The organism is Amycolatopsis regifaucium, assembly GCF_001613935.1.
Taxonomy (GTDB): Bacteria; Actinomycetota; Actinomycetes; order Mycobacteriales; family Pseudonocardiaceae; genus Amycolatopsis; species Amycolatopsis regifaucium.
The window spans coordinates 55,899-171,241 of record NZ_LQCI01000004.1 but is presented as its reverse complement, the minus strand read 5'-3'; the positions used below and the strand labels follow the sequence as shown (position 1 = coordinate 171,241).

At 68.4% G+C, this 115,343-nt stretch carries 99 protein-coding genes and 1 pseudogene (2 of these 100 cut by a window edge); 39 read left to right on the top strand and 61 right to left on the bottom strand.

The window, feature by feature from the left end; genetic code table 11:
- The 13 genes from AVL48_RS08110 to AVL48_RS08050 form a co-directional block, all read right to left on the bottom strand.
- A protein-coding gene (locus AVL48_RS08110; protein WP_061981298.1) for an alkaline phosphatase family protein crosses the window boundary here: on the bottom strand, positions 1 to 123 show its beginning. It extends 1,251 nt beyond the left edge of the window; the window shows 123 of its 1,374 coding nt (coding positions 1–123); its start codon is at positions 121 to 123; its stop codon lies off the left edge, out of view.
- Positions 120 to 1,190 carry a metabolite traffic protein EboE gene (gene eboE, locus AVL48_RS08105; RefSeq protein ID WP_061981297.1) on the bottom strand — a complete coding sequence of 357 codons (1,071 nt, stop codon included), beginning with the start codon at positions 1,188 to 1,190 and terminating at the stop codon, positions 120 to 122. The genes AVL48_RS08110 and eboE overlap by 4 nt, the downstream gene beginning before the upstream one ends.
- A complete protein-coding gene (locus tag AVL48_RS08100) occupies positions 1,187 to 2,050 on the bottom strand; it encodes a TatD family hydrolase (RefSeq protein WP_061981296.1) in 864 nt (287 codons plus the stop codon). The genes eboE and AVL48_RS08100 overlap by 4 nt, the downstream gene beginning before the upstream one ends.
- A 2-nt stretch (positions 2,051 to 2,052) precedes the next feature.
- Positions 2,053 to 3,471, bottom strand: coding sequence for an EboA domain-containing protein (locus AVL48_RS08095; protein ID WP_061981295.1), 1,419 nt, complete (start codon positions 3,469 to 3,471; stop codon positions 2,053 to 2,055).
- Entirely contained in the window at positions 3,468 to 4,316 is an 849-nt protein-coding gene (locus AVL48_RS08090) for an SCO3242 family prenyltransferase (protein WP_061981294.1), read from the bottom strand. The genes AVL48_RS08095 and AVL48_RS08090 overlap by 4 nt, the downstream gene beginning before the upstream one ends.
- A gap of 11 nt (positions 4,317 to 4,327) precedes the next feature.
- The gene (locus AVL48_RS08085) at positions 4,328 to 5,485 is read right to left on the bottom strand and encodes an inositol-3-phosphate synthase (RefSeq protein ID WP_061981293.1); all 1,158 of its coding nucleotides are present in this window, start codon (positions 5,483 to 5,485) and stop codon (positions 4,328 to 4,330) included.
- 124 nt (positions 5,486 to 5,609) lie between these two features.
- Positions 5,610 to 6,776 carry a Gfo/Idh/MocA family protein gene (locus AVL48_RS08080; RefSeq protein WP_061981292.1) on the bottom strand — a complete coding sequence of 389 codons (1,167 nt, stop codon included), beginning with the start codon at positions 6,774 to 6,776 and terminating at the stop codon, positions 5,610 to 5,612.
- 42 nt (positions 6,777 to 6,818) lie between these two features.
- Positions 6,819 to 7,871, bottom strand: a complete 1,053-nt coding sequence (locus AVL48_RS08075; protein WP_061981291.1) for a substrate-binding domain-containing protein — start codon at positions 7,869 to 7,871, stop codon at positions 6,819 to 6,821.
- A gap of 22 nt (positions 7,872 to 7,893) precedes the next feature.
- Entirely contained in the window at positions 7,894 to 8,907 is a 1,014-nt protein-coding gene (locus AVL48_RS08070; protein ID WP_082857576.1) for an ABC transporter permease, read from the bottom strand.
- Entirely contained in the window at positions 8,904 to 10,406 is a 1,503-nt protein-coding gene (locus AVL48_RS08065; protein WP_061981290.1) for a sugar ABC transporter ATP-binding protein, read from the bottom strand. Before AVL48_RS08065 ends, AVL48_RS08070 begins: the two co-directional genes overlap by 4 nt.
- Complete coding sequence (locus AVL48_RS08060; protein ID WP_061981289.1) at positions 10,403 to 11,626, bottom strand: ROK family transcriptional regulator; 1,224 nt, start codon at positions 11,624 to 11,626, stop codon at positions 10,403 to 10,405. The genes AVL48_RS08065 and AVL48_RS08060 overlap by 4 nt, the downstream gene beginning before the upstream one ends.
- A gap of 350 nt (positions 11,627 to 11,976) precedes the next feature.
- Complete coding sequence (locus tag AVL48_RS08055) at positions 11,977 to 13,179, bottom strand: ROK family transcriptional regulator (RefSeq protein ID WP_061981288.1); 1,203 nt, start codon at positions 13,177 to 13,179, stop codon at positions 11,977 to 11,979.
- 10 nt (positions 13,180 to 13,189) lie between these two features.
- Positions 13,190 to 14,200 (bottom strand): GlxA family transcriptional regulator, encoded by a 1,011-nt coding sequence (locus AVL48_RS08050; protein ID WP_061981287.1) that lies wholly within the window; start codon positions 14,198 to 14,200, stop codon positions 13,190 to 13,192.
- 1 nt (position 14,201) lies between these two features.
- On the opposite strand from AVL48_RS08050, the gene AVL48_RS08045 reads away from it, so the two are divergent.
- A complete protein-coding gene (locus AVL48_RS08045; RefSeq protein ID WP_244162357.1) occupies positions 14,202 to 15,065 on the top strand; it encodes a dienelactone hydrolase family protein in 864 nt (287 codons plus the stop codon).
- Here AVL48_RS08045 and AVL48_RS08040 read toward each other — a convergent pair.
- Complete coding sequence (locus tag AVL48_RS08040) at positions 15,058 to 15,903, bottom strand: MFS transporter (protein WP_244162356.1); 846 nt, start codon at positions 15,901 to 15,903, stop codon at positions 15,058 to 15,060. The two genes, AVL48_RS08045 and AVL48_RS08040, sit on opposite strands and share 8 nt — an antisense overlap.
- A gap of 92 nt (positions 15,904 to 15,995) precedes the next feature.
- On the opposite strand from AVL48_RS08040, the gene AVL48_RS08035 reads away from it, so the two are divergent.
- Positions 15,996 to 16,541 (top strand): TetR/AcrR family transcriptional regulator C-terminal domain-containing protein, encoded by a 546-nt coding sequence (locus tag AVL48_RS08035; protein WP_061981286.1) that lies wholly within the window; start codon positions 15,996 to 15,998, stop codon positions 16,539 to 16,541.
- A 36-nt stretch (positions 16,542 to 16,577) separates the two neighbouring features.
- Here the strand turns inward: AVL48_RS08035 and AVL48_RS08030 are convergent, their stop codons facing one another.
- Together AVL48_RS08030 and AVL48_RS08025 are read right to left on the bottom strand one after the other, a co-directional pair.
- Positions 16,578 to 17,240, bottom strand: coding sequence for a response regulator (locus tag AVL48_RS08030; RefSeq protein WP_061981285.1), 663 nt, complete (start codon positions 17,238 to 17,240; stop codon positions 16,578 to 16,580).
- Positions 17,237 to 18,769 (bottom strand): sensor histidine kinase, encoded by a 1,533-nt coding sequence (locus AVL48_RS08025; RefSeq protein ID WP_061981284.1) that lies wholly within the window; start codon positions 18,767 to 18,769, stop codon positions 17,237 to 17,239. Before AVL48_RS08025 ends, AVL48_RS08030 begins: the two co-directional genes overlap by 4 nt.
- A gap of 132 nt (positions 18,770 to 18,901) precedes the next feature.
- On the opposite strand from AVL48_RS08025, the gene AVL48_RS08020 reads away from it, so the two are divergent.
- From AVL48_RS08020 to AVL48_RS08005, 4 genes are all read left to right on the top strand, one after another.
- Entirely contained in the window at positions 18,902 to 19,870 is a 969-nt protein-coding gene (locus tag AVL48_RS08020) for a Bug family tripartite tricarboxylate transporter substrate binding protein (protein ID WP_082857574.1), read from the top strand.
- Positions 19,867 to 20,361 carry a tripartite tricarboxylate transporter TctB family protein gene (locus AVL48_RS08015; RefSeq protein ID WP_061981282.1) on the top strand — a complete coding sequence of 165 codons (495 nt, stop codon included), beginning with the start codon at positions 19,867 to 19,869 and terminating at the stop codon, positions 20,359 to 20,361. Before AVL48_RS08020 ends, AVL48_RS08015 begins: the two co-directional genes overlap by 4 nt.
- On the top strand, positions 20,361 to 21,878 hold the full coding sequence (locus AVL48_RS08010) for a tripartite tricarboxylate transporter permease (protein ID WP_061981281.1): 1,518 nt from the start codon (positions 20,361 to 20,363) through the stop codon (positions 21,876 to 21,878). The genes AVL48_RS08015 and AVL48_RS08010 overlap by 1 nt, the downstream gene beginning before the upstream one ends.
- Before the next feature lie 243 nt (positions 21,879 to 22,121).
- Positions 22,122 to 23,558 (top strand): DUF1996 domain-containing protein, encoded by a 1,437-nt coding sequence (locus AVL48_RS08005; protein WP_143104788.1) that lies wholly within the window; start codon positions 22,122 to 22,124, stop codon positions 23,556 to 23,558.
- Positions 23,559 to 23,659: 101 nt separating this feature from the next.
- On the opposite strand, the gene AVL48_RS08000 is transcribed toward AVL48_RS08005, so the two are convergent.
- The 6 genes from AVL48_RS08000 to AVL48_RS07975 all read right to left on the bottom strand — a co-directional run bounded on the left by AVL48_RS08000 (position 23,660) and on the right by AVL48_RS07975 (position 30,687).
- Positions 23,660 to 24,349: a hypothetical protein gene (locus AVL48_RS08000; RefSeq protein ID WP_061981280.1), complete on the bottom strand. Its 690-nt coding sequence runs from the start codon at positions 24,347 to 24,349 to the stop codon at positions 23,660 to 23,662.
- A 121-nt stretch (positions 24,350 to 24,470) separates the two neighbouring features.
- Positions 24,471 to 25,172, bottom strand: coding sequence for a Crp/Fnr family transcriptional regulator (locus AVL48_RS07995; RefSeq protein WP_061981279.1), 702 nt, complete (start codon positions 25,170 to 25,172; stop codon positions 24,471 to 24,473).
- A 29-nt stretch (positions 25,173 to 25,201) separates the two neighbouring features.
- Positions 25,202 to 25,567 carry a hypothetical protein gene (locus AVL48_RS07990; RefSeq protein WP_007034234.1) on the bottom strand — a complete coding sequence of 122 codons (366 nt, stop codon included), beginning with the start codon at positions 25,565 to 25,567 and terminating at the stop codon, positions 25,202 to 25,204.
- Between the two features lie 179 nt (positions 25,568 to 25,746).
- The gene (locus tag AVL48_RS07985; RefSeq protein WP_061981278.1) at positions 25,747 to 26,259 is read right to left on the bottom strand and encodes a hypothetical protein; all 513 of its coding nucleotides are present in this window, start codon (positions 26,257 to 26,259) and stop codon (positions 25,747 to 25,749) included.
- A 1-nt stretch (position 26,260) separates the two neighbouring features.
- Positions 26,261 to 28,021 carry a substrate-binding and VWA domain-containing protein gene (locus tag AVL48_RS07980; protein WP_061981277.1) on the bottom strand — a complete coding sequence of 587 codons (1,761 nt, stop codon included), beginning with the start codon at positions 28,019 to 28,021 and terminating at the stop codon, positions 26,261 to 26,263.
- A gap of 35 nt (positions 28,022 to 28,056) precedes the next feature.
- A complete protein-coding gene (locus AVL48_RS07975) occupies positions 28,057 to 30,687 on the bottom strand; it encodes a P-loop NTPase fold protein (protein ID WP_061981276.1) in 2,631 nt (876 codons plus the stop codon).
- Positions 30,688 to 30,878: 191 nt separating this feature from the next.
- On the opposite strand from AVL48_RS07975, the gene AVL48_RS07970 reads away from it, so the two are divergent.
- Positions 30,879 to 31,430, top strand: a complete 552-nt coding sequence (locus AVL48_RS07970) for a snapalysin family zinc-dependent metalloprotease (RefSeq protein ID WP_061981275.1) — start codon at positions 30,879 to 30,881, stop codon at positions 31,428 to 31,430.
- Positions 31,431 to 31,553: 123 nt separating this feature from the next.
- Here the strand turns inward: AVL48_RS07970 and AVL48_RS07965 are convergent, their stop codons facing one another.
- Positions 31,554 to 32,756: a cytochrome P450 gene (locus AVL48_RS07965; protein WP_061981274.1), complete on the bottom strand. Its 1,203-nt coding sequence runs from the start codon at positions 32,754 to 32,756 to the stop codon at positions 31,554 to 31,556.
- Positions 32,757 to 32,940: 184 nt separating this feature from the next.
- Here AVL48_RS07965 and AVL48_RS07960 point away from each other — a divergent pair, with 184 nt between their 5' ends.
- Entirely contained in the window at positions 32,941 to 33,861 is a 921-nt protein-coding gene (locus AVL48_RS07960) for a helix-turn-helix domain-containing protein (protein ID WP_061981273.1), read from the top strand.
- Positions 33,862 to 34,295: 434 nt separating this feature from the next.
- On the opposite strand, the pseudogene AVL48_RS07955 reads toward AVL48_RS07960, so the two are convergent.
- The 4 genes and pseudogenes from AVL48_RS07955 to AVL48_RS07940 all read right to left on the bottom strand — a co-directional run bounded on the left by AVL48_RS07955 (position 34,296) and on the right by AVL48_RS07940 (position 43,130).
- A pseudogene (locus tag AVL48_RS07955) lies at positions 34,296 to 35,449 on the bottom strand (HNH endonuclease signature motif containing protein).
- 165 nt (positions 35,450 to 35,614) lie between these two features.
- Positions 35,615 to 40,495, bottom strand: a complete 4,881-nt coding sequence (locus AVL48_RS07950) for a DNA repair ATPase (RefSeq protein ID WP_061981272.1) — start codon at positions 40,493 to 40,495, stop codon at positions 35,615 to 35,617.
- Entirely contained in the window at positions 40,492 to 42,438 is a 1,947-nt protein-coding gene (locus AVL48_RS07945; RefSeq protein WP_244162354.1) for an SPFH domain-containing protein, read from the bottom strand. Before AVL48_RS07945 ends, AVL48_RS07950 begins: the two co-directional genes overlap by 4 nt.
- An 80-nt stretch (positions 42,439 to 42,518) precedes the next feature.
- Positions 42,519 to 43,130, bottom strand: a complete 612-nt coding sequence (locus AVL48_RS07940) for a hypothetical protein (RefSeq protein ID WP_244162353.1) — start codon at positions 43,128 to 43,130, stop codon at positions 42,519 to 42,521.
- A gap of 365 nt (positions 43,131 to 43,495) precedes the next feature.
- Here AVL48_RS07940 and AVL48_RS07935 point away from each other — a divergent pair, with 365 nt between their 5' ends.
- The 8 genes from AVL48_RS07935 to AVL48_RS07900 all read left to right on the top strand — a co-directional run bounded on the left by AVL48_RS07935 (position 43,496) and on the right by AVL48_RS07900 (position 52,560).
- Positions 43,496 to 43,948 carry a hypothetical protein gene (locus tag AVL48_RS07935; RefSeq protein ID WP_061981269.1) on the top strand — a complete coding sequence of 151 codons (453 nt, stop codon included), beginning with the start codon at positions 43,496 to 43,498 and terminating at the stop codon, positions 43,946 to 43,948.
- Between the two features lie 23 nt (positions 43,949 to 43,971).
- Complete coding sequence (locus AVL48_RS07930) at positions 43,972 to 46,071, top strand: (Fe-S)-binding protein (RefSeq protein WP_061981268.1); 2,100 nt, start codon at positions 43,972 to 43,974, stop codon at positions 46,069 to 46,071.
- A 48-nt stretch (positions 46,072 to 46,119) separates the two neighbouring features.
- Positions 46,120 to 47,034 carry a metal ABC transporter substrate-binding protein gene (locus AVL48_RS07925; RefSeq protein WP_061981267.1) on the top strand — a complete coding sequence of 305 codons (915 nt, stop codon included), beginning with the start codon at positions 46,120 to 46,122 and terminating at the stop codon, positions 47,032 to 47,034.
- Complete coding sequence (locus tag AVL48_RS07920) at positions 47,031 to 47,774, top strand: metal ABC transporter ATP-binding protein (protein WP_061981266.1); 744 nt, start codon at positions 47,031 to 47,033, stop codon at positions 47,772 to 47,774. The genes AVL48_RS07925 and AVL48_RS07920 overlap by 4 nt, the downstream gene beginning before the upstream one ends.
- Positions 47,771 to 48,640, top strand: a complete 870-nt coding sequence (locus AVL48_RS07915) for a metal ABC transporter permease (protein WP_061981265.1) — start codon at positions 47,771 to 47,773, stop codon at positions 48,638 to 48,640. The genes AVL48_RS07920 and AVL48_RS07915 overlap by 4 nt, the downstream gene beginning before the upstream one ends.
- Positions 48,641 to 48,712: 72 nt before the next feature.
- Entirely contained in the window at positions 48,713 to 49,528 is an 816-nt protein-coding gene (locus tag AVL48_RS07910; RefSeq protein WP_061981264.1) for an ABC transporter ATP-binding protein, read from the top strand.
- Positions 49,529 to 49,546: 18 nt separating this feature from the next.
- Complete coding sequence (locus AVL48_RS07905; protein WP_061981263.1) at positions 49,547 to 50,521, top strand: ABC transporter substrate-binding protein; 975 nt, start codon at positions 49,547 to 49,549, stop codon at positions 50,519 to 50,521.
- The gene (locus AVL48_RS07900; RefSeq protein ID WP_061981262.1) at positions 50,521 to 52,560 is read left to right on the top strand and encodes an iron ABC transporter permease; all 2,040 of its coding nucleotides are present in this window, start codon (positions 50,521 to 50,523) and stop codon (positions 52,558 to 52,560) included. Before AVL48_RS07905 ends, AVL48_RS07900 begins: the two co-directional genes overlap by 1 nt.
- A gap of 67 nt (positions 52,561 to 52,627) precedes the next feature.
- Here AVL48_RS07900 and htpG read toward each other — a convergent pair whose 3' ends face one another.
- The 4 genes from htpG to AVL48_RS07880 are packed head-to-tail and all read right to left on the bottom strand — an operon-like array spanning position 52,628 to position 58,040.
- On the bottom strand, positions 52,628 to 54,502 hold the full coding sequence (gene htpG, locus AVL48_RS07895; protein ID WP_061981261.1) for a molecular chaperone HtpG: 1,875 nt from the start codon (positions 54,500 to 54,502) through the stop codon (positions 52,628 to 52,630).
- 29 nt (positions 54,503 to 54,531) lie between these two features.
- Positions 54,532 to 56,118 (bottom strand): alkaline phosphatase D family protein, encoded by a 1,587-nt coding sequence (locus AVL48_RS07890; RefSeq protein WP_061981260.1) that lies wholly within the window; start codon positions 56,116 to 56,118, stop codon positions 54,532 to 54,534.
- A 50-nt stretch (positions 56,119 to 56,168) separates the two neighbouring features.
- Positions 56,169 to 56,789: a hypothetical protein gene (locus AVL48_RS07885; RefSeq protein WP_061981259.1), complete on the bottom strand. Its 621-nt coding sequence runs from the start codon at positions 56,787 to 56,789 to the stop codon at positions 56,169 to 56,171.
- A 9-nt stretch (positions 56,790 to 56,798) separates the two neighbouring features.
- A complete protein-coding gene (locus tag AVL48_RS07880; RefSeq protein ID WP_061981258.1) occupies positions 56,799 to 58,040 on the bottom strand; it encodes a YncE family protein in 1,242 nt (413 codons plus the stop codon).
- A 145-nt stretch (positions 58,041 to 58,185) separates the two neighbouring features.
- Between AVL48_RS07880 and AVL48_RS07875 the strand changes: the two genes are divergently transcribed.
- Complete coding sequence (locus AVL48_RS07875) at positions 58,186 to 59,331, top strand: PucR family transcriptional regulator (RefSeq protein ID WP_061981257.1); 1,146 nt, start codon at positions 58,186 to 58,188, stop codon at positions 59,329 to 59,331.
- A 62-nt stretch (positions 59,332 to 59,393) separates the two neighbouring features.
- Positions 59,394 to 61,055 (top strand): alkaline phosphatase family protein, encoded by a 1,662-nt coding sequence (locus tag AVL48_RS07870; RefSeq protein WP_061981256.1) that lies wholly within the window; start codon positions 59,394 to 59,396, stop codon positions 61,053 to 61,055.
- A gap of 17 nt (positions 61,056 to 61,072) precedes the next feature.
- Here AVL48_RS07870 and AVL48_RS07865 read toward each other — a convergent pair whose 3' ends face one another.
- A complete protein-coding gene (locus AVL48_RS07865; RefSeq protein WP_061981255.1) occupies positions 61,073 to 62,032 on the bottom strand; it encodes a helix-turn-helix transcriptional regulator in 960 nt (319 codons plus the stop codon).
- A gap of 61 nt (positions 62,033 to 62,093) precedes the next feature.
- Between AVL48_RS07865 and AVL48_RS07860 the strand changes: the two genes are divergently transcribed.
- Positions 62,094 to 63,254: an epoxide hydrolase family protein gene (locus AVL48_RS07860; protein WP_061981577.1), complete on the top strand. Its 1,161-nt coding sequence runs from the start codon at positions 62,094 to 62,096 to the stop codon at positions 63,252 to 63,254.
- A 140-nt stretch (positions 63,255 to 63,394) separates the two neighbouring features.
- Here the strand turns inward: AVL48_RS07860 and AVL48_RS07855 are convergent, their stop codons facing one another.
- Positions 63,395 to 63,754 carry an arsenate reductase family protein gene (locus AVL48_RS07855; RefSeq protein ID WP_061981254.1) on the bottom strand — a complete coding sequence of 120 codons (360 nt, stop codon included), beginning with the start codon at positions 63,752 to 63,754 and terminating at the stop codon, positions 63,395 to 63,397.
- A gap of 88 nt (positions 63,755 to 63,842) precedes the next feature.
- On the opposite strand from AVL48_RS07855, the gene AVL48_RS07850 reads away from it, so the two are divergent.
- Entirely contained in the window at positions 63,843 to 64,412 is a 570-nt protein-coding gene (locus AVL48_RS07850) for a YdeI/OmpD-associated family protein (RefSeq protein ID WP_061981253.1), read from the top strand.
- Here AVL48_RS07850 and AVL48_RS07845 read toward each other — a convergent pair whose 3' ends face one another.
- A complete protein-coding gene (locus AVL48_RS07845) occupies positions 64,413 to 65,618 on the bottom strand; it encodes a PP2C family protein-serine/threonine phosphatase (RefSeq protein ID WP_061981252.1) in 1,206 nt (401 codons plus the stop codon).
- A 150-nt stretch (positions 65,619 to 65,768) separates the two neighbouring features.
- Between AVL48_RS07845 and AVL48_RS07840 the strand changes: the two genes are divergently transcribed.
- From AVL48_RS07840 to AVL48_RS07810, 7 genes are all read left to right on the top strand, one after another.
- The gene (locus AVL48_RS07840; protein WP_061981251.1) at positions 65,769 to 67,820 is read left to right on the top strand and encodes a hypothetical protein; all 2,052 of its coding nucleotides are present in this window, start codon (positions 65,769 to 65,771) and stop codon (positions 67,818 to 67,820) included.
- Between the two features lie 10 nt (positions 67,821 to 67,830).
- Positions 67,831 to 68,253 carry a DoxX family protein gene (locus AVL48_RS07835; protein ID WP_061981250.1) on the top strand — a complete coding sequence of 141 codons (423 nt, stop codon included), beginning with the start codon at positions 67,831 to 67,833 and terminating at the stop codon, positions 68,251 to 68,253.
- Positions 68,254 to 68,551: 298 nt separating this feature from the next.
- On the top strand, positions 68,552 to 69,844 hold the full coding sequence (locus tag AVL48_RS07830) for an extracellular solute-binding protein (protein WP_061981249.1): 1,293 nt from the start codon (positions 68,552 to 68,554) through the stop codon (positions 69,842 to 69,844).
- Positions 69,841 to 70,827, top strand: coding sequence for a carbohydrate ABC transporter permease (locus AVL48_RS07825; protein WP_061981248.1), 987 nt, complete (start codon positions 69,841 to 69,843; stop codon positions 70,825 to 70,827). Before AVL48_RS07830 ends, AVL48_RS07825 begins: the two co-directional genes overlap by 4 nt.
- Entirely contained in the window at positions 70,824 to 71,654 is an 831-nt protein-coding gene (locus AVL48_RS07820; protein WP_061981247.1) for a carbohydrate ABC transporter permease, read from the top strand. The genes AVL48_RS07825 and AVL48_RS07820 overlap by 4 nt, the downstream gene beginning before the upstream one ends.
- A 3-nt stretch (positions 71,655 to 71,657) precedes the next feature.
- Positions 71,658 to 73,103: a glycoside hydrolase family 3 protein gene (locus tag AVL48_RS07815; protein WP_061981246.1), complete on the top strand. Its 1,446-nt coding sequence runs from the start codon at positions 71,658 to 71,660 to the stop codon at positions 73,101 to 73,103.
- A gap of 214 nt (positions 73,104 to 73,317) precedes the next feature.
- Positions 73,318 to 75,240, top strand: coding sequence for an elongation factor G (locus AVL48_RS07810; RefSeq protein ID WP_061981245.1), 1,923 nt, complete (start codon positions 73,318 to 73,320; stop codon positions 75,238 to 75,240).
- A gap of 107 nt (positions 75,241 to 75,347) precedes the next feature.
- Here AVL48_RS07810 and AVL48_RS07805 read toward each other — a convergent pair whose 3' ends face one another.
- The 4 genes from AVL48_RS07805 to AVL48_RS07790 form a co-directional block, all read right to left on the bottom strand.
- On the bottom strand, positions 75,348 to 76,229 hold the full coding sequence (locus AVL48_RS07805) for an NAD(P)-dependent oxidoreductase (protein WP_061981244.1): 882 nt from the start codon (positions 76,227 to 76,229) through the stop codon (positions 75,348 to 75,350).
- Positions 76,230 to 76,324: 95 nt separating this feature from the next.
- The gene (locus AVL48_RS07800; protein ID WP_061981243.1) at positions 76,325 to 77,062 is read right to left on the bottom strand and encodes a GNAT family N-acetyltransferase; all 738 of its coding nucleotides are present in this window, start codon (positions 77,060 to 77,062) and stop codon (positions 76,325 to 76,327) included.
- 54 nt (positions 77,063 to 77,116) lie between these two features.
- Positions 77,117 to 78,211, bottom strand: a complete 1,095-nt coding sequence (locus AVL48_RS07795) for a glycosyltransferase family 4 protein (protein WP_143104787.1) — start codon at positions 78,209 to 78,211, stop codon at positions 77,117 to 77,119.
- 98 nt (positions 78,212 to 78,309) lie between these two features.
- Complete coding sequence (locus AVL48_RS07790) at positions 78,310 to 79,098, bottom strand: inositol monophosphatase family protein (RefSeq protein ID WP_061981242.1); 789 nt, start codon at positions 79,096 to 79,098, stop codon at positions 78,310 to 78,312.
- Between the two features lie 18 nt (positions 79,099 to 79,116).
- Between AVL48_RS07790 and AVL48_RS07785 the strand changes: the two genes are divergently transcribed.
- The gene (locus AVL48_RS07785; protein WP_061981241.1) at positions 79,117 to 79,830 is read left to right on the top strand and encodes a creatininase family protein; all 714 of its coding nucleotides are present in this window, start codon (positions 79,117 to 79,119) and stop codon (positions 79,828 to 79,830) included.
- Positions 79,831 to 79,901: 71 nt separating this feature from the next.
- On the opposite strand, the gene ribA is transcribed toward AVL48_RS07785, so the two are convergent.
- From ribA to AVL48_RS07755, 6 genes are read right to left on the bottom strand one after another with little or no spacing between them, the layout of a single operon-like run.
- Positions 79,902 to 80,525, bottom strand: a complete 624-nt coding sequence (gene ribA / locus AVL48_RS07780; protein ID WP_061981240.1) for a GTP cyclohydrolase II — start codon at positions 80,523 to 80,525, stop codon at positions 79,902 to 79,904.
- On the bottom strand, positions 80,522 to 81,526 hold the full coding sequence (locus tag AVL48_RS07775) for a lysylphosphatidylglycerol synthase transmembrane domain-containing protein (RefSeq protein WP_061981239.1): 1,005 nt from the start codon (positions 81,524 to 81,526) through the stop codon (positions 80,522 to 80,524). The genes ribA and AVL48_RS07775 overlap by 4 nt, the downstream gene beginning before the upstream one ends.
- Positions 81,523 to 82,341, bottom strand: a complete 819-nt coding sequence (locus tag AVL48_RS07770) for a class I SAM-dependent methyltransferase (protein ID WP_061981238.1) — start codon at positions 82,339 to 82,341, stop codon at positions 81,523 to 81,525. Before AVL48_RS07770 ends, AVL48_RS07775 begins: the two co-directional genes overlap by 4 nt.
- Positions 82,338 to 83,405, bottom strand: a complete 1,068-nt coding sequence (locus AVL48_RS07765; protein ID WP_061981237.1) for a glycosyltransferase family 4 protein — start codon at positions 83,403 to 83,405, stop codon at positions 82,338 to 82,340. The genes AVL48_RS07770 and AVL48_RS07765 overlap by 4 nt, the downstream gene beginning before the upstream one ends.
- Positions 83,402 to 83,800, bottom strand: coding sequence for a 6-pyruvoyl trahydropterin synthase family protein (locus AVL48_RS07760; RefSeq protein ID WP_061981236.1), 399 nt, complete (start codon positions 83,798 to 83,800; stop codon positions 83,402 to 83,404). The genes AVL48_RS07765 and AVL48_RS07760 overlap by 4 nt, the downstream gene beginning before the upstream one ends.
- Before the next feature lie 21 nt (positions 83,801 to 83,821).
- The gene (locus AVL48_RS07755; protein WP_061981235.1) at positions 83,822 to 84,802 is read right to left on the bottom strand and encodes a zinc-dependent alcohol dehydrogenase; all 981 of its coding nucleotides are present in this window, start codon (positions 84,800 to 84,802) and stop codon (positions 83,822 to 83,824) included.
- Between the two features lie 61 nt (positions 84,803 to 84,863).
- On the opposite strand from AVL48_RS07755, the gene AVL48_RS07750 reads away from it, so the two are divergent.
- Positions 84,864 to 85,592 (top strand): CDP-alcohol phosphatidyltransferase family protein, encoded by a 729-nt coding sequence (locus tag AVL48_RS07750; RefSeq protein ID WP_061981234.1) that lies wholly within the window; start codon positions 84,864 to 84,866, stop codon positions 85,590 to 85,592.
- On the opposite strand, the gene AVL48_RS07745 is transcribed toward AVL48_RS07750, so the two are convergent.
- The 3 genes from AVL48_RS07745 to AVL48_RS07735 form a co-directional block, all read right to left on the bottom strand.
- Positions 85,593 to 85,955, bottom strand: a complete 363-nt coding sequence (locus AVL48_RS07745) for a tautomerase family protein (RefSeq protein ID WP_061981233.1) — start codon at positions 85,953 to 85,955, stop codon at positions 85,593 to 85,595.
- A gap of 1 nt (position 85,956) precedes the next feature.
- A complete protein-coding gene (locus AVL48_RS07740) occupies positions 85,957 to 86,520 on the bottom strand; it encodes a TetR/AcrR family transcriptional regulator (protein WP_208616217.1) in 564 nt (187 codons plus the stop codon).
- Between the two features lie 428 nt (positions 86,521 to 86,948).
- A complete protein-coding gene (locus tag AVL48_RS07735) occupies positions 86,949 to 89,318 on the bottom strand; it encodes a sensor domain-containing protein (protein ID WP_244162352.1) in 2,370 nt (789 codons plus the stop codon).
- Positions 89,319 to 89,680: 362 nt separating this feature from the next.
- On the opposite strand from AVL48_RS07735, the gene AVL48_RS07730 reads away from it, so the two are divergent.
- The 3 genes from AVL48_RS07730 to AVL48_RS07720 all read left to right on the top strand — a co-directional run bounded on the left by AVL48_RS07730 (position 89,681) and on the right by AVL48_RS07720 (position 92,343).
- Positions 89,681 to 90,832: a beta-ketoacyl synthase N-terminal-like domain-containing protein gene (locus AVL48_RS07730; protein ID WP_061981230.1), complete on the top strand. Its 1,152-nt coding sequence runs from the start codon at positions 89,681 to 89,683 to the stop codon at positions 90,830 to 90,832.
- 127 nt (positions 90,833 to 90,959) lie between these two features.
- Positions 90,960 to 91,646, top strand: coding sequence for a hypothetical protein (locus tag AVL48_RS07725; RefSeq protein ID WP_061981229.1), 687 nt, complete (start codon positions 90,960 to 90,962; stop codon positions 91,644 to 91,646).
- A 67-nt stretch (positions 91,647 to 91,713) separates the two neighbouring features.
- A complete protein-coding gene (locus AVL48_RS07720) occupies positions 91,714 to 92,343 on the top strand; it encodes an AAA family ATPase (RefSeq protein ID WP_061981228.1) in 630 nt (209 codons plus the stop codon).
- 198 nt (positions 92,344 to 92,541) lie between these two features.
- Here the strand turns inward: AVL48_RS07720 and AVL48_RS07715 are convergent, their stop codons facing one another.
- The 5 genes from AVL48_RS07715 to AVL48_RS38920 all read right to left on the bottom strand — a co-directional run bounded on the left by AVL48_RS07715 (position 92,542) and on the right by AVL48_RS38920 (position 98,401).
- Positions 92,542 to 93,696: a 4-hydroxybenzoate 3-monooxygenase gene (locus AVL48_RS07715; protein ID WP_061981575.1), complete on the bottom strand. Its 1,155-nt coding sequence runs from the start codon at positions 93,694 to 93,696 to the stop codon at positions 92,542 to 92,544.
- 69 nt (positions 93,697 to 93,765) lie between these two features.
- On the bottom strand, positions 93,766 to 94,713 hold the full coding sequence (locus AVL48_RS07710; protein ID WP_061981227.1) for a DNA polymerase domain-containing protein: 948 nt from the start codon (positions 94,711 to 94,713) through the stop codon (positions 93,766 to 93,768).
- A 70-nt stretch (positions 94,714 to 94,783) separates the two neighbouring features.
- Positions 94,784 to 95,299, bottom strand: a complete 516-nt coding sequence (locus AVL48_RS07705; RefSeq protein WP_061981226.1) for a lytic polysaccharide monooxygenase auxiliary activity family 9 protein — start codon at positions 95,297 to 95,299, stop codon at positions 94,784 to 94,786.
- Between the two features lie 229 nt (positions 95,300 to 95,528).
- Entirely contained in the window at positions 95,529 to 98,138 is a 2,610-nt protein-coding gene (locus AVL48_RS07700; protein WP_061981225.1) for a CHAT domain-containing protein, read from the bottom strand.
- Between the two features lie 89 nt (positions 98,139 to 98,227).
- Positions 98,228 to 98,401, bottom strand: a complete 174-nt coding sequence (locus tag AVL48_RS38920; protein ID WP_156515759.1) for a hypothetical protein — start codon at positions 98,399 to 98,401, stop codon at positions 98,228 to 98,230.
- Positions 98,402 to 98,769: 368 nt separating this feature from the next.
- On the opposite strand from AVL48_RS38920, the gene AVL48_RS07695 reads away from it, so the two are divergent.
- Positions 98,770 to 99,396: a hypothetical protein gene (locus AVL48_RS07695; RefSeq protein ID WP_061981224.1), complete on the top strand. Its 627-nt coding sequence runs from the start codon at positions 98,770 to 98,772 to the stop codon at positions 99,394 to 99,396.
- Complete coding sequence (locus AVL48_RS07690; RefSeq protein ID WP_061981223.1) at positions 99,320 to 99,793, top strand: hypothetical protein; 474 nt, start codon at positions 99,320 to 99,322, stop codon at positions 99,791 to 99,793. Before AVL48_RS07695 ends, AVL48_RS07690 begins: the two co-directional genes overlap by 77 nt.
- Before the next feature lie 66 nt (positions 99,794 to 99,859).
- Here the strand turns inward: AVL48_RS07690 and AVL48_RS07685 are convergent, their stop codons facing one another.
- A complete protein-coding gene (locus AVL48_RS07685; RefSeq protein WP_061981222.1) occupies positions 99,860 to 100,318 on the bottom strand; it encodes a hypothetical protein in 459 nt (152 codons plus the stop codon).
- 154 nt (positions 100,319 to 100,472) lie between these two features.
- On the opposite strand from AVL48_RS07685, the gene AVL48_RS07680 reads away from it, so the two are divergent.
- Together AVL48_RS07680 and AVL48_RS07675 are read left to right on the top strand one after the other, a co-directional pair.
- Positions 100,473 to 101,369, top strand: a complete 897-nt coding sequence (locus AVL48_RS07680) for an ABC transporter ATP-binding protein (protein WP_061981221.1) — start codon at positions 100,473 to 100,475, stop codon at positions 101,367 to 101,369.
- Positions 101,359 to 102,183 carry an ABC transporter permease gene (locus AVL48_RS07675; protein ID WP_061981220.1) on the top strand — a complete coding sequence of 275 codons (825 nt, stop codon included), beginning with the start codon at positions 101,359 to 101,361 and terminating at the stop codon, positions 102,181 to 102,183. The genes AVL48_RS07680 and AVL48_RS07675 overlap by 11 nt, the downstream gene beginning before the upstream one ends.
- 58 nt (positions 102,184 to 102,241) lie before the next feature.
- Here the strand turns inward: AVL48_RS07675 and AVL48_RS07670 are convergent, their stop codons facing one another.
- The 5 genes from AVL48_RS07670 to AVL48_RS07650 all read right to left on the bottom strand — a co-directional run bounded on the left by AVL48_RS07670 (position 102,242) and on the right by AVL48_RS07650 (position 106,085).
- A complete protein-coding gene (locus AVL48_RS07670; protein WP_061981219.1) occupies positions 102,242 to 103,099 on the bottom strand; it encodes an oxidoreductase in 858 nt (285 codons plus the stop codon).
- Positions 103,096 to 103,869, bottom strand: coding sequence for a TetR/AcrR family transcriptional regulator (locus tag AVL48_RS07665; RefSeq protein WP_061981218.1), 774 nt, complete (start codon positions 103,867 to 103,869; stop codon positions 103,096 to 103,098). The genes AVL48_RS07670 and AVL48_RS07665 overlap by 4 nt, the downstream gene beginning before the upstream one ends.
- Before the next feature lie 29 nt (positions 103,870 to 103,898).
- Entirely contained in the window at positions 103,899 to 104,312 is a 414-nt protein-coding gene (locus AVL48_RS07660) for a PGPGW domain-containing protein (protein WP_061981217.1), read from the bottom strand.
- Between the two features lie 106 nt (positions 104,313 to 104,418).
- Positions 104,419 to 105,003, bottom strand: a complete 585-nt coding sequence (locus AVL48_RS07655) for an FMN reductase (protein ID WP_061981216.1) — start codon at positions 105,001 to 105,003, stop codon at positions 104,419 to 104,421.
- On the bottom strand, positions 105,000 to 106,085 hold the full coding sequence (locus tag AVL48_RS07650) for an LLM class flavin-dependent oxidoreductase (protein ID WP_061981215.1): 1,086 nt from the start codon (positions 106,083 to 106,085) through the stop codon (positions 105,000 to 105,002). Before AVL48_RS07650 ends, AVL48_RS07655 begins: the two co-directional genes overlap by 4 nt.
- A 159-nt stretch (positions 106,086 to 106,244) precedes the next feature.
- On the opposite strand from AVL48_RS07650, the gene AVL48_RS07645 reads away from it, so the two are divergent.
- A complete protein-coding gene (locus AVL48_RS07645; protein WP_061981573.1) occupies positions 106,245 to 107,672 on the top strand; it encodes a glycoside hydrolase family 76 protein in 1,428 nt (475 codons plus the stop codon).
- On the opposite strand, the gene AVL48_RS07640 is transcribed toward AVL48_RS07645, so the two are convergent.
- Positions 107,656 to 108,597: a hypothetical protein gene (locus AVL48_RS07640; protein WP_244162351.1), complete on the bottom strand. Its 942-nt coding sequence runs from the start codon at positions 108,595 to 108,597 to the stop codon at positions 107,656 to 107,658. The two genes, AVL48_RS07645 and AVL48_RS07640, sit on opposite strands and share 17 nt — an antisense overlap.
- Positions 108,598 to 108,881: 284 nt before the next feature.
- Between AVL48_RS07640 and AVL48_RS07635 the strand changes: the two genes are divergently transcribed.
- Both AVL48_RS07635 and AVL48_RS07630 read left to right on the top strand, forming a co-directional pair.
- Complete coding sequence (locus AVL48_RS07635; protein ID WP_061981213.1) at positions 108,882 to 110,933, top strand: DNA gyrase/topoisomerase IV subunit B; 2,052 nt, start codon at positions 108,882 to 108,884, stop codon at positions 110,931 to 110,933.
- A gap of 29 nt (positions 110,934 to 110,962) precedes the next feature.
- Complete coding sequence (locus AVL48_RS07630; RefSeq protein ID WP_061981212.1) at positions 110,963 to 113,449, top strand: DNA gyrase/topoisomerase IV subunit A; 2,487 nt, start codon at positions 110,963 to 110,965, stop codon at positions 113,447 to 113,449.
- Positions 113,450 to 113,612: 163 nt separating this feature from the next.
- Here the strand turns inward: AVL48_RS07630 and AVL48_RS07625 are convergent, their stop codons facing one another.
- Positions 113,613 to 114,830 (bottom strand): acyl-CoA dehydrogenase family protein, encoded by a 1,218-nt coding sequence (locus AVL48_RS07625; RefSeq protein WP_061981211.1) that lies wholly within the window; start codon positions 114,828 to 114,830, stop codon positions 113,613 to 113,615.
- On the bottom strand, positions 114,827 to 115,343 hold the 3' portion of the coding sequence (locus AVL48_RS07620; protein WP_061981210.1) for an SDR family oxidoreductase. The gene runs 353 nt beyond the window's last position; the window shows 517 of its 870 coding nt (coding positions 354–870); the start codon falls outside the window, past its right edge — the gene reads right to left on this strand; its stop codon occupies positions 114,827 to 114,829. Before AVL48_RS07620 ends, AVL48_RS07625 begins: the two co-directional genes overlap by 4 nt.

Below are 115,343 nucleotides of genomic sequence, written 5' to 3'. Positions count from 1 at the left end.
GGCGGGCAGCACCGTGCCCAGTTCGGCCTGCCAGCCGTCGCGGGCGACGGCGGACAGTTTCGGCATGTCCCGCAGCGCCTTCGGGGTCAGCCCGACGACGTCGACGACGACCAGCGGCTTCACGCGGAAACCCCTTCCGTGACGAGGTTCGCCTGTGCCCACTCGAGTTCCGCGGCGATTCCGCCGACGAGGTCACCCGCGTCCGGGAGCACGCTCCAGGTGTAGGTCTCGACCTCGATATGCGGTTCGCCGGGCAGCCCGGCGGCGACAGTGCGCAGGACGTCCGTGGTGGTGGCCAGGGGCGCGGCCGGGGCCTGGTGCAGCGGCAGGTGGAAATGCACGCGCCACGGCCCCTCCCCCGGCAACTCCGTCCAGGCCTCCGGCAGATCGTCGGCCTTGTGCACGACACCGCCCGAAAGCTCCCGGACCTGGTGCAGATACCGCGGTTCGGCGAACGCGGCCAACGCCTCACGGGCTTCGGCGGGCTTTTCCACGTGCAGTGCGGCGGAAGCCTGCACCTTGACGATGTCCACATCGGACTTCGCGATCGCGGCCAGTGTCCCCGCCGGGTCGGCGAACGACACCGCGAGGTGACAGGTGTCCAGGCACAGCCCGACGTACTCCGGGTCGACGCGGCCGGAAAGCCAGCTCAGCGCGTCGGCCACGGTGTCGAGCACACAGCCGGGTTCGGGTTCGACGGCCAGCTTGACCGGCCGGTCGCCGATCGCCCGGACGACCTCGCCGAAAGCCTCGGCCGCACGGCGATCGTCGTGCTCGGACCACGGCTCACGCCAGGCGAGCGGCAGCGTGGAGATGCTGCCGTACGAAGCGTCGTCGGCGAGCAGATCGGACAGGACGGTCACGCAGTCGATCGTGTAGGCGACGCGGTCGCTGTTCGTCCACTCAGGACGATAGACCGCGTGCTTGACGATCTCGTCGTGGAAACCGCCGTACGGGAAGGCGTTGAGCGTGTACACCGACAGTCCGCGCGCGTCCAGCTCCGCGCGGAACGCCTTGCGGGCGTCCGCGTCGTCGGCGAGCCCGCGCGCGACCGGCGCGGAAAGCCACAGCCCGACGCCGAGCCGATCGGCGCCCAGCCGTTCGCGGACCGGCAGCGCGTACCGCTCCAGCTGCGCGACGATGCCGTCGACATCTTCGGCGGGATGAACGTTCGTACAGTAGGAGATCATTTGCGGGCACCTCGCAGCACGGAGTTGCCTTCGAAGGTCGCCGCCTCGCCGGTGAAGCCGGGCAGCGGGTCGAGGGTGAGCCGTCCGCTTTGGCCGTAGAAGTCGACCGGGTTCTGCCACAGCACCTTGTCGACGTCGGCCTCGGTGAAGCCGCCGTCGAGCATCGCCTGCCCGGTTTTGGCGGTCTTCAAGGGATCCGAGCGGCCCCAGTCGGCCGCCGAGTTGACGATCATGTTGTCCAGCCCGTATTGGCGCAGGATCTCGACCATCCGGTGTTCGTCCATTTTGGTGTCCGGGTAGATGGAGAACCCCATCCAGGCGCCGGAATCCTTGACCAGCTTGACGGTGACCTCGTTGAGGTGGTCGACGACCACGCGCTCCGGTGCGATGCCGGCCTCGCGGACCACGTCGAGCGTGCGCTTGGTGCCTTCCAGCTTGTCGCGGTGCGGGGTGTGCACCAAGACGGGCAGGTCGTGTTGCAACGCCAGCGCCAGCTGGCGCGCGAACACCTCGTCCTCTTCCTTGGTCATCGAGTCGTAGCCGACCTCGCCGACCGCGACCACGCCGTCCTTGGCCAGGTACCTCGGCAGGACGTCGAGCACCTCGCGGCAGCGGGGGTCGTTGGCCTCCTTGGGGTTCAGCGCGATCGTGCAGTGGTGCCGGATGCCGAACTGGGCGGCGCGGAACCGTTCCCAGCCGATGAGGGCGTCGAAGTAGTCGGTGTACGAGCCGACGCTGGTGCGCGGCTGGCCCAGCCAGAACGCGGGTTCGACGAGAGCGCGGACGCCCGCCGCGTACATGGCTTCGTAGTCGTCGGTGGTCCGGGAGGACATGTGGATGTGGGGGTCGAAGATGCGCACGGTCAGTGGCCTTCCTTGAGCAGTGAGAGGGCGTCGGCGGGAACGTCACGTCCGGCCGCCCTGCGTTCGTCGGCGAAGTCGGCGAGCATGCGCCTCAGCTCGTCGTCCGCGCGGGTTTCGAGATCCGCGACGGCGGCGAGCGGAACGCCGACGAAGACGCATTTGAGGACGCCGTGCCGCCAGGTGTGGTCGTCCAGGAAGCGGGCGAAGGCGCCCATGGCGGCGGCGACCAGGCGGATGTCGTTGGCGCGCAGAGCGTCTTCGACCAGCTTGACGCCGGTGTCGGTGACTTCGGCGTCCGGGGACTCCAGCTCGTTGAGCGCGCGGAGCACCCCCCGCCGCTCGGCGTCGTCGCCGTAGCGGTAGAGATCCCGCAGCTCGGCCGCCAACGCCGCGTCGTCGAGGACTTCGGCCAGCACCGTCACGAGCCGGACGCGTGCCCGGTCGTCGACGGTGCCGTGCACCAGCCCCTGCGGATCCGTCTCCGGCCGCAACGCCGTCCGGCCGACCTCGCGGCCGACGGCCGGGAAAAGCGAGCCGATGACCGACGGCTTCTCCCGGATCCGGCGTTCCGCCTTGTCCAGCCACGTTTGCGGCAACGCGCTGGTGAGGGCTTCGAAGGCCCTGCGGGCGGTGTCGGGCGCGGCGTGGCTGTGCCGGGGCAGTTCGACCGCGGCCAGCCCGGTGTAGCCGATCTCCGCCAGCGCGGCGAGCGTCCCGGGCAGGTCCAGATGGCCGTCGCCGAACTCCAGGTGCTCGTGGACCCGCGGCAGCATGTCGTCCAGCTGGACGTTCCACAGCAGCGGTCCGGCGAGACGGACGCACTCGGCCGCGTTCACCGGCTCGACGGCGACACAGTGCCCGACGTCCAGCGTGACGCCGAGCAGCTCCGGGTCGCCGAGTTCCTTGCGCAGGTCCAAGACCTGGCGCAGGTGCTGCACGAGGTGCCCGGGTTCCGGTTCCATCGCGAGCCGGACGTTCAGTCGCGAAGCGTGCTCCAGGACCGCGGCGACGCCAGCGCGCAACCGTGACCAGGCAGTCTCTACGTCCACAGTAGACACACCGGACCAGAACGAAACGCAGTCGGCGCCGAGGTCGGCCGCGATCCGCATCGCCCGCTCCAGGAAGTCGATCCGGAGCGCGGGGTCGTCCGACAGGAGCGTCGGCGAGTGCTTGCGCCACGGGTCGAGCAGGTACCGGGCGCCGGTCTCGATGACGACCCGGTTCAGTCCGAGCGCCGAAAGCCGCGAAGCCACGTGGTCCACCCGCTGTGCCAGGTCTTCGGCGAACGGATCGAGATGGTCGTGGTCCAGCGTCAGTGCCACCCCGGTGTAGCCGAGGTCGGCGATGATCGCGAGCGCGTCGTCGAGGCGGTGGTTGGAGAAGCCGTTCGTGCCGTATCCGAGGGAGAACACCGTCATGTGGGGCTCACCTTCCGCGACAACTTGCGGGCGATCGGCAGCGCGGCCGCGACCAGCACGGCCCCCAGTACCGAGCCCTTGGCCGTGACCGCCGCCTGCAGCGGGACCATGCCGTGGATGCCGGACTTCGTCGCCGAGCGCACGGACCTGGCCGACGGGTCACGGACGGCGTCCGTCTGTGCCCGGCCGACCAGGCCCGCGTATCCGGAACCAGCCGCCAGCGAGGCGATCCGGTGCCAGCCACCCCGCGCCGGTCCGGTCAATGCCAACGTTGTCGCGGCACAGCTGGTGGCCAGTGCGGCACGAGCCGTACCTGGTTTCGCGCCGTGGACCTCCCCGGTGGACAAGGCGGTGACACCGAGCGTGTGGACCCCCACCGCGGCCGCGGCGGTGAGCGCACGGCGAGTCTCAAGACCCGCGCCCAGCAGGACGTCGAGCGTGCGGCAGGCCGCCATCGCCACCGGTCCGGCCGGGGTCGGCTTGAACACGGTGTCGTAGGCCCACACCGCGGCGGCGAGCGGGACCGCGACCCGCATCGCCTGCCGACCACCGCCGAGCGCGGCCAGGCCAAGACCGGCCGCGGTCAGCGTCGCCCCGGTGGTGAGCGCCGCGCCCGCGCTCACCCGACCGGACGGGATCGGCCGCTCGGGTCGCTCCACGGCGTCGAGCTTCCGGTCCGCCCAGTCGTTGAGCGCCATCCCGGCCCAGTAGAAGGCGACCGAGGAGAGCGGCAGCAGCAGCCGTCGCCCGGTCATCTTGAGCCCCGCCGCGGCGGATCCGGCGACCGTGTCACCGAGCACCGTCAGCGCGGCGGGCGCGCGTACGAGTTCCACGTAGGCCTTCACAGCGTGGGATTTCACAGGGCCTCCGCCCAGGTGATCAGGCGGGCGGCCTGCTCGGCGAAGCGGTGTTCGTCGCTGCCCAGCGGGTCCTTGAAGAAGAAGCCGAGTTCGGTCAGCGCGCCGCTCTGGCCGTCGGCGTGCGCCGCGGTCACCAGCCTCGCGAGGTCGAGGATCAGCGGTGCCGCGAGCGCGGAGTCGTAGCCGGTCCAGGTGAACTGCAGGCTCATGCGCGCACCGAGGAAACCCTCGAACGACACGTGGTCCCACGCGGTCTTGATCTCGCCGAGGTCGGGCACGTTGTCGATGTGCAGCGGCGCGGTGACGTCCTCGCCGAGCAACGCCGCGAGCCCGCGGGCCTTCGACTCCAGCTTGCTGTTCGCGGTCACCGGGTCGGCCAGCGTCTCGCCGTCACCGCCGCCGAGCAGGTTGGTGCCTGACCAGGAGCGGACCTTCAGCGCCCGCGCGCTGAACATCGGCGCGAGGACCGTGCGGAGCAGGGTCTCACCGGTCTTGCCGTCGGAACCCGCGTACGGCAGGCCTTCCCGTTCGGCGAGCTGCCGCAGCGCGGGCAGGGTGACGCCGGAGGACGGCGTGAACTCGACGTACGGGCTCCCCGCCTTCAGCGCCGCGTAGGCCGACAGGGAACTGGACGGCAGGACCGCCCGCGCCGGATCCGCCAGCGCCGCTTCGAGCGCGTCGAGGTCGTCGTGTTCGGGAAGGTGGGGGCACGGGGCCTCGGTGGAGGACACGTTGACCACCACGACCCGCGCGAGGCCGTGCCGGTCCGCGAAAGCCCGGATGTCCGCGCCGAGCCGCGCGGCGGCGTCGGCCTGGGCACCCGTATGCGTCGCCGGGTGGTAACCGTCGCGGATTTCGGCGTCCACTTCGGCCAGTCCGGACCGGACCGCCGAGAACACCGGGTGCCCGAACACGCCGGCGCCCGCCAGCTGTTCGGCGCGCTTCTCCAACGGCGTGTGCGCGATGTCGTGCCCGCCGAGGACCAGATCGTCCCAGCCCGGCAACGGAACCCCCGCGAACGCGGATAGCTCGGTGACACAGCCGACCGGACCGGTCACGCCGGCGCGCAGGGCCAGCAGGCCCACCGCGGCGGTCGTGGCCACCGATCCTCTCGCGCCGATCAACCAGATGCCCGTGCGCTCCTGAGCAGGCATTTCTCCACCTTTCCAAGATCCGGAACGTCCAACGGCCTATTTCCTCGGATGGTCGGACGTTTCGGATCGAACCAAGTCGTCATGAGGTACGTCCATGCGACTTTCGGCTGGATCTACTCCGCAGTTACTCGCCCTTTGTGGTGACGCCGGGCACCGCGGTCCACCGCGCCTCCTCCGCCGCGCTGCGCTCGACCGCGTCGAGGACCATCTGAACCCTCAACCCGTCCTCGAAGGACGGTTCCGGATCCGTGCCTTCGCCGATCGCGGTGAGCAGGTCGGCGACCTCGTTGGTGAAGGTGTGCTCGTAGCCGAGGAGGTGGCCCGGCGGCCACCACACCCCGACGTACGGGTGATCCGGCTCGGTGACCAGGATCCGGCGGAACCCCGACTCGGTGGCGGGCTGGCCGCCGTCGAAGAAGGACAGTTCGTTCATCGACTCGAAGTCGAACGCGAGGCTCGCCTTCGATCCGTTGATCTCCAGCCGCATCGAGTTCTTGCGGCCCAGCGCGTACCGGGTCGCCTCGAAACTCGCTACGGCCCCGCCGGAGAACCGGCCGAGGAACAGTGCGCAGTCGTCGACCGTGACCTGCCCCGTCCCGCCGTCGCCGTCGGGCCGTTCCGGCACGAAGGTGTTCGTCAAGGCGGAGACCCCGGTGATGGTCTCGCCGGTGACGAACTGGGCGGCGTCGACGATGTGCGCGCCGAGATCGCCCAGCGCGCCGGAGCCCGCCTTGTCCTTGTGCAGCCGCCAGGTCATCGGCGACTGTGGGTCCGAAAGCCAGTCCTGCAGGTAGACCGACCGCACATGGCGGATCTCGCCGAGTGCCCCGCTCGCGACCAGGTTCCTGGCGTGCGCGAGCGCGGGCACCCGGCGGTAGTTGAAGGCCACCATCGACCGGACGCCGTTCGCGCGGGCCTTCGCCGCCGCCTCCGCCATCGCCTCCGCTTCGGCGAGGGTGTTGGCCAGCGGTTTCTCGCACAGCACGTGCTTTCCGGCCTCGAGCGCGGCGATCGCGATCTCGGCGTGACTGTCGCCCGGGGTGCAGATGTCGACCAGGTCGACGTCGTCGCGGGTGACCAGCGCGCGCCAGTCCGTCTCGACGTCTTCCCAGCCGAACCGCTCCGCCGCGGCCTTCGCCCGCACCTCGTCACGGCCGCCGAGCACGGCGAGTCTCGGGATCAGCGGTGGCGCGAAGAACCGGTGCACACTGCGCCACGCGTGCGAATGCACCGCACCCATGAACGAGTGACCGACCATGCCGACCCCGATCGTTTCCTTTGCCGTGCTCATGCCCCTCCTAGGTGTCCGCTTGCGTGTGTCGGGTACGCGGGTTTACGAGTCGAAGCCGACGTCCATGTACCGGTCGACGTTCTCCTTGGTGACCACCGCGGAGTACGTGGTGATCTCGGACGGGATCTCGTGCTCGGCGAAATCGCTCGCACCCTTGTTCTGGCCGAGCAGCCGGGCGAGCGAGATCGCGGACGACGCCATCGACGGGCTGTAGAGCACCGTCGCCTTCAGCGGTTCGGCGTCGGACTTGATCAGGTTCATCGCGTTCTTCGAACCCGCGCCGCCGACCATCAGGAAGTCCTTGCGGTTCGCGTTGTTGATGGCCGCGATGACGCCGACGCCCTGGTCGTCGTCGTGGTTCCAGAGCGCGTCCAGTTTGGGCGCGGACTGCAGCAGGTTCGAGGTCTGCTGCTCACCCGACTCCGGTGTGAACTGCGCCGAAACCCGCGGCCCCACCTGGAAACCCTGACGCGCCAAGGCGTCCTTGAAACCCTTGCTGCGTTCCTGGGTCAGCGGCAGCGAATCGATGCCCGCGACCTCGCCGATCACCGGGCTCGCGATGTTCTTCGCCTTCATCTGCTTGGCGATGTAGTTCCCGGCGTTGACGCCCATCCGGTAGTTGTCGCCACCGATCCAGGTGCGGTACGCGAGCGGGGTGTCGAAGACGCGGTCGAGGTTGATCACCTGGATCCCGGCGTCCATCGCCTGCTGGCCGACGGCGGTGAGCGCCTTGCCGTCGAACGGCAGGATCACCAGCACGTTGACCTTGGCGTTGATCAGCGTCTCCACCTGCGAGATCTGCTGGTTGACGTCGTTGGTGCCCTCGGTCGCGTTGAGCGTGACCTCACTGAACTTCTGCGCCTGCGCGCGGGCGTTCTTGGTGATGGCCGCCATCCAGCCGTGGTCGGCCGCGGGCGCCGAAAACCCGATGGTGACGGGGTTTCCCGGCTGCGAGTTGCTGCCCGCGTTGGCCACGTTGGCGGCGTTGTTCTGCGCCGGTGCCTCGTTCGAGGTGCACGCGGTCAGCAGCGCGCCCGCTCCGACGGCCGCGCCCCCCAGCAGGAAACGGCGGCGATGCAGGGATTGTTCGGTCATGACGACTCTCCATCCACGGTGATCAAGTACTCGTCTTTGTCTTCTTGACGGAGCGGAACTGCAGTAGCGCGGCCAGCACGATGATCACGCCCTTGGCGATGTTCTGGATGTCGGTGTCCAGGTTGTTGAGCGTGAAGATGTTGGACAGCACGGTGAAGATCAGCACGCCGATCAGGGTCCCGATGAGCGAGCCGCGGCCACCGGTGAGCAGCGTGCCGCCGATGACGACCGCCGCGATGGCGTCGAGTTCGTAGAGCATGCCGTTGGTCGAGGCGCCCGCGGTGGTGCGGGCGACGACCATCAGCGCGGCGATGCCACAGCACAGACCGGCGACGCCGTAGACGAGCGCGATGTGCCGCTTGACGTTGATCCCCGCCAGGCGCGAGGCCTCGGCGTTGCCGCCGACGGCGAAGGTGCGGCGGCCGAACGTGGTGCGGTTCAGCAGCACCCAGCCGACCACGAACACCAGCGCGAACATCCAGATCAGCACCGGGACGCCGAGCAGGTCACCGCGGAAGAAGTCGAGGAACCCCGCCTCCGAAACCACCTGCGTGCGGCGGCCGCTGATGCGTTCCGCGAGCCCTCGGGCCGCGACGTACATCGCCAAGGTCGCGATGAACGGCACGATCTTCCCGTAGGAGACCAGTATCCCGTTGATCAGCCCGCAGCCGAGGCCGACCAGGAGTCCACAAAGGATCATCACGAACGGGCCGTAGGACTGGGTGGCCAGCGTGGTCAGCCAGACACTGGAGAGCGCCACGATCGACCCGACCGAGAGGTCGATGCCGCCGGCGATGATCACGAAGGTCATCCCGACACTGACCACGCCGATGGCCGCGGCCAGCCGGAGGATCGTCGAGATGTTGCCTTCGGTGAAGAACTGGTCGGGCCGGGTGACCTGGCCGACGATGCACAGGATCACCAGCACACCGGTCAGCCCGAGCAGCCGGGTGTCGAGTGAGAATGATCGTTTTTCCTTGGGTGGCAGGGGTTCCACGGCACTTCCCGTACGCACCGACTCGGCTTGGTCAGTCACGCCGCACTCCCCTCGAGAATCACGTCGAGCACATCCGCCTCTGTCAGCTCCGCAGACGGCCTTTCAGCCAGGACATGTCCTTCACGCAGCACCAGCACCCGGTCGGACAGTCCGAGTACTTCGGGGATCTCGCTGGAGACCAGCACGATCGCGACCCCGGTCGCGGCCAGTTCTTCGATCAGCCGGTACAGCTCGGCCCGCGCGCCGACGTCCACCCCGCGCGTCGGCTCGTCCAGCAGCAGCACCCGGCAGCCGCGGACCAGCCAGCGCGCGAGCACCGCCTTCTGCTGGTTTCCGCCGGACAGCGTCCGGATGATCCGGTGCGGGTCGGCGGGCCGGAGGTCGAGCCGCCGCAGGCTTTCCCCGGCGTCCTCGAGTTCCCGCGACCGCTCCGAGAACCCGAACGTCGCGTATTTCGACAGGCTGGCCAGGGTCACGTTGTGCACCACGGGCAGGTCCAGCAGCAGACCTTGGCTCTTGCGTTCCTCAGGTGCCAAGCCGATCCCGGCCTTGACCGCCGCGGACACACTGCCCGCCCGTACCGGTTCGCCGTCGACCGAGACCGTGCCCGCGTCCTGTTTGCGCGCGCCGAAGATCGTCTCCAGCAGCTCGCTGCGCCCGGATCCGACGAGGCCGGCGATGCCGACGACCTCCCCGGCGTGCACCGTGAAGCTCACGTTCTCGAATTCGCCCACGGTGGTCAGGTTCTCCACCTTGAGCACTTCTTTGTCCGGGTTCACGTGTTCCTGGTGACGCGGGCCGAACACGGTCTCGACCTTGCGGCCGGCCATGAGCGCGACGAGATCCGCCGTCGGCGTCTCCTTGGCGTCGAGGCCGGTGGAGACGGTCTTGCCGTCTTTGAGCACGGTGACGCGGTGGCCGATCCGGCGCAGTTCTTCGAGCCGGTGGGAGATGTAGACGATCGCGACACCCTCGGCGGTCAGTTCGCCGACGATGCGGAACAGGTTGTCGACCTCTTCCCCCGCGAGCGCCGCGGTGGGCTCGTCCATCACGAGCAGCTTCGCGTCGTACGCGAGTGCGCGCGCCATCGACACCAGCTGCTGGCCCGCGGCGGAGAGCTTGCCGACCTCGGTCGACGGCGTGATCTCCGGATGGCCGAGCCGGGCCATCAGCTTCGCGGCCATGGCACGCGATTCGCTGATCCGCGTGAAGCCGAAGCTGGCCCGCTCGCGGCCGAGGAAGATGTTGTCCGCCACGGAAAGCCCGGGCACCAGGTCGAGTTCCTGGTACATGGTCGCGATGCCGATCTTCAACGCGGCGACCGGCGAAGGCAACGTGACCGGCTCGCCCTGCCAGAAGATCTCGCCTCCGTCGGGACGGTGCGCCCCGGCGAGGGTCTTGATCAACGTGGACTTGCCCGCGCCGTTCTGGCCGAGGAGACAGTGCACCTCGCCGGGTTCGACGTCGAAGTCGACCCCATCGAGAGCGCGCACCCCCGGAAAGGTCTTCACGATCCCCCGGACCGATAGCAAGGTCATGCCGGCGCCTCCTCGGTGAGCACTGGAACGAGCGTCGGGTCGGCGAAAAGCCGTTCGATGGCAAGGTGTGCGGCCCCGCGCAGCGGGGCGGTGGTGCCCAGCGGCGACGGCTCGACCCGGCAGGCGGGCTCGTGCCCGAGCGGGCGCGCGGACAGTTCGCGGCGCACCGGCTCGACCAGCCACTCGCCCAATTCGGCGAAGTACCCGCCGAGCACCACGACGTCCGGGTCGAGCACATCGACCACAGTGGACACCGCGATACCGAGCGCGACCCCGAGTTCCGAGACCGCCGCGACGGCGCGCTGGTCACCGCGCTGGACGCGATGTTTGAGCAGCCCGACGCGGCCGTCGACGCCGAGCGCGGGATCGTGCAGCGGGTCACCCGGTGAGGCGGCGCCCCGCAGCACGGCGTTGAGCCCGGCCTTGGTCTCCAGGCAGCCGACCCGGCCGCACTGGCACTGCTCGCCGGACGGGTCGACGGTGATGTGCCCGACCTCGCCGGCGAAACCCCTGGCACCGCGCAGGATCGCGCCGCCGGAGACGAGCCCGCCGCCGACGCTCATCCCGCCGCTGAGGTAGAAAAGCTCCCGCACGCCGCGGCCGGCCCCCGCGACCGCCTCGCCGACCGCGCCGAGGTTGGCCTCGTTGTCGACCGCGATGGCGTCGACCGGCAGCCCGAGCCGGGCGGCCAGCAGGTCGGCGATTTCGGCGTCGCGCCAACGCAAGGTGGGTGCGAACCGCAGCACGGCGGCGGCCGAGTCGACCAGGCCGGGAACCGAGACCGTGACGCCGACCGGCTGCTCGTCGCGCAGCACCTGACCGGCGAGGAAGGCGAGTTCGTCCATGCTCCGGTGCAGCCCGAGCGCGGCGACGTCGGCGGACTCGGCGCGTTCGGCGATGACCCGGCCGTCGAGGTTCGTGACGACGGCGGCGAAGCGATCGGCCTCGACACTCAGCGCGAGCCCGTAGGCGCTCGCGCCGTTCAGCTCGACCAGCTGACTGGGCCTGCCGTTGCCACCCGCCTGGAGCCCGGCGGAGCGGACGAGGCCGCGCTCGGAGAGCTCGGTGACCAGACTGGAAACGGCCGGCTTGGTGATCCCGCTCCGCGCCGCGAGCTGGGTACGCGACAGCGGCCCCGCGCGCAGCGCCCGCAGGAGCGCGGCGAGGTTCGCCGTGCGTGGGCTGACCGGGTCGAGCTGCCCGGGATCAGTCGCGGCCACACTGCCCTCACTTACGAATCGGCCGTAACAAACTTTGTTACTTAGCCAGCGAAAGTAGGGTGACTGCTGTCACTCGTCAAGGTGACAACAAGACAGGAATGGCCCCTGTCACCCGATTAGCCGCTCCAATCGGTGCAGACTTTTGTACTTCTCGATCGAAAGTCTGCACGATCTTGACGTTACTAATCGGAATCAGGTGAGTGCCCAACGTATCGTCGGCCCGTCACTCAGCGCTCTCTGCACTGCCCTTCGCGCCTGCCTCCCGCCTGCAATGAAGGGGCCTTTCATCGCAAATTTTGCGATGAAAGGCCCCTTCATTGCAGTCCCGAGGGAGACCGCGCCCCCGGCCCTCAGCTACTCAACGTGAACGCGCGGTCCGTGGCCGACCAAGCGGCCCCGATGACCCCGGCGGTGTCCCCCAGCTCGGAGAGCACGATCGGCAGGTTCCCGGTCGCCAGCGGCAGCGAGCGACGGTAGACCGAGCTGCGGATCTCGGCGAGCAGCTGATGCCCGAGCTGGGCCACGCCGCCGCCGATCACGACCATCCCCGGGTTCACGAAACTCACCAGCGACGCGACGACCTGGCCGAGCCGCCGCCCGCCGTCGCGGATCAGGTTGACCGCGCCGAAATCGCCCGACGCCGCCGCGCGGCCGACGTCCGCGGCGGTGATCGCGCCCCGGGCCGCGACGACGTCGGCGAGGTAGGCCGACCGGCCGCTGCGCGCCAGCGTCAGCCCGTCGCGGGCCAGCGCGGCGCCGCCGAAGTACGCCTCGAGGCAGCCGGTCTCGCCGCAGGCACAGGTCGGGCCGTAGTCGTCGAGGCGGATGTGCCCGATGTCGCCCGCGGTGCCCGCGACACCGCGGTACACCTTGCCGCCGAGCACGATCCCGCAGCCGATACCGGTCCCGATCTTGACGAACACCAGATCGTCGATGGACCGCGCGACGCCGGCGTGCCGTTCCCCGAGCGCCATCGAGTTCACGTCGTTGTCGACGGTGACCGGGCAGCGCAGCAGCCCGCCGAGATGGTCGCGCACGGAAAACCGGTCCCAGCCGGGCATTATCGGCGGCGCCACCGCCATCCCCTCGGCGAAGCTCACTGGCCCCGGCAGGCCGATTCCGGCGGCGATCAGCTTGCCCGGCGCCTCTTCGCGGATCTTCTCCGCCAGCTCCACGACGCGTTTCAGGACGGCGTGCGGCCCCTGCCGGACGTCGCAGTCCTCGACGGTGTGCACCAGCACCTCGCACGAAGCGTCGGTGAGGGCGACCCCGACCGACGTCGCGCCGACGTCGACGGAGAGCACGCGCAGGTCTCCCGCCAGCCGCACGAGCGTCGACCGACGGCCGCCCCGGCTCGCCGACGGACCCGCCGTCTCGACGAGGCCGACCTCGGCGAGGCGGGCCACCTCGGCACCCACCCGGGCACGCGGCAGCTCCAGCCGCTCCCCCAGTTCGACCCGGGACATCGGGCCCTCGTCCCGCAGCAAGGTGAGCAACTGGGTTTGGTGCCGGGTTTCGACCATCGGATGCTCCGTGGTGGATGCCGTGCTCATTCAGCCGAGCCTACGGCGTTGTCCACTTCCTGTCCCGAACGCCCGTGGCCGTCCGGCCGCGTCTGAACATCGCGCGGTAGTCCCGCGGCCGGTGCCCGGTCAGCCGCGCGAAGACCGCGCCGAACGTCCCGGGATCGCGATAGCCGACCTCGGCGGCGATACCGGCGATCGTCCGCTCCGTGGTCTCGAGCAGATGCTTCGCCCGGCGCACCCGCGTCTCCTGCAGATGGCCGAGCGGGGTCTTGCCGGTCTCGTCGCGAAATCGCCGCAGGAGGGTTCGCGTGCTGACGTGGAACGTCGCGGAAAGCAGCCCGAGGTCGTACCGCTCGCGCAGGTTCTGGTCCAGCCAGCGCTTCACTTCTTGGGAAAACTCGCTGCCGACCGCGGGCAGCAGATCCGTGTCGACATACGGCGTCTGGCTCGACCGCGCGTCGTCGACGAGCGCGATCCGCGCGGTCGCACGGGCGACCCGGCCGCCATGGTGTGCCCGGATGAGGCCGAGCGCGAAGTCGTACATCGCGCTGAACGCGCCCGTCGTGGTCACCCCGCTGTCGGTGATCACGAGTTCCTCCGGCAGGACTTCGGTGCCAGGGCATCGGCTCGCCAACCGGTCGGCGAAAAGCCACGACGTCGTCGACCGCCGTCCGTCGAGCACACCCGCGTCGGCGAGCAAGAACGCGCCGACGCAGATCGAGACCACCGCGACCCCGGTCTCCGCGGTCGTCCTGATGGCTTCGATTTCCGGCCGGAGCGACTTGAGCCTGCTATCGAGATCGAGGGCCGGCGACAGCTCGAACCCGGGAACCACCAGGACATCGACCGGCCGCAGCGGGGCAACCGCGAGCACCGCGCCGCCGGAGGCGACCACGCGCCGTCGCGGCGACAAGATCGAGACCTCGTACGAAAAATCCCCTGCGGGGGCGACATGCGAGGCCATCGTGAGGAGATCAAGAACCCCGAAGACCTCCGACGCGAAGCATCCCGGATAAGCGAGAACTCCGACGCGCGGCGGGGTCACCATGATGGCGAGATTACCCGCTCAGGTGGCGATCTCGCCCCTGTTCGAAGTCGGCGCCGCACCGGACGATGGCGTGATGGACACCCTCGCGGACTTCTCGAAACGGCTTGTCGATGTCGAAGGGGCCGGCAAAACCGTCTATGTCGCCGGCTCCGGGCCGGCGGTGGTGCTGATGCCGGAGATGCCCGGCATCAGCCCGGACGTCGTCCGCTTCGCCCGGTGGATCCGGGACGCGGGTTTCACGGTCCACCTTCCGTCGCTTTTCGGTGTCGACGGCGCCTTCCCCACCGCCGCCGACGGAGAGAAGGTCGCCCGTCGCGCCTGCGTGAGCGCCGAGTTCCGGGCCTTCGCCGGCGGCGGCACCAGCCCCGTCGTGAGCTGGCTGCGAGGGCTGGCGAGGAAGGCGTTCGAGGAGTGCGGCGGGCCGGGAGTCGGTGCGATCGGACTCTGCTTCACCGGCAACTTCGCCCTCAGCATGACCCTCGAACCGGCCGTCATCGCGCCCGTCGTCAACCATCCCTCGTTACCGCTGGACGATCCCGGCGGCCTGGAGATCGGCGAGGCGGACGCCGTCGCGATCCGCGAGCGCGTCGAGCGCGACGGACTTAAGGTGCTCGCCTACCGCTTTGACAACGACCGATGGTGCACCGGACAGCGCTTCGCCGCGTACCGGGCGCTTCTCGGTGAGGCGTTCGACGGTCGCGTCATTCCGGGTGAGGTGGCCAATCTCGAACCGCCGCCGTTTTTCCGCGACGTCGTCGCGTGTCCTCACAGCGTCGTCACCGCCCACCTCGTCGACGAGGAAGGACATCCCACCGTCCGGGCCAGAGACGAGATTCTGGCCTTCCTCGCCGATCGGCTCAGCTGAGCCGGGTTTCGACCCGCACGAGGACGGCGGCCGGGATCAGCACGATCGCGGTGACACCGACGATCCACCAGTGTGTGTCGGCGATGGCCGTCGCGTGGCTCGACCGCGACGCGGTGACGACGAACGCCGTCAGCAGGAGCGCGCCGGCGATCGCCGGAACCGGGGCGAATCCCGCGACGCCGTACACGAGTAACGGCAGGCCCGACACGGTGAGGACGAGACCGCGCCAGTCCAGCGGTTGCGTGGTGGGCGAGGGCCGGCTCGGCAGCCACCTCCGGCCCAGCAGCAGGCTGAGCACCGAGATCGGCACGTTCACGAGGAACAGCCACGGCCAACCGAGCCCGTCGGTGAGCATGCTGCCGAACAGCGTGCCGAGCACCGGGGCCAGGTAGATCGGAATGCTCAGCACACTCATCATCCGGCCAAGCCGCTTCGGGCCCGCCGCCACCGCGAACAGGATCTGCCCGGCCGGGACCAGCAGCCCGCCCACGGCGCCTTGCAGGATCCGTAAAGCGATCAGCGCCTCGATCGACGTCGCCATCGCGCAGCACGCGGAAAGCACCGCGAACAGACCGACGCACCACAGCCACAGCCTGGCCGCCCCGAAGCGGCGGCTCGCCCATCCGCTCACCGGGACCATCGCGGCGAGGGCGAGCAGGTAACCGGTGGCGATCCACTGCGCGGTGCTGAGCGGCGTGCGGAACTCCGCCGCGATCGCGCCGAGCGCGACATTGACCACTGTCGAGGTGAACATCGACAGGAACCCGCCCACGGTCAAGATCGACGCCATCCCCCACAAAGCAAGGGAAATGCGCTCGTCCACGGGACGCCCGATCATCCTACCAGCCAATCTTATCGGTGTTAAGATCTTAACAGTGATAAGGCTTCTTCGAGTTGTCAAGTCCGCTACGGACCGGCGAAGGTGTGCGCATGGTCGTGAGACGGGATGGGTACGTTCGAGCCGCGCTCGAACTCCTCGACGAGGTCGGGCTGGACGGGTTGAGTCTGCGCAAGCTCGGGGAGAAGCTCGGCGTGCGTGGTCCCGCGCTCTACACCCACTTCAAGAGCAAGCAGGCGCTGCTCGATCAAATGGCCGAAACCATGCTGGACGACGAGCTCGCCCCGCTGGACGATCCGGCGTCGGCGGACGACTGGCCCGCGTGGCTGGCCAAGCGAGCCCGCGCCATCCGCCGCACACTGCTGTCCTATCGCGACGGCGCCCGCCTGCACGCCGGCTCCCGCCCCACCGAGCGATCGGCGATGACGCCGCTGATCAAACCGTTGCTGGCAGCCGGTTTCACCGAGGAAGACGCGACACACGCGATCCTCGCCGTCAGCCGGTACACCCTCGGCTGCGCGATCGACGAGCAGCAGTCCGTCGAGGGCGAGTCGGTCGACCACGACGAAGATCCGGCCGCTTCCTTCGAATACGGCCTCTCCCTCCTGATCGCCGGTCTCCGCTCGGCCGCCCCCTGACTCCCCGCATTTAGTCCTCTGAATGCGAGGTAGGGGTCAGGACCAGAGGTAGCGCCGTTCGGGGCGCCCCGTCCCGCCGTACTTGAGGCTCACCTCGGCCTTCCCGGTCGCCACGAAATGCTCCAGGTACCGCCGCGCGCTCACCCGCGCGACGCCGGTCGCCTCGGCGCATTCGCTCGCGGACATCCCGCCCGCCGCACCGCGCAGGGCGGTCTCCACCAGACGCGCGGTTTCGGCGGTGAGTCCCTTGGGCAGCACCGGTTTGGCGCTCGGCCGGGCACCGAAGACCTGGTCGACGTCGGCCTGTCCGGCCTCGGCCAGCCGGTCCAGGCGCTGGTGCAGGGCGGCGAAATGGGTGAGCTGATCCCGCAGGGACGCGTACTCGAACGACTTGATCAGGTAGTGCAGGACGCCGCCCCGCATCGCCTGCCGCACGGTCTCGACGTCGGTCGCCGCGGTGATCAGGATGACGTCGACGTCCTCGGTGGCGCGCAGCTCCCGCAACACCGAAAGACCGTCGAGGTCGGGAAGGTAGACGTCGAGCAGCACCAGATCCGGTTTCAGTTCCCGCGCCAGCCGGATCGCGTCGGCACCGGTGTGCGCGACCCCGACGACGGCGAACCCGTCCGTGCGCGCGACGTATCCACTGTGGACTTTCGCGACCATGAAATCGTCGTCGACGACGAGGACCCGGATCATCGCGGAAGCCTTGCCGTGAACACCGCGCCGCCGGAGTTGTGCACCTCGACCGATCCTCCCCGCCGGACGCACGCCTGCCGGATGAGCGCCAGGCCGAGACCACGCTGGCCGTGGGCGGCCGCTTTCGTGGTGAAGCCGTGTTCGAACACTTCCTCGGCGATGTCCGGGGCGACACCGGGTCCGGAATCTCGGACTTCCACCCGCACTTCGTCATCCTCCTGCCACACGCCGACCTCGATCCAGCCGCGCTCACCACCCAAGGCGTCCAACGCGTTGTCGACGAGATTTCCCAGCACTGTCACCAAATCCGTGGACAGTCCCTCCTCGACCCGGTCCAGTTCGCTGTCCGGGGCCATCCGCAGCCCGACCCCGCGTTCCGCGGCGAGCGACGCCTTCGCGATCAGCAGCGCCGCCACCGCCGGGTCGCCGATGCGCGAGCCGACCTCCGCGCGCCACTCCCCCTGCGCCGAACTGATCCGGCTGACGTAGCCGCGAACCTCGTCGTACTCCCCGAGTTCCAGCAGCCCGGAAATGGTGTGCAGCCGGTTGCTGAACTCGTGCGCCTGCGCCCGCAACGTGTCGGTGGCATGCCTGCTGGCGTCGAGTTCGTCCCGCAGCGTCATCAGATCGGTGCGGTCCCGCAAGGTGACGACAGCGCCGCGCACGTCGATCGGCATCCGGTTCAGCGTCAGCACTTTCCCTTGCCGCAAGACGATTTGGTCGGCGCCGGTCGCGCGGCCGGTGAGCAGGTCGCGGATGCGCTCGTTGAGGTCGAGGTCCTCGACCGACCGGCCGACGGCGTCCTCCGGCAACGCCAGCAGTTCGCGAGCCTGATCGTTGACCAGGGTGATCCGGTGCTGCGGGTCCAGGCCGACGACGCCCTCCTTGATGCCGTGCAGGAGCGCCTCCCGGTTCTCCACCAGTGCGGTGATCTCGTGCGGTTCCAGGCCCAGCGTCTGGTTCTTCACGCGCCGTGCCAGCAGCAGCGAACCGCTCACGCCGATCACCAGCGCGACACCCAGCACCCGCAGGGCGTTGCCCGGCGAGTCGAGCACGCCCGCGAAGAAACCGGGCGACTTCGAGCCCGCCGCGACCATGCGGACCACCTTGCCGCCCTTTTCGTCGAGCACCGGGACATGCGCCACGATCGAACCGTCGAGTTCGCCGACCCAGGACCGTCCATGCAGGACAGTGCTTTCGCCGATATCGAGCAGCGTCCGCAACTGACCCGGATCCGGTGACGCGAGCACGGAGCGATCCGCGCCCGCGATCACCACGAAATCGACGCCGGAGAGGCTCCGCGCGGTCTCCGCGGGCGCGTTCAGTTCGAACGGGCCGTTTCCGAGGTCGCCCACGACACCCTGCGCGGCGACACTCTCCGCGACCGAAAGCGCCCGGCGTCCCTCGGTCGTGCGGAAGTTGCTCCCCGCCTGGACGACGGCCAGCACGCCCACCGCGCAGAGTAGGCAAGTCACGACTACTAGTTGCCACACGAGGAGCTGACGGGCCAGCGAACCCCGAGCACCCATCGCCACCTCCGCGTGACCAAAACGAACACAACAACCATTGGGCCCGCAAGCGGGACATCTCTGTTTACACGAGTGCAACATGGCCAACCACGCGGCAGAGAGGCGGGGATCACAGTGAAGCCCAGTAGCTGGTTGGCCATCGCGGCGGCGCTGGTCGCCGTTTTGCTGGTGCCACCGTTGCTCACCCCGGGCGGCGAGGCCGACGAGGGCTCGCAGATCCGGTCGTTGCGGGTACTCGTGCCCAACGCGCCCGGCGGCGGTTACGACATCACGGCCCGCACGGCGACCAAGGCGATGGAGGACGCCGACCTGCTCGGCAACGCGGAGGTGTTCAACCTTCCCGGTGCCGGCGGGACCGTCGGCCTCGGCCGCACGGTGGCCGAACGCGGCAACGGCAAGCTCGTCATGTCCATGGGACTCGGCGTGGTCGGCAGCGTGTTCACGAACAAGTCGCCGTCGTCCTTGCTCGACACCACACCGGTGGCGAAGCTGATCGAAGAGTCGGACATCGTCGTGGTCGGCAAGGACTCGCCGTACCAGACGATCGGCCAGCTGGTCGACGCGTGGAAGGCCGACCCCGGCGCGGTCCAGGTCGGCGGCGGTTCTTCGCCCGGCGGCCCGGACCACCTGGCGCCGATGCTGATGGCGAAGGCGGTCGGGCTCGCGCCCAAGGCGGTCAACTACGTCCAGTTCGACGGCGGCGGTGAACTGCTCGCGTCGGTCCTCGGCGGCAAGGTCGCGTTCGGTGTCTCCGGGGTCGGCGAGTACCGCGACCAGATCCAGGCGGGCACGCTCCGGGTGCTCGCGGTGACCAGCGCGAACCGGATCCCCGGCATCGACGCGCCGACGCTTTCGGAGTCCGGTGTGGACGTCAAGTTCACCAACTGGCGCGGCATCGTCGCGCCGCCCGGCATCACCGACGCGGACCGCGCGAAGCTGGTCGGCCTGTTCGAGCGGCTGCAGAAGACGCCGCAGTGGCAGGAAGCCTTGCAGCGCAACGGATGGACCGGGGCGTTCGCGCCAGGGGAGCAGTTCGGTTCGTTTCTCGAAGAGGAGAACACTCGAGTGGCAACGGTGCTGAAAGAGCTGGGTCTGGCATGACCACGTGGCTGAAGGAGCGCTCCGAACTCGGGGTGAGCGTGGTACTTCTGGCGCTCGGGGCACTGGTGCTCACCGACGCGCTGAGGATTCCGACCGATTTCGCCCAGCGCGGACCGGTGGGACCGAAGGCGGTGCCGATCCTGGTCGGCTCGCTGCTGCTGATCGTCGCCGTGCTACTGGCGCGCGACGTGTTGCGCGGCGGCAAGGGAGAGGCCGAGGGCGGCGAGGACATCGACCTCACCGCACCCGCCGACCTGCGTACGGTCCTGTTGCTGTGCGGGGCTTTCCTCGCCAACGCGGCCTTGATCGGCCTGGTCGGTTTCCCGATCTCGGGCGCGATCCTTTTCTGGGGCGCGGCCTACGCGCTCGGCAGCCGCAACCTGGTGCGTGACCCGCTGATCGCGGCGGGCATGTCCGTCGCGACATTCCTGATTTTCAACAACCTGCTCGGTGTCCCGCTCCCCGGTGGCCCGTTGATGGAGGTGTTCTGATGCTTCAGCAACTCATCGACGGCTTCGGCACCGCGCTGACCCCGGCCCATATCGCGATGGCGGCGATCGGGGTCCTGCTCGGCACCGCGATCGGCGTACTGCCCGGCATCGGCCCGGCCATGGCGGTGGCGCTGCTGCTCCCGGTCACTTACGGGCTGGAGCCCACTGGCGCGTTCATCATGTTCGCCGGCATCTACTACGGCGGGATGTTCGGCGGCTCGACGACGTCGATCCTGCTGAACACCCCGGGCGAGAGCGCGGCGGTCGTCGCGGCCATCGACGGCAATCCCATGGCGCGCAAGGGACGTGGCGCGCAAGCGCTTGCCGCGGCCGCCATCGGGCACTTCGTCGGCGGCATCCTCGGCACGATCGCGCTGGTCGTGCTGGCCCCGGTGATCGCGAAGCACGCCGTCGACATCGGCGCGCCGGACCTGTTCGCGATCATGGTGCTGGCGTTCATCGCGGTCACCTCGGTGCTCGGCGGTTCCCGGATCCGCGGCGTGGCGTCGCTGCTGATCGGGCTCACCATCGGGCTGGTCGGCCTGGACGAGATGACCGGCCAGCAGCGGCTCACCTTCGGCTCGCTGCATCTGGCCGACGGCATCGACGTGGTGATCGTGGCGGTCGCGCTGTTCGCGGTCGGCGAGTCGCTGTGGGTCGCCGCGCATCTGCGGCGCAACGCGTTCGAACCGATCCCGGTCGGCAGGCCGTGGCTTTCGCGTGCCGATCTCAAACGGACCTGGAAACCGTGGTTGCGCGGTCCGCTGATCGGCTTCCCGTTCGGCGCGGTGCCCGCCGGTGGCGCGGAGATCCCGACGTTCCTCTCCTACGTCACGGAAAAGCGCCTCTCGAAGCACAAGGACGAGTTCGGCAAGGGCGCCATCGAAGGCGTCGCGGGCCCGGAAGCGACGGCGTCGGCCTCCGCCGCCGGGACGCTGGTCTCGATGCTGACGCTCGGCCTGCCGACCACCGCGGTCGCGGCCGTGATGCTCGCGGCGTTCCAGCAGTACGGCATCCAGCCGGGACCGCTGCTGTTCGAGCGGGAGTCGTCGCTGGTGTGGGGCCTGATCGCCTCGCTGTTCGTCGGGCTGACGCTGCTGCTGGTGCTGAACCTGCCGCTGGCGCCGCTGTGGGCGAAGCTGCTGCGGATCCCGCGGCCGTACCTCTACGCGGGCATCCTGTTCTTCGCCAGTGTCGGCGCGTATGCGGTCAACGCGGACATCTTCGACCTGCTGGTCATGTTCGTGATCGGCCTGCTCGGCTTCGCGATGCGACGCTACGGCCTGCCGGTGCTGCCGGCGATCATCGGCGTCATCCTCGGCCCGGCCGCCGAGCAGCAGATGCGGCGCGCGCTGCAACTGAGCGACGGCGACCTGATCGGACTGGTCAACACCCCGTTCTCGATCGTGGTCTACGTGATCATCCTGCTGATCGTGTTCTTCCCGTTGATCAAGCGTCTCCTGCCCTCCCGGCCGCCCGCGGCCGAGGCGGAACCACGGGCCAAAGTGGACGTCTGACCTGCGGCGATCCCGATCAAGACCCGGCCTCGACTGCCCCGAGGCCGGGTCTTCCGGCAACATAACGAAATAGTAACGGCTAGATCGCGTTTTGAACCGTCCTTGCACCGGGGCCGTTTCAGCCAACGCGGAGTCAGTGACGCCGGCGATGCCGGTGACGCATCCCCCGGACTCCGCGAAACGACACCGAACGAGGTGAACGATTCCATGCCCCGTAACCCGAGATCCGCCGGCCGCCACCGCATGGCACGCCGGACCAAACTCGCCACCGGCGCCATCGCGCTCTCTCTCGCCATCGGCGGGCTCGTCGTGGTGAACACGACCGGGATCCCCGACTCGGCCAGGGCCGACGGCGCCGACAAGTCGTTCTTCATCGACATCGCGAAGGTCCCCCGCGGCAACAACGTCAATCTCGACCTCGCGAACCGAGGCGCACGAGGGACGTTCACCGTCGACTGCGGCCGGAACGAGAACGGCCACTTCAACGGCGACAACTTCATCGCCCAGCCCGGTGTCCGCAATGGAGCCGAGCACCTCCACGACTACGTCGGGAATCTCTCGACCAACGCGGACTCGAACAACAAGAGCCTGCTCCGCGCGGGCACCACCTGCAAGAACGGCGACAAATCCGCCTACTTCTGGCCGGTCATCCGGATCAACACCGAGGAAGAGGAAGAAAACGAAGCGGCGAACGAGGAGAAGCTCGCCGCCGACCGCGCGAACGCGGCCAAGGACGAAGCCTCCCCACAGGCCGACTGCCCCGACGTCGCCAGCGAACTCGAGGACGTCCCCGACCAGGCCATGGACGCGGTCAACGAAGGCCTCATCAAGATCGACCAGGACGTCGACAACGCGAACAACCAGCTGGCGCAGGGAAAACAGGCCGCCAAGGTGCTCGACGACCTGAAGAACCAACGCCAGGCGGCGATCAAGAAGATCGCCGATCAGATGAAGCAGGCGGGCAAACCAGTCGCGAAGCCCGAAGACCAGCTCACCGGCTGCGCGGTGAAGCAGAACGGCGAAGGCGGCCTCGACAACGGCGGTGAGAACAGCAAGGTCGCCAAGGGCGGCGACGTCGAGAAGAAGAAGTCCGACGGCAAGGCCGCCGAGCTTCCCGGTGTCGACGACAACAACGAGATCGGTGACAACGAAGGCGAGATCCAGCGTCCCGCGAAGGTGGATCTGACCTTCACCAGCGGCGGCGCCCGCCGCGTCGTCGCGATGCCGAAGTTCCTGCGGGTGCTCTACGGCGACGCCAAGCAGTCCACCAACGGCCCGGCCAACGCCCGGCCCAGCTGGACCTGCAGCGGCTTCGAAGACCGGCTCACCGAGCTGTATCCGATCTGCCCGCAGGGGAGCAAGGTCACCCGTGTCCACTCGTTCCCGAACTGCTGGGACGGGAAGAACACCGACAGCGCCAACCATCGCACGCATATCGTGTTCTCCGACCGCGACGGGAAATGCCCGCGCGGCTTCAAGAACGTGCCGCAGCTGCGGATCACGCTGACCTACGACATCCCGCCGGAGGTCCAGGCCGCCGGGCAGTACGCGGTCGACGCGTTCGCGCAGGAGAAGCACAACCCGCGCTCCGACCACGACGACTTCGCGAACGTGATGTCGCAATGCCTGATGAACCAGCTCGTGAAGTGCGTCAACAGCGGGAAGCGCTGTCGCCAGTAGGTGCGAAGGTCCGGTTTCTGGCCCGGCGTAGGGGTACCGGGCCAGAAACCGGCGGGCGGTACGGCTTTCCCTCCCTGGAAGCCGGCTCGCCCGGTCTGGGGCTAGGCCGTCGTGGACAACCGGCTCACCCGGTCGAACACGAGCGGCGCCGGCACCGCGGGGTCGACTTCGGCCAGTACGGCGTCGGCGTCCAGGCCTGGCAGGTGAATCCACGCGCTGTCGGCGAAATCCGGGGTGGTGACGCTGATCCGGCCGCAGCGCGCCGGCGGGACCAGCGCGACACCGAACGGCTCGACCACGTTGCGCCACACCGATTGCGAGACGATCATCCCGGCGCCGAATTTGTCGCCGGTCGGATCGAGACGGCACCAGTAGCCGACGGCGTCGTTGAAGGTCGACGCGCACAGCAGCCGGGTCAGCGTGATGTAGGTGCGGTGGTAGCGGTGATTGTCCGCCATCGGTCCCATATGGACGGCCACCCGCGCTCGCATCGGGACGCGGGCGTACCGGTTGCGGGACCGCAGCAGATGGTCCAGGTGGAACACGACCTCGCAGAGCTGGCCGACGGCCCGGTCCGGATAGGCGACCATCAGCCCGTCGCCGGTCTCCCGGAAATGCCGTGCTTCCGCCGGCGCGAGCCCGACCGCGGTGAAGGAGCGGGAGACCAGCGTCTCCATCTCGGTCTTCATCGGATCCAGCAGGTCATCGCTGGCCTTGGACGAACCGACGATGTCGACGGCGAGCACGGCATGAGTGTGCGCGTTGTAATGGCCTGAGGTCAGCACCTGCATCTCTGCGACCCCTCCCCTGATCGGTGAAAACTGGCGGCACGAAGCAGTGTTCCCACTCCTCACCGGAAGTTCTGTTCGGAACCGAACAGAACCTGACCCCGCCATGGTCAACGCCAGTGAGCTAAGTCACACCTTTTTCCGTGATCACCCGCAATGCGTCGCGATCGACGACCGTGATCGCACGGCGCGAACTGGCCACGACTCCTGCCTTCCGGAGCTTGTCCAGTGCCTGCGCGACCATCGTCCGGCCCATCGGGATGAACTGCGCGAGTTCGTCCTGGCTCAACGGGATCCCGATCCGCCAGCCGGCGGGTGTCCGGATGCCGCAGACATCGACCAGGTAGTCCAGCCGCGTCGCGACCCGCGCCACCGCCTGCGGTTTCCACGACTGCGTCCGCTGCCGCTGGGCGAGCACGAACCGGCGGGCGACGCTCACCAGCACCTCCCGCATCGCCGACGGATGGTCCAGCAGGAAGCGGTTGAACTCGCTCGCCGCGATCCGCCGGACGTGGACCTCCTCGATGGCCACGACGTCGGCCATCCGGATGCCGCCCGCGATCACCGCGATCTCGCCGTGCAGATCGCCGGGCACCCCGACGTCGAGGATAACCGTCGCCCCCATCCGGTCGGCGCTGGTCACCTTCACGTAGCCGTGCCGCAGCAGCATGACGAAGTCGCCGGGCTCGCCCGCGCGCATCAGCGCCTGTCTGCTCTCGTAGGTCTGCGGGGTGCCCATCTCCAGTAACCGGGCACGGACGGGTTCGTCCAGCCGCTCCAGGAACGGACGTTCTCTTTCTTCGGCGGCCTCCGGGCCCAAACCCACGAAACACCCTCCCAGGCAGTCGTGAACACCTATCGCGGAGAGTAACCGAATCGGCCACCCGATCCGGCGGCGGAACCATCGTGTGTGGTGAAGATGCCCAGCCGGACCAGCTCCGATCTGATCCACTCGGCCAGCCGGTGCAACGGTCCGTCCTCGGCCTCGACGAAATAGCTGTCCACGATCTGGTGCCGTCTGTCGGCGTGTTTCGCCGCGTAGAGCAGCGCTGACCGTACCTCTGACACCTTCAAGGGTGCGACCTTGATCCCGGGGGCGGGCCGCACGGTGCTCTTGGCGGCCATCACCGCCAGCACGGCCTCCTCCAGGCTGAACCGGTGCTCCACCGGCACGACCACATGTTCCACGCCTTCGACAACCCGGCGCCCGATCAACGGCATGCTGTCAGATCAGCATGACGCACGGCCGTAGTCTGTTCGGCACCGCACACTCAGCGCGACTCAGCCTGGTTGGCGGCGTTCGACAGCTGGCCTTGGGCGGCTCGCTGCCAGTGTCTTGGGGCCCACGTGAGTACCCATGCAGCTACTCAAGACACGGTTGGCTCTAGCGCGCTTGGCCGTCAGCCCGCTTCGGCCGCCGCGAGCGCGTCTTCGAGTTGTTCCCGGTACAACATCATCCGCTGGACGAGCATCACCGGATCCGGATTCTCGTCCCGGGCGTGCCGCTCCAGCTTTTCGGTGGTCTGCTTCACCGTCACCCGCAGTTCGACGACGGCCGTCTCGTTGTCGCCGGCGCGGTCTTCGAGTTTCGCCACCGCGCGCCGGAAGGTTCCGGCCAGTTCCGTCTCGCCCGGCCGCACCGCTTCGATGGCCGTCAGCGCGCGGCCCAGCAGGCTGTAGTGGTCGTAGCCGGTGGTGGGCTCGGGCGCGCGCGACTCCGTCCTTTTCGCCGGTCGCCTGCCGCTCAGCACGAAGAACGCGACCTCGGCGGGGATCAGGACGGCGAGCGCGGCGACGGCGCCGAAGAGCCAGGCCTGCGGATGCGGCAAGGTCACCGAGTGACCGAGCAGGGCCGCGACGACCGTGAGCACGCCGGTGACGACGTGGAACGGGCGGTTGTCGGAATCGGCCATGTCAGAAGTTGCTGAAGACGTTGACGAACATCTTGGTGATGCCCTGCGGATCGACGGCCTTGTAGCTGCGCGCCTTGGACTTCTGCGCGATCTCGTCGAGCACACGGCTGTCCGCCTGCGCGCCGTAGGCCATGGTGAAGATCCGGACGGAGTTGTCCAGCCGTTCGGCGTCGACGTCCTGCAGCATCTGTTCCTTGGTGGTCCCGGCCGCGGTGTTCTCGCCGTCGGTCAGGACCACGACCGCGTTGATGACGTTCGGGTCGAACTCCCGCCGCATCTTGGCGTTGGCTTCCACCACGGATCTGTAGAGCGCGGTCTCGCCGTCCGGCCGCAGATTCTCGACCAGGTCGATCATCGGGCCCCGGACGTCCTTCACCTTGCCGATCGGCATCTTTTCCTCGGGCCCGTTGGTCGAAAACGTCCACAGCCCGACCTCGTCTTCGGGATGCAGGTAGTCGAGCTGGGTCCGGATCGCGGGTTTCAGCAGGTTGATCCGGCTCTCGGAATACGGTTTGTCCTTGCGGTTCTTGTCGAACGGTTCGCTCATCGAACCGGACAGGTCCAGTACCAGCAGGATCCGGCCGCGGCGCTGCGTGTATTCCCAGCCGTCCAGCATCTTCTGGATCTGCTCACCGGTGGGGAGTTCGATGAGCCGCGAGTCACCGGTTTCCGCGGTGTGCGCGCCCTCGGCCAGTTTCGGGTTGCCGCGGCCCTCCGGGTCGCGGAAGCCGAGATCGCGGAAGCGCTCCTGCTGCTCGGTCTCCCGGAGGAAGTCGTAGAAGTCCTTGGCCGCCGCGTGCTGTTCCGGTGACGCCTTGGCCGTGGTCAGGAAGGGATGATCGATCAGCATCGTCCCCTCGCTCGGGTGCACGGCGACGAGCGGGCGGTTCAGTGGTTCGGGTTTGTCCTTCAGCTGCTTCGGATCCCCTGTCGGCGCGCCGTGGTTGTAGAGGTAGACCATTTGCTCCTGCATCGCCATCGCGCTGATGTAGGGCGTCGGCTTCTTCCGGTCCTCTTCGTACAGTGTCTTCAGGAACGCGACCGAATCGTCGCTGTAGTAGGCGACCGAAGCCTCGATGCCGCGGACGAACCGTACGGCGTCCGCCGTGCCGATCTTGCCGTAGTCCCCGCCGGTCGCCGCGAAGTAGGTCGCGATGGTCGCGGCGAGCCCCGAGGTCGACCGGCGTGGGTTGTCCTTGCCCAGGGTGAAGCTCCCCCATTGCGCGTTCGCCGCATCAGTGGAGGCCCAGCCGCCCTTCTGATTCATCTGCAGGACGTCGTTCCAGCCGATGGTCTTGTGCGGCCAGTCCATCGCCGTGGCCATCGGCTTCGGCATCGCGATGACCATCGGACTCGTCGCGAGCGAGGTCTTCGGGCCGCTCTCGATCAAACCGCCTTTACCCCGCTGGCGCAGCAGGTCGAGCCACAGCGACGAACTCGGCAGCCAGACCTGGGGTTCCGGCTGCCCTTCGTCGATGTCGTTCCAGCCGTCGACGATCAGGTCGAGTGTGGCGCCCGAGGTCTTCTTGTACGCCTCGACCTTCGCGCACCGGCCGCCGTCGAAGGTCCGGCCGGTGTTGTTGTACCGCTCGGCGAGCTCGCGGATCAGGTCGCCCTTCTCCGTGGAGGAACTTGTGACCAGGCGGACGCAATCGGTCCGGAGCGCGTTCGAGGGCGCGGTGACGACGGTCGCCAGCAGGATGATCACCAGCGTCCCGACCAGCGCGCCGAAGGCGAGCGAAAGCCAGCCTGATCTCCGCATGCGCGCCCCCTCGACGTCGTAGCGGGCAAGTGTAGCTACAACGTGGTTCCCGGTTCTGTTTCCTCGGTCACCAGATCGTAGGTTTCGAAACTGAAGCGGGAGAGGGTACCCACCCAATTCCGATAGACCTCTAGATCATCGAAGGATTCGGCGTCTAGCCGCCATTCAGGTGGAAAGGCTTCGGACAACGATTCCCCGGCGGACAGCGCGACGAAGGTCGAGCGCGCGGCGTCCGGATCGGCGACCAGCAGGGTCAGCAGCACCAGCACCGCCCGGTACGGGCCGCTGACGAACCGGGCCAGTTCAGCGTCGGGAATACCGATGCGCACGAGCCGGTAGAGGTTGACCAGTTTCCGGATCTCCCGTGGCGTGTTCAGCCGTTTCCGCAGCACGTGGACGAAATCGCGTTCGACTTCGGTGAGCCGCAACCGGTCCGGCCGCATGTTGTAGAACGTGGGCGGGGCCGTGTCCTTGACGATGACCTCCCTCGGCTCGCCGCTTTCGCCGCGCCGGAGGGTTTCCCCGTCGTCGGACCATTCCTCCTGCTCACTGGCCGCCGGTTCCCTGCCTTCGATCGGCATCAGGACGTCGATCAGTTCGTCGGCCGCGGCTCCCATGGGCCGCAACGCGAAGACGATCTGGAAGATCTTGTCGAGGTACTCCGTCCGGCTCTCTTCCCCGGTGCCGAACAACTCTTCGTGATGCTGATCGAGGCATCGGCGCAGCCATCGGGGATCGACGGCCACCACCACGACGAACGCGGGCAGGGCCAGCAGCAGATGCACCGCGGCGAGCACTTCGATCACCTTCGACGGCGGGCAGCGATCGAGGTCGTCGATGTAGAGCACGATCCGTTCCAGCGGCGGCTCGCCCTTGCCGCCCGCCAGCCGCCAGTCCTCGCGCGCGTCCACCAGATCCGCGCTCAGCCGCGCGAGATCGTCCCGGACGCGGGCGAAAACCCCTTGGTAGTCCCCGTATCTGCCGGTCTTCGCCGCTTCGATCAGCTCACCGAGCCGCGTGGCCGCGTCCAGTCGCCGGAGCCGTTCCTCGGCTTCGCGGACCTCGGTCTCGAACCGTTCCGCCCGTTTGTCGACGTCGTGACGCAGTTTGTCCAAGGTGGACTTTACCGGCGCGAGGGCGGCCCTCGCGGTGGTGAGCGCCGGGGTCAGCACGGCGCCGAGCGCGACGAGCGCGCCCGCCGCGGCGAGGATCGCGTTGTGCCACAACGCCCATCCGGTGATCGCCGCGGCGACGCCGAGTACGCCGAGCACCGCGTACCCCGCGACGGCGAGCCGCCGCCGTCGGCGTTCGGCCCGGTCCACCCCGGACACCAGCAGCCGCCACCGCCAGGTGCGCGGGGCATCCGCTTTGACGGCCCGCAGCCCGGCGAGCCGGGTCCGCAGTTCCTCGCGTTCGGCGCGGACCTCGTCGGCGTCCGCGTGCGGCTCGGGCGCGCCGAGGTGCCGGAACAGGTGGTCCACCAGGCCGACCCACAGATGGTCGTCGTGGTACTGCCAGGCGTTGAACCGGATCTGCCGGATCTCACCGGCGAACACACTGTTGGCGGCGTCGCCCCGGGATCGCCGGGCCAGTTCGGCCACCCGATCGGCCACCTGCCGCACGAAACTCGATTTGCCGGAGCCCCAGGGGCCCAGCAGCGCGATGCACAGCGGCGGGCTGGTCTCACGGTCGGCGATGACCGCGGCGAGCGTGCGCACGTCGTCCTGGAAGCCGATCAGGTCTATCGCGCTTTCGACGTCCGGAGTGATCCGCGGCCGGGCCCGCCCCGGTTTGGGCTCGACGAAGCCGGTTCCGTCGATCTGATTGCCGAAGCGGTCCCACACCCGGATCGTGCGGTCGTCGCCGACCGACACGATCTTCTCGTTGCCCGCGGTGCAGGCGATCGCGCGCACGTTGCCCTCGTGTCCGGTGAGGAGGGTGTACTCGGCGGGGTTCTCGATGTCGCGGACGTAGACCTCGCCGCCGGAACCGCCGGAGAGCACCAGTTTTCCGTCCGGGCTGAAGGCCAGCGCCCGCACCACCCCGGCGTGTCCGGGGAAGACAAGGGCGGGGTCGCCTTTCCGCCCCCACAACCGGACCGTCTCGCCCTCACCGGACAGCACCCGCGCGCCGTCGGCCGAGACCGCGACCACGTGTACCGCGCCCGCGCCGCCGAACCGGTAGTGGGAAACGACTTCGCGGTCCCACAGCCGCACGCCGCCGGTGTCGTCACCGGCGACCACGACCCGGCCGTCCGGGGTCACCGCGACCGATTCGATCTCCGGGCCACCGGTGCGGAGACCACGCACCGTCACACCGTCCAGCCGCCGGACCTCGACGGTGCTTCCCACACCGGACACGACGAACTCCTTCGCCACCGCGACCGCGAGTGCCCGTTTGGTCGTCTGGACCTCCGGGGGCTGCGCCTCGTGTCCGGTGAGCCGCCAGCGCCGCACCGTCGCCCCATCGCAACCCACCACGTACTGACCCGAGATACCCACCGCGAGCACCGGCCGTTCGTGGCCGCTCAAGGCGAACCGCTGCGCGCCGGTCTCCAGGTCCCATACCCGCACCGTCTTGTCCGTGCCGCCGGTGACCAGCCGGTTTCCGTGCACCGCGACGGCGAGGATGGGTTCTTCGTGTCCGGTGAAACGTGCCGTGGTCATAGCCGGACAGTCTTCCGGTCGCGTCAAGATCATGGTTAACGACAGGCGACTATCGGCGGGTTCCGCGACGAGCCGGCCAGGTCCTAACATCACGCGGTGGCAACGGAGGACTACTCAGAGGTCCCTCTCGCCCGAACCAAGTGTCGACACTGCTCCGCAATTCCAGCACGCCTTAACGCGAGGAGTAACACGTGCTTCGACGTACCTTCGCCGCGGTGCTCACCGGCGCCGCGCTCTCCCTTTCGATGCTCTCGGCGCCCTCCGCCGGAGCCGCCGAGATCATGGCGACCACCCTGACCTACGACGACAGCCAGGCCGCGGAGTTCAAGGACGCGGTGGCCGCCGGCGTCAACGTGTGGAACACCAACGTCACCAACGTCCGCATCGTGAAGGCGACGCCGGGGCAGCGGGTCAACATCCGGATCATCGCCGACAACGGCTGGCCGCGCGCCACCCTCGGACCGGTCCGGCCGAGCGGCACGGTCACCGTCTGGTACGGCAGGCAGGCCGTCCAGCAGGGCTACAACAAGGTCCGGATCGCGTCCCACGAACTCGGCCACAGCCTCGGCCTTCCCGACGTGAAGCCCGGGCCGTGCTCGTCGCTGATGTCCGGCTCGACCGGTGGGGTCAGCTGCGCCAACGTGAACCCCAACGCCCAGGAGAAGGCCAGGGTTCAGCAGAACTACGCCGGCACCGCCGTGCGGAACGCCGACACCGGCAAGGTTCTCGCGGAAGTCGGCTGATCCCGCGCCAGGGGGTGCCTGCCCGGCACCCCCTGGCCGCCTCAGCCGTCCGCCGTGATCGCCGCCGCCGGGCACAATTGCACGGCGTCGCCGGTTCCGGGTCCACCGACAGTTTCATCGCGATCAGTCCCAGGCCACCGGGAGCGCGTACACCCCGTAGATGTCGGAATCCGTCCGCAGCGGGACCTCGTCGGCAGGGACCGCGAGACGCAGGGACGGAAACCTGGCCAGCAGCCCAGCGAAGGCGACCTTCATTTGGACGCGTGCCAGCTGCTGGCCGAGGCACTGGTGGACACCGTGCCCGAACGCCGCGTGCCCGGCGGCGTTCCGGCGGAGGTCGAGCCGGTCGGGTTCCGGGAATTTCAGCGGATCGCGGTTGGCGGCTCCCGCGGAAAGCGCGACCGCTTGTCCCGCCTTGATGAGCTGCCCGCCGACCTCGACGTCTTCGAGCGCGGTGCGGGCGCCGGTATGCGCGATGGTCAGGTAGCGCAGCAGTTCCTCGATCGCGCCTTCGAGGCTCTCCGGATCCTCGCGCAGGGCTCGCAGTTGGTCAGGATGCCGCAGCAGCGCGAAAGTGCCCAGCGCCAGCATGTTGGCCGTGGTGTCCAAACCGGCCCCCAGCAAGAGGAACGCGATACTCGTGAGTTCCTCGTCCGTGAGTTCCGTGGTGACCAGTTCGCCGAGGATGTCGTCGGTCGGTTCGGCGCGTTTCGCCACGATGAGCCGGTAGAGGTATTCCCCCAGCGCGTTGATGGCCTCCTCCTGCTCGGCCAGCGGGGCGTCCGGCTTGTTCAACGGCGCGACGTTGCGCCGGAAGAATTCGTGGTCGGCATAAGGAACGCCGAGCAGTTCGCAGATCATCAACGCCGGGATGGGCTGCGCGAAGGCAGCCACCAGATCGGCGGGCGAACCCTGCCGCTCCATGGCGTCGAGATGTTCGGTGACCACCTGCTCGACCCGTTCGGTGAGCAGCCGCATCCGGCGCACGGTGAACTTGCCGGTGAGCAGTTTGCGATAGCGGCCGTGCTCGGGATCGTCCATCTTGATGAACATCCCCGGCGCCGCGGGCGGCGGCGTCACCATCGCGGCGGGCCCCGGCAGGGGCGAGTGAATCAGCTCCTGCCGGGCGCTGAAGCGGGGATCCGCGACGATGGACCGGACAATCGAGTACCCCGTCGCGAGCCAGCCTTCGTGGCCGTCGGGGAAGGTCAGGCGGACGAGCGGGTGCTCGTCGCGCAGCGAGGCGAGTTCCGCGGGCGGGTCGAACGGGCATCCCGGCGGCCGTTCGAGGGGCAGTTCCGCGAGATGGGGTACGGACTTGGTCATAGCTGTTCCTCCCAGATCTTCAGCCATGACCGAAGGCTACGTTGCATTCATCTATCGCTCAAAGCTTCAAGCGGTACTTTTAGGCTTAGTAACTGGTAGATTGCCGAGAATCGTTGCAACTGCCCTGTCGATGAATGCAACAGTTCGTTGCATTGACCTGCGAGTGAACGCACAGGAGGCGCCCATGCCGGGCGGCAGGCTGACCCTGGAGGACCGCCGGCTGATCGCGGCCTGGCTCAAGGACGGCCTCGGATACGCCGAGATCGCCCGGCGCCTCGGCCGCCCGACCTCGACGATCAGCCGTGAGGTTTCGCGCAACAGCGGCCATTCCGGCTATCGCGCCGACGAAGCGAGCCGGGTCACCGGCGAACGAGCGCGGCGCCGCAAGCCATCTCCCCGCGCCGCCCCCGTCGTCACGAACGACTACGGGCGCGACCCGGAAGCCGTGCGCCGCTTCGAAGCGGACTTCACCGAGATGATGGTGGCCACCGGCCTGCCCAGGATGATGTCGCGCGTGCTCGCGTGCCTGTCCGTCAGCGACGACGGCGTCCACACCGCCGCCGAACTCGCCCAGCGACTCCAGGTCAGCCCCGCGTCGATCTCGAACGCCGTCCGCTACCTCGAAACCCAGGCACTGCTCAAACGGGAACGCAACGGACGGCGCGAGCAGTACGTCATCGACGATGAAATGCCCCAGCGGGTCTGGGCCGAAAGCGTCCGCGCGAACCAAGAATGGATCAAAATCGCCCGCCAGGGCGCCGAAGTCCTCGGCACCTCGACCCCAGCCGGCGCCCGCATGGACGATCTCTCCCGCTTCCACGCCCGCATCAACGAAATCATGCTGGATGACCGCGTCGCGGTCTACGTCGGCGACGCCCTGACCGCGCTCGCCGCCCTGCTGCACGCTCAACGCGCGCTGTCCGTTCCGGCTCTCGCGGCGGCGCTGGGGTGGCCGGCTGAGCGGGTTTCGGCCGCCTTGCGGGTGGCGGAGGAGCATCCGCACATCGCCGGGCCGGTGAGGGTGGTTTTTTCTGAGGGTGGGTATCGGGCGGTTGCTTTGGTGGAACGGCTTACGGATGAGCAGTTGGCGGCTTTGGTGTCGTGAGTGGGGTGTGGCTGATGGGAGTCGCCGTTTTTCGGTGACGCGATTTTGTTCCGGGGCGCAGCAGAGGGCTATCCGGTAGGGAACCGGCACCACTCCAATCACCCAAGCCACGCCCACCACCGCAGGGAAGACACCCCGCCAACAGCCAGCTTGGCCTGTCGCCGCTATTCGGCGATGGGGTGCGCCTGTTGGCCGGGAAACGGCTCGTCTTCAGGTATGCAGGAGCTGTCGCCGTTTTTCGGCGACGGGATTCCGCCCGGCTGCGCAGAAAGGCCTGTCTGGTCGCGAACCAGCACCTCTCCAGCCGCCAAGCCACGCCAGTCACTGCCGGGAGCGTGCCCAAGGAGTGTCCACCGGTCACAGCAAGCCTCTGCCGGTCAGGAAACCAGACGTAAAAGCGAGGCGGAGCTGTCGTCGTTTCCCGGCAACGGGGCTCAGAATGGCGGCGGTTCGTCGGTCAAAGGGCTTTGCGGGCGCGGCTCATGAAGCGGCGGCGGCGTGCTGTCATAGCTGTGTCCGGTCGGGGTGGTGATGGTCAACGTCCCGTCAGCCGCGAGACGGTAGACCCAGCCGGGTTCGTCTTTGAGCCGGTGGTCGCGGCGGCACAGGTCGATCAGCTCGTCGGCGTTGGTGTGGCCGCCGAACTGCCACGGCACCACATGATCGAGATCGCAGGCTTGCGCGGGACGATGACAACCCGGTCTTCGGCACTCCCGATCCCGCACCCGTACGAACTCGCCCAACCCCGCGGTCGGCCGGTACCGATCCCGGCCGAGGTCCAGCACCTGCCCGGAGAGCGGGTCCGTGATGATCCGCCGCAACACGGTGTCCGGCCCGGTCGCGATGTGCCGCGCCAACCCAGCGGGAATGTGCCCATGCCCGGCCAACTCGGCCGGATCATCGTTGAGTCCGAGATAGGTGAACAGGTCCATGTACAGAAACACCTCGGTCCGTTCACCCCCAGAGCCCTGCCCACCGAGCAGCAAATCCAGCGCGATATCAGCGCGCAACTGATCCAGCGTCCGCGTCTCCCCACCTTTCCGCAAAGCACGCGCTTCACGATCGATCCGCCGATAGGCGGCGGTGACTTTCTCCACCGGGCCGTCCTCGACCTCGATCGACGCCACCCCCGCCTCACCCTGCCGCACCCTGAGACGACGCCCCTCCCGATGCCGCCGGGCACGCCTGTCCGCACCATCCCGGTCGACGCTGATCGCGGCGTGATTCGCCGCTTTCCGGATCTGATCGGCATNNCCTTCATCGCACCGAAACCACCCAGCTTCCCCCGGTCCATCAACGCCAGCGTGCACGGCAGACGTGTCGTCAACGCCTCAGCCGCGGCGACCACCGCACCCGCGTGACTGTCCACAAGAGACAATTCGAGCGCCACCTCCTGCGTCACGCTCCCCGCACCACCACGATGCCGACTCAGCTGAGCCAGCGCCCGGAACCGGACCGCCTCCAACCGCGCAATCCCTGCCGACGCCGCCTGCGCCACAGCCACGGAATCCTTGTCGTCCAACGAATCTGCGGAAGCATTGACCAACTCCAACAAGTCAGGATCAGTGAGTTCTTCGAGAAGCGCCACCGGCGCGGCCTGGTAAGTGTCCACGCCACGAACATACGATCGACCACCGACAATTTCCGATCACGCGGCCACCGTCAAGCGTCGCCGATTTCCGGCAACAGGAGGTCGTGAGTGGCGATCCGGGTTAGAACACGAATCGCCACTCACGACCAGCCAGCCGAACCCTCACAGCACATCCCGCACGACCAGCCGCTCCGAAGCCCGCTCGATCGCCGCTTCCACCGCACCGACCCGGTCCGCCAGCAGGCCCATCGCGCCGACCGCGCGGCTCATCGGGTCCTCCTCGTCGCCACCGAGCGCCTGCGCCCGCAGGTAACCCGCCTTGACCTCGGCCCATCGTCGCGCGTCCGAGTCGGTCAGGCGTCCGCGCAGTTCCGCCAGCTTGAGCAGGTTGGCCTCGGCGCCCGAGGTCAGCGTCTGCGCTTCGCCGGCGTAGTGGTCGTCGATGAGTGCTTCGAGTTCGGCGTCGTTCATCGCGGGCACGATCCGGCCGGCCAGCTTGTTCATGTTCCGGTAGGAACCCTGCAGCTGGAACGGCGGTTCGACGCGGGACGCGTCGGCCTGCGCCGCCGAAGCGATGTAGGCCTGGTTGTTCTTCAGCACGATCCGCTGTACCTGGATCAGTTTCCGCAGCACGGCGAGGATCTGTTCCAGTTCGGTCGCCGAATACGCGTGCTTCAGCTGATCCGCCCGGACGCCGCCGTCACCGCGGGCCAGCCGGACCAGAACGTCCACATCGGACCGTTCACGCGCGACGAGCGGTGCCAGCACGGTGTTCGCGGTGAGCGAGTTCTCGATGTAGCTCAGTGCGAACAGTTCTTCCTTGCCCGACAGCACATCGCCGAGGTTCCACACGTCCGCGCGGTTGGCGAGCATGTCCGGGATCCGGAACCGTTTGCCCTGCTCGGTGTACGGGTTACCGGCCATGCAGACCGCGAACCGCTTGCCGCGCAGGTCGTAGGTCCGCGTCCGGCCCTCCCAGACACCTTCCATCCGCCGCTGCGCGTCGCACAGCGAAATGAACTTCTGCAACAGTTCCGGTGAGGTGTGCTGGATGTCGTCGAGATACAACAGCACGTTGTTGCCCTGCTCCAGCGCGAACGAGATCTTCTCGACCTCCTGGCGCGCGGTCGCGTTGGGCGCGTCCGCCGGATCGACCGAGGTGACCTCGTGTCCGAGGGCGGGCCCGTTCACCTTGACGAACACCAGGCCGAGGCGGCTCGCGACGTACTCCATCAAGGTCGTCTTGCCGTAGCCCGGCGGCGAGATGAGCAGCAGCAGACCGGACTGGTCGGTGCGGCGGGCGTCGCCGGTCGCGCCGAGTTGCTTGGCGAGGTTGTCGCCGATCAACGGCAGGTAGACCTCGTCGAGCAACCGGTTGCGCACGAAGGCGCTCATCACCTTCGGCTTGTACTCGCTCAACCGGAGCCTGTCCCGCTCGGCCGCCACCAGTTCGTTGCGTTGCCGTTGATACGCGCGGAAACCCGGCACCCGATCCCGCCGGAAGCGCTGCGTCCTGGCCAGTGTCTCGTCGAGCCGGAGCGTCATGGACCGGTTGACGATCCGCGGATGCGATCCGAGCAGACCGTCCACAGTGGCCGAGAGTTCCGCCGACGAGTCGTAGCGTGGCAGGTCGGCCAATTCGATCGCGACGGCCTCCGCCAGTTCGTCGCCGGGCAACTCGGCGGACTCCACGAAGGACGCCAGCCAGGCTTCGGCGAGCTGATGGCGATCGGCGAGGTCGTCGAGCGCGCGCAGGTCTTCGGCGAAACTGCGCCTGTCGAGCCGGAACTTGTCAAGCAGTGCCCGTGCGCCGCCGCTGGTGACGAATCCCGGTGACGCGTCGGCCAGCTCCTCGAACAGGTACTCGCCGGCGAATTCGAGGTCCAGCGTCAGACCGGAGTTCTCGGCGAACGCGGTCATCGCCTCGGTGAACTCCCGCGCCAGCGCGTCGATCGCCGTGGTGTGCCCGAAGGCTTCCCGGACCCGCGCGAGCGACGCGGCCCGTGTGGTCCACGCGCTCTTCGCCGCCTCTTCGGCGCCGAACGCCCAGAACAGCTGGGCGGTCGCCCTCGACGCGGGCGGATAACGCAGCAGTCCCGCGGCGGAACGCAGGCGCAGCAACGCCGACAGGATCGCGGCGGCGTCGTGGTCGTGCACACCGCGCGCGTAGCCCTCGTCGTACCGGTTCCCCGCCACACGCCGGACGACGTCGAGCAGGTCGGTCTCGATCAGATCCGGCTCTTCGTGCAGGATCGACGTCGCGAGGTATTCGGCGCGATAGACCTCGGGCGATTCCGAGACCAGCAGCTGGTCCCAGTACGGCCTCGTCGCCTCGAACGAGGCGTCCCGCACGGGAGCGCGGTAGTCGGTGCCGGTGATCGCGAACTTCATCCCGCCGTCGTGCGGGACCAGGGTGAGGTCGATGTCCTGGGTGTTGACCGCGAACGTGTTGCGGCCGAGGCGGATCGTCTCCCCGCCCTCGCCGTAGAGGTCGAGCCGGTCGCGCAACGCGCGGCCCGCTTCCTGGCGGGCGGCCTTGACGCGGCCTTCGAGTTCTTCGGCGCGCACCTGGTCGCCGAGGTCGCGCAGTTCGGCGACGACGCTGCGCAGCTTCGCGACCATGGGGTCGGAAGCGAAATAGGTGTTGATCTCGTCGACCGAACCGAGCGTGCCGACCCGCCTGGTCACACTCGTGAGGATCCGCTCCGCCGAATCGACCAGCCGGTCCGCGCGGCGGGCCCGTTCGTCGAGCAACGCCTGCTTGCGTGAGGAGAACGCTTCGTAGACGTCGGTGCGCTTCTCCCCCAGCGACACCAGGAAGTCGTCGAACTCGCCGAACCGCGACTCGAGATTTTCCAGCTGGAGCAGCAATCTGCCGAGCTGCTCGTCGCAGCGGTCCGGCGTGTCCGCGACCGCGAGACCGCCGGTGATGGCCTGCGCGAGCAGGGCGAACTCGGCGGCGAACTCCGCCCGCCCTTCGGTCTCCAGCAGTTCCTTGCGCCGTGCTTCGAGGGTGGCCCTCGCGCGGTTGACCCCGCCGATGACCTCACCGACACGTTCCAGGATCCGCGTCCGCACCACGGCGTCCGCGATCTCCAGCCCGCCGACGACATCGGTGAGGACTTCGAGCCCGCCGGATTGCTCGTCGAGCCGTTCGGCGACCGGGACCGCTTCGGCGACGGTGGCGATCGCGCCCGCGGCGGCGATCAGCCCGTCCACCTCGGCGTGATAGCTCGTGAACGCGTCCTCGCCCTGCAGGAACCGCACGGCGCGCCGCGCGGCTTCGCTGAAATCTCCGTCGAGGTCCGCGATCAGCTTGTCCACGCGGCCGGTGTCGACATACCGCAGTTCCCGCACGGTGACCAGATGTCCCCGCGCGCGGTGCATTTCGGCGAGCCGTCGCACCCACGCGTCGGCCCCGTTCAGCGCCTCCCCGCGCACTTTCCGCACGAGAGAGGCGGTTTCCGCGGCGGCCTCGTCGACCGCTTCGGCCGCCTGCGTGGTGAGCGCGGTGACCGTCTCGAACTCGTCGAGCACCTGCTCCGCGGTGACCCGGACCTCCGACAGCGGCGACCGCAGATCGCCGAGTTCGGCCTCGCCGAGCCAGTGGTAGTGGTCGAAGATCCGCGCGCACGCGGCGATCAGGGCTTCGAACACCGCCGCCGACGGCGCCATCTCGTCGACCATCCGGCCGATCGAGAGGCAGTCGGAGATCCCGCGGACCAGATCGGCGTTGCCGACCCGCTCCAGCGGCCCGGTCCCGGTGGGCTGTGACGCGGCGTAGGTGTCCGATTGGAACGGCGTCCGCCACACCTGCATCGGATGCACGCGGCTCGGCTCGTCGGACAACGCCCGGAACAGCACCATCGTGCCGTCGTCGAACAGCGAGTACCCGTGGCACGGGATCGGGTTCGAGACCTCTTTGCGGATCACGTTGTACGGCAGGAGGAGCGTGCGTCCCTCGGCCCGCGCGTGGAAGACGTAGAGCACGTCCTCACCGTTGGGCGAGCGGATCACCCGCTCGAATTCGAGGCCGTCCACAGTGGTGTCGAACGTCTTGCTGACACCGGTGTCGAGGTAGTAGCCGCCGGGGAAGATGATCCCGTGATCCTCGGGCAGCCGCTGGCACGCCTGCCCGATGCCGTCGAGGCGGACCACGTCCCGCGTGCGGATGTTGAAGACCAGGTAGCGGTACTCGGTCTCCTTGTACGGCAGCATCCGCAGCAGGATCAGCGGGCCGATCCTGGCGTAGGACACCTCGGCGTCGGCCAGGCTCTGCAGTGGCTCGTCGACCGGCTCGGCGTAGACGCCCTCGCCGGTTTCGGTGTTGTTCTCGATCTTGATCGTCAGGTTGCCGCCGACGGTCTCGACGAACACCTCGTCCTCGATCGAGATGTGCGGATGCCGTCCGAGCACATGCTGCTCTCGGGTGGTCTCGATCCATTCGAAGTCGTGTGACGGCGGGAAGACGTGGTCGCGTTCGCCACGGTTGTCCACATAGGACACCGAACCGTCGGCGGCGATGCCCCAGCGCAGCACCCGGATGTCCTCGGTCCGCGGACCGATCTGGAAGATCGCGAGCAGTTTGCCCTCGACCCGTCGCAGCTGCAGCAGCTTCGCCTGCCGGTAATACCGGTACAGCTCCGCGAAGTCGCGGACGAACTGCTCGTCGCGCAGCAGTCCCGGCAGCTCTTCGGCGGGCACGTCGTCGAACCGGAACGCTTCTTCGTCATGGCTGAAGCCGTGCAGCGAGAAGACGTCGTCGACCGTCGTCTCGGGTTTGAGCCCGATGAAGACGTTGTAGCCGAACAACATCCGCCCGCCGACCGACACGACGTCGCGCGGCACGCAGTTGTTCGCGGTGCGGATCCGTTCCGTGCCGATCAGCGCGAGTTGCGCGCTGCCGAAGACACCCAGCCGTGCCGTGTTGAGCTCGTCCGCGCGTTTCGCCAGTTCGGCGGCCTGTGCGGCGAGCCGGGCGCGGAGCACCTCGTAGGTGCCCGCGTCCAGCTCCGTTCCGACCGCCGGTTCGGTCGCCGTCACTGCTTCGCGGCGGCGAGGGTGGCGACCGACGTCTCGGCGAGGCCGAGCCGTTGCGCCATGGTCAGCAGCTCACGCAGCTTGTCGCTGTCCGGGCCGCCCGCCTGCAACTGCTTGGCCAGGAAGGCCGACAGCGTCAGGTTCTTCACGTCCTCCGTGCTCACCGAGCCGACCAGCTTGGTGATGTCGTCGGTGAAGCTGCCCGAACCGTCGAGCCACGGCTTCGCGAGCGTCTGGACGACGTCCGAGTGCTCGACGAACCCGTCCACGCTCTTGCCGAGGCCGATGGAGCCGATGATCTTCTCGAAGAACATCGTCTCGCCGCCGACGATGTCGATGTCGGCCTTCTCCAGCCCGATGCCGAGCACCGTGGCCTGCGCCTCGGCGACCTCGCGCTGCACGTTGAGCGCGGCGAGCCGGATCTCCTTCTCCGCCTCCAGGCGCAGGCGGTACTCCTCGTGCTGGCGGCTGGCGCTGTCGAGGGCGGCCATCGCGGCGGCCTTCTCGGTGAGCCCTTCGGCCTCGCCCTTGAGCTTGTCGCGCATCCCGTCGGCGAGCACGATCGCCTTCTCGCGGGCGACGATCGCCTCGGCCCGGCCGACCTTCTCCAGCGCGTCGGCGTCGCGTTCCTTGACCTGGGCCGCGGCCAGCCCGCTGGCGGCCTCTTCGGCCTGGATCCCTTCCGCGAGACGGATCTTCGCGCGGGTCTCCAGTTCGGCGGTCTGCTGGCGGGCCTCGGCCAGCGTCAGTTCCTCGCGGGCCTTGTGCTTCGAAGCTGCCTCGGCGGCTTCCGCGGCCTTGATGTCCTTGACCAGGCTTTCCTGCGCCTCCGCCTCGGCCCGGATGATGATGGCCTCGCGCTGGCGCTCCGCCTCCTCGACGACGCGGAGCTTCTTGATGATCTCTTCCTGCTCCGCCACCGTCTTCTCGACCGCGATCCGCTCGCGGATCACCTCGGCGATCGACCGCTTCTCGGTCTCGACTTCCTTGTCTTTGGCGATCCGGGACAATTCGGTCTCGCGTTCGCGGCCGATGACCTCCAGCAGCCGGTCCTTCTCGATGCGCTCGCTCTCGATGGCGATGACGCGCTCGCGGTTCTTGCCCGCGACCTCGATCTCACGCTGCTGGTTCTGGTGCTGGATACCGAGCTGTTCGTCCGTGCGCAGTCCCGCCGCCTGCGACTTGAGCCGCTCCTCCGCCTGGACCTTGGCGATCTCGGCCTCTTCGCGCGCCCGCATGGTCTCGACCTCGCGGCGCTGCTTGATCTCCGCGTCGGCCTGACGCCGCTCCAGTTCGAGGATGGCCTCGCGGGCGTCCACGTTCTGGCGGGTGATCTCTTTTTCCTCACCGCGGCGGTATTCGTTGGTGCGCACGTGCTCGATCGCGGTCAGCTCGGTGATCTTGCGGATGCCCTGCGCGTCGAGGATGTTCGCGGAATCGAGCTGCGCCATCGGCGTCTGCTCGAGGTAGTCGATGGCCGCGTCTTCGAGGCTGTACCCGTTGAGGTCGGTGCCGATGACGCGGATGATCTGGTCGCGGAACTCGTGGCGCTTGGTGTAGAGATCGACGAAGTCGAGCTGCTTGCCGACGGTTTTCAACGCCTCGGAGAACTTGGCGTTGAACAGCTCCTGCAGGGTCGCCTCGTGGCTCGCGCGTTCGGTGCCGATCGCCTGAGCGACCTTGATGACGTCCTCGGTGGTCTTGTTGACCCGCACGAAGAACGAGATGCGGATGTCGGCGCGGATGTTGTCCCGGCAGATCAGGCCTTCGCGGCCGGTGCGGGTGATCTCCATCGCCTTGACCGAGGTGTCCATGATCTCGGCCTTGTGCAGCACCGGAAGGACGATCGCGCCGGTGAACGTCACGTCGACCCGGCGGACCTTCGAAATGATCAGTGCCTTCCCCTGCGGCACCTTCTTGAACAACCTGGTGATCGTGAAGAGCAAAACCAGGAGGATGACAACTATCACGGCGATCAGAACGCCGGCCCCCACGCTGATGGCACCCATACTGTTCCTTTTCTGCTTCAGATGTCCAAGGACTCGACCCAGAAGAACTCGCCTTCGGAGTCGTAGTCATAGAGAACTACGCGGCTCCCCGCCGTCAGGTTGCCTTCACCCGCTTGACGAACGTCCACAATGGCCGTGGACCCGTCGGCGGCGGCCACTTCGGCCTGCCCGAAGTCGTGGGTCACCGACGAGGTGCGGATGACCGCGGCGCGGCCGACGAAGTCCATCCTGCTCGGTTCCCTGGCGGGACCGAACACCCGGCGCAGCGGCACGACGATCACCCTCGTCCCGAGTGTGCCGAGGACGAGCGCGACGGCGACCACGACGGCGCCGAAGCCGATCCTCGAAGGTGTCGAAAGCTCCAAGTCATCGAGAAGAACCGTCCCTGCCAGGCTGGCGAACCAGGTGAATGCGATCAGCAAAGAGAGCGAAAGGGACAGTGGGACGCCACCGAAACCGGCAAGGAGCCCCTCGCCTTCGGGGACGTCGAATCCGTCCGCGTCGACGGCACCGAGCAGTGCCAGCAGCCAATAGCCGATCACCACGATCAGCAGGAAGCTGAAAAGCACGGCCGGGAACCCCAGAGCCGCGGTGACGAACCCGCCCATCGCCGTCGTTCCCTCCCCCATTACCCCGCGTCAGGACTATAACCAGGGCGTGATGCCGGGAGGAGGGTTTTCGGCTACGAGTGGGTCACGGTGCGCGCAACCGTGCGGCACGGCCTTGCGTACGCCGTCCTCGGAAGTCCCGGCAACGCATTTAGTCCTCTGGATGCGCGCCCTCGCCAGCGGCGTTTAGTCCTCTGAAGGCGGCCCGTCCGCGTTTAGAGGACTAAACGCGAGGGGCGCGACGCGGAGGGGGCGGCCGGACGCGCGGCGTTACGCCGACCGGCTGCTCCGACGCCATCCGGTTGGACCTGTCGCACCACCGGGAACGCCCCCTACTCTCCAGTATTGAGAGTGACACAGGACACACCACGGTCTTGGGAGGCTCCATGGGGTGGCACGTTCGCGAGGTGATCGACGGGGATCAGCGCGAACGGCGGATCCGCCATGTCACCCGCTGCCTGAGCTGCACCCTCACCTGCGTCCACTGTGGACTTCCCGCCGGATTCTCCCTTCCCCCAGGGCATCCGGGGCTCGGCGTCGTCGAGCATCTCGCCGGCGCCGCCACCCCCGGCCTGCCGGACCTCGCCCTCCTGCACCGGTTCTGCCGGGACAATCCCACGACGGAGACCGGTATCGCGCTCAGGCGCGCCTACCTCGGGCTGGCGACCGAACTCTTCGAAACGGGGCGGCGGATCCGCTGCCACCAACGGCGAAGTCACCAAAGACTCGGCGTGCGCCCGCCACGGCCGGGACGGCTCGAGGTCTACCGGAAACGGTGGCGAGTAGCCAAAATGCGGTACGCCTGCAAGGCGTGCCGGTACTACACCGGCTCTCACTGAGCCGATTCTCCCCCGGAGGACTCGTGCTCGTTCGTCTCATCCTCGGTCTGCTCATCACCGTCGCCGGCCTCGCTTTCGCCGCCCGCCGCGCCGCCTGGCTGTACCGGCTCATCCGGTCCGGCCAGCCGGACGAGAAACGCTCGGACGTCATGGCCGTCCGCGCGAAAACGCAGCTGGCCGAGGTCTTCGGTCAGCGCAAACTGCTGAAATGGTCCGTCCCCGGGCTCGCGCATCTGTTCACGTTCTGGGGCTTCGTGATCCTCGGCTCGGTCTACGTCGAGGCGTACGGCGCCTTGTTCGACCACGACTTCCACATCCCGCTCATCGGGCACTGGGCGGTACTGGGTTTCCTGCAGGATTTCATCGCGGTCGCGGTGCTCGTCTCGCTCGCGGTCTTCGCGGTCATCCGGATCCGCCAGGCACCCGGACGGAAAGAGCGCGCGTCGCGGTTCTTCGGCTCGCACACCGGCGGCGCCTGGCTGATCCTGTTCATGATCTTCAACGTGATCTGGACGATGTTCCTCTTCCGCGGCGCGTCGGCGGCGGTCGGCGTCTTCCCGTACGAGTCGGGCGCGTGGGTCTCCCTGGGCGTCGGCGAGCTCCTGGAGCCGCTGGGGTCTTCGGTCACCGAACCGCTGGAGACCGTCGGGCTGCTGCTGCACATCGGCGTGATGCTGGCGTTCCTGTCGATCGTGCTCTACTCCAAGCACCTGCACATCTTCCTGGCGCCGGTCAACGTCACCGCCAAACGGCTCCCGGACGCGCTCGGCCCGCTCCTGCCGATGGAGTCGGCAGGCAAGCCGATCGACTTCGAAGATCCCGGCGAGGACGACACCTTCGGCCGCGGCAAGATCGAGGACTTCACCTGGAAGGGCATGCTCGACTTCGCCACCTGCACCGAATGCGGCCGCTGCCAGTCGCAGTGCCCGGCGTGGAACACCGGGAAACCGTTGTCCCCCAAGCTGGTGATCATGGACCTTCGGGACCACCTCTTCGAAAAGGCGCCCTACCTCCTCGACGGCAAGGAGCCGCCTGAGGAGCGTCCGCTCGTCGGCACCAAGGAGGACTTCGGCGTCATCGATCCGGACGTCCTCTGGTCCTGCACCACCTGCGGCGCCTGCGTCGAGCAGTGCCCGGTGGACATCGAGCACGTCGACCACATCGTCGACATGCGCCGCTACCAGGTGATGATCGAATCCGCGTTCCCCAGCGAACTCGGGGTGCTGTTCAAGAACCTGGAGACCAAGGGAAACCCTTGGGGGCAGAACAATTCCGATCGCCTCGCGTGGACGAAGGGCCTCGATTTCGAGGTGCCGGTCTTCGACGGCGAACTCGCCGAGAACGTCGAGTACGTCTATTGGGTCGGTTGCGCGGGCGCCTTCGACGACAACGCGCGCAAGACCGTCCGCGCGACCGCGGAGCTGTTGCAGCTGGCCGGGGTCGAGTACACGGTCCTCGGCACCGACGAATCCTGCACCGGCGACCCGGCGCGGCGCTCGGGCAACGAGTTCCTCTTCCAGATGCTCGCGCAGCAGACCGTCGAAACCCTGAACGCGGTGTTCGAAGGCCGCGAGCCGGGTACGCGCAAGATCGTCACCACCTGTCCGCACTGCCTGAACACGCTGGGCCGCGAGTATCCGCAGCTGGACGGGCACTACGAGGTCCTGCATCACACGCAGCTGCTGAACCGGCTCGTGCGCGCGGGCAAACTGACCCCGGTCAAACCGGTCGACGCCGGACCCGTGACCTATCACGACCCTTGCTACCTGGGCCGCCACAACAAGGTCTACGAACCGCCGCGCGAACTCGTCGGCGCGACCGGGGCCACGCTGAGCGAGATGCCCCGGCACGGTGACCGGTCGCTGTGCTGCGGCGCCGGTGGCGCGCGGATGTGGATGGAGGAACAGATCGGCAAGCGCATCAACCTCGAACGCGTCGACGAGGCGCTCGGCACGGACGCCGAGACCATCGTCACCGGCTGCCCGTTCTGCCGCGTGATGCTGAACGACGGCCTCGTCCAGCGGCAGAGTGAGCAGCGCGGCGAGAACGTCACCGTGCGCGACGTCTCCCAGCTGCTACTGGAAACCGTGCGGGAGCGGGGCCAGACCAGGACGGAGATTTAAGGCACACGTCAGTTGGAAGTTCGGCGCGCCGAACTCTAGACTCTCGCCATGGCGAATCTGCGCAAGGCCGTCTGTGCGCTGGCGGCGTCCACGCTCGTCCTCACCGCGTGCGGCGGCCCCAGCGCGGGCGACAGCGACCACCGGCCGGTGGTGCTGACCACGTTCACGGTCCTCGCCGACATCGCCTCGAACGTCGCGGGTGACAAGCTCCGGGTCGAGTCGATCACCAAGCCCGGCGCGGAGATCCACGGCTACGAGCCCACCCCGGACGACATCAAGAAGGCCGCGAAGGCCGACCTGATCCTCGACAACGGGCTGAACCTGGAGGCCTGGTTCGCCCGGTTCGTCAAGGAGAGCGACGCGCCGCACAAGGTGGTCAGCGAGGGTGTCCAGCCCATCGCCATCGGCGAAGACGCCTATCAGGGAAAGCCGAACCCGCACGCGTGGATGTCTCCGACGAATGTGGGTATCTACGTGGACAACATGGTGAAGGCGTTCAGCGAACTCTCCTCCGGTGACGCCGCCGTGTTCACGGCCAACGGCGATGCCTACAAGGCGAAACTGAAGGGGGTCCGGGACGAGATGACGGGTGCGCTGAGCGGCCTGCCGGAGAACGAACGCGCACTGGTCTCCTGCGAAGGTGCTTTCTCCTACCTGGCGCGCGACGCCGGGCTCACCGAGCGGTACATCTGGGCGGTCAACGCCGAACAGCAGGCGACGCCGCAGCAGATCACCCGCGCCATCGAATTCGTCAAGCAGAACAAGGTACCCGCGGTGTTCTGCGAATCGACCGTCTCCGACGCCCCGATGCGCCAGGTCGTCTCCGCGACCGGTGCCGCGTTCGGCGGTGTCCTCTACGTCGACTCCCTGTCCGGCCCCGAAGGCCCGGTGCCGACGTACCTCGATCTCATCCGCCACGACTCGAAGACGATCGTGGCCGGTCTCACCGGAGCGAAGCCGTGACCGCCGCGATCCGCGTCGAAGGCGTCACCGTCCACTATGGCGACGTCCTCGCGCTCGACGGCGTCGACGCCACCCTGGAGCATGGTCACGTCTGCGGTCTGGTCGGGATGAACGGCTCCGGCAAGTCGACGCTGTTCAAGGCGATCATGGGCATGGTCCGGCCGGACACCGGCACCGTCTCGATCGACGGCGGCCCGCCCGCCCGCGCCCGCAAGACCGGCGTGATCGGCTATGTGCCGCAGAGCGAGGACGTCGACTGGTCGTTCCCCCTGTCGGTGCGCGACGTCGTGATGACCGGCCGCTACGGGCGTCTCGGGTTCACCCGGCGGCCGCGCCGCGCCGACCACGAAGCCGTCGATCAGGCGCTGGACCGGGTCGAACTGACCGACCTCGCCGGGCGCCAGATCGGCCAGTTGTCCGGCGGCCAGCGCAAACGCGCGTTCGTCGCCCGCGGCATCGCCCAGGGGGCGCGGGTCCTGCTCCTCGACGAGCCGTTCGCCGGCGTGGACAAACGGTCCGAGGCCACGATCACCCGCCTGCTGAAGGAACTCGCGGCCGACGGCGCCGCCGTCCTGATCTCCACGCACGACCTGCACGCGCTGCCCGGTCTGGCCGACGAGGCGATCCTGCTCATGCGCAAGGTGCTCGCGCACGGCTCCCCCGGCGAGGTGCTCCGGCCCGAAAACCTCGCGCTGGCCTTCGGACTCGATGTCCTGCAACGGGAAGAAGAACCCGCGTGAACCTCTACGATCTGCTCCTCGAGCCGCTGAACTACGGCTTCATGGTGCGGGCGCTGGCCTCCACGGTCGTCGCGTCCGTGGTCTGCGCGGTGCTCTCCTGCTGGCTCGTGCTGATCGGCTGGTCGCTGATGGGCGACGCGGTCTCGCACGCGGTGCTGCCCGGCGTCGTGCTCGCCTACATCCTCGGCGCGCCCTTCGCGCTGGGCGCCGTCGTCTTCGGCTTCCTCGCCGTGGCATTGATCGGCGTCGTCCGCGACACCAGCCGGGTCAAGGAGGACGCCGCGATCGGCATCGTGTTCACCACGCTGTTCGCGCTCGGCCTCGTGCTGATCTCGGTGACGCCGAGCCAGACCGACCTGAACCACATCATCTTCGGCAACCTGCTCGGCGTCGACGTCTGGGATCTGCTTCAGATCGGCGTCCTCGGCGCGATCACCCTCATCCTGCTGGTGCTCAAACGCCGTGATTTCACCTTGTACGCCTTCGATCCCACGCACGCGCACGCCATCGGTTTCAACCCCCGCCTGCTCGGCGCCGCGCTGCTCGGGCTGCTCGCGCTGACCTCGGTGGTGGCGCTGCAGGTGGTGGGCGTGATCCTGGTGGTGGCGATGCTGATCATCCCCGGCGCGACGGCGTATCTGCTGACCGACCGCTTCGGCCGCATGCTCGTGATCGCGCCGTCGTTCTCGGTGCTCGCGGCGGTGACCGGGCTGTACCTGAGCTACCACCTCGACACCGCGTCCGGCGGGATGATCGTGCTGGTGCAGGGCGCGGGGTTCACGCTGGTGTACCTGTTCGGGCCGCGGCACGGGATCGTGGGGAAGCGGCTGGCCAAGCGGAGGCGGGAGCCGGCGCGGGCGGCGTGACCGGGCACTCACCCCGCGCGCTGTGTCTCTCGCGACATCCGCCTCTCCACATCCTTAGGTTAGGCTCCCCTCATGGCCACAGAAGACGCGCTGCTCACCGGCCATGACCTGGTGCTCGCGCACCATGAGCGGGCCGTGGTGGACGGCGTGTCCCTGTCGCTGCGCGCGGGTACGGTGACCGCGCTGGTCGGGCCGAACGGTTCCGGCAAGTCGACGCTGTTGCGTTCGCTGGCGCGGCTGCACAAGCCCCGCGAAGGCGACGTCCGGCTCGGCGAGCGTTCCGTGTGGGGTCCGAACGCGTTGTCCGGCAAGGAGTTCGCACGTCAGGTCACGTTGCTGACCCAGCACCGGCCCACGCCGAGCGGGGTCTCCGTCCGCGACGTCGTCTCCTATGGCCGCTACCCGTACCGCTCGGGTTGGCGGGGGGTCGACGCCGACGGCGCCGCCGCGATCCGCCGCGCGATGGAACTGACCGGCGTGACACCGATGGCCGAACGCGGCGTCGACGAACTGTCCGGCGGCGAACTCCAGCGCGTCTGGCTCGCGTCCTGCCTCGCGCAGCAGACCGCCGTGCTGCTGCTCGACGAGCCCACCAACCATCTCGACCTGCGCTACCAGGTCGAGATCCTCGATGTCGTCCGCGATCTCGCCGGTGAAGGCGTCGCGGTCGGCGTGGTGCTGCACGACCTCGACCACGCGGCGATCATCGCCGACGAGGTCGTGCTGCTGAGTGAGGGAACCATCGTGGCCACGGGTGACATCGGGCAGGTGCTCACCACCGAGCATCTTTCCCGGGCCTACGGAGTCACCGTCCACGTCGCGAACGACCCGGTCACGGGCGCGATCCACTGCAGGCCACTCGGGCGTTATTCGCCCCGGCCCGCCTGAGAAAACCCAGGAAGAACCATGCGAGTGCTGACCCCTGCCCTCCTCACGGCGGCGGCGTTGCTGTTGTCCGCCTGCGGCACCACCGAGACCCCCGCGTCCACGCCGGACGCGCCCGCCGCCGCGAGCGGTCCGGTCACGGTGACCGACGCGCGCGGCAAGGCCGTCACCCTCAAGGCGCCGGCGAAACGCGTCGTCGCGCTGGAGTGGGGCGAGGCCGAGATGGTCGCCTCGCTGGGGGTCATGCCGGTCGGCGCCGCGGACGTCGCGGGCTACCACGTGTGGGACAAGGCCGTTCCGCTGTCGGCCGAGGTCAAGGACGTCGGCAAGCGCAACGAACCGAGCGTGGACGCGATCGTCGGGCTGAACCCCGAGGTCGTCATCATGGCCGAGGAACGCGACTCGACGCTGGTGCCGCAGATCGAGAAGTACGTGCCGGTCGTGGTCACCAAATCCAGCGACGCGAGCCGGAACTTCGACCGGCTGCGCGAGGACTTCAAGCTGATCGCCAAAACGGTCGGCAAGGAGGCCGAAGCGGACAAGCAACTGTCCGAAATGGACGCCAAACTCGCCGAAGGCAAGAAGGCCGTCGAGGCCAAGGGCGCCGCCGGCACGCCGTTCCTGATGGCCGACGGCTACCTCGAAGGCAGCACCGTCAGCATCCGCCCGTTCGGCAAGGGTTCGCTGGTCTCCGACACCGCCGAGGCCGTCGGCTTGAAGAACGTGTGGACCGGACAGGTCGACCCGCAGTGGGGACTCGGCCAAACCGACGTCGAAGGCCTGACCGCGATCACCGACCCGAAGACCGTGCTGTTCTACAGCGCGTCCGAAGAGGACGTCTTCACCACCGGACTCGCGCAGAACGCCGTCTACCGGCGACTGCCGTTCGTGGTGTCGAAGAAGATCCACAAGCTGGAGGCGGGGACGTGGACCTTCGGCGGGCCGAAGTCGATCATCTTCACCGCCGACCAGATCGTGAAGGCCATCACCGCCTGATGATCGAGGACCTGCGGTCGCCGCAAACCGTGCGGACCGCCGTGGTGTCGGCGGGGTTGATGGTGCTCATCGCCGTCCTCGCCGGCATCCACCTGACTCAGGGCACCTCGACGTCCGGTCCGCTGGACGTGCTGAAGGCGCTCTTCGGCCAGGGCGACGCGCAGACCCTCGCGGTACTGGAGGGTTCGCGCGTGCCCCGGCTCCTCGCCGCGTTGCTGCTCGGGGTCGCCCTCGGCGTCGCGGGCGCGGGAATGCAGTCCGTGGCGCGGAATCCGCTCGCCTCCCCCGACACGCTCGCGGTGAACGCGGGCGCGCATTTCGCCGTCGTGGCCATTTCCGCGTTCGGGCTTTCGCTGCCGCTCGTGCCGGTGGGCGGGGCGGCGTTCGCGGGCGGGCTCGCCGCGGCCGCGGTCGTGCTGGGACTGGCGGGCGGCGGTTCGGCGAGTCCGCGGCTGGTGCTCGTCGGTTCGGCGGTGATGCTGGCGCTCCAGTCGGTGACCATCCTGCTGCTGCTCATGTTCGAGCAGGAGACGTCCGGGCTCTTCGCCTGGGGCAGCGGTTCACTGACGGTCTCGGATCTGCGGGCGACCGGGCAGATGACGCCGATCGTGGTGATCGCCGTCGTGGCGCTCGTCGTGCTGGGCCGCAAACTCGACATCCTCGCCCTCGGCGACGACAACGCGACCGTGCTCGGCCTGCGGGTACGGCGGACGAGGGTCGGCGCGGTCCTGCTGACCGTCGCGTTGACCGCGGCGGCGGTGACCGTCGCCGGGCCGGTCGGGTTCGTCGGGCTGAGCGCGCCGGTGATCACCCGGCTGCTGTTGCCGCTCGCCAAGCACCGCGTGCTGCTGCCGGTGTCCGGCCTGGTCGGGGTGGTGACGGTGCTCGGCGCCGACGTCGTCCTGCGGGCGATCATGGGCTCGGCCGCCGCGGTGCGGGTACCGACCGGGGTGGTGACGACGCTCGTCGGCGCCGCCGTGATGGTGTGGCTGGCGCGACGCGGCCGGGCCAGTGGCTCGCGCCGCCCGTCCCCGGCGGGGCGGGTCGGCGTCGCCGGATCGAAGCGACGGCTCGTGACCACCACCGCCGCGCTGGTGGTGCTGCTGGCCGCCGTGCCCGTTGTGGGCCTGATGCTGGGCGACCGGGTGGTGCTGCTCGGTGACCTCGCGAACTGGGTCACCGGGAACACCGGCACGGCGCTGACCTTCGTGCTGGACCAACGGCTTCCGCGGGTGCTCGCCGCGCTGCTCGCGGGTGCCGCGCTGGCGGTGTCCGGCTGCGGGATCCAGTCGGTCAGCCGCAACCCGCTCGCCGAACCAGGCCTGCTCGGCATCACCGCCGGTGCCGGGCTGGGCGCGATCACGCTGATCACCATCGTCCCGGCGGTCGGCGCGTGGGCGATCGCCGGTGCCGCCGGCGCGGGGGCGGCCGTGGTGTTCCTGCTGGTCTACGGGCTGGCGTGGCGCTCGGGGCTGGACTCGGACCGGCTGGTGATCATCGGCATCGCGGTCTGGTCGGCCGGGATGGCGCTGATCACCCTGCTGATCGTCGTCTCCGATCCGTGGAACTCGGCCAAGGCGCTGACCTGGCTTTCGGGGTCGACCTACGGCCGGACGCTGGAGCAGGTCGCGCCCGTGGCGCTGTCACTGCTCGCGCTGACCCCGCTGGTGTGGTTCAAGCACCGCGAACTCGACCTGCACGCCCTCGACGAGGACACGCCGCGGGTGCTCGGGATGCGCGTCGAACGGTCGCGGCTGGTGGTACTGGCGGCGTCCGGGATCCTCGCGGCCACCGCGGTGTCCGCGATCGGCGTGGTCGCCTTCGTCGGGCTGGTCGCGCCGCATCTGGCGCGATCGCTGGTCGGCGGACGGCACGGCCGGGTGATCCCGGTGGCGGCGGCGATCGGCGCGCTGCTGGTCAGCATCGCGGACACGCTCGGGCGGACGGTCATCGCCCCCGCCCAGATCCCCGCCGGCCTGGTCATCGCGCTGGTCGGGACGCCGTACTTCGTCCTGGTGCTCTGGCGGACCCGGCCGTAGAAGTACGTGAAGGCCCCCATCATGTACCTAGGCGCAATGATGGGGGCCTTCACGTACTTGGAGGAACTTAGAGGGTTTTCTGGAGGTGGGTGGCGAGGAGTTTGGTGAAGCGTGAGGGGTCGGCGAGTTCGCCGCCTTCGGCCAGCAGAGCCATGCCGTAGAGCAGTTCGGCGGTCTCGGCGAGGCCCTCGTTCTCGCCCTGCTTCGCGAAGGCGTCCCGCAGCCCGGAGACCAGCGGGTGGCCCGGGTTGAGTTCCAGGATCCGCTTGATCTGCGGCATTTCCTGGCCCATCGCGCGGTACATCTTCTCCAGCGTCGGGGTGACGTCGTTCGTGTCACCGACGATGCAGGCGGGCGACGTCGTCAGCCGCGACGACAGCCGGACCTCCTTGACCTGCTCCGCGAGCGCCGTCGTCAGCCAGGTCAGGAGCCCGGAGAACTCCTCCTTCTGCTCGTCGGTGGTGTCGGAGTCGAGTTCGACCTCGCCCTTCGCGACCGACTGGAACTGCTTCTCCTCGAAGCCCGGCACCGCGTCGACCCACATCTCGTCGATCGGGTCGGTGAGCACGAGGACCTCGTAACCCTTGGCCTTGAAGGCTTCCAGATGCGGGGAGTTCTCGATGCTCTGCCGCGATTCGCCGGTCAGGTAGTAGATGTGCTCCTGGCCGTCCTTCATCCGCTCGACGTACTCGCGCAGCGTGGTCAGCTTCTCCGGGTCGTTCGTCGACGCGAAGGAGCAGATGTCGAGGATCGCGGTGCGGTTCTCGAAGTCGTCCAGCAGGCCTTCCTTGACCGCGCGGCCGAACTCCTTCCAGAAGGTCTCGTACTTGTCGGTGTTCTCGCCGGTCATCAGGCCCTTGACCGTCGAGAGGACCTTCTTGACCAGCCGACGGCGGATCAGCTGGATCTGCCGGTCCTGCTGCAGGATCTCGCGCGAGACGTTGAGCGAGAGGTCCTGCGCGTCGACGACGCCCTTCACGAAGCGCAGGTACTCCGGCATCAGCGCTTCGCAGTCGTCCATGATGAAGACGCGCTTCACGTACAGCTGGACGCCGCGTTTGCGCTCCCGCATGAACAGGTCGAGCGGTGCGTGCCCCGGCAGGAACAGCAGCGCCTGGTACTCGAAGGTGCCTTCGGCCTGGAGCCGGATCGTCTCCAGCGGGTCGTTCCAGTCGTGCGCGACGTGCTTGTAGAACTCGTTGTACTCGTCTTCGCTGACGTCGCTGGAGGGGCGGGCCCACAGCGCCTTCATCGAGTTGACCGTGACGACGTTGTCAGCACTGTCGCCTTCGGTCATCCGGATGGGCCAGGTGATGAAGTCCGAGTACTTCTTGACGATCTGCTTGATCTTGGTGGCCGAGGTGTAGTCGAAGAGCTGGTCTTCGGTGTCTTCGGGCTTGAGGTGCAGGATGACCGACGTGCCCTGCGGCAGGTCCGGGACCGTCTCGATGGTGTACGTGCCTTCGCCCTCGGACTCCCAGCGGACGCCTTCGTCCGATCCGGCGCGGCGGGTCAGCAGGGTGACCTTGTCGGCCACCATGAAGCTGGCGTAGAAACCGATACCGAATTGGCCGATCAGATCCTGCGATGCCGCGGAATCCTTGGTCTCTTTCAGCTTCTTCAGGAATTCGGCGGTGCCGGATTTCGCGATCGTGCCGATCAGCGCAACGACGTCGTCCCGGCTCATCCCGATTCCGTTGTCCCGCACGGTCAGGGTGCGGTTTTCGGGGTCGGTGTCGATCTCGATGTGGAGATCGTCGGTGTCCGCCTGGAGGTCCTTGTCACGGAACGCTTCGAGGCGGAGCTTGTCCAGTGCGTCGGAGGCGTTGGACACCAGTTCCCGCAGGAAGGTGTCCTTGTTCGAGTAGATCGAGTGGATCATCAGCTGCAGGAGCTGACGTGCCTCCGACTGGAACTCGAGTGTTTCGGCAGAGGTTGTCACGCGGCGATATTACCGAGCGCGGGAGCGCGTCAAGCCAGCCTCTGCCTGGCCACCTCGGTCAGCCCGTCGCCGGTGGCTTGTTCGATCTTCGTGACAGCGGAACGGCCGGTCGTCTCGACCGTGGCGATCACGTTGCCGAAATGCGGGCCGGCCACCTTCGACCAGGTCACTGGCTCGGGTGCGACGCCGCCTCGGCGGGCCCATCGGCGCGCGAGCGAGGCCACCGGGGCCGACCAGGTCGCGGCGAACGCCAGGCGGAGCGGCCGCGGCATCGCGTTGTGCACCGGCGAGCAGGTGAGCTGGTACACCGTCGACGTCACCGGTTCGGCGTACCGCGCCTCGGCGATGTAGGCGTGATGGACGTCACCGGAGAGCACCGCGATGGTGGCGGGCGGCTTCTCCCCGCGTCCCTCGCGCGCGATCATCGCGGCGAGCCGGTCGAACGACCCGCGGAACGCCGCCCAGTGTTCGAGGTCGCCGGCCTGCCGGATCTTCTCCGCGAGCCGTCCCCGCCACCCGGGACGGTTGCAAGCCCGCTCGTTCAGGGACTGCAGGTGGGAGATGACCGGCGGCAGCAGCCACGGCAGCGAGGACCCGATGAGCAGGTGATCGCAGGCGTCGGCGGCGTTCTCCTCGATCCAGTCGAACTCGTCGTCGTCGACCATCGCCCGATGGCCGGGCTCCAGGATCCGGCCCGCCCGGCTGTCGATGACCAGCAGCCGCACGTTGCCGAAGTCGCGCCGATAACTCCATCGCGCGCCTTTGGTGCCGTCGCGTTCGTTGTCGGCTTCGTCGGCGTAGGCGACGAGCAGGTCGGCGTTGTCCCGGCCGGAGGTGAGGGCCTTCTGGTAGGTCGGGTCTTCGGCGAGTTCGGCGGGGCCGAAGTTCCCGAGGTGCTGGTAGACCCAGTACGACATGATCGCCCCGCGCAGGCGCTCCTGCCACCACGGCTGCGCGCGCATCTGCCGCCGCCACGTGTGCGAGGTGTTCCAGTCGTCGCGGACGTCGTGGTCATCGAAGATCATCGACGTCGGCACGGTGGAGAGCAGCCAGCGGATCGTCGGCTCACCCCAGGCTTCGAGGTAGAGGTGGGTGTACTCCTCGAAGTCCGTCACCTCGGTTCCGGGCGGCTTCGAGGTGTCGCGACGCCGCTTCAGCCATTCCTGCGTCTCGTCGGTGGTTTCGTCGGCGTAGACCTGGTCGCCCAGCATCAGCAACGCCTGCGGCCACTCGGCCTCGTCGCCTTCCGCCATCCGGCGGGCGTACGCGGCCAGCGCGTCCGGGCCGAAGGTGTCGCCGTCGTGCGGCTTGCGGCAGGAGCCGAACACCAGCCGCACCCGGGACTCGTTCGCGGGCAGTGTCCGGATGCGACTGGGCGGGAACTCGGAATCCGGCAGCGGCCACACCTTCTCGCCGTCCACGCGCACTTCGTACTCGGTACCGGTGCCGGGTTCGAGGCCGGTCAGCACGAGCAGGGCGTAGTGGTGGCCCCGGATTTCGAACGTCCTCGCCGTGACGCCGAGGATCTCGACCTCACTCGCGGTATCGGTCTCGACCCATACGGTCGCCGACGTCTCGTCGACGTGGCGCAGCAACGGCCCCAGAAGCAGACTCATTCCTGAAACGGTGCCACAGCGGAGCCAAGATCGTGCGCTGAGCGGATACCTCAGCCGAGCCGCGCGAAGATCTCCCGGATCCCGGCCAGCGCCTTCTCCCGTTCCGCGTCGTCGTCTTCGTACCAGCCGTCGGCGGCCCGATCCTCGACGATCGCCTCAGGGGTGAATTCCTCGCCGAACCGGTAGGCACCGAGGCAGTAGGCGAACCCCGACTCGCTCAGCGGGTCCAGTCCTTCCCGGCGGCAGTGCTCCAGGAAGCCTTCGGCCTGTCGCCACTGCTTTCCGTCGAACCAGAACACGCCACCGGCGTAGTGGATCGCCGCCCCTGTCTCCGCGTCGACGAGGTTCAGGGACTCGTAGTTCTCGGGCCGGTCGCGCACCAGCGCGACGAGGTGCTCGGGAACGCCGGCGTAGAGCGCCTCCTGCACCGAGTAGTCCTCTTCGGCGTACAGGTTCAGATCCGACTCGTGGTCGAAGGTCAGCAGCAGCGCCCGCTTGTCCGGCGTGAAGTACCAGACGGCCGACTGCCCGCCGCTGTCGTTCCAGGCGAACCGCTCCGCGCCGTCCACCGTGATCGGCGTGCTGTCGGTGATCGCGTCGATCACCGCGGCACGACGCCGCACCTCGTCGAGGGAGGTCGCACCGAGGGCCGCCCAGATCTCTTCGCTCACCGGCGCAGGCTACCGGGCCGCGGGCCCCGTCCAGCCGTCGGGCACGTGGCCGATCCGGATGCGCTGCGGGTGGTCGCCGACCGGGACGGACTTCACCTTCGCGCCGGTCGCGAAGTCGATCGCGGTCACCTGGTCCGTCCCGCTTTCCGAGATGACGCAATGCTTTCCGTCGCCGTTCACCGTCGCCCAGTACGGCTTCGCGGCCGTCACGAGCCGCGCCTCCTGCAGGCTCGCGCGGTCCACAATGGTCGCGTAGTCGTCCATCGTCCCGGCGACGCACAGCTTGTCGCCCGCGGGGCTCATCGACAGCCCGTGGTGACGCGAATCGTTGACCCAGGTCGTCCGGTCTTCGCTGGTGTCCGGGTTCTTCGGCAGTGTCTTCGACCGCGTGATGCGGTCGGTGGCGACGTCGTACTCCAGTAGTCCGTTGAAGAACGAGACCTGGAAGTACAGCTTCGACTCGTCGGGCGTGAACGCCATCGGGCGGATCGCGTCGGACAGATCGGTGCGGCCGAAGGCGTCCAGTCGCTGGCGCATGTCGATGACCTTGACCTGCTGGAAGGTCTTCGTGTCGGCGACGGTGAGCTTCCGGTCGCCCTTGGTGAAGTCCTGCCACGGCGCGTCGAGGGCGGTGTTCACCTCGCCGATCGAGCTGTTCCAGAGGTACCGGCCGCCGTCGGTGTAGGTGTTCTCGTGCGGTTTGTCGCCGGTCTTGAACGAGCCCAACTGCTGCCCGGTCTCGATGTTCAGCACGTGGACGGTGTTCGACGTCGAAGCGGATACCGCGATGCCGCGCCCGTCCGGCGAGACGGCCATGTGGTCGGACCGGAACCCCGACACCGGAAAGCGCCAGTTGACGCGGCCGGTGGTGAGGTCGATCGAGACGACGTCGGCGAAACTCGGGCGGGACGCGACGACCGACCGGCCGTCCGGCGTCGTGTAGAGGTCGTCGACGAGCTGGTCGTGGCCCTCGCCGACGCCGTTGCGGATACCGAGGAAGAACGCGAGCTTGATCGGGTTCAGGTAGATCTCGGCGAGCCGCTCGTCCTTGTCCGGCACCATGTCGACGCGCGCGATCTTCGCGTAATCGCCGGAGGGCCGGATGACGTCCGCCGTCCCCTCCCAGTTGTTGCCCACGAACAGGACCTGCCGCAGGGCGGCGCTCGCCGCCGTGGTCACTGGCACCGAGCCCAGCGCCGCGACGGCGAGGCAGGTCACGAGGACGGTGTTGAGCAACCGGCGTTTCCGCATCACGCGCACCCTTCGGCGAAGTCCTGTTACCTTTCGGTAGCTCTCAGGAAACCAACCGATCGGACACCCTCGGTAGGGGCCGGTCGCCAAGGACCGCGTCGTTCGTTGTGCACAGCTCACAACCACCCGTGGGAAGGCGGTGGCGATGGTGCACCGGTTGCTCCACGAGGTGCTGCGGGCGATGGCGGCGGACGCCGAGGTCGTCGAAGAGGTCGTTCTCGCCGCCCGCACGGAGTCGCCGGAAGTGGCGGGCCTGCCGGTGCACGAGAACCGGCGGCACGTCGCGATCGTGCTCGCCGCCGGGCTCGCGTCGTTCGAACGGCCGGGCGGGACCAGCGAGCAGGACTACGCCGCGGCCGCCGTCCTCGGCGCCGACCGCGCCGCGCAGGGGGTGCCGCTGGCCGCGCTGCTGCGCGGGGTACAGGCCGGCCGCGGCCGCGCGGTCGAGATCGCCGTCGAACGCGGCAAGGCCGCCGGGATCCCGGACGACGTCATGCTGGCGGCGCTGGTCGACTTCGACCGGAACACCCGCGCGCTCGAACGGCAGGTGATCGCCGGCTACCACGAAGCAGAACTCGAACTCTCCCGCACGGTCCACGACAGCCGGGTCCGGTTGCTGCGGCGGTTGCTGGGCGAGGACACGGCGGTCCCGTCGGCCGAGGAGGTCGCGCACGCCGGGCTGAACCCGGACGGCCGCTACCACTGCCTGCATTCCGACATCGGCGATCCGTACCAGGCACGGGTCGTCGAACGACGGCTCGGCGGGACGGGCGGGATCTTCGGACTGGTGGAAGGGCGGCTGACCGGGCTGGCGCCGCGGCTGCCCACGCCCTCGGTGCTCGGGGACGACGTCCTCATGGTGGTCTCCCCCGCCGTCCCGCTCACCGAGGTCCGCGGCATGCACGCCCTGTGCGCGATGGCCCTGCCGACGGCCGCGCGGGAGCGGGCCCGCGGCCTGCACGAGGTGGCCGAGCTGGCCGTGGAGACCGCGCTCGACGCCCAGCCCGGACTCGCCGCGCTGCTCGGCGAGACCCTCCTGGGCGCGCTGACGCCGGGCGACGCCTTCCACGAACAGCTCGTCTCGACCGCTCTGGCCTACCTCGACCACGGGCGGCGGCTCGACCAGACCGCCGCGGCACTGCACGTCCACGCGAACACCGTCAGGTACCGGCTCTCCAGGCTCGGCGAGATCACCGGAGCGTCGCTCGACCTGCCGGAAGACGACGGCGGATCGCAGGTGCGGCACACCGTCGGCTGGTGGTGGGCGCTGCGCACCTGGCGATCGGGCTGAACCACCGAGGCCGTCGGTCCGTGTAACCCGGTGAAGGCAGCCCACCCCGGAAGGAACCCGCCTTGTCGGTTTTCCCGCGCCCCGCTCTGACCGGCCTGCCAGGGGACCGGACCGCGGCCCGCGAAATCGCGTCCAGCGCGGTGACGACGCTGGCGGGCGTCCTCGTGCTGTTCGCCCTGCTCGTGCCGAACGACCTCGACCGGCTGACGCCGGAGGCGTTCGTGCGGCTGCCGGTGGAAGCACTGCTCGGGGTGGCGGTCGTGCTCATGCTGCGCGACGGCGCGCGGCGGATCGTCGCGGTGTCCGCCGGCGCCGTCCTCGGGTTGCTGACCGTCGTCAAGGCCATCGACATCGGTTTCGGGCTCGCCTTGAACCGGCGCTTCAACCCGGTGTTCGACTGGGGCGTCGTCGGCAACGGCGTCGACCTGCTCGGCTCGTCGATCGGCCGGGCGGGCGCGATCGCGTCGGTCGTCGGACTGGTGCTGCTCGCCGTGGTCGTCATCGGGCTGATGGCGCTGTCGACGCTGCGGCTGAGCGGGATCGTGGCCGGCCGCCGCACCGCGTCGACCAGGGTGGTCGCGGTGCTGAGCGTGATTTGGATGGTCTGCGCGGTGTTCGGTGTGCAGCTCGCGCCGGGGCAGCCGCTCGCCTCACGCAGTGCCGCCGCCTACGCCTACGACGACCTCCGGCAGGTACGGGCCGGTATCCGGGACCGGGAGGCCTTCGCTTCGGAAGTCGCCATCGACGCCTTCCGTGACACGCCGCCGTCCGGACTGCTGAACGCGTTGCGCGGCAAGGACGTCCTATTCACCTTCGTCGAGAGCTACGGGCGGGTGGCCGTCCAGGACTCCGACATCGCGCCCAAGGTCGACGCGGTGCTCGACGCCGGGACCGCGCGGCTGAAGAACGCCGGGTACGGCTCACGCAGCGCGTTCCTGACGTCGCCGACGACGAGCGCGGGCAGCTGGCTCGCGCATTCGACGTTCCAGTCCGGCGTCTGGGTCGACAGCCAGCACCGGTACGACGACTTCGTGAAGACCGACCGGTTCACCCTCGCCCGCGCGTTCGAACGCGCGGGCTGGGAGACCGTCGGCGTCGTCCCGGCGCACACCGAGGACTGGCCCGAGGGGAAGATCTATGGCTACGACCGCTACTACGACTCCCGTGGAATCGGTTACCACGGCCCGCCGTTCTCCTACGCCACGATGCCGGACCAGTTCACGCTTTCGGCTTTCCAGCGCGCCGAACGCGCGAAGCGGGACCGGCCGCCGCTGATGGCGGAAATCGACCTGGTCACCAGTCACTGGCCGTGGACGCCGCTCCCCCGGATGGTCGATTGGAACGCCGTCGGCGACGGGTTGGTCTACCACCCGATGCCGGGGCAGGGGAAGACGCCCGAAGAGGTCTTCACCGACCCCGCCAAGGTGCGCGGCGCGTACGGCGACTCGATCGCTTATTCGTTGAACTCGCTGATCTCGTACGTGGAGAACTACGGGGATGACGACCTGGTGCTCGTGTTCCTCGGCGACCATCAGCCGAACCCGATCGTCGCCGGGGCGGGCGCCGACCGCGACGTCCCGATCACCGTCGTCACGCGGGACAAGGCCGTGCTGGACAAGATCGCCGGGTGGAACTGGCAGGACGGGCTGAACCCGGACCGGAACGCGCCGAGCTGGCCGATGGACGCGTTCCGGGACCGGTTCCTGAGCACCTTCGCCCACTGAACCTCGCATTCAGAGGACTAAACGCGGGTCGCGTCGCGATACCGGTCGGCCAACGTGCGCAGGTAGTCGACCAATTGCGGGGGTTCGGTGACCCGGAAAGGAGCATTGAGCAGTCCTAAGTGGACGGCGAGCGTCTCGACGCTGTCGGCCCCGGTGCGCAGCACACAGGTGTCCGCGTCGACAGCCTCCACTGTCCCGACGGCCGGGTTGATCCGCGCGGTCACCTCCTCGGCGGACGCGTGCACGGTGACGTCGGCCCGATACCGCCAAGCCGCGGCCGAGACGCCGCGCCGCACCCGGTCCGTGACGTCTTCGGGCAGGTCACGCGGGGTGAAACGCGGGCCGGTCGGGACGCGCGGGGTCAGCCTGTCGACGCGGAAGGTGCGCCAGTCGCCGCGATCGAGGTCCCACCCGACCAGGTACCAGCGGCGCCCCCAGTTCACCAGGCGATACGGCTCGGCCTTCCGGACGCTCTCCGAGCCGTCGTGGGCGCGGTAGCCGAAACGCAGCACCTCGTGATCCCGGCAGGCGGCGGTCAGCACCGTCAGCGTCCCGGCGTCGACACGCGGCCCGGGCTGGTCCCGGGGCACGGGGATCGTGTACGCCTGCAGAGCGTTCACGCGGCGTCGCAGTCGCGACGGCAGGACCTGCTCCAGCTTCGCGAGCGCGCGCAACGACGTCTCCTCCACTCCCGCGATCGTGCCGCCCGCCGCGGTGCGCAGGCCGATCGCGACGGCGACGGCCTCCTCGTCGTCGAGCAGCAACGGCGGCAGATCGGCGCCCGCGCCGAGGCGATAGCCGCCGACGGAGCCGCGGGTCGCGTTCACCGGGTAGCCGAGCGCGCGCAGCCGCTCGACGTCGTTGCGGATCGTCCGCGCGCTCACCTCCAGGCGTTCGGCCAGTTCAGTACCGGTCCAGTCACGGGGAGTCTGCAGAAGGGAGAGCAAACGGAGCAATCTTGCCGAAGTTTCCAACATTCTTCGAGACTCCCTCCTCATTAGGAACGTAGTGTTCCTAATGGAACTTTATCTTGGTCTCATGAACGAAAACACCGAAATCAAGCCCTTCCGCATCGAAATCCCGCAAGCCGACCTCGACGATCTGACCGATCGGCTCGCCCGGGTCCGCTGGGCGAACGAACTGCCCGCCGATCAGGTCACCGACGGCGTACAGCGAGGACCCGTCACGCCGGGCTGGGAGTACGGCGTGCCGCTCGAGTACGTGCAGCGCCTGGTCGCCCGCTGGCGCGACGGCTACGACTGGCGCGAGTGGGAGGCGAAGCTCAACGCGTACCCGCAGTTCACCACCGAGATCGACGGGCAGAACATTCATTTCCTCCACGTCCGCTCGCCGGAACCGGACGCGACGCCGCTGATCCTCACCCACGGCTGGCCGAACTCCGTCTTCGAGTACCTCGGCCTCATCGACCAGCTGACCGACCCGCGCTCGCATGGCGACGAGGAGGCGAAGGCCTTCCACGTCGTGATCCCGTCGCTGCCGGGGTTCGGCTTCTCCGGTCCCACGCACGAAAAGGGCTGGAACCGCTACCGCACGGCCCGCGCCTGGGCCGAGCTGATGCGGCGACTGGGTTACGAACGCTATGGGACGCACGGGAACGACGCCGGTTCGTTCGTCGCTCCCGAGGTCGGCCGCGTCGATCCGGACCACGTCATCGGCGTGCACGTCACGCAGCTGTTCTCGTTCCCGAGCGGCGACCCGGCCGAGTTCGAGGGCATGACGGAGAAGGAACTGGAGTACATGGAGTTCCTCCAGAACTTCAACGACGACATGTCCGGCTACGCGAAACTGCAGGAAAGCGCGCCGCAGAACCTCGCGCACGCGCTGGCCGATTCACCGGCCGGGCAGCTGGCCTGGAGCGCGCAACTGCTGGCGGGCACGAACGACGACCACGTGCTCACCAACGCCACGCTGTACTGGCTGACGAACACGGCGGCTTCGGCGGCGCGGTTCTACTACGAGGACAAGCACACCGAGCACCCCACCGAGCCGACGACCGCGCCGACCGGGCTGGCGAGTTTCGCCTACGACTTCCGTCCCCTGCGGCGTTTCGCCGAACGCGACCACGCGAACATCGTGGTCTGGGAGGAATTCGACCGCGGCAGCCACTGGGCGACGCAAGACGCGCCGGACCTGCTGCTGGTGAGCATCCGGGACTTCTTCGGCAAGGTGAGCGGATAAGACGCGAGTAGGGCGTGACGCCTTTCCCAGTACATGAAGGCCCCCTTCATTGCGCCTAGCGCAAGGAAGGGGGCCATCATGTACTTCACGCGAGCAACTCTTATCACCACTCACGAGCCGTCCGTGCTGCTCCGCGCGCCTCAGCCGGGAAGAACGGCCTGGACGGCCTCGGGGGTGCGCGCGACGACCGTCGTGCCATCGTCGGCGGTGATGATCGGCCGCTGGATCAGCTTCGGGTGCGTGACCAGCGCTTCGATCCATCTGTCGCGGTCGGCGGGCGTGCGCCCCCAGGTCTTCAGTCCGAGTTCTTTCGCGATCGGCTCGGCGGTGCGGGTGATGTCCCATGGCTCCAGGCCGAGTCGCTTGAGGACGGCCTTCAGTTCCTTCGCCGTCGGTGGTTCCTCCAGGTACTTCCGCACGGTGTACTCGGCACCCGCCTCGTCCAGCATCGACACCGCCGACCGGCATTTGCCGCACGCGGGGTTCACCCAGATCTCCATGTCGGACCACCTCTGTCCTGAAAGTGCTCAGTCGATGAGCACTTTTTTTCCGATGATGGTCTCAGACGTTACGAGAGAGGACCCGGCCATGGACGAGCCCACCTTCACCGCCGCCACCCCCGCCGAGTGGCGTGCCTGGCTGAGCGAAAACGCCGACACCGGGAAGGCGGTCTGGTTGATCATCCAGCACAAGGACAGTGGCGTCCCCGGCGTGGCCGTCCACGAGGCGATGGAGCAGGCCCTCTGCTTCGGCTGGATCGACGGGCTCCACCGCAAGAACGACGCCGGCAGTTCCCGGCTGCGGTTCACGCCGCGCGATCCCCGGAGTTCGTGGAGCCGGGTCAACCGCGAACGGGCCGCCCGCCTGACCGCGGCGGGCCTGATGACCGCGCGGGGTCAGGCGATGATCGACCTGGCCAAGGAGAAGGGCCGCTGGCAGGTCGTACCCGACGGTGCGGGCGTCCCCGAGGATCTGCGTGCCCGGCTCGACGAGGACGATGCCGCCCGCACCCACTTCGAGAAGTTCCCGCCGTCCTCGAAAAGGCTGATCCTGGAATGGATCCTGACCGCGAAGAAGCCGGAAACGCGGGAGCGGCGGATCGCGAGGACCGTCGAACTCGCGGCCGTGAACCGCCGCGCCAATCACCCGGTCCGGTGATCAGTTCAGGTCGCGCCGTGCCACGAGGAGGGCGATGTCGTCCTGCGCGGGCGTCGATCCGACGAGCGCGGCCATCACCCGCGCGCACACCACGCCGGGCGGTTCGGCGGTGATCACGTCGGCGAGCCGCCGCAACCCGACGTCGATCAGGTGATCCCGGCGCTCCACGAGACCGTCGGTGTACAAGGCGAGCACACTGCCGGGCGGCAGGTCGATGTCCGTTCGCCGGCGGTTCACCCCGGTGACCCCGATGGGCGGGTCGACCGGGGCATCGACGAAGACCGACGGGCGGTCACGCATCGCGAGCACCGGGGGCAAATGCCCCGCCAGTGAAATCGCCACGCTGTCGCGTGAAGCGGGCAACAACCCGTACACGACGGTGGCCAGCGCCCCCGGCTCGAAATGGTGCACCTTCCGGTCGAGTTTGGACAGCACCTCCGCCGGGTCGTCCGATTCGAGCGCGTAGGCGCGCAGTGCGCTGCGGATCCGGCCCATGATCACGGCGGCGTTGAGGCCGTGCCCGGCGACATCGCCCATCACGATGCCGAAGCGGTCACCCGGCAGGGGGAACAGGTCGTACCAGTCACCGCCGACCCCCGGTTCGGTACCCGGCACGTACCGCGCGGCGAACTGCATTCCGGTGACGTCGGGCAGCCGTCCCGGCAGCAGGCTCCGCTGAAGCGCCGACGCGGCCGCGCGATCGGCGGTGGAGACGTCGATCTGGACCGCGAGCGCGATCCGCGCGGCCACCAGCCGCAGCAGGTCGACATCGGCCTCGGTGAACTCGCGCGGCGTCACCGAGCCGACGTGCAGCACACCGACCAGATCGTCACCTGCCATCATCGGCACGCCGAGCAGGGCACGAAGACCGCGTTCCCACAGGAGCGCGTTGACGACGGTGGTCTCGTCGACGTGGTCGAGGATCACCGGACGCCGTTCCGCGGCCACCCGGCCAGCGAAGCCGGCGCCCAGGGTGATCTGGACGTCCTGGTAGACCTCTTCTTCGATCCCCGAGGCGGCGACGGCACGCAGAAGCTGCGCTTCCGGGTCGAACCGGAGCACCGTGGCCGTGTCGACCCCCATCACCTCGCGTACCCGGCCGAGAATCGTCTCCATCACCTTGCCGGGGCCGAGATGGCCCAATGCGGTGTCGGTGATGGCTTCGAGCACCTGGATGCGCTCGTCGGCCGTCGAAGTCTCAGACATGCGCTGAGCCTAACCAGTCCGGTCACGCGCTGTCGCCCAGGACACCGCCGATGCGGCGTACCCGCACCCCTGAACCATCCGAAAGCAGGGTCACGGCCGGACCACGGGAGTTAAGATCCGGCGTCGACGTCATGTTCTGGGGGCAGAACCATGGAAGTGGAACCACGCCACGCGGAGGCGGGCGGCTCCGGCTCCGGTGAGGCCGAGATCACGCGGCTCTGCCGGACGCTGATCCCACTGGCGGCCGCCGGTAAACACGCCGAGGCGGCGTCGACCTACCGGTGGGTGACCAGGGCCTCGACCGGTGCCCCGCACCGGTACGGCGACCACGCCCTGCGGCTGGAGTTCTGCGCGCTCACCGGCAACGAGCACACCGGAATCGAACTTCTGTCGCTTTTGGACGGTGTCGGCGATCACGCGGACGCCGTCGACAGGCTGGAGTTCTTCACCGCGGCCGCCCTGCTCACCCGGCGGTTGACCGAAACCGGGTACGGGGGGATCCGGGTCACCCTCGACGGCCCGTACGACGGGCTGCTCCTGCGCCACTTGCACCAGCGGATGCGGGCGGCGGCGTTCGTCGAAGCCGAGGAACTCGACGAACGCGAGCACACCGATCACTTCACCGAGCACGCCCGGCGGAAGATGGCCGCGAAACCGGTCGCGGAGTTCGTGCCGCTCTTGCCTTCCGCGCTCCCCCGGGTCCCGATCCTGCCGCCGCCGGATCTGCCACCGGAAGAACTGGTCGTCCGGGCCGAAATCCACAATCACCGGTGCGAACCGGAGGAGGCGCGGGCCTGTCTCGCCGCGATCGACACCGTCCCGGACGGGATCGCCCCTCGGCTGACCGAACTGCGCGCGATCTTCTTCCAGGGCGGTGACACCGAGGAGCGGCTGCGGCGCGCGGCCGCCGGGTTCCGACGCGGAGGCGATGAGGTCCGCTTCCTGCTCAACCAGTGCTGGCTCGGCCTCTGGCTGGTCTTCGACGATCAGGTCGAGACCGGTGTCGCGCTGACGACGGTGGCCGCGGCACGGTTGCGCGCCGGGACCGACGACGGCGCCGCCTGCTGGGGCGAATACTGGCTGGCGCACGTGCTTTCCGGACAGGGCCGCACCACCGAGGCGTACGAGGCCTTGCGGCGCGGGGCGGACCGGGCCCGCGAGGCCGGGGATCCCTTGCTCCTCGGCACTCTTCTGTGCCTGGAGGCGTCGCTGCGGAACGGCGATGGTGAGGATCCGGTGACCACAGTGGAACTCGCGCGGGCGGCGACCGACGCGTTCATCATCGGGAACGTCGGCGAGAAGGCCGTCGAAGCCGTCGAACAGGTCCGGATCGCCTACGAGCGCACAGGATCGCTTGACGAACTCGACGTCTTCGTGGAGCACTTGCTGTCGACGCTGCCCGTGGGCGGCCCGGAGCGGTTGCGCGGGCACCTCCGCCAGCTTCGGGCGATGTCCCTGATCGGCACCGGCCGGTTCGCCGAAGCCGTCGACGACGCCTACGCGTCCCTCGGTGTCGCCGCGTCGAGGGGCAAGGACACGGTGGAACACTGGTACGTCCTGGTCACCGCGCTGCACGGCGCCGGCCGCTACGACGAGGTGCTCGACGTCGCGCCCCGCACCATCGACCTGCTCACCGGGCTGCCGGACTGGGATCAGCGCTGCCGGTGGATGTACGCCGACGCCTACCGCGCGCTCGGCGAATCCTCGCGGGCGTTCGACGAATACGCCGTCCTCGCCGAAATTCTCCAGAAGGCGGGCGACACCGGGCATTCCTACATCTCGGCGAGTATGGCCGCCGCCGAACAACTGGACCTGCTCGGCTACGGCGCCAACGCCGCCGACTTCTACGCGCGGGCCGCCGAGGCGGCGCTGGCGATCGGCGGCGGCTACGTGGCCGCCACCTGCCGTAACGCCGCGACGCTTTCCCGGCTGCGGTCGGGCGACCTCGACGCGGCTCTGACCGCGCTCGCCGACGCGGAAACCGCCGTCCACGCCGTGAAAGCCGAAACCGCGCCCGCCAGGGAGCATCTCGTCGCCCAGCTCGACCACGTCGCCGCGCACGTGCTCAGCGCCGCGGGCCGCGTCCGGGAAGCCGCCCGCCGCGCGCTCCGCGCCGCCGAAACCTTCCACCGGATAGGCGAAGCCGAGTCCGCCCGCGACGTCGACCTGCTGCTCGAACAAATACTCCTCGGTGACGCCTAAGATCCCTGGCATGCCCGAAGGAGCCAGCGGTACCAGGAGCCTGCCGATCGGCTCGATCGCGCTGTGGATCGTACGCGTCGCGCTCGCCGCCGAGTTCCTCTACAGCGGCTACCTGCTGTTCGCGGGCGGGCACACCGAACAGACCTTCGCCGAAATCGGGCTGGGGCAGTGGCTCCGGTACGTCACGGGCGTCCTCGAGGTCGGCGGCGCCGTCGGCCTCCTCATTCCCCGTCTCGGTGGCCCGGCGGCGCTCCTGCTCGCCGGGGTCATGGTGGGCGCGAGCGTCACCGAACTGTTCATCCTCACCGGCGGCGGCCCGGTCCTCCCCCTGATCCTGCTGATCGCCTGCGCGACGCTGGCGTGGTTCCGGCAGGATCAGACCCGGGCGCTCCTGGGCATCGAACCACCTCTCGACGACGACGAGCACTGCTGATCCGATAGCCGGTCCGGCTTCCGCCGAACAGCCCTGAGCGTTCCGCCGAATGCCCCGCTCAGCGGAACAGTCAAGGAAAAACCGCATGTCAGCGCGGCCGGGGACAACTTGTCGAGTGCCGCGAAATCCGCGTATGAGCGTGATCATCCGCTCACGCAAGGTGAAAGATTGCGGCTCGTTTACAACGAACCGGCCACCTGCTTGACAGTCGGAGTGGTACGTACCACGCTGCCCGCATTGGTCTACACCATTTTGTGGGAGCCCGGCATCGTGGTCGGGCATCGAAAGGACGGCACGAGTGAAGCGCTGGCTCAAGATGACTGCGGGCGCCGCGGCCATCACCCTCGCGACGGCGGGCTGCGCCGGTTCCGGCAGTGGCGACAGCACGAATTCGAGCGCTCCGGCCTCGAACGGCGCGCTCACGGTCTGGCTCATGACCGGGACCGCCCCCGAATCTCTGACGAACTCGCTCCACAAGGAATTCGAAGACGCGCACCCCGGCGTCAAGGTCAAGTACGAAATCCAGCAGTGGAACGGCATCCAGCAGAAGCTGACCACCGCACTGGCCAGTGACAACCCGCCGGACGTGATCGAGCTGGGCAACACCCAGACCCCCGCGTTCGCCAACCAGGGCGTGCTCGCCGACCTCTCCGCGAGCGTGAAGGACTTCAACGGCGACCAGTGGCTTCAGGGCCTCAAGGCCTCGGGCGAGTTCGACGGCAAGACCTACGGCGTCCCGTTCTACGCGGCCAACCGCGAGGTCATCTACCGCAAGGACATGTTCGAGCAGGCGGGCATCACCGCGACGCCGAAGACGCGCGCGGAGTGGCTCGACGCGATCACCAAGCTCAAGGCCAAATTCGGCAGCGACCCCGAGTTCCAGGCCCTCTACCAGCCGGGCCAGAACTGGTACGAGCTGCTGTCGTTCATCTGGGACGAGGGCGGCGACATCGCCCAGGCCAACGGGAAGTCCTTCAAGGCCACGCTGAACACCCCGCAGGCCAAGGCCGGGCTCGAGTTCTACAAGCAGCTCACCGACGCTTCGGGCACCAAGGCGCCGAAGGACGCCGACGAGGCCACCCCGCAGCAGGCGGGCATCTACGGCGCCGGCAAGGTCGCGATGATGATCGGCGTCCCGGGTGAGGCCGACACCGCGGCGAAGACCGACCCGTCGATCAAGGAGAAGTCGGGCGCCTTCCCGATCCCCGGCAAGACCGCCGACAAGTCGGCCCCGGTCTTCCTCGGCGGCTCGAACCTGGTCATCCCGGCCAACAGCAAGAACGCGGCCGCGGCCAAGGACTACGTCAAGCTGTTCTCCACCCCGAAGTACCAGACCGAGCTGGCCAAGGCCGGTTACGTCCCCGGTACCTCGACCGACGTGTCCGCGCTCGACGCGAACCCGCTCACCAAGGTCATGGCCGAGGCGTCCAAGAACGGCCGCGCCGTGCCGACCAGCCCCAAGTGGGGTGACGTCGAATCCGGCCAGAACCCGATCAAGGACATGCTCACCGCCTACCTGACCGGAACGAAACCGCTCGACCAGGCGACCGCCGACGCCAACGCAGCGCTCGACAAGCTCATCGGCGGATGACCACGACCGAAGATGTGACGACGCCGGCGGGGTCCTCCCCGCCGGCTTCGCCGCGCATCAAGCCGCCGAAGTCGAATCGGCGCCTCCGTCTCGGCGAACGGACGGCACCGTATCTGCTGATCCTTCCCGCGTTGATCGCCATCCTGGTCCTGCTGGGCTGGCCGACGATGCAGCTGATCGGGATCAGTCTCCGCAAGCTCGACCTCCGTGAGCTGGTCTCCGGAGAGATGGTCTGGGTCGGGTTCGAGAACTTCTCCGCGATCCTGTCCGACCCCGAATTCTGGGAGATCACCGTCCGCACGCTGGTGTTCACCGCGGCGGTCGTGCTCACCACCCTGCTGCTCGCGCTGTTCATGGCGCTGCTGATGCGGCATCTCAACCCGGTGGTCCGGGTGATCCTGCAGGTCGCGCTGATCCTCGCGTGGGCGACCCCGGTGGTCGCGACGACCACGATCTTCCAATGGATCTTCGACCAGCAGTACGGGATCCTGAACAAGACACTCGCGAAACTCGGTTTCGAGGAGTTCATCGGGCATTCCTGGTTCTCCACCGGACCGAGCACCCTGACCGTCATCGGTCTGCTGGTCGTCTGGCAGGCAGTGCCGTTCGTGGCGTTCACGTTGTACGCCGGGCTTCTCGGCGTCCCGAAGGAACAGTACGAGGCGGCGGGTATCGACGGCGCCAACGCCTGGCAGGCGTTCTGGGCGGTCAGCTGGCCGGCGATCCGGCCGATCCTGACCATGGTCACGTTCCTGTCGGTCCTGTGGGACTTCAAGGTGTTCGCCCAGGTGTGGGCGATCCGCCAGGGCGGGCCGGACGGCGCCAGCACGACACTGCCGGTCTACATGTACCTCAAGGGCCTCGCGGGCAACCACTTCGGCCTGGCGGCGACCGCCGCCCTGCTGATGATGCTCGTGCTGATCCTGCTCACCGCCCGGTACGTCCAGCTGCTGGTGCGCACGAAGGAGGCCGACCTGTCATGAGGAAGTCCCTGCCCCAGCGGATCGGCCTCGGCACGCTCGGCGTGGTCGTGGCCGTCCTGTTCGTCTTCCCGACGTACTGGATGATCACGTCCTCGCTCAAGACGCCGGGCGAAGTCCTGTCACCGAGTTACGACCTGGTCCCGCTTTCGGTGACGTTCGACAACTTCGTCTCGGCGCTGACGAAGCCCGGTTTCACCACCTATCTCGCCAACAGCCTGATCGTCACGATCGGCGCGGTGCTGTGTTCGCTCGTCGCGGGTGTACTGGCCGCGGTTCCGTTGTCCCGCATGCGTTTCCGCGGTCGCAAGGGTTTCCTGCTGCTGGTGCTGGTCGCGCAGCTCGCGCCGTTCGAGGCCCTGCTGATCCCGATGTACCTGCTGATGCGGGACGCCGGTCTGCTCAACCAGCTGCCTTCGCTGCTGCTGGTGTACTTCGCGGCGACGCTGCCCTTCACCTGCTGGATGCTCTACGGCTTCGTCAACGGCATCCCGTACGACCTCGAAGAGGCCGCGATGATCGACGGCTGCAGCCGGGCGGGCGCGTTCCGCCGGGTGACGCTGCCGCTGCTCGCGCCGGGACTGGTGACCACCTCGGTGTTCAGCTTCATCACCGCGTGGAACGAATTCCTGTTCGCGTTCGTGTTCATGCGCGACCAGAACATGCAGACGCTGCCGGTGTGGCTTTCCTCGTTCCGCACGGCGTTTTCCGTGGACTGGGGCGGCATCATGGCGGCGTCGGTCATCTACGCCGTGCCCGCGCTGGTGTTCTTCATCATCGTCCAGCGCAAGCTCGTGTCCAACCTGACCGCAGGCGCAGTGAAGGGATAATCGTTGTCTTCACCGGAAAAGCTCGCCGGATCCGTTCTCGTTCCGGGCTTCGACGGCACGACCGCGCCGGACTGGCTGCGGCGCAAGGTCGCCGACGGCCTCGGCGGCGCGATCCTGTTCGGCCGCAACGTAGTCGACGACGAGCAGGTGGCCGCGTTGAGCGCGCAGCTGCGGGCGGAACGGCCCGACGTGCTCATCGGCATCGACGAGGAGGGCGGTGACGTCACGCGCCTCGACGTCGCCACCGGCTCGTTCGTCCCGGGACCACTCGCGCTCGGCGCCGCGGACGACGTCGAGCTGACGACTTCGGTCGCCGCGGCACTCGGCGAACGGCTGGCCGCGTGCGGGGTCACGATCAATTTCGCCCCGTGCGCGGATCTGACCCTGGCGGCGGAGGATCCCTCCATCGGGGTACGGGCGTTCGGTTCGGATCCGGTGAAGGCGTCGCCGCACGTCGCGGCGTACATCACCGGTCTGCAGAAGTACGGCGTCGCCGCGTCGGCCAAGCACTTCCCCGGCCACGGGGCGGCGACCGACGATTCGCACCACGCGCTGCCGGTGCTGCCCAGGACCGAGGCGGAACTGCACGAGATCGAACTCGTCCCGTTCAAGGCGGCGATCGCGGCGGGCGTGCGGGCGGTGATGACCGGGCATCTCGTCGTCCCCGCGTGGGGTGAGCTGCCCGCGACGCTCAACCCGAAGGCGTTGACCGACGTCCTGCGCGGCGAACTCGGTTTCACCGGCGCGGTGGTCACCGACGCGCTCGACATGGGCGCCATCGCCGGCGAGCTGGGCAAGACCGAGGGCGTCGGCCGGGCGGCGGTGCGGGCGCTGATCGCCGGCGCCGACGCGCTCTGCCTGGGCGGTGTGTCGTTCGAAGAGGACGAACTGAACCGGATCGCGGCGGTCATCGCGGCCGCGGTCGAAGCCGGTGAACTGCCGCTGGAGCGGCTGGCGGAGGCGTCGGAGCGGGTCGCCGCACTCGGCACTCCGCCGGTGTCGACGCCGATTTCGCCGGTCGATCACCGGCTCGGGCTGGAGGTGGCGCGCAAGGCCTTGCGGATCCAGGGTTCGCCGAAGCTGGACGGACCACCGCTGGTAATCGACGTCGAGACCGAGCCGATCGTCGCGGCCGGGCCGATGCCGTGGGGGCTCGGCGCGCATCTGACCGAGCTCGTTCCCGGCACGCGGGCGCTGAAGGTCACCGCGGACGGGATCGCGACCGCGATCGACGCCGTCCACGGCGCACGCGACCTCGTGGTGGTGACCCGCGAGGCGCACCGCCATCCCGAGGTCCGCGAGTTCCTCGCCTGGCTGCGGGAATCCACTGTGGACTACATCCGGGTCGAGACCGGCGCACCCGGCCCCGACACCGGTGACGGGCCGCGGATCGACACGTTCAGCGGGTCCTACGTCAGCCTCCGCGCCGCGGCGGAGTACCTGGCCTGACCCCTCTCGCATTTCGTCCTCTGGTCGCGGTAGATGCACGCGCAAATACCGCAAGCAGAGGACGAAATGCTGTCAGGCGTAAATCGGTTGCGGAGCCGATGAGAGAGGTGTGTAGTCACTGAAGATCGGTTCCCGGCCTAGGAGATGATCGTCTTGCGAGTGTCCGAGTCCTTCTACCAGGTAATTTCCGCCTACCTCAAGGACAAGACATCTCGTGAAGACCCTCAATCTCGGGATTCTGGCGCATGTTGACGCCGGGAAGACGAGCCTGACCGAGCGGCTGTTGCACACGGCCGGGATCATCGGCGAGCTGGGCAGTGTCGATGACGGCAGTACCCAGACCGACACACTGGCGCTGGAACGCGCCCGCGGGATCACCATCAAGGCGGCCGTGGTGTCGTTCGCCGTCGGCGATGTCACCGTCAACCTGATCGACACCCCCGGCCACCCCGATTTCATCGCCGAGGTCGAACGCGCCCTCGGCGTCCTCGACGGCGCCGTCCTGGTGCTGTCGGCGGTCGAAGGCGTCCAGGCACAGACGCGCGTCCTGATGCGGACACTGCGACGGCTGGGCATCCCGGTGCTGCTGTTCGTGAACAAGATCGACCGTCGCGGCGCCGATCCGGACCGGGTGTTCCGGGAGATAGCCGCGAAGCTCACGCCTTCGGTCGTCGCGATGGACCCCGTCGAACCCGATCGGGTGATCGATCTGCTGGCGACCCTCGACGAAGACCTCTTGACCGAGTACCTCACCGATCCAGAGGTGTTCACGCCGTCACGGCTCCATGCCGAGCTCACCGCGAAAGTGGCCGACGGGCTCGCATACCCGGTGTACTTCGGTTCGGCGATCACCGGCGCGGGTATCGACGCGCTCCGGGATGGCATTGAGAATCTGTTGCCCTCCAAGGAAAATACGGCCGATGGCCCACTTTCCGGCACGGTGTTCAAGGTCGAACGCGGTCCCGGCGGCGAGAAACTCGCCTACGTGCGGCTGTTCTCCGGCAGTCTCGCCGTCCGCGACAAGGTTCCGCTCGGCGACGGCGAAGGCAAGGTCACCGCGATCAGCGTCTTCGACAACGGCTCCGTCGTGCCGTCGGGATCGGTCGTGGCGGGCCGGATCGCGAAGCTCTCGGGGCTCGACGTCCGGATCGGCGACGTGCTCGGGAGCGGTCCGGGACACGGACGGGAGGCGCTGTTCTCGCCGCCGACGCTGGAAACCGTCGTCTCACCGGTGCGCCCGGCCGAACGCGGACCGCTGCATCAGGCGCTGACCCAGCTGACCGAACAGGACCCGCTGATCGGCCTGCGGCATGACGAAATCCGTCAGGAAACCTCCGTTTCGCTCTACGGCGAGGTGCAGAAGGAGGTCATCCAGGCGACCCTCGCGGACGAGTACGGCATCGAGGTCACGTTCAGTGAGACGACCACGATCTGCGTCGAGCGTGTCTCCGGCGTCGGTTCGGCTGTCGAACTCATCGGCAAGGCACCGAATCCCTTTCTGGCCACGGTCGGGCTGCGCGTCGAGCCCGGCTCGCCGGGGAGTGGGATCTCATTCCGGCTGGAGGTCGAACTCGGCTCGATGCCGTACTCCTTCATCAAAGCCGTGGAGGACGCGGTGAAGGAGACCCTGCGCGAGGGCGTCCACGGCTGGGAGGTGCTCGACTGCGTGGTCACGATGACGCATTCGGGCTATTACGCCAGGCAAAGCCACGCGCACGGCACCTTCGACAAGAGCATGTCCAGTACCGCGGGCGACTTCCGCAACCTGACGCCGCTGGTGTTGATGGCGGCCTTGTGTGAAGCCGGGACGACCGTGCACGAACCGATGCACCGGTTCGTCCTCCAGACCCCGGCCGACACCCTCGGCCCGGTCACCGCGCTGCTGGCGCAGGCACGCGCCGTCCCGCGCACGACGCTCACCCGCGGGGAGACGGCCGAGCTGGACGGCGAGATCCCGGCGGCGAAAACCCATGAGGTGCACCAGCTTCTGCCCTCGGCGACCCGCGGCGAAGGCGCGATGGAGACCGCCTTCCACGGCTACCGGCCCGTCCGGGGCCCAGCACCGTCACGATCGAGGACCGACCACAACCCGTTGGACCGCAAGGAATACCTGCTCCGCGTGCTGCGGCGCGCCTGAAGAGGCGTACCGCGCTGAGGGCGCTCGCTGCCGTGAAGGCCTCCTTACCTACTCTCAAGGTAGTGAAGGAGGCCTTCACGGACTAGTTGCGCACGCAAGTACCGCGTTTAGTCCTCTGAATGCGTTTTGGGCCGGGCTTCGAGGGCCTTGACGACGGCGACCATGTCCGCGTCACCGAGGCCAAGGCGGGCGGTCTCGGCGTAGAGGGCACGGGACGCTTCGAGCAACGGCAAGGCGAGTCCCGCTTTCCCGGCCGCCGCCGCGATCAGCTCGACGTTGGCCAGGACGTTCGCGATCGACGCTTGCGGCGCGAAATCCTCCTCGGCCAGTTTCGGCGCCTTGACCCGCACGATCGGGCTGGCCAGTTGTCCCGCGCCGAGGACACCGGCGAGCAGGCCGAGATCGAGCCCGTGCGCACGGGCGAAGTGCACGGTCTCGGCCAGGCTGGTCACCACCGCGGTCAGGTGCACGTTGACCGCCAGCTTCATCAGGAGCGCGTTCGGCACCGGCCCGCACCGCACGGTTTCCCGGCACAGCGGCCCGAACAGCTCCCGGACCTCCTCGATCGCGCCGGGGTCACCCGCGAGCATGGCGACCAGTTCACCCGCCTCGGCGGGGACCCGGGAGCCGGAAACCGGTGCCTCCACGTACCGCGCCCCCGCCGCGAGGAGGTCGGTCTCGAGCGCGCGGGAATGCTCCGGCGCCGTCGTTCCCATGTGGACGATCGTGTGGCCTCGCACCCGCTCGGCGAACGCGGGCCCTCCGCGGTCGAGCACGGCGTCGACGGCGGCCGCGTCCTTCACCATCAGGATCACGACGTCGCACCGCGCGAAGAGTTCGGCCACGTCTTCAGCGGCCTCGGCGACCTCGCCCGCTTTATCCGGCGTGCGATTCCAGACGAGCAGGGGAACTCCGGCCCGCGCCAGGTTCCGTGCCATCGGCCCGCCCATCCTGCCCAGCCCGGCGAAACCGACTCGTGAGATACCCATGGACCCACTGTGCGGCACGGCCGGGAGCCGCTGTGGCCGATGCGGCATTCCTGCCGGAAATCGCGAGGAATGCCCCTACGGCCGTCTGAAAGCGGTCAGAAGGGGTGCTCCATCCACACGTTCGCCTCCACGTAAACCCCGCAGTCGCGTTCGAGGTTCGCGTGCACCGGCGCGATGCCGCCGGGGATCACGTTGTCGCCGTCGGCGAGGTCGACGCCCGCCCATTTCCGCCAGTCCGCGACGGAGCCGGAGATGGTCACGGCGAACGGGCACACCTTGATCATCCGCGCACCCAGCCGTTCGTGGGTGCGCAGCCAGCGGTCGGCGAACAGCCCGTCCTCGCGCCGCCGGACGGCGTATTCGCTCATCGGGACGTCGGGCTCGTCCTCCTTGCCGATCGGGCGCACTGAGACGATCAGCCGCTTCAACCCGGTCTCGGCCGCACGCGCCTTGAGCGCCTTCAGCATCGGTGTGGACAGCCCGGTCCCGCGCAGCCGCGGTGCGACGACGACTTCGAGTGCGCACAGGGTGTCCGGCGCGCGGCCGTCCATGAGGTCTTGCGCCGCCCACTGGATCGCTTCGTCCCAGCCGTGATCCGGCAGTTCGGCGCGGTCTTCGGCGGGATAGGTCAGCGGGACCGACAACGCCCGCGCGATCGGTTCGCCGTCGTCGTCCAGCGCGATCAGGAAGTACCGGGCCCAGTGACGGAGCAGGCGTACCGGGGTGATCATCTTGCCGCTGAACCCGGCGTAGATGAACTCACCGCCGACATCACCGAGATCCAGCGCGGGATCGAGGAGATCGGGCCGGGACGCAAGATCGACGATTCGCATACCGCCAAGTCAACCGAGCCGGTGATCGGCCCGATAGCTGCTTCCGGGCGATGATCAAGCCAGCTGACGCGGCGTGGCCTGCAGCCGGGAAAGGACGTCGGTGAGCCTTCCCGCGGCGACGTCCCATTCTTCGAGGACGCTGCTCCGCGCGAGCGCCGACGTCCGCAACGAATGCCGGAGTCCGGCGTCGAGCGACCAGCGCAGCAACGCCGTCGCGAGGGCCGACGGCTTGTTCGGCGGCACCAGCATTCCGGGCACGCCGCCGCCGGGCGCCATGCCGAGCGCGTCGTGCGCGCCCGCGGTTTCGGTGGTCACCACGGGGATCCCGCGCGCCAGCGCCTCGGCGACGACCATCCCGGACGGGCCTCCTCGCGACGGCAGGACGAGCAGGTCCGCGCCGTCGTAGACGAGGTCGAGGTCTTCCGGTGGCTGGATGAGACTGATCCGGGAGCCGAGCCCGAGCCGTTCGACCGTCCAGCGCAGTTCGTCGACGTAGGCGGGATCGTGCTGCATCGCCCCGGCGAACACGCATTTGAACGCCAGTTCGTCGACCGTCGAAAGTGCCTGGATGAGCACGTCCTGGCCGTGGCGCGCGGTCATCGGCGCGAGACACAACAGCCGGGAGACACCGTCGGCGCCGGTGGCGAGTGGTGCCGCGTCCGTGCCCGGTGTCGCGACGTACACGCGGGTGGGGTCAAGATCGTGGTGGTCGATCAGCTGCCGCGCGAGCCACGGCCCGGTCGCGATGACCATGCCCGCCAGCCGCAGGGTCTCCCGTTCGCACGCGTCGAGTTCGGCGGCCTGCGCCGGGTCGAGCGCGGGGTCGTCGGCGAGCAGCCGGTGCACCAGGATGGCCGGCCGCAGCCGCCGGGCGTGCGGGATCACGATCTCCGGGACCCCGCAGGCGACCGTGCCGTCGATCAGGACGACCGTGTCGTCGGGCAGCGCGGTGAGCGAACGGGCCAGCCGCGACCGGGACAGCGGCCCCGGCATCGGCCATTCGCCGGCGATCGGCAGTTCCAGCAGCGGAAGACCGGTGGCCGGGAGGTTCTGGCACATGCGGCGGTCGTACTCGGCGTCGCTTTCCTCGGCGTCCCCCGGCAGCACGAACACCACCGGCTCGGTGCCGCGAACATTCGAGGTGTACACGGAGAACCTCCAGGTGCGGACGGCGAACCGGCGGACGGCCTTGTTAGGGGACACGGATCCGGCGCCGGAACGGTTCACACCTGGAGCGAGAAAAATTTTCAGCCGCTCACGCGGGCGATCGCGGCCACGAGGTCGTCACGCAGGCCGGCTCCGACGGCGATGGTGGCCGCCGAGCGCACCGTGTGCTCACCGCCGTCGGTGTCGACGACCACTCCCCCGGCCTCGCGGACCAGCAGTACACCGGCCATCGTGTCCCACGGTTGGTTGGCGAGGATGACACTCGCGTCGAGTTTGCCGTGCGCGACCCAGGCCAGGTCGATCGCCGCGGAGCCGAGGAACCGGACGCGCTGGACCCGGCCGCCGAGTTCGGCCAGCAACGCCATCCGGACACGGTTCTTGACCTCCGCGCCCGCACCGACCGCGAAGTCGCCGATGGAGACGATCGCGTCGGACAGCTTCGTCGCTTTGGACGCTTCGAGACGCTCTTCGCCCACGTACGCGCCCTGCCCTTCAGCAGCGGTGTAAGTGACGTCGAGGAACGGCAGGGAGATCGCCGCGACCGTGCTCTTCGACCCGTCGACGAGACCGAGCGAAACGCCGCACAACGGGATGCCGCGCGCGAAGTTGGCGGTGCCGTCGACCGGGTCGAGCGCCCACCACAGGTCCTTGTCGCCCTCGTGCCCGCGTTCTTCCCCGAGAATGCCGATTTCCGGGGTCTCGCGCGCCAGGAACTCACGCACGGCGTCCTCGACGGCGAGGTCGACATCGGTCACCATGTCGCGATCACCCTTGGCGGCAACGGAAAACGTCGTCATCGAGCGGATGATCCCGGTCGCCTTCGCGACGGCCTCGGTGGCGACGGACAACAATGCGGCATGGTCGGTCATATGGGTACCGTAGCCGGAATGGACCTGTTCCCGACGGCCACGACGGCCGACGAACGCGCCCGCGGTGCCGACGTCGCGGTGCTGCCGATCGGCAGTTTCGAACAGCATGGCCCGTACCTCCCGCTCGCCACCGACGCGGTGATCGCGACGACGATCGCCGACGCCCTCGCCGCCGCCTACCCGGTGCTGAGGCTCCCGCCGATCACGATCGGCTGCTCGCACGAACACGCGGACTGGCCGGGGACCGTCAGCGTCTCGGCCGCGACGCTGTACGCCGTGGTGAACGACGTCGCCGCTTCGCTGCGCCGGTCCGGCGTCGGCAAGCTGGTGCTGGTGAACGCACACGGCGGCAACTACGTCCTGTCCAATGTGGTCCAGGAGTCGACGTCGCCGATGGCGCTCTTCCCCGGCCTCGAAGGCTGGCAGGCGGCGCACCACGCGGCCGGGCTGGAGACGTCACTCGACAGCGACATGCACGCCGGGGAGCTGGAGACCTCTCTTCTGCTGCACGCCCATCCTTCGCTGGTCCGGCCCGGTTTCGCGGAGGCCGATCACCTCGCCGACGACAGGCGGCATCTGCTGACGGTGGGGCTTCGGCCGTACTCGGAGTCCGGTGTGGTGGGACGGCCTTCGCTGGGTACGGCGGAGAAGGGACGGCTGGTACTGGAGTCCCTCGTGGAGAGCTTCGCGGACACCCTGGCCGCGCTGGGGTCTCCCTCCCGCGTGCGATGAAGGACGCTTTCCTTGCAGATTTCGCAAGGAAAGCGTCCTTCATCGCACGGGCGCGGCGGGCAACGAGCGCCTCAAGACCCAGCCGCCCCCAACGGACCGATGGCGTCCAGATGCGGCAGGAAGTGATGCATCCGTTCCTGTTTCGTCCGCAGGTACCGCAGGTTCTCGTCGTTCGGCGTCACCAGCAGCGGCACCCGTTCGCTGATCCGCAGCCCGTGCCGCTTCAGCTGGTCGACCTTCGTCGGGTTGTTGGACAGCAGCCGCACCGAGCGCACCCCGAGGTCGGCCAGGATCTCCGCCGCCGCGCGGTAGTCGCGCGCGTCCACCGGCAGCCCGAGCGCGATGTTCGCCTCGACGGTGTCGAGGCCTTCCTCCTGCAGCCGCATCGCCTTCAGCTTCGCGAGCAGGCCGATGCCACGCCCTTCGTGCCCCTGCGCGTACACGAGGACTCCGGCGCCTTCCTCGACGATCGCCCGCAGCGCGGCGGCCAGCTGGTCGCCGCATTCGCAGTGCATCGAGCTGAACACGTCGCCGGTGAGGCATTCCGAATGGACGCGTGCCAGCGTGTCGAAGCCCGCGACGTCGCCGTGCACCAGCGCCATCTGTTCGGTTCCGTCGCCGTCCAGGTACCCGTACGCGCGGAAAACCCCGTAATGAGTCGGCAGTCTGGTCTCTACGACCCTCTCCACAGTCATCGCGTTTCTCCTGTCCGTACGGGTGTCCTGACGACACGGGCCGCGATGCGCGGTGCGGCGGACGTGTCGATGCGGTGAGTCTCGAAAGAGCGCGCGAGCAGCACGGCCGCGCCGGGCAGGCTGGCGACGAGGGCGAGCACGCCGTAGACGACGGCCACCGTGACGCCCTGCGCCGAACCGAGTCCGGCCGCGCCGAAAAGCAGCGCGCAGACGCCTTCGCGCGGGCCCCAGCCGCCGATGTTGAGCGGCAGTCCCATCGCGAGCAGGGCGAGGATCATCAGCGGAAGCAGTTCCCCGATCGGCGCGGTCACCCCGGCCGCTCGTGCGGCGACGACGAACAGTGCGAGATGCCCGGCCAGCGTGGCCATCGAAAGGAGGCTCACGCCGGGCCAGGTCTCCTTGGTCAGCAGGCCCAGCCGGACGTCGGCCAGGGTGACGGCGAACCCACGCCGCCACTTCGATCCACTGTGGCTCCAGCGTTTCCCCGCCGTCATCCCGGTGACGACGGCCGCGAGGGCGAGCATGACGACCACGATCCCGGCGACCATGACGATCTTGTCGATCGGCCGCGGCACCACGGAGGGCGTGCTGAGCACGACCGCGACCGAAGCGCCGATCAGCACGATCTGCCCGGCCGTCCGCTCCAGCACCACCGCGCGGACGCCGCGCGGGACGTCGCCGGATGCGCGGCCGTGCTGCACGGCCCGGTCGACGTCGCCGAGCACGCCGGCCGGCAGGACACCGTTGAGGAACAGCGCGCGGTAGTACTCGCCGACCGCGCTCCACACCGGCAGTTCCAGGCTGAGCCGCCGCGCGACCAGGCGCCAGCGCCAGGCGCTGAACACGGTGGTGGTGAAGCCGATCGCGAGCGCGGCGGCGACACCGGCCGCGTCGACCTCGCGCAGTCCGTCCAGGAACGCGCTCGTCCCCAAGCGCCAGACGAGGACGGCGAGGATGCCGAGCGCGCCGAGGATCCGCAGCCAGGGCCAGAACCGCTTCACGACGGCACCACCAGAAGATCCTCGTGCTGGATCATCGCGGTCAATTCACCCGCCGCGCACTGCGAGAGCCGCCATCGCAGGTAGGCGTCGGCGTCGGGACGCAATTCCGGCCGCTGTTCGCAGGCGGCGCCGACCCAGCCGGTGAGCCATTCCGCGGTCAGCGCGGCCTGATCCGCGCCGAGCCGCCACGGACTCGGCGCGCGCCGCACGGTGGCCCCGAGCCGTTCGAACACCCCGAACGCGACGTCCACCGCGTCCGGGCCGAGCAGCCACCGGCCGTCGGTCACCCGGCGTTGATGCGCGTTGAAGGCGTCGGAGATCTCGACGTCGAACCTCTCTTTGGGCGACAGCCCGACCCGGCCCGAAACGCTCAACGTGAACAGGACCGCGCATCGGGCCTCGACGCACGCTTCCGCGAGCCGGGTCATCTCCTCGGCGGTGAGCAGGTCGAGCAGCGCCGACGCCGCCACCAGCGACGTCCCGGCGAGGTCGGCCGCCCGCAGCTCGGTGATGTCACGCTGTTCGGCGACGACCTCGACCTCGCTTCCGTCCAACGAGTGATCGGGGCGACTGGTGGGAGCCAGCGCGTGCGTGAGCAGATCGGGGTCGCGGTCGTGCAGGATCCAGCGCTGACGGCCGGGCAGCCGCCTGGCCAGCCAGCGGCCGAGCGATCCGGTGCCGCAGCCGAGGTCACGGACGACGACCTCGTCCTGCGTGCGGAGGAAGGCACGCACCGGCTCCAGCAGCTCGGTCGCGCGGGCCGCGGCGTCGGCGTCCTCCCGCAGCCGCAGCCAGCTGGGGGCGTACTTGGTCATGCCGCCGTCCTTTCGTTCAGCAGCACGGCGGCGACGCCGCGGGCCGTCGCGTCCCAGCCGGTCAGCATCTCGCGGCGAAGGCGAGCCGACGCGCGAAGCCGGTCACGCAGGTCAGGTTCGGTGAGCCAACGGCGAAGGGCCGCGGCCAGCGCGTCGACGTCCTCGCCTGGCACGAGCATCCCGGGGACGCTGCCGTCGGGTGCTCGGCCGAGGGTGTCCGGCAGGGCGTCGACAGCGGTCGCCAGTACGGGAATGCCGTGCGCGAGCGCCTCGGTGACGACCATGCCGTAGGTCTCCGCGCGCGAAGGCAGCACGAGGAGGTCGGCGGCGGCGTACGTCGCTTCGAGTTCTTCGCCGGACCGGGGACCGGTAAGGGAGAACCTGTCGCCCAGAGTGTGTCGCCGCAGGCGTTCGACGTAGCGCGTCTCGCGGCGGATGGCGCCGACGCATTCACAGCTCCACGGAAGGTCCGAAAGCGACTTGAGCGCGTCGGCGAGCAGGCCCTGGCCCTTGCGCGGAGTCACATTGGCGATACAGACCAGCCGGGTGCCGTCCAGGCTCCCTAACGAGACTTCGGCCTTGTCGACGCCCGGAGGCACCACGTGCACGCGATGCGGGGCGAGCCCGTGATGCGCGATCAGCCGCCGCGCCGCCCACTCGCTGGTCGCGACCACGGCCTCTACCGCGCCGAGTGTCTCCCGCTCCAGCCGGTCCAGCTCGGTGGCCAGCGACGGCGACAGCCCCGTTTCGTCGGCCAGGGGCAGATGCACCAGCACCGCGATCGACAGCCGCTGCGCCGACGGCACGATCACTTCAGGCACCCCGCACGCCACCAGGCCGTCGAGCAGAACAGCCGAACCGTCGGGCAGCTCGGCGAGCTTGCGCGCGAGGACGTTGCGCGATTCGGTGCCGGGCCTCGGCCAGCTCCCCCGCACGGCGATCTCGTGGACGTCCACGCCCGTGGCGGCGAGACCGTCGCACAGGCGGCGGTCGTAGACGTTGCCGCCGCTCGGCGCGCTCGCGTCATCGATGTCGTTCGGCAGGACCACATGGAGTCCGGTCACAACGCGCGCTCGTAACTCGCCCACGCCACGTGGGACTCGTGCAATGCGACGGTGATCCCGCCGAGCCCGCGGGCGCCCTCGCCGAGCGCGCCCGCGTGGACCCGATCGGCGAGCCGGTCGGCGATGACCTTGGCCAGGAACTCGGTCGAGGTGTTGATCCCGGCGAACTCGGGCACGTCGTCGAGGTTGCGGTAGTTCAGGTCGGCGAGTACCGCCTTGAGCTCTTCGGTGGCCTTGCCGATGTCGACGACGATGTTGTCGGCGTCCAGTTCGGACCGGCGGAACGTCGCGTCCACCACGAAGGTGGCGCCGTGCAGTTTCTGCGCGGGGCCGAAGACCTCGCCGCGGAAGCTGTGGGCCACCATGACGTGATCGCGGACGGTGATACTGAACAACGGACCTCCCAGATCGTGCCCTTAACGCGTGTCCTCCACCTGATAGGTGACACGGAGGCAGAGCGTTCCCGGTTCATTCGCGGCCAGCCGCGGCAAGACGTCCGGCAGTTCAGTGAACCGGCATTCCTCACTGACCAGCACCTTAAAGACGGGGTCCGACAAAATCCGCAAAGCGAGGGCCAAGCGGTCGCCGTAGCTTCGGTTCAGGCGGCGGGCCGGGGACACCATGCCGACCTGGCTGGAGCGGATCGTCAACCGGCGCGAGTGGAAGTTCTCGCCGAGCGGGACGCTGATCCGGCGGTCGCCGTACCAGCTCAGCTCGATGACCTCCCCCTCCGGCGCGAGCAGCTCCAAGGATCGCGTCAGCCCGGCCTCGCTCGCGCTGGCGTGCACGACGAGGTCGCAGTCACCTAGTGCGTCCTCGGGTGTCGAGAAGTCGACACCGAGCGCTTCGGCGATCTTCGCGCGCTCCGGGTCGACGTCGATCAGCTGCACCCGGGTCGCGGGGAAACCGGACAACAGCTTCGCGACGCTTCCGCCGACCATGCCGGCGCCGACCACGGCGATCCGGTCGCCGAGTTTCGGCGCCGCGTCCCAGACGGCGTTGACCGCGGTCTCGATCGTCCCGGCGAGGATCGCGCGCTCCGGCGGCACCCCGCGCGGCACCGGCGTGACGGCCGACGCGGGAACGACGTAGCGCGTCTGATGCGGGTAGAGGCAGAACACCACTTGGCCGACCAATTCGGCCGGACCTTGTTCGACGACGCCCACGTTGAGGTACCCGTACTTCACGGGCCCCGGGAAGTCGCCTTCCTGGAACGGCGCGCGCATGGCCTCACGCTGGCTCGCCGGGACCTCGCCGCGGAAGACGAGCGTCTCGGTCCCCCGGCTCACGCCGCTGCACAGCGTGCGGACCAGCACTTCGCCGTCACCGACCGGAGGGAGCGTGACCGGCCTGAGCTCGCCGTCGCCGGTACCACTGAACCAGAAGGCGCGTTCCATCGTGTCCTCTCATGTCGGACCCTTCAGACGGGATCAACCGTCACCATAACGAGGAGGCCTCGTGCTCAACCCCGGAGTTTTCCTGGGGGTCCTCGTCCAGCTGGCCCTTCTCGGCTCGCTGGACGCCTCCGTCGGACTCGGCCCGCTGGGCTGGCTCGCCGGAGCGGCCTACGGCGTCGCCGTCGCCGGATTCCTGACCTTCGGCTTGACCCGGAGCTCCGGGCGCTCCCTCGGCCCGGCCGACGCCGTCACACTCGGCCGCTCCGCGCTCGTCGGCTGCGTGACCGCGCTCGTCGCCGACACCGCGGGCCGGGAGACCGCCGTGATGGTCGTCCTCGCTTCGGTGGCGCTGGTGCTGGACGCCGTCGACGGCCAGGTCGCGCGCCGCACGGGCACGGCGTCTCGGCTCGGCGCGCGCTTCGACATGGAGGTCGACGCGTATCTGATCCTCGTCCTGAGCGTCGTGGTCGCGCAGTCGCTGGGGCCGTGGGTGCTCACGATCGGCGCGATGCGGTACGTCTTCGTCGCCGCGGGCAGGCTGTGGCCGTGGCTGAACGATCCGCTGCCGTCGAGCATGGCGCGGAAGACGGTCGCGGCCGTGCAGGGCATCGTGCTGGTCGCGGCGGCTTCGACGATCTTGCCGGTGTGGGTCGGTTTTGTGGTCACGCTCGGCGCGCTCGGCCTGCTGGCCTGGTCTTTCGGGCGGGACACGTGGTGGCTGCTGGAGCAGCACGCCTTCGGTACCGCCCCTGTCGAACCCCGGCCGCGCGTCACCGTCGACGTCGCGTGATCAGGCGTACTGCGCTTCGCCGTTTCCGAACGACCAGTTCACCAGATCGGTCTCGTTGATCGTGACGAGCACATTGCGCGGTTCCGTCCCCGAGTACTCCTCGGCGAGCTCCGCGATCCGCCGGTACAGCGCCTTCTTCTGCTCGTCCGTCCGGCCCGGCCGCATGGTGATCGCGACGAACACCACGCCCTCGTCCCGGTGGATCCCCAGGTAGTCGTCGTATTTCAGGGTGCTCCGGCCGTTCAGGACCTGGAAGCGGTCGTCGGCCGGGATGCCGAGCGTTTCGACCATCGCGTCATGGACGGCGTTGCCGAGGGCTTCGAGCTTATCGGTCCCGATGGCGTCGATACGGACGAAGGGCATGTCAGTTCTCCTTGGTGACGAGAAGCCCGAGAGCGCCGTCGACGGCTTTCGCGAAGACGTCCGGGGAGCCCGCGGCGCGGGCGAGGACATAACCGCCTTGGAGGACCGCGACCAGCGCGGTCGCCGTGGCGGCGGAGTCGAGGGAGGCATCGAGTTCGCCGGCCGCCCGGCCTTCGTCGAGCAGTTCGGCCAGACGGCCGGTGAGCCAGCCGAAGGTCTCCTCGACCGGCCTTCGCAGGTCCGGATCGGCCATCACGTCGGGGTCCTGGGCGAGCTTGCCGACCGGGCAGCCCTTGAGCACGTCACGCTCGCGGCGCAGGTAGGCGGTGATCCGCTCGACGACCGTGCCGGGCCCGCTGAACTCGGCCTCGGCCTTGGCACGCAGGTGGTCGGCGTTGCGGCCGATCGCGGCCAGCGCGAGTTCGGACTTGCCTTGGAAGTGGTGGTACATGCTGCCCTGACCGGCGCCTGAACGCTCCTGGATCGCCTTCGGGCTGGTGCCGACGTACCCGCGCTCCCACAGGAGCTCGCGAGTGCTCTCGATGAGCTGTTCCCTCTTGTTCACACCCAGACTGTACATACTAGTAGGTACAGGAACAACCCGAGCCCGCGGAAGCAAGGGACCTTTGCTATCGCTTTCGCCCTAAACCGCAGGTCAGGAGCACCTCAAGTGGCACCCACACCTCAGACGGAGGGACCGATCCGGACACCGGCCGCGCATACGTGGCCAGCAGGGACGCCCCCAAGCAACCGGAGGTCCGATTGATCCCTTATACACCGTTCCACAGGGGGTCGTGAGTGCTGAATAGGGTTAGAACCCTCATTAGCACTCACCACCCCCTGGCAAAGTCACGCAAACCACCCAAACGGGCGCTGCGGATTCGAGAATGTCCCTTATGGACAGTCACTCCCCAGGCGGAAGGTCCGTGAAGGCCTCCTTCCCTACGCTCAGGGTAGGGAAGGAGGCCTTCACGGACCACAACATCGCCCGGTTCACCGCACGACGTGCTCGTACGCCGGCTTCAGCTCCTCCACCGGCCCCGGCGGCGCCACCAGCGGCCCCTTCGCCCAATCGCAGCCGAGTTCGTGCAGCACCTTCAACTGCCGCGCGGTCTCGACCCCTTCGGCGACCACCACGAGGTCGACCGCGTGCGCCATCGCCATGATTCCGGCGACGATCGGCTCGGCGTCACTCGATCTGCCGAGATCGGCGACGAACGACCGATCGATTTCGACCACGTTCAGGTCGAGACGGCACAACTGGGCGAGCGAGGAATAGCCCGCGCCGAATCGTTCGGCGGTCACCTTGACCCCGGTCTTCCGCAGCGCGTCGACCGCGTCGGCCGCGTCTTTCAGCGCCGTTTCGTCGACGTCGAGACTCAGCTCCTCCGGCCCCAGGCCCGTCTCGTCCAATGTGGTCTGGACCAATTGCAGTAAGGTGGGATCGCCCAATTGGCGCACCGAGACACTCACATTCACATTACAGTGCACACCATGATCGGCACGCCATCGGGAGATCTCACCGGCGGCTTTGGCAAGAACCTCCGCGCCGATGATCGTCAGAAGATCACCGTCATCGGCGATCTCGACCAATTCCGCCGGATCGATCGACCCCCGGATCGGGTGATCCCAGCGCGACTTCGCCTTCACCGCGACCATCTCACCGGTCCGCAAATCGACGACGGGCTGATAAACGGTCTCGATCAGTCCTTCCGCGACGGCGTTCCGCAGATCCTGTTCGAGAATGAACCGATCCTGCACCCGTTCCCGCATGATCGGCGCATAGAACGCGTACCGTCCCGGCCCGAACGTTTTCGCTTGATACATCGCCAAATCGGCGTCTTCCAGCATTTCGTCGGCACTGCGGGTATCCCCGGGTTCGGCGAGCACTATTCCGATGCTCGTATTTATATGCAGTTCCCGGCCGTGCACGGTGAGCGATTCGGCGAGCTGCCGCTGCAGATGGTCGGCCAGCGCCCGCACCTCGGCGGCTTCGGTATAACCGGTGGTGATGACCAGGAACTCGTCACCGCCGAGCCGTCCGACCAGATCCGACGGACCGGCCGCGGCCCGCAGGCGCTCGCCGATGATGCGCAGCACCTGGTCGCCGACGGTATGACCGAGCGAGTCGTTGATGATCTTGAACTTGTCGAGGTCGATGAACAGCACCGTGGTCGTGAGCGCCGGATCGGCGATCGTGCGCCGCAGATGGTTCAGCGCGAGCGTGCGGTTCGCCAGCCTGGTCAACGGATCGTGGGTCGCTTCGTAGGCCAGCCGTTCGCTGATCGCCCGCCGTTCGGTGATATCGGCGAAGGACGTCAGCACCGAGGGCACGCTCTGCCCCGGCGCCATCAGCGGACCGGAGGTCAGCGAAAGCCACCGGTGCGCGCCGTCGCGCCGCCGCACCTGCACGACCCGTCCGGTCTCGACCTTCCCGGAGCGCCGCACGCGCGCGGACGGAAGATCGGCGACGGGCACCGGGACGCCTTGCTCGTCGTGCAGCCTCAGCGTCCGGCTCTCCAGGCCCACCAGGGATCCGTCCGGTACGCCGGAGATGCGGTGCGCGGCGGAGTTCGCCAGCTCGATCCGCCCGCCCGGCCCGACCACCAGCACGCCTTCGTCCAGCGTCTCGACGACGGTGGCGAATTCGGCCTCGGCCCGGCGCTGCGCGGTCTCGTCGGCGCACAGGAGCACGTACCCGTCGAACATCTCCGCCGCCGAAACCCGCACCGAAAGCGCGGTGCCGTCGGCACTGAAATGCGTGGCCTGCACGACCCCGCCCGACGCGACGACCTGTCGCGGCTCCATCGGCGCGCCGACGACCTCGGACACCGGCACGCCGATGACCTCTTCGAGTTCATGCCCGTACACCGCTTCGGCCGCCGGATTCCAGCTCGTCACCAGCCCGTCGGGCGAGGTCGCGATGATCGCGTCACTCGCGTGGCCGACCAGTGCGGCCTGGAACCGCAGACCGGCCTCCGCCGCCTTCTGCGTGCTCAGATCGCGCATGATCACCTGATAGGCGGGCTTGCCCTCCCAGGTGGTGAGCACCGCTTGGGACTCGACGGTGACCTTGCCGCCATCGAGGGTCAGCAGCGTCATCTCGGTCGGTTCGCTGAAGGAACCGGGAGCGGCCAGCGAGCCGATCCTGGCGAGCAACGCGTCCTGCGAACCGGCGTCGACCATGTCCGTGATGTGCAGGCCGACGAGTTCGGTCGAGACCGTGGCGCCGACGAACCGCATCGCGGCGGAGTTGACGAACACCACTTTGCCGCGCTGATGGACACAGATGCCGTACGGGCTCGCCTCGACCATCGTGAGGTATTGCGTGCCCAAAGTCCCGCCGTCGGAATTTTGCTCCAAAAGGCGGTACCCCTTGCCGAGAAATGCGAGCGCGGGCTCACCGCGAGGATCCCTCTCGGTGGACAACTCGGTCAGCAGACGGACGAGCGACGCATGCCGGGAAGTCCGCCCACCGGAGGCGGCGGATACTCCAACCGTGCAGGTCGCGGCGCTGTTCGCTGGCGAGGAATCCTGATCCGAAGACCGGCGGGTGTCGGGGGTCCCACCGTCGAGATCGTCAGGATCCATGTGATCCAAACCCCCTACTCGACTGATGTAGCTTCCGATTAGATCACTAAATCGACGTAGCCGTCCTCCTCGACCAGCTGACCGGTACGGCTTAATCCATCCGGCATTGACAGAATGTAGTTGAAAGGAAACACGTGCGGAGCAAAACCGGCATCTGCGGCATCGGAGCCGTAACCGCCTACGGCTGGGGGCGCGAATCGTTGTGGGAAGGCCTCGTGAGCGGCCTCCCCGCCGCCCAGCTCGTCGAAGGATTCGGTGAGACCCGGGAACTGCCGGGCTGGGTCGGGCACATTCCCGAGGGCGGCAGGCCGAGGGACGGCAGCCTGCATTGCCGCGCGCTGCTCGCGGCGGCGCGGGAAGCGATCGAGGACGCCGGCGCGCACGGCTGGACCCCCGGCCGCCGGGTGGGCCTCGTCTACGGCGGCGTCCGTGACGACATGCGGACCTGGGACGGTTTCCACGCCCTCGGCGAGCGGCTCGCCTACCGGCGCCAGTTCATCGGCATGATGCCGTCGACGCCGATCACCTCGCTGATGGCCGAGTTCGGCTTCCACGGCCCCACGATGACCGCGTCCGCGATGTGCGCGACCGGCAACGCCGCGGTGCTCACCGCGAAGATGTGGCTGGACGCGGGGATGGCCGACGACGTCGTGGTGGTCACCACCGATCTGTCCGCGACCCGGCAGGTCGTCCGGCATTTCGTGCACTGCGGCGTCGCGGTCACCGACGTGCCGCCGCTCGAGGCGTGCCGTCCTTTCCAAGAGGGCACAAGGGGTTTCACCTTCTCCGAGGCGTCGATCGCGGTCGTGATGACGCAGCGGAAGACCGACGCGTACGCCACCGTGCTCGGCGGCGCCATGACGCACGAGGCGCACAACGCGATGGCGCTCGACCCCGATCCGACGACCGCGATCGCGGCGGTGACCGGCGCGCTGGAGAACGCGAACGCCGACGCGGCGGACGTCCGGTACGTGAACGCGCACGGAACAGGGACGAAACTCTGTCACCGCACCGAATCCCAGATCCTCGAAGCGGTGTTCCCGCGCAGTACCGAGATCTACTCGATCAAACCGCTGACCGGGCACAGCCAGTCGGGCAGCGCGCTGACCGAGATCGTGACGACCTGTCTCGCGGCGCGGCGTGACCTCATCCCGGCGCCGAAACCGGTGGCGGACGGGCATCCGCAGCTGATGGACGGACCGTCCCGGCCGGAAAGCGGGCTCACCGTCAAGACCTCGATCGGGATGGGCGGTTACGTCACCGCCGTCGTACTGGACGCCGCCTGAACGTCCAGCCGTCCGCCAATCGACCAATTCGATAACACACGGTCTCAACGTCGTCACGAACCGTCATTTCCCGTGCTCACGTGAGCGATACTCCAGGTCGCGAAACGCACTGAGCACGGAGGCGGCCATGAGCCCGAGAACGGTGTCCGACAACCTCGTCCACAACTACCTGTTCTTGCGGCGTGCCATAGGTTTCCTCGGTGTCGCGCTGCCCTTCGTGCTGATCTTCGGGAAACTCCTCGTCGACGGCGGCGGGCTGCTCAACTCGATCAGCGGGTACTACTACTCCGGAATGCGTGACGTCTGGGTCGGCACCATGTGCGCCATCGGCGTCTTCCTGTTGTCCTACCGGGGTTACGGCCGGATCGACGACATCGCGGGGAACATCGCGGCGGTGGCCGCGGTCGGGGTGGCGCTGTTCCCCACGACCCCGGCGCACGGCGACCGCACGGACGAGATCATCGGCATGCTGCATCTCGGCTTCGCGGCGGTCTTCTTCCTCACCTTGGCGTTCTTCTGCATCGTGCTGTTCACGAAGTCGGACAAGGCGATCCCCGGCGGCCGCAAACCCGAGCGGAACCGGCTGTACGTCACGTCGGGCGTGCTCATGCTGGTGTGCCTGGCGTTGATCGTGCTCTGCGGTCTGTTCTTCGACGAAGAGACCAGAGCGTTCTACCCGGCGCTCTGGCTGGAGTCGGCGGCGATCCTCGCGTTCGGCGTGGCCTGGCTCACGAAGGGCGGGACGCTGTTGCCCGACAAACCGGCGGCCGTTTCCGGGGTGCCGACCCGCCCCGCGCCGCTGTCGGAGGTCTGACCTGGGCATCGGCCGCGCCGGGCGAAGGTAAAGGAACCTTTGTCAACGGCCGGGTCGTTGTCGCGTTATGACTGAGCGCATCGCACTTCAGCTCGGCCGCCGCGACCTCCTGGTGGTCGCGGGGATTCCCGGGGCGGGCAAGACCACGCTGCTGTCCCGGGCGGCGACCGGCGCGATGCCGGTGCTCGATTCCGACCAGGTCCGCGGCAGGCTGCGCGCACGGCTGCCCTCGTGGTTGCCGTACCGGTCCTATCGGCCGCTCGTTCACCTGTGGCACCGGGCGCGCGTCGTCGGGTTCGCATTGGGCGGCGGCCCGCTGATCGTGCACGAGCCGTCGACCAGGGCGACGACGCGTGGGCTGCTGGCCCTGCTCGGCCTGCTGAGCCGCCGCCCGGTCCGGTTGCTGTGGCTCGACGTGACGCCGGAGGAGGCCCGCGCGGGCCAAGTCGCGCGCGGGCGGGTCATCCGGCGGCACTCGTTCGCCCGCCACGTCAGAAGGGCCGAGAAGCTGCGCCGTGACCTGCGCGACGGCTGGGTACCGGTGGGCTGGCGGAGCGCGCGGATGGTGACCCGCGAGGTGAGCGGGGCACTGCGGTTCGTCACCGAGGAAGAACCCGTGAGGGGCGCGCGCCCCTCAGGCGACGTCAGGCTCGTCCCGCTCGATCGGGCGGCCGCACCCACAATGCGCGCAGGTTGAGTGCTCCCGCCCGCCGGGCTCGGCTTCCTCCGAAGGCGCGGGCCGGTTCGGGTGCGGGGACGAGTTCCCTGGCGCCCAGCGGATGCGTACCGGCATCGGCATCGTCCTTTCCACTCCCGCGAAGGGCCTCTCCACCGAGATACGGACCTGATGATCCACCGGTTCATTCCAGCCGCGAGAAAGACCCTCACCGGAGGATCAGATACCCACATAGTTCTCGGCGAAGAAGTTTTGATGTGCCCGGGAAACCCGCAGGCTTTCCAGCCGCGCGTCCCGCAGGCCACGCAGGAACAGGGCCTCGTCGCCGTACCCGGGCGGGCTGTGCAACAGGTTGATCATCCAGTGTGAGAACTCCTGCGCCCGCCAGATCCGCGGCAAGCAGTCCGCGGAATAGCGGTCAAGCGCCGTCGTGTCGCCCTTCTCCAGGGCGGCGACCAACGCGCCGGCGAGGATCTCGGCCTCCATCAGCGCGAGGTTCGCGCCCTTCGCCGCCGAAGGGCTGATCAGGCTCGCCGCGTCGCCGGCGAGGAACAGCTTCCCCCGCTGGATCGTGTCCATCACCCGCGAACCGAGGTCCACGATCCGGCGCTCGATGATCGGGCCGCGTTTCAGCTCGCCGTGATACCCGGCGGCCATCCGCACGTGCAGCTCGTCCCAGATCCGCTCGTCCGGCCAAGCTGCCGGATCTTCACCGCGCGGGACTTCGAGGTAGTAGCGCGTCACCGTCGACGTCCTCGCCATATGCCCCGCGAAGCCGCGTTCGTGGATCGCGTAACCGATCGCGGACATACTCGGCGGAGCTTCGGCGAGGATCGCGAGCCAGGAGATTTCGTGGTCTCGACGGAAGATTCGCGCGGGCACGGACTGCCGCGAGACACCGTGCTGACCGTCGCAGCCGGCGATGTACTCGGCGCGCAACAGAAGATCGTCCGCGATGACGGTGGCCTCCGTGCCCGACACCGACGTCACCTCGGTTTCGAACCTGATCTCCCCGCCCCGCGCGAGGAATTCCGCGATCAGGTCGGTGACCAGGAACTGCTGCGGATAAACGGTGTGTACTTCACCCGTGCCGAGTTCGCCGTACTTGAGCTCGAATTCCGCCTGATCGGTGCGGAAGGCACAGGTGTCGTGCCGCGCACCATCGCGGAGAAGTCCGTCGGCGAGTCCGTTCCCGGTGAGCACACGGACACTGTTGGCGGCCAGAAACCCCGCTCTCGCCCGGTTTTCGACATGCTCCCGGCTTTGCCGCTCCAGGATCAGGCAGTCGATTCCGGCCGCGCGCAAGAGGTTTCCCAGCACCAGCCCGGCCGGACCCGCACCGGTGATCAGGACGTCAGCATCGATCTTTCCCACGAAAGCCCCCAGTACCTCCGCCACCCCAGGTGGTCCAAGGTACACAAGGCGCTTTCCCGCGGTGGGCTTTCAACCCTTCTGGGCACGCATCCGCGCGCGGCGTTTTCCTTCGTGCATCGCCACGACCCTGGCGACCGGGATCGTGTGCCCCTGCTCGACCAGATCGGCGGGCAGCGACTGCGGTCCGGGCATCGACTCGGCCCAAGGATCCTTGTCACCCAAAAGGGCGGGCGCGGTGTGCACGGTGAAATCGGCGGGGACGACGTTCTCCAGGTCGTCCCACGCCACCGGGAACGACACCGGCATCCCTGGCCGCAACCGCGGGCTGTACGCCGCCGCGACGGTGTTGCTGCCCGCCCGCGTCGAATCGAGGTACACCTTGCCTTCGCGGTCTTCCACGATGTACGCGGTCGTCGCGACCGACGGATCGACAGCCTCCGCGCGGGCGGCGAGCGCACGGGTCGCGGCCGCGACGTCGTCGAAGCCCTGCCCCGGCACCAGCGGGACGAAGATGTGCACTCCCTTGGAACCGCTGGTCTTCACCGCCCCGGCGAGACCGGAATCGGCAAGGGCCTGCCGCACCAGGCCGGCGGCCTTCACGACGTGCGCGAAGTCGTCACCCACTGGTGGGTCGAGATCGAGGACGAGATGGGTCGGGCCCGTTTCGTCGCCGGCGCGCATCAACGTCGGGTGATATTCGACGGCGCGCTGGTTCGCGAACCACAGCAGCGTGCGGCGGTCGTCGCACAGCGCGTACGACACCTGCCGCTTCGAGGTCTCCGCCCACATCCCGTACCGCTTCACCCAGTCCGGCGTGTACTTGGGCAGGTTCTTCTGCATGAACGGGTCCTGCCCGCGCAGGATGCGGATCACCGAGAGCGGGCGGTTCTCCAGCACGGGGAGAATGCGGTCGGCGACGGCGTCCAGGTAATCCACCAGATCGCGTTTGGTCGCGCCCTCGAACAACGGCTGATCGAGGTTGGTCAGCTTGACCCCGTCGCGTTCGTCATCGCTCATGGGGTGAGCGTAAAGCCTCGTGAGCGGTAAAGACGATTCCAACCGTCTTTACCGCTCACGAAACCCACTCTTAGCTGATGTTGGCGTCGATGCAGGCGTAAAACGCGTTCGCCGTGTCGTAGACGTTCCAGCGGGCGAGGATCTTGTGCCGCCCGCTCTGCTGCAGGTTCACGCTGTGCGTGACCGTGGCACCCGGCTGCGCGCCGTTGTCGTTGATGGTCGCGACCTTGGCACCGTCGACGAAGTACTCCCAGGTGCTGGTGCGGTGGCGAGCCGTCAGCGTCCACCGGAACGAGGTGGTACGGCCGAGGGAATGCACCTTCCAGCCCTTGCTGTCGTTGTTGAGATCCGCGAACCGGCCGACACCGCCGTTACAGCTCATGAGCCCCTTGGGGCCCTCGACACTTTGCGGTTCCCATTTGATGTCACCACAGGAAACGGTGCCCTGCGCGCATTGCGCCTGCCTGCTCGCGGGCGAGGAAACGTAGCCGTGCGCACTGGCTGTTCCCGCCGGGATCGCGACCAGCACGGCCGGCACCATCGCCGCACCTGCCGCCAGGGTCAGAAGCCTTCGTTTGAAGCTCATGCCTTACCCCTTTCGACACCCACCGCTGACCCGGTGGCAGAACCGCCGTCGAATCAACGGTTCTGGGGCCACAGCGAGCGAAAACCAATGACGGTTGGGACCACATTCGCCAAAGCGTCGAGCCGGCGAATGTGGTCTAGACCATAATTGGTTCAGACGAATTGGTCAAGAGTAACCAACCGGTCGCTTCGGCCGGTGAAGATCGAACAGGAGTTGTCAAGCCGGACGATCAGCCCGCACCCAAACAGACGAACGGTCGCCGGAACGGGTCAACGGCGATGGTGTCCGCGAGCGCCGTCGCCGGTCCGGCCCCTTCGGCGAGCCCTCGGTGGTAATCGTCCATCGCCGCCGCGGCGGCCTCGTCACCGACTCGGCTCAACGGCGCGATCACCGTCCGCGAACCGCTCGCGAGCAACGCGCTGGCGAAACCGAGGACCTCGTCGCCGGGCCGGATCCGGTTCAGCGCGAGCTCGCACGCCGCGAAGACCACCTGCGACGGCGGCTGCGCGAGCCCGGCCATCTCGTGCGCGAAGAGTGCCCCGTCGGCCATTTCCAGCCGGGAGAACAAGGCGTTCTCGGGCTCGTGCGCGCCGTGCGCGGCGATGTGCGCGAGGTTCGCGCCGTCCAGCGCGCGCAAAACCGACTTCACCGTCGCGTCGGCGCCGGCCAGCGTACGCGCGGTCCGGTAGTGCGTCGCGAGCTTGTCCAGTTCACCCCTGGTCCCGACCAACCCGGGTCCGCGAACGAGGACGACCTTCCGCGCGGGTGCCCCCGTCGAACGCTCCGCCCCCAGCCACGCCGTCGCCGACGGGGCGACGACGATCGGCCGCGACCGTAGTGCGGGCAGCACACCCCACGGCACCGCGTACAGCGGTCCGGTCGGCACGACGACCAGGCCGCGGTCCCCGAGCAGGCCCGCCAGCGGTCGGATCAGCCGGGCGTCGAGCCGGTCAGCCTGCTTTCGCGCCGAACCGAGCACCGACCGCACCAGCGGCGCCGGCAGCTGATCGGGGGCGAGTGCGTCGAGGTCGACGTTCAGCATCCGCGCGGATTCCGCGGCCACCGCCGCCGAACCGAGCCGCACCAGTTCACACCGCCCGCCCGCGACGACCACCGCCACCAGGTCGTCTCCGGAGTAGGCGAAACTCACCAGCGCGCGTTCACCGAGTTCGTCGGCGACCTCGGCGAGCCGCGCGATCGGCCGCGGCCTGCCCCAGCGTCCGGTGTGCCACCCGAGCCGATGCGCCTCGCGCAACCGCTCGGCGTGTTTCGCGCGCAAGGCCGCCGTGGGATGCCCGTCGTGCTGTGCCTGGTGGATCGCCTGATCCAGACCACGGACCTCGCCGACCCGCTCGGCGAGATCCGGATCGGTCGCCGCGACAGGTTCGTACCGGTGACTTTGCGCGCGTGTCCGCTCCGTCCAGGCGAACAGCCGGGCCGCGTCGGCGCGTTCGAGCACGATCTTGATCGCCAGATCCGCCAGCTCCTGGCCGTGCAGCGCCGTCCCGGACACCAATTCGAGGCCGCCCATCCGGTCACGGACCCGGTCGAGTTCGGCCAGCCCGGCACGGATCTCGGCCAGCGCCCTGCTCTTGTCCCCCTCGGCGACCGCGAGTTCCGCGCGGCAGAGCCGGCGCAGCATCCGATAATCGACGGAGGTCAACCGTCCCGGCCGCGGAATCCGCGACAGCAGTTCGGCGGCGCGTTTGCGCTTTCCCTTCCGCAGTTCGACCCGGACGGCCAGCATGCGCGCGAGCGCGGCCTGATCGGCGAGCCGCGGCATCGGCATCCGGTTCGCCGCGCGCAGCGCGCGGGCGGTCAGGGTGAGCGGGATATCGTTGGTGCGCAAGGCATCCCGCACATCGGCACGAAGGCCGACGATGGTCGCGTTGGCGACGCAGGTCTGACAACCCCAGCGGAGCATCCTGCGTCGCGCGGAGGCGGCGTGGCCACGAGCGAGTTCGAGATCGTCGCTCATCAGCGCGGCGGAAGCGCGGTACAGCTCCGCGTACGCCAGCTCGCGGGTGGTGCTCTGTGCGTGCATGGCCTCCAGGACCTCGTCGAGATGCCTGCCCGCCTCGTCCGCCAGACCGGCGGCGAGCAACGCCTGGGCCTGGTCCAGCCGGAGAAGTGGATGGACCTCCACGTCGAGGGCTCGATAGATCCGTTCGCTCTCCTCGTACAGCCGGAGAGCGGCGGGAACGTTACCGACCCGCAGCTCGAGCGAACCGAGCGGCCGCCGGACGTCAGCCGCCTGCAACCGCAGTTCGAACTTTTCCGCGATGTCCATCGCGCGAGCCAGATCGTGGCGAGCCTTGCGGACATCGCCCAACCGGGTATAGGCCAGCCCGCGAGTGATCATCGTCCCCAGATACGGATGAAGCAAGGGAGCGGGGTCATCCGCCGCGGAAAGCACGAATTCCTTGTTTTGGATCGAGGAATCGAAATAGGCGATACCGTCTTCGTTCCGGCCCACCGCCATGAGCAGGAGCCCGTAGTTGTGGTCGATGGCGCCACTCAGCTCAGCACGCAGTTTCCGATCGCGCACTTCGGCCAGAAGCGATCGGACCTCGTCCAGTTCGGCCAGCCCGACCGCGACCTCGCCGCCGGTTTCCGTGCCGAGTGCGACCAGGGAATTCGTAAGGCGGATTCGAGCGGCGAGCCACTCGGATCGGTCACCCTCGACGCTGGGTTCCACCGCGTCGAGGACCGACATGCCCCGGTGGAGCAGCTTCAGGCCCTCTCGTGGCCGCGCCGAGCAGACCGCGTCGACCCCGGCCCGCTGCAGGTCACGCGCTTTACGGATGGCTTCCGCCACCCCGAGTTCTGTTACCGGCACTGATCTATGACAGCACAGTCCGTAGCCGAAAGTCGTCCGCCCGTCGAAGATCACCTCGGCGGGCGGACCTGAACTTTCAGCTCACCCCGTCAGCCCCTGGGAGGCGGCGTCTGGATGCAGCCACCGGCACAATCGAAGAACTTGTTCCGGTTGTGCTCACAGTCCGGACTGTGCTCGTGTTGCGGCAGGCCGGGCTCGGACTGAACCGCGTCGACCGGCTCTTCCTCACCGATGGGATCCTTGACGTCCGTTGGCGTCGACATATGACGATCTCCTCCCCTGATGATCTTTATTTGTCGTGCCGGGCGACCCCATCGCGCCGGGCCCCCTCATTCGCAGGCCCTCTTCCTGCGAATGGGGCAATAGTGCCACAACGGAGCAGTGATCGGGAGTCTTTACCTACACTGAGTCATCGCAGGCATCCAAAAGAGGGACGTTTCGTTAGCGGGCCTCACGACCTACTCCGGATGGCCCTACTCCGCCCGCCTCCGCTCCGCTTCGCGACGGATTCCACTGGGCCATCCGGCCTAAGATCCAAAAATTCTTGTGGCACAAGGGTTTCCGCGCTCTGAGCCGAGGGCATACACGGTCCGTCGGGGGATTTACCGGCAAATATCCGGAGGAGATAACGATGCCAACGTGGTTGGTCATCATCATCGTCATCGCCGCGATCCTGGTGGTGGGAGCGGCCGCCTGGGCCGTCATCGCGCAGCAGCGCAAGCGGCGATTGCGCGAAACGTTCGGGCCCGAGTACGACCGGGCCGTCAAGGAACACGAGAGCCCACGGGAAGCGGAACGCGATCTTTCGTCGCGGATGAAGCGCCATTCGGATCTCGACATCCGTCCTCTGCCGGCGACCACAAAGGACCGTTACGCCCAGGAATGGGCGCTGATCCAGGAACAGTTCGTCGATCGCCCGTCCGGCGCCGTCGTCGAAGCGGACCGGGTGTTGGTCTCACTGATGGCCGAGCGCGGTTACCCGACCGAAGGGTACGACCAGCAGCTCGCGGATCTGTCCGTCCGGCACGCGAACACGTTGCGGCACTACCGCGCCGGGCACGACACGCTGGAGCGCCATCGTGAATCCGAAATGTCCACAGAGGACATGCGTGAGGCGATGAAGCACTACCGCGTGGTGTTCGAAGATCTGTTGACCGAGGGTGACGAAGGAGCGGAAAGCCATGGAAAGCAGGCCTCTGGGAACCGAGCGAACGGAACCGCGGACGGAGGATCGGCTCGACGAGGATCGGACCACTGACGGTCTCGACCGAACCGCCACGGACACCGAAGGCCGCGACTCCGGGCACACCTTGAGCACCGAGGACCTGGTGGCCGCCGAACCGGATTCCACCACGGAGTCCGCCACGGCCGAGTCCACTGAGGACGGTGAGCAGACCCTCTTCGACGACTCCGACGTGACGCGGTTCCGCGAAAGCTGGCAGGGCATCCAGACGGCCTTCGTGGACGACCCGCAGCGGGCCGTCAAGGAAGCCGACGAACTGGTGGCCGTCGTGATCCAGAACCTGGCCGCGACGTTCGCCGACCACAAGAAGGAACTGGAATCCGCGTGGAGCCAGGGTGAACCGGCGACCGAGGACCTCCGGATCGCCCTGCGCCGCTACCGGTCGTTCTTCAACCAGCTGCTGAGGGCGTAATCCTCACCAGTCCGTGAAGGCCTCCTTCCCTACCCTCAAAGTAGGGAAGGAGGCCTTCACGGACTTTCAGGCGCCGGTGGTCGATCCCGGCCGCACGATCATCAGGATCGTCACCACGGCCCAGAGCAGATTGAACATCCCGGTGTACATCGCCACCCGTCCGGCCGTCAGCGGTTCCGACGGCGGCTCGGCGTCCAAGGCCGCGAGCATCGCCTTTTGTCCCGGCAGCACCAGCGCCGCCAGCACCCCGGCGGCCGCGGCGGTGAGGACGATCGACACGATGACCCACGCGTCGCCGAAGACCCGCATGCTGCCCGCCGTCGCCAGCCCGAAGAACGGCACCGCGATCCCGACGACGGCGTAGACCCGGCAGATCCGGTGCAACGCCCGCAGCACGGACAGCCCGGAACCCGGTTCGGCGAACGCGCGGCGGGCGGCGGCCGGGAACATGCTCGCCGCGACGGTGACCGGTCCGATCGCGATGACGGCGGCGAGGACGTGAAGGATCAACAGGACTTTCGACACGCCGCCGAGCCTAAGATCGTCACCCGCTCCTCCGGTACCGGTGTTTTCGACAGATGTCACAGGATTCCGGCCATCGGCTACGTCCGGCGACGTACGCCGGGAGTCGCCTGTGAACGGATGTGGCGCGGCCTCGCGGCGGACACCATTGGTCACCATGACCATTCCCGTGGACACAGACGAACTCACGAAACGGTACGGCGAACACCTCGCCGTCGACCGGATGAAGCTGACCGTGCTGCCCGGCGAGATCTACGGCTTCCTAGGCCCGAACGGCGCCGGCAAGACGACGACGTTGCGGATGTTGCTGGGCCTCGTGCGGCCGACGTCCGGCGACGTGCGGCTCTTCGGGCGGCCGCCCGGTGACCTCGACGGCGTCGGCGCGCTGATCGAATCACCCGGTTTTTACCCGTACCTGTCCGGTTCGGACAATCTGAAGGTGCTGGCCCGGTACAGCGGAACGGATCCGCGCCGCGTCGGTGAAGTACTCGCGCTGGTCGATCTAGCCGATCGCGGCAAAGACCGGTATTCGACCTACTCCCTCGGCATGAAGCAGCGACTCGGTGTCGCGGCCGCGTTGCTGAAGGATCCGCGGTTGCTGATCCTCGACGAGCCGACCAACGGACTCGACCCGGCCGGAATGGCCGACATGCGCGTGCTGATCCGGCGGCTCGGCGCGGAGGGGTGCACCGTGCTGCTGTCGAGCCATCTGCTCGGCGAGGTCCAGCAGATCTGCGACCGCGTCGGTGTCGTCTCGCACGGGCGGCTGGTCGCGGAGAACACGGTCGCCGAACTCCGCGGCGGCACGGTGCTGCACATCGAAGCCGACGAGATCACTCGCGCCGCCGAACTGGCGAAGCGCTGGGTGGGCGGGGAGAACGTACGGACGAGCGGGACCGGTCTTGATCTGACCGTCGACCCGGAGCGCGCGTCGTGGCTGAACCGCGAACTCGTCACGGAAGGGATCGCGGTGCGCGAACTGCACGTCCGCGAACGGGATCTGGAACAGGTTTTCTTCGAACTCACCGGAGGGGTGGCCGACCATGTGGGGTAGTTGCGGCGCCGAGCTGGCGAAACTCGTCCGGCGTCCGGCGAACTGGTTCATGCTGGGGATCGCGGTCGTGCTCGGGCTGACGTTCACCTACCTGCTGCCGCTGGCCGGCGCGGCGGGCTCGTCGAGCGGGGCGCCCGGCACGGATCGCGGGCTGGCCGCGACCATGCCGTCGAACCTGGTCGGCAACTCGATCGGCGGGCTACCGGTGTTCCTCGGGGCGATCCTGCTCGTGCTCGGGGTGCTGGCCGTCGGCACCGAATACGGCTGGAGCACGTGGAAGACCGTGCTGACACAGGGTCCTTCGCGGATGACCGTCTACAGTGGAAAGTTGTGCGCACTGGCCGTCGCGACACTGACCGTCGTGCTGACGAGTTTCGCGACCGGTGCGGTCACGAGCGCGCTCATCGCGGCCTCCGAAGGCGAGGCGATGGACTGGCCCGCGGTCGGCTCGCTGGTCACCGGGATCGGCGCCGGCTGGCTGATCGCGATGACCTGGGCGGTACTCGGCGCGGCACTCGCCATCGCGATGCGCGGGGTGGCGCTGCCGATCGGGCTCGGCCTGGTGTGGCTGCTCGTGGTCCAGAACCTGCTGTTCGGGGTCGCGGCCCCGCTGCTGGGCTGGGTCGACACGCTTCAGCGCGCCCTCCCCGGCGCCAACGCCGGTTCGCTGGCCGCGTCGCTCGGCGCTTCCGGTGCGACGCCGGGGGTCGGGGAACTCGTCAGCGTCCCCCAGGCGACGCTGGTGGTGGCCGGGTACCTGGTGGCCTTCACCGTTCTCGGCGGCTGGCTGCTGCGGCGCCGGGATGTCCTCTGAAGTACGTGAAGGCCCCCTTCATTGCGCTAGGCGCAAGCAAGGGGGCCTTCATGTACTTCTAGGCGAGGGCGTCGAGATCCGCGACGACGTCCTTGGGCAGTTCCAGGTCCGCGGCGGCGATGTTCTCACGCAGGTGCGGCAGCGAGGACGTGCCGGGGATCAGCAGGATGTTCGGCGACCGCTGGAGCAGCCACGCGAGCGCGACCTGCATCGGCGTCGCGTCGACCCGGCGGGCGCAGTCGTCGAGCACGCCGGACTGCAGCGGGGTGAATCCGCCGAGCGGGAAGTACGGCACGAACGGGACGCTGATGGCCGCGAGGGCGTCGAGCAACCCGTCGTTGGCACGCTGCGCGACGTTGTACTCGTTCTGCACGCAGACGACCGGCGCGATGGCGCGGGCTTCCTTGACCTGCTCCGCCGAGACGTGACTCAGGCCGAGGTGCCGGATCAGGCCCTGCTGTCGCAACTCGGCGAGGACCTCGAACGGCTCCGTGATCGAAACCGGGATCGGGAAGACGCCGTGCTCCCCCGCGAGCCGCAGGTTGACGACGTCGAGCACGTCGACGCCGAGGTTGCGCAGGTTGTCGTGGACCGCGGCGGTGAGTTCCTCCCGCGAGAGCGCCGAAGGCCAGCCCTTGTCCGGGGTCCGCTTCGCCCCGACCTTCGTGACGATGTGCAGATTCTCCGGGTACGGGTGCAGCGCCTCGCGGATCAGCTCGTTGACCGTGTGCGGGCCGTAGAAGTCGCTGGTGTCGATGTGGGTCACGCCCAGCTCGACAGCCTCGCGAAGGACGGCGATCGCGGTTTCGCGGTCACCCGGCGGTCCCCAGATGCCGGGGCCGGACAGCCGCATGGCGCCGTAGCCCATCCGGCTCACGGTGAGATCGCCGAGAGTGAGGGTGCCGCCTGGGCTCATGATCGCTCCTTGTGCAAGTGGGTTCCGCTCACCTTAGGCAGGGTCGCCCGGCTCGGCGCGCCCGGGAAGGGAGCAAGGGACCTTTGCTCTCGCCCGGGGCGCTGTCCTGCGCGAACGACCAGTCCGACGAGCTGGTTGGCCAGCCCTTCGGTCAGCCCGTCGACGAACATCTCGCGACCGGTGGGCGCTCCCCGTTCGGCCAGGACCGTCGCCACCGCCTCGCCCGGGTTCGCGTAGGGCCACAGGCCCGCGACGAGGATGAAGACCGCCTTCGCGAAGTGCCCGGCCGCCTCGGCGTCCAACGGGATTTGGGCGCGGACGACGTCCGCGAGCCGTTCGGTCCGCTCGGCGGCCCGGCTCTTGAACTTCCGTGCTGTCTCCACGGAGATGTTGCGTTCGAGCACGGCCGCCATCGTGCTGATCAGCTCGCACAGCAGGTGCTGCCGCGAGAGCGACTTCGCGATGACGGTCGCGACGCGCACTTCGTGCTCGTACCCAGGCTTCGCGGCACGAGGAGCGCCTAACTCGCCTTCAAGCTCGTCGAGCCACGCGACCCAGGTCGCGTCGAGGACTTCCAGGAAGATCGCCTCGCGGCTGTCGAAGTACCGCAGCACGTTCGACTTCGCCAGGCCGACGCGATCGGCCAGTTCCCGCAGGCTGATCCGGGAAACCGGCCGCTCGGCCAGGAGTTCGCGCGCCGCCCCGAGGATCGCCGTGCGCCGGACCGCCACCTGTTCCGGCCGCCGGGCGCGCTGAAAATCGGGGCCCACGCGCCGCACCGTACCAGACCACCCGGCTGTTATTCGGCCTTCGCGGCCCTCCGGTCCCGCACCCTCTTGTAGCTCCAGACCAGCAGCGCGAACAGGATGATCCCGGACAGGATCAGGCTCGAACCGGTGCTCCAGCCGCCGAGTGGCAGCCCGGGCACCAGCCCCCACACGACCCCGGCCGCCAGCAGGCACAGGCCGGCCAGCACCGAACCGGCGATGCGCAGCGGTGAAGAAACGCTGTCCTCGGCCGCCTTCATCGCCCTGTCCCGGATGGGATCGACGTATTTCTCCACCGCCGGGAACTCCGACGCCAGCACGAGCAGACCGGCGAGCACGAGCAACAGGCCCGGTCCGGGCAGCACGAGCAGCGCGATGCCGACCAGCAGGAGAATGCCGCCCGCGATCAGGATCAGCACCTGCTTCACGGGTTTTCCGATACCCACCGTTTTCTCCTCGCCGTCGTCGTCCCTCTCGATTGTGCCGGTCCGGCGGGAAACGCGCTGGTCCGGCCAGTCCCGACCCGCGGAGGCGACAGCAAAGGTCCCTTGCTCACTCCCCCGCGCGCAGCAGCTGCTCGAACGGCACGAACCCGCTGGCCGGGGCCGCCACCGTCCCTTCCCGGGACAGCCGGGAGGCGAACTCCCGCCCCGCCCGCGAAGCCCGCGTGTCGAGGTCACCCGGAGACGCCCAGTCCGACGAAGCCGCGTACACCGCCGTCGCGACGGGCTCGGCGCGTAGGTAGGCGAAGAGCGGACGCAGCGCGAAGTCGAGTACCAACGAGTGCCGTTCGGTCCCGCCGGTGGCACCGATCAGCACCGGCTTCCCGTCGAGCGCCTTCGGGTCCAGCACGTCGAAGAACGACTTGAACAGCCCGCTGTACGACGCGGTGAACACCGGCGTGACGGCGATCAGGCCGTCCGCGGCGGTCACCGTGTCGATGGCCGCGCGCAGCGCCGGGGAAGGAAACCCGGTCAGCATGTTCTTCGTGACGTCGATGGCCAGGTCGCGAAGTTCGATCACGTCGATCTGCACGTCCGGGAGCGCGGAAGACACCGCCGCGGCCAGCTTGTCCGCGAGCAGCCGCGTCGAGGACGGTTGGCTCAGCCCCGCGGTCACGACAGCGATCGTGGTCATGCGGTCACCGCCGAAGAAGCCTCGACAAGCGAAGCGTGCGTAGGCGCCTCAGGAACATGAGCCGGACGAAGCGAGTCGAGTTCCTTGCGCAGCACCGGAATCACGTGCTCGCCGAGCAGGTCGAGCTGCTCCAGAACGGTCTTCAACGGCAGCCCGGCGTGGTCCATCAGGAACAGCTGACGCTGGTAGTCGCCGAAGTGCTCGCGGAAGGTCAGCGTCTTGTCGATCACCTCTTGCGGGCTTCCGACGGTCAGCGGCGTCTGCTCGGTGAACTCCTCCAGCGACGGCCCGTGGCCGTACACCGGCGCGTTGTCGAAGTACGGCCGGAACTCCCGCACCGCGTCCTGCGACTTCGGCCGCAGGAACACCTGACCGCCGAGGCCGACGATGGCCTGGTCCGCTTTGCCGTGCCCGTAGTGCTCGTACCGCTCCCGGTACAGCTCGATCAACGCCTGGAAGTGCTCCTTCGGCCAGAAGATGTGGTTCGCGAAGAACCCGTCGCCGTAGTAGGCGGCCTGTTCCGCGATCTCCGGGCTGCGGATCGAACCGTGCCAGACGAACGGCGGCACGCCGTCGAGCGGACGCGGGGTCGAGGTGAACTCCTGCAGCGGCGTCCGGAACCTGCCGGACCAGCTGACCACGTCCTCGCGCCACAACCGGTGCAGCAGGTGGTAGTTCTCGATCGCGAGCGGAATGCCCTGCCGGATGTCCTGCCCGAACCACGGGTACACCGGTCCGGTGTTGCCACGGCCCATCATCAGGTCGACCCGTCCGTCGGCGAGGTGCTGGAGCATCGCGAAGTCTTCGGCGATCTTCACCGGGTCGTTCGTGGTGATCAGCGTCGTCGACGTGGAAAGGATGAGTTTCGACGTCCGCGCGGCGATGTAGCCGAGCATCGTCGTCGGAGAAGAAGGCACGAAGGGCGGGTTGTGGTGCTCGCCGGTCGCGAAAACGTCGAGACCGACCTCCTCGGCCTTGAGCGCGATCCGCACCATCGCCTTGATGCGCTCGTACTCGCTGGGCGCCTCCCCGGTGGTCGGGTCGGTCGTCACATCGCCCACCGTGAAGATTCCGAACTGCATGACCTGCTCCCTCTATCACCGGATCAGCTTTACTTGAGCGTTCAACCTTACGCGTGGAAGATGTATTCCCTGCCACCACCCCGCTGGTCCAGACCTTCGGCGCGAGCTGAACGAGTGACTTGGTCGGACGCGCAAGTGACCGCCCTCACACTCGAAGCCATGTGGCTCACTTCCCTGCTTGTGACAACGTTGACATTGGCACTCTCTCCCGCCACTCCCATCACTCCCGCCCCGTCCGTCACGGCGACCATCTGCGCGAAGTACTGCGACGGCCGCGATCCGGCGGTCGCCGTCGGCGACAGAAGTCCCGCGACGACGTCCGTCTGGGGTCGCGGCATCGTGCTGCACCTCTCCGACGGCGACAACATGGGCTGGGGCAGCATCGAAAACGGCGATCGGGGCGACGAGGTATGGCTCGACCGCTCTTTCGACGGCGGCCGCACCTGGGCCGGTGACAGCCGGATCGGCGACACGAAGATCCCCGCCGGCCACCGCGCCTGGCGGACCCTGATGTTCAACGGCGACGACCCCGCCACCCACCGTTTCGGCGCGCTTCGCGCCTGCGGCAAGGCCGGAAATCGCCCGGAAATCGCCTGCACGCCATGGTTTCGCACCACCGTCGCCGCGAATAATCGCGCCGAGGCGGCGGCCACCGCGCTGATGCAGTTCTACGACAACGGCACCGGGCTCTGGCAGACCACGGGCTGGTGGAACTCCGCGAACGCGCTCACCGCGATCCTCGACTACAGCACCCGCACCGGTTCGCAGAACTACCGCCACGCCATCGCCAACACCTTCGATCGCAATCGCGGCGACAACTTCACGAACGAATACATCGACGACACCGGGTGGTGGGCACTCGCCTGGATCCGCGCCTACGACCTGACCAAGGAGCGCCGCTACCTCGACACCGCCGTCATCGCGGCGAACTACATGTACTCCTACCGCGACGGTACCTGCGGCGGCGGTCTGTGGTGGTCGACGGCGCGGACGTACAAGAACGCGGTCACCAACGAGTTGTACGTCAAGGTCGCCGCTTCACTGCACAACCGCCTCCCCGGTGACACGGTCCAGCTCGCGCGGGCACGCGAGATCTGGGACTGGTTCCGCGCCAGCGGCATGATCAACGGAAGCGACCTGATCAACGACGGGCTGAACTCCTCGTGCGCCAACAACGGCGACGCCGTGTGGAGCTACAACCAGGGCATCGTCCTCGGGGCGCTGGTCGAACTGAACCGCGCGACCGGTGACGCCGCGCTGCTCACCAGGGCCCGCCGGCTCGCCGACGCCTCCACCACGGCGCCGTCACTGCATTCCGGCGGCATCCTGCGCGACCCCTGCGAGTCCGGCGACTGCGGCGCGGATGGACCGTCGTTCAAAGGCGCCTACGCCCGCAACCTCGGCGAGCTGGACCGAGCGCTCGCGGGCAGGCCGTACCGCGCTTACCTGACCCGCCAAGCGAATTCGACCGTCGCGAACAACCGCACCTCGCTCGATCAGCACGGCCTGCGCTGGGCCGGTCCGGTCGACCGGATCGACGCGGCCCGTCAGCACAGCGCGCTGGAGGTCCTCACGGCAGCCCTCTGACCACCGGCGTCGGGACGTGCAGCCAGGCGAGGACCTCGGTCTCCTTCTCCTGCACGAGCACCTGCCGGTAGCTCATCGTGTCGAGACCGGGGCCGCCCTGGTCCTGGACGTCCTCATGGAACCGGTCCGAGACGAGTACGACGACGGGCGACTCGTCCGGCGCCTCGGCGAGCGCGTCACGCAGCACGCGCGAGTCGAGCAGCCGGGCGAGCAGCACCTTCGGCCGCCCCGTCACGCCGTACTCGTCGAGCGTGACCTCTCCGGCGTGGATCGCGACGCGTACCCGGATCCGCAGCGCCGGATCGGTGACCACGTTGTACTTGGCCAGCTCGGCCGCCAGTTGTGAAAGCAGCGGGAGCAGCAGCCGGAACTTGGGGAAATGCGGCGGGACGACGACGATCATCCCGTCACCGGTATCCCGTTTGAGACACATGTTCCAGGAGATCCCGCTGGCCTCGAAGGCGTTCGCCAGCAGGCCGAAAAGCATCCGTCGCACCTGGACGAAGATGTCGCTGCTGCGCCCGACCTGGCCGAATCCGGCGATGTCGATCGAGAACAGCCCGCAGTGCATGCCGGATTCGACCCAGACCGTCCGCTGCGGGTAGAGGATCTTCTTCCGCAGCAGGGCGAGGTGGACGCAGGACACGGTGATCAACAGGATCGTGCCGAAGAACCACGAGAGGGCCATGGCCGTCTCGACCTCGCCCTCTGTCTCCCCGGTCGCGAGCAGCCAGATCAGCCCGAAGGAGGCGATGCCGTAGATCAGCACGTACAGCAACACGAACGGGCGGCGCAGCCGGATCGCCGCGTGCACGAACGGCAGGGGCGCGAGCAGCCCGAGTGACGCGATGACCACCACGAAATACCAAAGACTCACCACGCGCTGCGCGATCGACGCGCGCGTGGGACCGACTCCGACGGTCACTTCCCGATTCCCCCTGCCGCCCCCAGCAGTGTGACACTGGAAACCATAACGCCTCATCAGATGACTGTCAGGAGCAGGACCAGGGTAAAAGCACCGGTCTTCACGGACGGTCGCGAAAGGGCGACATCGGATGACAGGGCGTGGCCACGAACAGGTGTTCGCCACACCGAGGGCGCTGGAGAAGACGAACTGTCGGGGCTGCCGGATATCCTCCAGTACGGTGTCGCGTTGAACGCCACCTCCACGAGCAAGTTCGCGAGCCACGACTCCAGGAGAAAGACCCAGTGACTGCTGAGACCCTGTACGGGGCCGACGACCTGACGCATCTCGAGGGTCTGGAAGCGGTCCGCAAGCGCCCCGGGATGTACATCGGCTCCACCGACAGCCGCGGTATCAACCACCTGTTCTCCGAGGTCGTGGACAACTCGACCGATGAAGGTGTGGCGGGTCACGCCACGAAGATCGTGGTCACCCTGCACGCCGACGGCAGTGTCCAGGTCGACGACGACGGCCGGGGCATCCCCACCGGCACGCACGCCAAATCCGGTTTGTCCGGTGTCGAACTGGTGCTGACGAGGCTGCACGCCGGCGGCAAGTTCGGCGGCTCGGGCTACAAGACCTCCGGTGGCTTGCACGGCGTCGGCGCTTCGGCGGTGAACGCGCTGTCGCACCGCTTCGACGTCACCGTGAAGCAGAACGGCAAGGTCCACCAGATGTCGTTCGCGCACGGCGTCCCCGGCGTGTTCGACGGGCCCGGCCCGAAGGCGAAGTTCACCCGCAAGTCCGGGCTGAACATCACCGGGAAGATGAAACGCGGCGAGCGCAGCGGCACGTCGATCCGGTACTGGTACGACGCGCGCTACTTCGAGACAGGCTCTTCGCTCGACGTCGAAGGCGTCCGCACGAAGATGCGCAACACCGCTTTCCTGGTCCCCGGCGTCACGTACGTACTGCGCACCGCTGTCGACGACTCGATCAGCGAAGAGACCTTCCACTTCCCCAACGGCCTGTCCGACATGGTCGACTTCCTTTCCCCCGCGGGCGAAAAACCCGTCTGCGGCACGCTCTTCATCACCGGTGAGGGCACCTACAAGGAGAACGCGGCCGACGCCAACGGCGTCATGCAGTCCAATGTGGTGCGTCACGCGGAGATCGAGGTCGCGCTGCGCTGGGGCACCGGCTACGAGCGGACGGTGGAGTGCTTCACCAACACCATCCGCAACGTGCACGGCGGCACCCATCGCCGCGGTTTCGACCGCGCGGTGCTGAAAGCCTTGCAGGACGCCATTTCCAAGACCCGCGGGCTGCTGAAGCCCAAGGAGGACATGCCGACCGTCGAGGACGTCCTCGAAGGCATGACGGCGGTCGTGCACGTCCGCCTGCCGGAGCCGCAGTTCACCTCGCAGACCAAGGACGAGCTGTCCACCGCCGGGATCACCCGGGTCATCCAGGGCGTCGTCGACAAGCACATCCGCGCCTGGACCGAAGAGCGCAAGACCAAATCCGAGGCCAAGGTCGTCCTGCAGAAGGTGGTCGACGCGTCACGCGTCCGGCTCACCCAGAAGCAGCAGAAGGACGCGGCCCGGCGCAAGACCGCGCTCGAAGGCGCGGCCATGCCGCCGAAGCTGGTCGACTGCCGCACCACCGGCGTCTCCCGCAGTGAACTGTTCCTCGTCGAGGGTGACAGCGCGCTCGGTTCGGCGCGGATGGCGCGCGTGTCGGAGTACCAGGCGCTGCTTCCCTTGCGGGGCAAGATCCTCAACGTCCAGAAAGCCTCGCTCGGTGACACGCTGAAGAACGCCGAGATCGCCTCGATCGTGCAGGTGCTCGGCGCCGGCAGCGGGCGCACGTTCGACCTGTCGACCATGCGCTACGGCCGGGTGATCCTGATGGCCGACGCGGACGTCGACGGTTCGCACATCCGGACGCTGCTGATCACCCTGTTCGCCAAGTACATGCGCCCGGTGATCGAGGACGGCAGGCTGTACGCCGCGATGCCGCCGCTGCACAAGCTGGTCACCAAGGGCCGGAACCCGGAAACCCACTTCACCTTCTCCCAGAAGGAGATGGAGACCAAGTACGCGGCGCTGGAACGCGCGGGCAAGCAGATCGTCACGCCGGTGCCCCGGTTCAAGGGTCTCGGCGAGATGGACGCCGACGAACTGTGGGACACCACGATGAACCCGGCCACCCGCTCGGTCCGCCGCATCACCCTCGACGACGTCGAAGCCGCGGAGAACGCGCTGGAACTGTTGATGGGCGAGAAGGTCGAGCCTCGCCGCAACTGGCTGGTCGAATCCTCCGACCGGGTCGACCGCGAAGCCATCGACGCCTGATTTCGTTGCTATTCAAGGAGCTTTGAGCAATGGCACGCCGTAAGGGCACCACCACCAAGGTCGACCCCTCCGCGTTCGACCGGCCCGGCGCGAACGTCTTCGACAACTCGCTGAAGACGGAGATCGAGGATTCGTACCTGGAGTACGCCTACTCGGTCATCCACTCGCGGGCGCTCCCGGACGCGCGGGACGGGCTGAAGCCGGTGCACCGCCGGATCATGTACTCGATGAACGAGAACGGCTACCGGCCGACGCACGCGTACGTGAAGTCGTCCCGCGTGGTCGGTGACGTGATGGGCAAGTACCACCCGCACGGCGACACGGCGATCTACGACGCCATGGTCCGGCTGGCGCAGGACTTCTCGCTCAACGTCCCGCTGGTCGATGGGCACGGCAACTTCGGCTCGCCCGACGACGGCCCGGCCGCCTCGCGGTACACCGAGGCGCGGCTCTCCCCCGAGGCGATGCTGCTGGTCGGCGAACTCGGCGAGGACACCGTCGACTTCCGGCCCAACTACGACGGTTCGCTCGAAGAGCCGACGGTGCTGCCTGCCGCGTTCCCGAACCTGCTGGTCAACGGCACGTCCGGGATCGCGGTCGGGATGGCGACCAACATGATCCCGCACAACCTCACCGAGGTGATCGGCGCGGCGCGGTGGCTGATCAACCATCCGAACGCCACGCTCGACAAGCTGATGGAGTTCGTCCCGGGCCCCGACCTGCCGACCGGTGGTTCACTGCTGGGCTTGGACGAGGTCCGCCGCGCCTACGAGACCGGCCGCGGGGTGGTGCGCATGCGCGCCGGTGCCGAGACCGGACCGCTGGAAGGCAGCCGCGGCCGCCAGGCGATCACCGTCACCGAACTGCCGTACGGCGTCGGCCCGGAGAAGGTGATCGAGAAGATCACCGACGAGGTCAACAAGTCCAAGCGGCTCACCGGGATCGCCGATGTCAAAGACCTCACCGACCGCGAGAACGGCACGCGGCTGGTCATCGAGTGCAAGGTCGGTGTGAACCCGCAGGCGCTGCTGGCGGATCTGTACCGGCTCACGCCGCTGGAGCAGTCCTTCGGCATCAACAACCTGGTGCTGGTGGACGGGCAGCCGCAGACGCTGGGGCTCAAGGCGCTGCTGGAGGTCTTCCTCAGCCACCGCTACGAGGTCGTCACCCGCCGCACGCGCTACCGCCGCCGCAAGCGCGAAGAGCGCCTGCACCTGGTCGACGGCCTGTTGATCGCCTTGCTCAACATCGACAAGGTGATCAAGCTGATCCGCGAGAGCGAGAACGCCGCGGCCGCGAAGGACGGCCTGATGAAGCGGTTCAAGCTCTCGGAGATCCAGGCGACCTACATCCTGGACACGCCGCTGCGCCGGCTCACGAAGTACGACCGGATCGAGCTCGAGGCCGAGCAGGACAAGCTGCGCGAAGAGATCGCCGAGCTGTCGAAGATCCTCGACGACGAGTCGGTGCTCAAGAAGGTCGTCTCGGCCGAACTGGCCAAGGTCGCCAAGGACCACCCCACCGAACGCCGCACCGCGCTGATCGACGGCGACCTCAAGGAGGTCCTCGCCGCGTCGAAGCCGTCGGGTCCGCTGGAGGTCGCCGACGATCCGTGCCAGGTGATCCTGTCGGCCACCGGGCTGGTGGCGCGGACGGCCGCGGAATCGGAGGAGGCGTCGGAAGTGCGGCGCCGCAACGGCCGCGTCAAACACGACTCGGTGGCCGCCGTCGTGCACTCGACCGCGCGCGGTCAGGTGCTGCTGGTGACCAACCGCGGCCGCGCGTTCAAGACCGACGTACTGCCGCTGCCGGTGCTGCCCGAGCAGGCGGGCACTGTGTCGCTTCGCGGCGGAATGGCCGCGAAGGAACTGGTGCCGCTGGAGAAGGGCGAGCGCGTCATCGGGCTGGCCCCGCTCGGCGAGCAGGCCGCCGGCTCCCCCGGACTCGCCCTCGGCACGAAACTCGGCGTGGTGAAGGTGTGCTCGCCGGAATGGCCGGTCCGCTCGGACGAGTTCGACGTGATCAGCCTGAAGGACGGCGACGAGGTCGTCGGCGCCACCTGGCTCACCGACGGTGAGGAGACACTGGCGTTCCTGTCGTCCGAAGCGTCGCTGCTGCGCTACCCGGCTTCGCTGGTGCGGCCGCAGGGCCTCAAGGGCGGCGGCATGGCCGGGATCGCCGTGCGCGGCGAGGCGGAAGTGGTCTTCTTCGGCGCCGTCCGTACGGATGACGCCGAGCACGGCGAGCCGATGGTCGTCACCGCGACCGGTTTGAGCGTGAAGGTGACGCCGTTCAGCGAGTACCCGGCGAAGGGCCGCGCGACCGGCGGTGTCCGGGCACAGCGGTTCCTCAAGGGCGAAACGCGACTGGCCGTCGGCTGGATCGGCCCGCGTCCGGCCGGTGCCTCGCGTACCGGTGACCCCGTGGAGCTGCCCGAGGTCGACGTCCGGCGCGACGGCTCCGGCCACGCGCACCCCGGCCCCGAGGTCGTCGGCCACCTGATCGAACGCGGCTGACCCCCGCCGCATTCAGTCCTCCGGATGCGGCCACCCCGCGCGCTTCCCACTTGGCGCAAGCGCAATGAAGGGGCCTTTCATCGCAAATTTCGCGATGAAAGGCCCCTTCATTGCACGCGCGCCGGCCGTCCCACCCGCGTGATAGCAAAGGTCCCTTGCTCCCTCAGCGGCCCAGCAGGCCCTTCGCGATGTGCGTCACCTGGATCTCGTTGCTCCCCGCGTAGATCATCAGCGACTTCGCGTCCCGCGCCAGCTGCTCGACCCGGTATTCGGCCATGTACCCGTTGCCGCCGAACAACTGCACGGCCTCCATCGCGACTTCGGTGGCCGCCTCCGACGAGTACAGCTTCATCGCCGAAGCCTCGGCCAGCGTCGGCATCTTGCCCGCGCGCAGCGTCTCGATCAGCTGGAACACCATGTTCCGCACGTTGATCCGCGCGACCTCCATCTTCGCCAGCTTGAGCTGGATCAGCTGGAATCGCCCGATCTCTTGGCCCCACAGCTTCCGGTTCTTCGCGTAGTCCACGCAAAGCCGGTGGCATTCGTTGATGATCCCGAGCGCCAGCGCCGCGACCCCGATCCGCTCGACGGCGAACCCGGACTTCACCTCGGCCTTGCTGTCGCCGTCACGGCCGGTCTCGGATTCGCCGAGCAGCCTGTCCCGGCCGAGCCGGACGTCGCTGAAGAACAGCTCACCGGTCGGCGAGGACATCATGCCCATCTTCTTGAACGGTTTGCCCTGCGTGAGCCCCGGCATGCCCTTGTCCAGCACGAACGTCAGCACCTCGCGGTCCCGCACGGCGGCGCCATTGCCTTCGTCGAGCTTCGCGTAGACGATGATCGTGTCGGCGTAGGGGCCGTTGGTGATGAACGTCTTCTGTCCATTGAGGACGTACTCGTCGCCGTCACGCCGCACCGACGTCTTCATCCCGCCGAAAGCGTCCGAGCCGGAGTCGGGTTCGGTGATCGCCCACGCGCCGACCTTCTCGAAGGTCGCCAACCCGGGCAGCCAGCGTTCCTTCTGTGCCTGCGTGCCCTTCGTCAGGATCGTCTGCGCGGTCAGCCCGATGCTCACCCCGAGCGACGCGACGATGCCGAGGCTGACCCCGGCCAGTTCGCTCACCGCGATGAGCGCCATCGCCTCCTGCCCGCCGAAGGCCAAGCCGCCACCCGAACCGGACCCAGGGGACTTCGAGAGCAGTTTCGACACCGATTCCCGCGCGAGCGCGTCGATGCCGAAGGAGGCGAACATCTTCCGGATGATGTCGTACGGCGGCAGCGTCCCGCTTTCCAGCGCGTCCAGCTGCGGCCGGATCTCCTTGTCGACGAACTCGCGGATCGCGTCCCGGATCAGCAGTTCGGTCTCGGACCATTCGATCACGGCAGCCTGGCCGCGATGTCGTCGATCGTCCAGGCTTCCTCGGTTTCGATCACCTTGACGTCGTGCCAGCCGGCGAGTTCCGAGATCGCCCCGCCCTGTACCGCGAACACCTTGCCGGTGAGCGGGCACTTCTCGGTCGCGAGATAGGCCACGAGCGGTGAGATGTTGGCCGGGGAGAAGGCGTCGAACTCGCCTTCGTCGACCTCCTGCGCGAAGATCGCGCCCATGCCCGGCGTCGCCAGGGTGAGCCGGGTACGCGCGATCGGCGCGATCGCGTTGACCCGCACGCCGTAGCGTTCCAGTTCCTCGGCCGCGACCAGCGTCAGCGCGGCGATGCCCGCCTTCGCGGCGCCGTAGTTGGCCTGCCCCGCGTTCGGCAACGTGGTCCCGGACGCCGAGGCGGTGTTGATCACCGAACCGGCCACCTGCTCACCGGCCTTGCTCGCCGACTTCCAGTACGCCGCCGCGTGCCGCAGCACGGCCGCGTGCCCCTTCAGGTGCACGGCGATCACG

Coding starts and splice junctions, on each gene's coding strand:
- AVL48_RS07905 (WP_061981263.1), top strand. CDS start 49,547: ATGCGAGTGCTGACCCCTGCCCTCCTCACGGCGGCGGCGTTGCTGTTG.
- AVL48_RS07695 (WP_061981224.1), top strand. CDS start 98,770: ATGCCAACGTGGTTGGTCATCATCATCGTCATCGCCGCGATCCTGGTG.
- AVL48_RS07975 (WP_061981276.1), bottom strand. CDS start 30,687: ATGACCACGGCACGTTTCACCGGACACGAAGAACCCATCCTCGCCGTC.
- AVL48_RS07710 (WP_061981227.1), bottom strand. CDS start 94,713: ATGAGCGATGACGAACGCGACGGGGTCAAGCTGACCAACCTCGATCAG.
- AVL48_RS07770 (WP_061981238.1), bottom strand. CDS start 82,341: ATGACCAAGTACGCCCCCAGCTGGCTGCGGCTGCGGGAGGACGCCGAC.
- AVL48_RS08045 (WP_244162357.1), top strand. CDS start 14,202: ATGGCGAGATTACCCGCTCAGGTGGCGATCTCGCCCCTGTTCGAAGTC.
- AVL48_RS07865 (WP_061981255.1), bottom strand. CDS start 62,032: ATGTTGGAAACTTCGGCAAGATTGCTCCGTTTGCTCTCCCTTCTGCAG.
- AVL48_RS07880 (WP_061981258.1), bottom strand. CDS start 58,040: ATGCGGAAACGCCGGTTGCTCAACACCGTCCTCGTGACCTGCCTCGCC.
- AVL48_RS07725 (WP_061981229.1), top strand. CDS start 90,960: ATGAGCCCGAGAACGGTGTCCGACAACCTCGTCCACAACTACCTGTTC.
- AVL48_RS08010 (WP_061981281.1), top strand. CDS start 20,361: ATGCTTCAGCAACTCATCGACGGCTTCGGCACCGCGCTGACCCCGGCC.
- AVL48_RS07980 (WP_061981277.1), bottom strand. CDS start 28,021: ATGCGGAGATCAGGCTGGCTTTCGCTCGCCTTCGGCGCGCTGGTCGGG.
- AVL48_RS08030 (WP_061981285.1), bottom strand. CDS start 17,240: ATGATCCGGGTCCTCGTCGTCGACGACGATTTCATGGTCGCGAAAGTC.
- AVL48_RS07940 (WP_244162353.1), bottom strand. CDS start 43,130: ATGGGGGAGGGAACGACGGCGATGGGCGGGTTCGTCACCGCGGCTCTG.
- AVL48_RS07825 (WP_061981248.1), top strand. CDS start 69,841: ATGACCACGACCGAAGATGTGACGACGCCGGCGGGGTCCTCCCCGCCG.
- AVL48_RS07820 (WP_061981247.1), top strand. CDS start 70,824: ATGAGGAAGTCCCTGCCCCAGCGGATCGGCCTCGGCACGCTCGGCGTG.
- AVL48_RS08050 (WP_061981287.1), bottom strand. CDS start 14,200: ATGGTGACCCCGCCGCGCGTCGGAGTTCTCGCTTATCCGGGATGCTTC.
- AVL48_RS07800 (WP_061981243.1), bottom strand. CDS start 77,062: ATGCGAATCGTCGATCTTGCGTCCCGGCCCGATCTCCTCGATCCCGCG.
- AVL48_RS07680 (WP_061981221.1), top strand. CDS start 100,473: ATGACCATTCCCGTGGACACAGACGAACTCACGAAACGGTACGGCGAA.
- AVL48_RS07965 (WP_061981274.1), bottom strand. CDS start 32,756: ATGACCAAGTCCGTACCCCATCTCGCGGAACTGCCCCTCGAACGGCCG.
- AVL48_RS07985 (WP_061981278.1), bottom strand. CDS start 26,259: ATGGCCGATTCCGACAACCGCCCGTTCCACGTCGTCACCGGCGTGCTC.
- AVL48_RS07675 (WP_061981220.1), top strand. CDS start 101,359: ATGTGGGGTAGTTGCGGCGCCGAGCTGGCGAAACTCGTCCGGCGTCCG.
- AVL48_RS07790 (WP_061981242.1), bottom strand. CDS start 79,098: ATGACCGACCATGCCGCATTGTTGTCCGTCGCCACCGAGGCCGTCGCG.
- AVL48_RS07630 (WP_061981212.1), top strand. CDS start 110,963: ATGGCACGCCGTAAGGGCACCACCACCAAGGTCGACCCCTCCGCGTTC.
- AVL48_RS08080 (WP_061981292.1), bottom strand. CDS start 6,776: ATGAGCACGGCAAAGGAAACGATCGGGGTCGGCATGGTCGGTCACTCG.
- AVL48_RS07805 (WP_061981244.1), bottom strand. CDS start 76,229: ATGGGTATCTCACGAGTCGGTTTCGCCGGGCTGGGCAGGATGGGCGGG.
- AVL48_RS08025 (WP_061981284.1), bottom strand. CDS start 18,769: ATGGGTGCTCGGGGTTCGCTGGCCCGTCAGCTCCTCGTGTGGCAACTA.
- AVL48_RS08015 (WP_061981282.1), top strand. CDS start 19,867: ATGACCACGTGGCTGAAGGAGCGCTCCGAACTCGGGGTGAGCGTGGTA.
- AVL48_RS07845 (WP_061981252.1), bottom strand. CDS start 65,618: ATGTCTGAGACTTCGACGGCCGACGAGCGCATCCAGGTGCTCGAAGCC.
- AVL48_RS07910 (WP_061981264.1), top strand. CDS start 48,713: ATGGCCACAGAAGACGCGCTGCTCACCGGCCATGACCTGGTGCTCGCG.
- AVL48_RS07655 (WP_061981216.1), bottom strand. CDS start 105,003: ATGACCACGATCGCTGTCGTGACCGCGGGGCTGAGCCAACCGTCCTCG.
- AVL48_RS07925 (WP_061981267.1), top strand. CDS start 46,120: ATGGCGAATCTGCGCAAGGCCGTCTGTGCGCTGGCGGCGTCCACGCTC.
- AVL48_RS08075 (WP_061981291.1), bottom strand. CDS start 7,871: ATGACCGAACAATCCCTGCATCGCCGCCGTTTCCTGCTGGGGGGCGCG.
- AVL48_RS07835 (WP_061981250.1), top strand. CDS start 67,831: ATGCCCGAAGGAGCCAGCGGTACCAGGAGCCTGCCGATCGGCTCGATC.
- AVL48_RS08005 (WP_143104788.1), top strand. CDS start 22,122: ATGGCACGCCGGACCAAACTCGCCACCGGCGCCATCGCGCTCTCTCTC.
- AVL48_RS08085 (WP_061981293.1), bottom strand. CDS start 5,485: ATGCCTGCTCAGGAGCGCACGGGCATCTGGTTGATCGGCGCGAGAGGA.
- AVL48_RS08055 (WP_061981288.1), bottom strand. CDS start 13,179: ATGAGCACGGCATCCACCACGGAGCATCCGATGGTCGAAACCCGGCAC.
- AVL48_RS07855 (WP_061981254.1), bottom strand. CDS start 63,754: ATGGAGATCTGGGTGAACCCCGCGTGCGGCAAATGCCGGTCGGCGGTG.
- AVL48_RS07690 (WP_061981223.1), top strand. CDS start 99,320: ATGGAAAGCAGGCCTCTGGGAACCGAGCGAACGGAACCGCGGACGGAG.
- AVL48_RS07840 (WP_061981251.1), top strand. CDS start 65,769: ATGGAAGTGGAACCACGCCACGCGGAGGCGGGCGGCTCCGGCTCCGGT.
- AVL48_RS07890 (WP_061981260.1), bottom strand. CDS start 56,118: ATGAGTCTGCTTCTGGGGCCGTTGCTGCGCCACGTCGACGAGACGTCG.
- AVL48_RS08095 (WP_061981295.1), bottom strand. CDS start 3,471: ATGACGGTGTTCTCCCTCGGATACGGCACGAACGGCTTCTCCAACCAC.
- AVL48_RS08040 (WP_244162356.1), bottom strand. CDS start 15,903: ATGATCGGGCGTCCCGTGGACGAGCGCATTTCCCTTGCTTTGTGGGGG.
- AVL48_RS07755 (WP_061981235.1), bottom strand. CDS start 84,802: ATGGAACGCGCCTTCTGGTTCAGTGGTACCGGCGACGGCGAGCTCAGG.
- AVL48_RS07650 (WP_061981215.1), bottom strand. CDS start 106,085: ATGCAGTTCGGAATCTTCACGGTGGGCGATGTGACGACCGACCCGACC.
- AVL48_RS07860 (WP_061981577.1), top strand. CDS start 62,094: ATGAACGAAAACACCGAAATCAAGCCCTTCCGCATCGAAATCCCGCAA.
- AVL48_RS07785 (WP_061981241.1), top strand. CDS start 79,117: ATGGACCTGTTCCCGACGGCCACGACGGCCGACGAACGCGCCCGCGGT.
- eboE (WP_061981297.1), bottom strand. CDS start 1,190: ATGATCTCCTACTGTACGAACGTTCATCCCGCCGAAGATGTCGACGGC.
- AVL48_RS07900 (WP_061981262.1), top strand. CDS start 50,521: ATGATCGAGGACCTGCGGTCGCCGCAAACCGTGCGGACCGCCGTGGTG.
- AVL48_RS07670 (WP_061981219.1), bottom strand. CDS start 103,099: ATGAGCCCAGGCGGCACCCTCACTCTCGGCGATCTCACCGTGAGCCGG.
- AVL48_RS07745 (WP_061981233.1), bottom strand. CDS start 85,955: ATGCCCTTCGTCCGTATCGACGCCATCGGGACCGATAAGCTCGAAGCC.
- AVL48_RS38920 (WP_156515759.1), bottom strand. CDS start 98,401: ATGTCGACGCCAACGGACGTCAAGGATCCCATCGGTGAGGAAGAGCCG.
- AVL48_RS07960 (WP_061981273.1), top strand. CDS start 32,941: ATGCCGGGCGGCAGGCTGACCCTGGAGGACCGCCGGCTGATCGCGGCC.
- AVL48_RS07990 (WP_007034234.1), bottom strand. CDS start 25,567: ATGCCGTTGATCGGGCGCCGGGTTGTCGAAGGCGTGGAACATGTGGTC.
- ribA (WP_061981240.1), bottom strand. CDS start 80,525: ATGACTGTGGAGAGGGTCGTAGAGACCAGACTGCCGACTCATTACGGG.
- AVL48_RS07645 (WP_061981573.1), top strand. CDS start 106,245: ATGTGGCTCACTTCCCTGCTTGTGACAACGTTGACATTGGCACTCTCT.
- AVL48_RS07720 (WP_061981228.1), top strand. CDS start 91,714: ATGACTGAGCGCATCGCACTTCAGCTCGGCCGCCGCGACCTCCTGGTG.
- AVL48_RS08000 (WP_061981280.1), bottom strand. CDS start 24,349: ATGCAGGTGCTGACCTCAGGCCATTACAACGCGCACACTCATGCCGTG.
- AVL48_RS07935 (WP_061981269.1), top strand. CDS start 43,496: ATGGGGTGGCACGTTCGCGAGGTGATCGACGGGGATCAGCGCGAACGG.
- AVL48_RS08065 (WP_061981290.1), bottom strand. CDS start 10,406: ATGACCTTGCTATCGGTCCGGGGGATCGTGAAGACCTTTCCGGGGGTG.
- AVL48_RS07875 (WP_061981257.1), top strand. CDS start 58,186: ATGGTGCACCGGTTGCTCCACGAGGTGCTGCGGGCGATGGCGGCGGAC.
- AVL48_RS07850 (WP_061981253.1), top strand. CDS start 63,843: ATGGACGAGCCCACCTTCACCGCCGCCACCCCCGCCGAGTGGCGTGCC.
- AVL48_RS08035 (WP_061981286.1), top strand. CDS start 15,996: ATGGTCGTGAGACGGGATGGGTACGTTCGAGCCGCGCTCGAACTCCTC.
- AVL48_RS07705 (WP_061981226.1), bottom strand. CDS start 95,299: ATGAGCTTCAAACGAAGGCTTCTGACCCTGGCGGCAGGTGCGGCGATG.